Annotated in this window: 88 protein-coding genes, 1 tRNA gene, 1 pseudogene and 1 other annotated feature; of the genes and pseudogenes, 74 read left to right on the top strand and 16 right to left on the bottom strand. The window is 53.9% G+C overall.

Annotated features, from left to right (window positions below):
• The 4 genes from hflX to glnA all read left to right on the top strand — a co-directional run.
• Positions 1–786 (top strand): GTPase HflX (hflX, locus tag WBG83_RS01400; RefSeq protein ID WP_336741998.1); only part of this gene is annotated, 786 nt, incomplete at its 5' end.
• 17 nt (positions 787–803) lie between these two features.
• Entirely contained in the window at positions 804–2,054 is a 1,251-nt protein-coding gene (locus tag WBG83_RS01395) for a methionine gamma-lyase family protein (RefSeq protein ID WP_442955778.1), read from the top strand.
• Between the two features lie 90 nt (positions 2,055–2,144).
• Complete coding sequence (locus WBG83_RS01390) at positions 2,145–2,552, top strand: MerR family transcriptional regulator (RefSeq protein ID WP_336741994.1); 408 nt, start codon at positions 2,145–2,147, stop codon at positions 2,550–2,552.
• Positions 2,553–2,682: 130 nt separating this feature from the next.
• The gene (gene glnA / locus WBG83_RS01385; RefSeq protein ID WP_336741992.1) at positions 2,683–4,011 is read left to right on the top strand and encodes a type I glutamate--ammonia ligase; all 1,329 of its coding nucleotides are present in this window, start codon (positions 2,683–2,685) and stop codon (positions 4,009–4,011) included.
• A 469-nt stretch (positions 4,012–4,480) separates the two neighbouring features.
• Here the strand turns inward: glnA and lexA are convergent, their stop codons facing one another.
• Positions 4,481–5,107, bottom strand: a complete 627-nt coding sequence (gene lexA / locus WBG83_RS01380) for a transcriptional repressor LexA (protein ID WP_336741990.1) — start codon at positions 5,105–5,107, stop codon at positions 4,481–4,483.
• A gap of 213 nt (positions 5,108–5,320) precedes the next feature.
• Between lexA and WBG83_RS01375 the strand changes: the two genes are divergently transcribed.
• The 4 genes from WBG83_RS01375 (at position 5,321) to WBG83_RS01360 (ending at position 7,447) form a co-directional block, all read left to right on the top strand.
• Entirely contained in the window at positions 5,321–5,698 is a 378-nt protein-coding gene (locus WBG83_RS01375; protein ID WP_336741989.1) for a LysM peptidoglycan-binding domain-containing protein, read from the top strand.
• A gap of 103 nt (positions 5,699–5,801) precedes the next feature.
• Complete coding sequence (locus WBG83_RS01370) at positions 5,802–5,987, top strand: DUF896 domain-containing protein (RefSeq protein WP_336741987.1); 186 nt, start codon at positions 5,802–5,804, stop codon at positions 5,985–5,987.
• Between the two features lie 84 nt (positions 5,988–6,071).
• The gene (locus tag WBG83_RS01365) at positions 6,072–6,590 is read left to right on the top strand and encodes a hypothetical protein (RefSeq protein ID WP_336741985.1); all 519 of its coding nucleotides are present in this window, start codon (positions 6,072–6,074) and stop codon (positions 6,588–6,590) included.
• 59 nt (positions 6,591–6,649) lie between these two features.
• A complete protein-coding gene (locus WBG83_RS01360) occupies positions 6,650–7,447 on the top strand; it encodes an HAD family hydrolase (RefSeq protein WP_336741983.1) in 798 nt (265 codons plus the stop codon).
• Positions 7,448–7,469: 22 nt separating this feature from the next.
• Here WBG83_RS01360 and WBG83_RS01355 read toward each other — a convergent pair whose 3' ends face one another.
• Both WBG83_RS01355 and WBG83_RS01350 read right to left on the bottom strand, forming a co-directional pair.
• Positions 7,470–7,844 carry a hypothetical protein gene (locus tag WBG83_RS01355; protein ID WP_336741981.1) on the bottom strand — a complete coding sequence of 125 codons (375 nt, stop codon included), beginning with the start codon at positions 7,842–7,844 and terminating at the stop codon, positions 7,470–7,472.
• A 44-nt stretch (positions 7,845–7,888) separates the two neighbouring features.
• Positions 7,889–8,431, bottom strand: a complete 543-nt coding sequence (locus WBG83_RS01350; RefSeq protein ID WP_336741979.1) for a 1,2-dihydroxy-3-keto-5-methylthiopentene dioxygenase — start codon at positions 8,429–8,431, stop codon at positions 7,889–7,891.
• Between the two features lie 806 nt (positions 8,432–9,237).
• Here WBG83_RS01350 and metH point away from each other — a divergent pair.
• Together metH and rnz are read left to right on the top strand one after the other, a co-directional pair.
• Entirely contained in the window at positions 9,238–12,690 is a 3,453-nt protein-coding gene (gene metH / locus WBG83_RS01345; protein WP_336741977.1) for a methionine synthase, read from the top strand.
• 6 nt (positions 12,691–12,696) lie between these two features.
• The gene (rnz, locus tag WBG83_RS01340) at positions 12,697–13,611 is read left to right on the top strand and encodes a ribonuclease Z (RefSeq protein ID WP_336741975.1); all 915 of its coding nucleotides are present in this window, start codon (positions 12,697–12,699) and stop codon (positions 13,609–13,611) included.
• A gap of 436 nt (positions 13,612–14,047) precedes the next feature.
• Here the strand turns inward: rnz and tlp are convergent, their stop codons facing one another.
• Both tlp and WBG83_RS01330 read right to left on the bottom strand, forming a co-directional pair.
• Positions 14,048–14,278, bottom strand: a complete 231-nt coding sequence (gene tlp, locus WBG83_RS01335) for a small acid-soluble spore protein Tlp (protein WP_336741973.1) — start codon at positions 14,276–14,278, stop codon at positions 14,048–14,050.
• Positions 14,279–14,490: 212 nt separating this feature from the next.
• Positions 14,491–14,805, bottom strand: coding sequence for a heavy metal-binding domain-containing protein (locus tag WBG83_RS01330; RefSeq protein ID WP_336741971.1), 315 nt, complete (start codon positions 14,803–14,805; stop codon positions 14,491–14,493).
• Between the two features lie 169 nt (positions 14,806–14,974).
• Here WBG83_RS01330 and WBG83_RS01325 point away from each other — a divergent pair, with 169 nt between their 5' ends.
• The 4 genes from WBG83_RS01325 to WBG83_RS01310 all read left to right on the top strand — a co-directional run bounded on the left by WBG83_RS01325 (position 14,975) and on the right by WBG83_RS01310 (position 17,831).
• Positions 14,975–15,340 (top strand): CidA/LrgA family protein, encoded by a 366-nt coding sequence (locus WBG83_RS01325; protein ID WP_336741969.1) that lies wholly within the window; start codon positions 14,975–14,977, stop codon positions 15,338–15,340.
• Positions 15,327–16,028: an LrgB family protein gene (locus tag WBG83_RS01320; protein ID WP_336741967.1), complete on the top strand. Its 702-nt coding sequence runs from the start codon at positions 15,327–15,329 to the stop codon at positions 16,026–16,028. Before WBG83_RS01325 ends, WBG83_RS01320 begins: the two co-directional genes overlap by 14 nt.
• Before the next feature lie 96 nt (positions 16,029–16,124).
• Positions 16,125–16,898 (top strand): GNAT family N-acetyltransferase, encoded by a 774-nt coding sequence (locus tag WBG83_RS01315; protein ID WP_336741965.1) that lies wholly within the window; start codon positions 16,125–16,127, stop codon positions 16,896–16,898.
• Between the two features lie 24 nt (positions 16,899–16,922).
• Entirely contained in the window at positions 16,923–17,831 is a 909-nt protein-coding gene (locus WBG83_RS01310) for a lysophospholipid acyltransferase family protein (RefSeq protein ID WP_336741963.1), read from the top strand.
• 239 nt (positions 17,832–18,070) lie between these two features.
• On the opposite strand, the gene WBG83_RS01305 is transcribed toward WBG83_RS01310, so the two are convergent.
• The 4 genes from WBG83_RS01305 to sufU form a co-directional block, all read right to left on the bottom strand.
• Positions 18,071–18,385: a DMT family transporter gene (locus tag WBG83_RS01305; protein ID WP_336741961.1), complete on the bottom strand. Its 315-nt coding sequence runs from the start codon at positions 18,383–18,385 to the stop codon at positions 18,071–18,073.
• A complete protein-coding gene (locus WBG83_RS01300) occupies positions 18,385–18,726 on the bottom strand; it encodes a DMT family transporter (protein ID WP_336741959.1) in 342 nt (113 codons plus the stop codon). The genes WBG83_RS01305 and WBG83_RS01300 overlap by 1 nt, the downstream gene beginning before the upstream one ends.
• A complete protein-coding gene (locus WBG83_RS01295; RefSeq protein WP_336741957.1) occupies positions 18,683–19,348 on the bottom strand; it encodes a TetR/AcrR family transcriptional regulator in 666 nt (221 codons plus the stop codon). The genes WBG83_RS01300 and WBG83_RS01295 overlap by 44 nt, the downstream gene beginning before the upstream one ends.
• A gap of 483 nt (positions 19,349–19,831) precedes the next feature.
• Entirely contained in the window at positions 19,832–20,296 is a 465-nt protein-coding gene (gene sufU / locus WBG83_RS01290; protein WP_336741955.1) for a Fe-S cluster assembly sulfur transfer protein SufU, read from the bottom strand.
• A 135-nt stretch (positions 20,297–20,431) separates the two neighbouring features.
• On the opposite strand from sufU, the gene WBG83_RS01285 reads away from it, so the two are divergent.
• The 21 genes from WBG83_RS01285 (at position 20,432) to WBG83_RS01185 (ending at position 42,378) form a co-directional block, all read left to right on the top strand.
• Positions 20,432–20,641, top strand: coding sequence for a hypothetical protein (locus tag WBG83_RS01285; protein WP_336741953.1), 210 nt, complete (start codon positions 20,432–20,434; stop codon positions 20,639–20,641).
• 435 nt (positions 20,642–21,076) lie between these two features.
• Positions 21,077–21,886 carry an Fpg/Nei family DNA glycosylase gene (locus WBG83_RS01280; protein WP_336741951.1) on the top strand — a complete coding sequence of 270 codons (810 nt, stop codon included), beginning with the start codon at positions 21,077–21,079 and terminating at the stop codon, positions 21,884–21,886.
• A 185-nt stretch (positions 21,887–22,071) separates the two neighbouring features.
• Positions 22,072–22,935 carry a deoxyribonuclease IV gene (locus WBG83_RS01275; RefSeq protein ID WP_336741949.1) on the top strand — a complete coding sequence of 288 codons (864 nt, stop codon included), beginning with the start codon at positions 22,072–22,074 and terminating at the stop codon, positions 22,933–22,935.
• 36 nt (positions 22,936–22,971) lie between these two features.
• The gene (locus tag WBG83_RS01270) at positions 22,972–23,289 is read left to right on the top strand and encodes a cyclic-phosphate processing receiver domain-containing protein (RefSeq protein ID WP_336741947.1); all 318 of its coding nucleotides are present in this window, start codon (positions 22,972–22,974) and stop codon (positions 23,287–23,289) included.
• Complete coding sequence (locus tag WBG83_RS01265; RefSeq protein ID WP_336741946.1) at positions 23,286–24,047, top strand: ABC transporter ATP-binding protein; 762 nt, start codon at positions 23,286–23,288, stop codon at positions 24,045–24,047. Before WBG83_RS01270 ends, WBG83_RS01265 begins: the two co-directional genes overlap by 4 nt.
• A complete protein-coding gene (locus WBG83_RS01260) occupies positions 24,029–25,186 on the top strand; it encodes an SAM-dependent methyltransferase (RefSeq protein ID WP_336741944.1) in 1,158 nt (385 codons plus the stop codon). Before WBG83_RS01265 ends, WBG83_RS01260 begins: the two co-directional genes overlap by 19 nt.
• 186 nt (positions 25,187–25,372) lie before the next feature.
• Positions 25,373–25,616, top strand: a binding site (T-box leader).
• A 306-nt stretch (positions 25,617–25,922) separates the two neighbouring features.
• Entirely contained in the window at positions 25,923–26,888 is a 966-nt protein-coding gene (gene ilvA / locus WBG83_RS01255; protein WP_336741942.1) for a threonine ammonia-lyase, read from the top strand.
• Between the two features lie 146 nt (positions 26,889–27,034).
• Positions 27,035–28,258: a C40 family peptidase gene (locus WBG83_RS01250; RefSeq protein ID WP_336741940.1), complete on the top strand. Its 1,224-nt coding sequence runs from the start codon at positions 27,035–27,037 to the stop codon at positions 28,256–28,258.
• A gap of 86 nt (positions 28,259–28,344) precedes the next feature.
• Positions 28,345–30,066 (top strand): serine/threonine protein kinase, encoded by a 1,722-nt coding sequence (locus WBG83_RS01245; protein ID WP_336741938.1) that lies wholly within the window; start codon positions 28,345–28,347, stop codon positions 30,064–30,066.
• 357 nt (positions 30,067–30,423) lie between these two features.
• Positions 30,424–31,146, top strand: a complete 723-nt coding sequence (locus tag WBG83_RS01240; RefSeq protein WP_336741937.1) for an amidohydrolase family protein — start codon at positions 30,424–30,426, stop codon at positions 31,144–31,146.
• A 442-nt stretch (positions 31,147–31,588) separates the two neighbouring features.
• Positions 31,589–32,680: a hypothetical protein gene (locus tag WBG83_RS01235; RefSeq protein ID WP_336741935.1), complete on the top strand. Its 1,092-nt coding sequence runs from the start codon at positions 31,589–31,591 to the stop codon at positions 32,678–32,680.
• The gene (locus WBG83_RS01230; protein WP_336741933.1) at positions 32,673–33,935 is read left to right on the top strand and encodes a CpaF family protein; all 1,263 of its coding nucleotides are present in this window, start codon (positions 32,673–32,675) and stop codon (positions 33,933–33,935) included. The genes WBG83_RS01235 and WBG83_RS01230 overlap by 8 nt, the downstream gene beginning before the upstream one ends.
• Entirely contained in the window at positions 33,932–34,912 is a 981-nt protein-coding gene (locus WBG83_RS01225) for a type II secretion system F family protein (RefSeq protein ID WP_336741931.1), read from the top strand. Before WBG83_RS01230 ends, WBG83_RS01225 begins: the two co-directional genes overlap by 4 nt.
• On the top strand, positions 34,909–35,673 hold the full coding sequence (locus WBG83_RS01220) for a type II secretion system F family protein (protein ID WP_336741929.1): 765 nt from the start codon (positions 34,909–34,911) through the stop codon (positions 35,671–35,673). The genes WBG83_RS01225 and WBG83_RS01220 overlap by 4 nt, the downstream gene beginning before the upstream one ends.
• 35 nt (positions 35,674–35,708) lie before the next feature.
• Complete coding sequence (locus WBG83_RS01215; RefSeq protein WP_336741927.1) at positions 35,709–35,951, top strand: Flp1 family type IVb pilin; 243 nt, start codon at positions 35,709–35,711, stop codon at positions 35,949–35,951.
• A 9-nt stretch (positions 35,952–35,960) separates the two neighbouring features.
• Complete coding sequence (locus WBG83_RS01210; protein ID WP_336741925.1) at positions 35,961–36,980, top strand: TadE/TadG family type IV pilus assembly protein; 1,020 nt, start codon at positions 35,961–35,963, stop codon at positions 36,978–36,980.
• A gap of 21 nt (positions 36,981–37,001) precedes the next feature.
• Positions 37,002–39,050: a hypothetical protein gene (locus WBG83_RS01205; RefSeq protein WP_336741923.1), complete on the top strand. Its 2,049-nt coding sequence runs from the start codon at positions 37,002–37,004 to the stop codon at positions 39,048–39,050.
• 52 nt (positions 39,051–39,102) lie between these two features.
• A complete protein-coding gene (locus WBG83_RS01200; protein ID WP_336741921.1) occupies positions 39,103–39,720 on the top strand; it encodes a TadE/TadG family type IV pilus assembly protein in 618 nt (205 codons plus the stop codon).
• A gap of 36 nt (positions 39,721–39,756) precedes the next feature.
• Positions 39,757–40,272: an A24 family peptidase gene (locus tag WBG83_RS01195; RefSeq protein ID WP_336741919.1), complete on the top strand. Its 516-nt coding sequence runs from the start codon at positions 39,757–39,759 to the stop codon at positions 40,270–40,272.
• Positions 40,273–40,284: 12 nt separating this feature from the next.
• Positions 40,285–42,021, top strand: a complete 1,737-nt coding sequence (locus WBG83_RS01190; protein ID WP_336741918.1) for a DUF6382 domain-containing protein — start codon at positions 40,285–40,287, stop codon at positions 42,019–42,021.
• 69 nt (positions 42,022–42,090) lie between these two features.
• Positions 42,091–42,378, top strand: coding sequence for a Dabb family protein (locus WBG83_RS01185; RefSeq protein WP_336741916.1), 288 nt, complete (start codon positions 42,091–42,093; stop codon positions 42,376–42,378).
• A gap of 138 nt (positions 42,379–42,516) precedes the next feature.
• On the opposite strand, the gene WBG83_RS01180 is transcribed toward WBG83_RS01185, so the two are convergent.
• The gene (locus WBG83_RS01180) at positions 42,517–42,954 is read right to left on the bottom strand and encodes a DUF2269 family protein (RefSeq protein WP_336741914.1); all 438 of its coding nucleotides are present in this window, start codon (positions 42,952–42,954) and stop codon (positions 42,517–42,519) included.
• A gap of 207 nt (positions 42,955–43,161) precedes the next feature.
• Positions 43,162–43,494 (bottom strand): ASCH domain-containing protein, encoded by a 333-nt coding sequence (locus WBG83_RS01175; RefSeq protein WP_336741913.1) that lies wholly within the window; start codon positions 43,492–43,494, stop codon positions 43,162–43,164.
• 109 nt (positions 43,495–43,603) lie between these two features.
• On the opposite strand from WBG83_RS01175, the gene abc-f reads away from it, so the two are divergent.
• The 11 genes from abc-f to purT all read left to right on the top strand — a co-directional run bounded on the left by abc-f (position 43,604) and on the right by purT (position 55,895).
• A complete protein-coding gene (gene abc-f, locus WBG83_RS01170) occupies positions 43,604–45,568 on the top strand; it encodes a ribosomal protection-like ABC-F family protein (RefSeq protein ID WP_336741911.1) in 1,965 nt (654 codons plus the stop codon).
• 117 nt (positions 45,569–45,685) lie between these two features.
• Positions 45,686–47,308, top strand: coding sequence for an ABC-F family ATP-binding cassette domain-containing protein (locus WBG83_RS01165; RefSeq protein ID WP_336741909.1), 1,623 nt, complete (start codon positions 45,686–45,688; stop codon positions 47,306–47,308).
• A gap of 92 nt (positions 47,309–47,400) precedes the next feature.
• On the top strand, positions 47,401–47,631 hold the full coding sequence (locus WBG83_RS01160) for a hypothetical protein (RefSeq protein WP_336741908.1): 231 nt from the start codon (positions 47,401–47,403) through the stop codon (positions 47,629–47,631).
• A gap of 172 nt (positions 47,632–47,803) precedes the next feature.
• Positions 47,804–48,247, top strand: coding sequence for a thioredoxin family protein (locus WBG83_RS01155; protein WP_336741906.1), 444 nt, complete (start codon positions 47,804–47,806; stop codon positions 48,245–48,247).
• A 198-nt stretch (positions 48,248–48,445) separates the two neighbouring features.
• Positions 48,446–49,210 (top strand): YheC/YheD family protein, encoded by a 765-nt coding sequence (locus tag WBG83_RS01150; protein WP_336741904.1) that lies wholly within the window; start codon positions 48,446–48,448, stop codon positions 49,208–49,210.
• Between the two features lie 178 nt (positions 49,211–49,388).
• The gene (gene kapB, locus WBG83_RS01145; RefSeq protein ID WP_336741901.1) at positions 49,389–49,778 is read left to right on the top strand and encodes a sporulation phosphorelay system protein KapB; all 390 of its coding nucleotides are present in this window, start codon (positions 49,389–49,391) and stop codon (positions 49,776–49,778) included.
• A gap of 26 nt (positions 49,779–49,804) precedes the next feature.
• The gene (locus tag WBG83_RS01140; RefSeq protein ID WP_336741900.1) at positions 49,805–50,329 is read left to right on the top strand and encodes a hypothetical protein; all 525 of its coding nucleotides are present in this window, start codon (positions 49,805–49,807) and stop codon (positions 50,327–50,329) included.
• A gap of 109 nt (positions 50,330–50,438) precedes the next feature.
• On the top strand, positions 50,439–51,509 hold the full coding sequence (locus tag WBG83_RS01135; RefSeq protein WP_336741898.1) for a M42 family metallopeptidase: 1,071 nt from the start codon (positions 50,439–50,441) through the stop codon (positions 51,507–51,509).
• Between the two features lie 62 nt (positions 51,510–51,571).
• Complete coding sequence (locus tag WBG83_RS01130) at positions 51,572–52,519, top strand: ATP-binding protein (RefSeq protein WP_336741897.1); 948 nt, start codon at positions 51,572–51,574, stop codon at positions 52,517–52,519.
• A 42-nt stretch (positions 52,520–52,561) separates the two neighbouring features.
• Complete coding sequence (locus tag WBG83_RS01125) at positions 52,562–54,601, top strand: vWA domain-containing protein (protein WP_336741896.1); 2,040 nt, start codon at positions 52,562–52,564, stop codon at positions 54,599–54,601.
• Positions 54,602–54,716: 115 nt separating this feature from the next.
• Positions 54,717–55,895: a formate-dependent phosphoribosylglycinamide formyltransferase gene (gene purT / locus WBG83_RS01120; protein ID WP_336741894.1), complete on the top strand. Its 1,179-nt coding sequence runs from the start codon at positions 54,717–54,719 to the stop codon at positions 55,893–55,895.
• Between the two features lie 621 nt (positions 55,896–56,516).
• On the opposite strand, the gene WBG83_RS01115 is transcribed toward purT, so the two are convergent.
• Complete coding sequence (locus WBG83_RS01115; RefSeq protein WP_336741892.1) at positions 56,517–57,002, bottom strand: Lrp/AsnC family transcriptional regulator; 486 nt, start codon at positions 57,000–57,002, stop codon at positions 56,517–56,519.
• Between the two features lie 545 nt (positions 57,003–57,547).
• Between WBG83_RS01115 and WBG83_RS01110 the strand changes: the two genes are divergently transcribed.
• From WBG83_RS01110 to WBG83_RS01060, 11 genes are all read left to right on the top strand, one after another.
• Positions 57,548–59,248 (top strand): CocE/NonD family hydrolase, encoded by a 1,701-nt coding sequence (locus WBG83_RS01110; RefSeq protein ID WP_336741891.1) that lies wholly within the window; start codon positions 57,548–57,550, stop codon positions 59,246–59,248.
• A gap of 10 nt (positions 59,249–59,258) precedes the next feature.
• A complete protein-coding gene (locus WBG83_RS01105; protein WP_336741889.1) occupies positions 59,259–60,023 on the top strand; it encodes a cysteine hydrolase family protein in 765 nt (254 codons plus the stop codon).
• Positions 60,024–60,035: 12 nt separating this feature from the next.
• Complete coding sequence (locus WBG83_RS01100; RefSeq protein ID WP_336741887.1) at positions 60,036–60,464, top strand: cupin domain-containing protein; 429 nt, start codon at positions 60,036–60,038, stop codon at positions 60,462–60,464.
• Between the two features lie 2 nt (positions 60,465–60,466).
• Positions 60,467–61,654: an amidase gene (locus tag WBG83_RS01095; protein WP_336741885.1), complete on the top strand. Its 1,188-nt coding sequence runs from the start codon at positions 60,467–60,469 to the stop codon at positions 61,652–61,654.
• 119 nt (positions 61,655–61,773) lie between these two features.
• Positions 61,774–62,634: a fumarylacetoacetate hydrolase family protein gene (locus WBG83_RS01090; RefSeq protein ID WP_336741884.1), complete on the top strand. Its 861-nt coding sequence runs from the start codon at positions 61,774–61,776 to the stop codon at positions 62,632–62,634.
• A gap of 73 nt (positions 62,635–62,707) precedes the next feature.
• A complete protein-coding gene (locus WBG83_RS01085; RefSeq protein ID WP_336741882.1) occupies positions 62,708–63,526 on the top strand; it encodes a creatininase family protein in 819 nt (272 codons plus the stop codon).
• A 90-nt stretch (positions 63,527–63,616) separates the two neighbouring features.
• Complete coding sequence (locus WBG83_RS01080) at positions 63,617–64,939, top strand: FAD-binding oxidoreductase (protein WP_336741880.1); 1,323 nt, start codon at positions 63,617–63,619, stop codon at positions 64,937–64,939.
• A 41-nt stretch (positions 64,940–64,980) separates the two neighbouring features.
• Positions 64,981–66,357: an amidohydrolase family protein gene (locus tag WBG83_RS01075; RefSeq protein ID WP_336741878.1), complete on the top strand. Its 1,377-nt coding sequence runs from the start codon at positions 64,981–64,983 to the stop codon at positions 66,355–66,357.
• A complete protein-coding gene (locus WBG83_RS01070) occupies positions 66,354–67,385 on the top strand; it encodes an ABC transporter substrate-binding protein (RefSeq protein ID WP_336741876.1) in 1,032 nt (343 codons plus the stop codon). The genes WBG83_RS01075 and WBG83_RS01070 overlap by 4 nt, the downstream gene beginning before the upstream one ends.
• A 295-nt stretch (positions 67,386–67,680) precedes the next feature.
• Positions 67,681–68,475: a thymidylate synthase gene (locus WBG83_RS01065; protein ID WP_336741874.1), complete on the top strand. Its 795-nt coding sequence runs from the start codon at positions 67,681–67,683 to the stop codon at positions 68,473–68,475.
• Positions 68,472–68,966: a dihydrofolate reductase gene (locus WBG83_RS01060; protein ID WP_336741872.1), complete on the top strand. Its 495-nt coding sequence runs from the start codon at positions 68,472–68,474 to the stop codon at positions 68,964–68,966. The genes WBG83_RS01065 and WBG83_RS01060 overlap by 4 nt, the downstream gene beginning before the upstream one ends.
• Positions 68,967–69,201: 235 nt before the next feature.
• On the opposite strand, the gene fabF is transcribed toward WBG83_RS01060, so the two are convergent.
• Positions 69,202–70,440 (bottom strand): beta-ketoacyl-ACP synthase II, encoded by a 1,239-nt coding sequence (gene fabF, locus WBG83_RS01055; RefSeq protein WP_336741870.1) that lies wholly within the window; start codon positions 70,438–70,440, stop codon positions 69,202–69,204.
• Positions 70,441–70,577: 137 nt separating this feature from the next.
• Between fabF and WBG83_RS01050 the strand changes: the two genes are divergently transcribed.
• The 7 genes and pseudogenes from WBG83_RS01050 to WBG83_RS01020 form a co-directional block, all read left to right on the top strand.
• Positions 70,578–71,435: a helix-turn-helix transcriptional regulator gene (locus tag WBG83_RS01050; RefSeq protein ID WP_336741868.1), complete on the top strand. Its 858-nt coding sequence runs from the start codon at positions 70,578–70,580 to the stop codon at positions 71,433–71,435.
• Positions 71,436–71,527: 92 nt separating this feature from the next.
• Positions 71,528–72,430 carry a TIGR01777 family oxidoreductase gene (locus tag WBG83_RS01045; protein ID WP_336741866.1) on the top strand — a complete coding sequence of 301 codons (903 nt, stop codon included), beginning with the start codon at positions 71,528–71,530 and terminating at the stop codon, positions 72,428–72,430.
• A gap of 135 nt (positions 72,431–72,565) precedes the next feature.
• On the top strand, positions 72,566–74,815 hold the full coding sequence (locus WBG83_RS01040; protein ID WP_336741864.1) for a DEAD/DEAH box helicase: 2,250 nt from the start codon (positions 72,566–72,568) through the stop codon (positions 74,813–74,815).
• Positions 74,816–74,832: 17 nt separating this feature from the next.
• On the top strand, positions 74,833–75,009 hold the full coding sequence (locus WBG83_RS01035) for a hypothetical protein (protein WP_336741863.1): 177 nt from the start codon (positions 74,833–74,835) through the stop codon (positions 75,007–75,009).
• 29 nt (positions 75,010–75,038) lie between these two features.
• The gene (locus WBG83_RS01030; protein ID WP_336741862.1) at positions 75,039–75,194 is read left to right on the top strand and encodes a hypothetical protein; all 156 of its coding nucleotides are present in this window, start codon (positions 75,039–75,041) and stop codon (positions 75,192–75,194) included.
• On the top strand, positions 75,195–76,613 hold the full coding sequence (locus tag WBG83_RS01025; protein ID WP_336741860.1) for a ribonuclease H-like domain-containing protein: 1,419 nt from the start codon (positions 75,195–75,197) through the stop codon (positions 76,611–76,613).
• 125 nt (positions 76,614–76,738) lie between these two features.
• A pseudogene (locus tag WBG83_RS01020) lies at positions 76,739–77,182 on the top strand (DUF4256 domain-containing protein); the annotation flags it as partial.
• Between the two features lie 345 nt (positions 77,183–77,527).
• Here the strand turns inward: WBG83_RS01020 and WBG83_RS01015 are convergent.
• Positions 77,528–78,973 carry a hypothetical protein gene (locus tag WBG83_RS01015; protein ID WP_336741858.1) on the bottom strand — a complete coding sequence of 482 codons (1,446 nt, stop codon included), beginning with the start codon at positions 78,971–78,973 and terminating at the stop codon, positions 77,528–77,530.
• Between the two features lie 279 nt (positions 78,974–79,252).
• Here WBG83_RS01015 and WBG83_RS01010 point away from each other — a divergent pair, with 279 nt between their 5' ends.
• Positions 79,253–80,413: a metallophosphoesterase family protein gene (locus tag WBG83_RS01010; RefSeq protein ID WP_336741856.1), complete on the top strand. Its 1,161-nt coding sequence runs from the start codon at positions 79,253–79,255 to the stop codon at positions 80,411–80,413.
• Between the two features lie 119 nt (positions 80,414–80,532).
• A complete protein-coding gene (locus WBG83_RS01005) occupies positions 80,533–81,303 on the top strand; it encodes an MBL fold metallo-hydrolase (protein WP_336741854.1) in 771 nt (256 codons plus the stop codon).
• A 131-nt stretch (positions 81,304–81,434) separates the two neighbouring features.
• On the opposite strand, the gene WBG83_RS01000 is transcribed toward WBG83_RS01005, so the two are convergent.
• Positions 81,435–82,541, bottom strand: a complete 1,107-nt coding sequence (locus WBG83_RS01000) for a YheC/YheD family endospore coat-associated protein (protein ID WP_336741852.1) — start codon at positions 82,539–82,541, stop codon at positions 81,435–81,437.
• 138 nt (positions 82,542–82,679) lie between these two features.
• Between WBG83_RS01000 and WBG83_RS00995 the strand changes: the two genes are divergently transcribed.
• From WBG83_RS00995 to WBG83_RS00960, 8 genes are all read left to right on the top strand, one after another.
• The gene (locus tag WBG83_RS00995; protein WP_336741850.1) at positions 82,680–83,315 is read left to right on the top strand and encodes a C40 family peptidase; all 636 of its coding nucleotides are present in this window, start codon (positions 82,680–82,682) and stop codon (positions 83,313–83,315) included.
• Positions 83,316–83,477: 162 nt separating this feature from the next.
• Complete coding sequence (locus tag WBG83_RS00990; RefSeq protein WP_336741848.1) at positions 83,478–85,823, top strand: type IA DNA topoisomerase; 2,346 nt, start codon at positions 83,478–83,480, stop codon at positions 85,821–85,823.
• Positions 85,824–85,901: 78 nt separating this feature from the next.
• Positions 85,902–86,729 carry a tetratricopeptide repeat protein gene (locus WBG83_RS00985; protein WP_336741846.1) on the top strand — a complete coding sequence of 276 codons (828 nt, stop codon included), beginning with the start codon at positions 85,902–85,904 and terminating at the stop codon, positions 86,727–86,729.
• A 204-nt stretch (positions 86,730–86,933) separates the two neighbouring features.
• The gene (locus tag WBG83_RS00980) at positions 86,934–88,337 is read left to right on the top strand and encodes an NAD-dependent malic enzyme (protein ID WP_336741844.1); all 1,404 of its coding nucleotides are present in this window, start codon (positions 86,934–86,936) and stop codon (positions 88,335–88,337) included.
• Between the two features lie 257 nt (positions 88,338–88,594).
• A tRNA-Thr gene (locus WBG83_RS00975) sits at positions 88,595–88,667 on the top strand.
• Between the two features lie 283 nt (positions 88,668–88,950).
• Positions 88,951–90,630 (top strand): WG repeat-containing protein, encoded by a 1,680-nt coding sequence (locus WBG83_RS00970; protein WP_336741843.1) that lies wholly within the window; start codon positions 88,951–88,953, stop codon positions 90,628–90,630.
• 327 nt (positions 90,631–90,957) lie between these two features.
• Complete coding sequence (locus WBG83_RS00965) at positions 90,958–92,217, top strand: S-layer homology domain-containing protein (protein ID WP_336741841.1); 1,260 nt, start codon at positions 90,958–90,960, stop codon at positions 92,215–92,217.
• Positions 92,218–92,237: 20 nt separating this feature from the next.
• Positions 92,238–93,680, top strand: coding sequence for a phosphodiester glycosidase family protein (locus WBG83_RS00960; protein ID WP_336741839.1), 1,443 nt, complete (start codon positions 92,238–92,240; stop codon positions 93,678–93,680).
• Positions 93,681–94,033: 353 nt separating this feature from the next.
• On the opposite strand, the gene WBG83_RS00955 is transcribed toward WBG83_RS00960, so the two are convergent.
• Positions 94,034–94,171, bottom strand: coding sequence for a hypothetical protein (locus WBG83_RS00955; RefSeq protein ID WP_336741837.1), 138 nt, complete (start codon positions 94,169–94,171; stop codon positions 94,034–94,036).
• Between the last annotated feature and the right edge of the window lie 388 nt (positions 94,172–94,559).

The raw sequence follows: 94,559 nt of genomic DNA, 5'->3' as shown, positions 1-94,559 counted from the left end.
CGCGACCGGATTAGCGAGCTGAAGGCTCAACTGACGGAGGTTGTGCGCCACCGCAGACTTCACCGCGAACGCCGCAAAAAGGTCGGTGCGTACCAGGTTGCTCTGGTCGGCTATACAAATGCGGGGAAATCGACCCTGCTCAAACGGCTGACAGGCGCGGATGTGCTGGTGGAGAACCAGCTGTTTGCGACGCTCGATCCGACCTCGCGGCTGCTGGAGCTGCCGGGGGGCAAGGAGATTGTTCTGACCGATACGGTCGGCTTTATTCAAAATTTGCCGCACGACCTTGTCGCAGCATTCCGCGCTACACTGGAGGAGGCGGCGGAGGCCGATTTTATTCTGCATGTGGTTGACAGCGGCAGCAGCCTGCGCGAAGTACATATGGCCGTCGTCCAGCAGGTGCTGGAGGAGCTCGGCGCCCATCAAAAAGAAAGCATGACGGTATATAACAAGATTGACACGCTTCCCGTCGAAGAGCAGCTGCTTTTACCGGCCGGAGAAGATGCGCTTCTGGTGAACGCATACCTTGACGACGATTTGGCGCGTCTGAAAAGGGCCATTGAGGACCGTTTGATGGGAGATATCGTATCTTACCGCATTCCGGCTGAAAAGGGAGATATTATTTCCTTGCTTTATCGTATTGGCGACGTGCTTGACCAGCAGGCGGAGGACGACCAATTGGAGTTTCAGGTCCGGGTCAAAAAGCAGGAATATGAGCAGCTTGGCTACAAGCTTAGCAGCTATGAGGTTACAACAACCAAGGAAGAGGCACAGGGGAGAGCGTAACGACAATGGAATACAGCATGGAGAAGCTGGAACAGCTTGTAGAGCAAATAGAAGGCCGCCTATCCGGCCGTTTCGGGGAAATTGAACGGATTATTGACGCGAACCAATGGAAGGTCATCCGCGCGTTTCAAAAGCATAGAGTAAGTGATTACCACTTCGCAGGGTCTTCAGGGTATGGCTATAATGACCGCGGGCGCGAGGTGCTGGATTTGGTGTATGCGGATGCATTCGGGGCGGAGGCTGCGCTTGTGCGTCCGCACTTCGTATCCGGTACACATACGATCGGCACAGCCTTATTCGGGCTGCTGCGCCCGGGAGACGAGCTGCTGTACATTACCGGACGCCCGTATGACACGCTGCATAAAGTTATCGGCAAACCCGGGGATGGCACGGGATCGCTGCAGGATTGGGGCGTCGGCTACCGGGAAGTGCCGCTAACCGAGGAGGGAGCCCCTGATTATGAAGCGATACGGGCTAGCATTCGTCCGGAAACGAAGGTCATCGGCATTCAGCGTTCCCGCGGCTATGATTGGCGTCCGTCCCTGACCGTTGAGCAAATCGGACAAATGACGGCGTTTGTGAAGTCCATCCGATCCGATCTGATTGTATTCGTAGATAATTGTTACGGGGAATTTACAGAGCGGCTGGAGCCGACGGAGGTCGGCGTCGATATTATGGCAGGCTCCTTGATCAAAAATCCCGGCGGAGGCATAGCTCTCACCGGAGGTTATATCGCCGGTAAATCGCCTTACGTGGAGCTGGCGGCATACCGCCTGACTGCCCCGGGCATCGGCGGAGAGGTCGGGGCGATGCTGGGCACGCTGCGCAGCATGTTTCAAGGGTTGTTTCTTGCCCCGCACTTTGTCGGACAAGCTATCAAAGGCGTAACGCTGGCGTCAGGCGTATTTGACAGTCTGGGCTTCGCCACCTCACCATCCTGGGAGGTGCCGCGGACAGATTTGATTCAAGCCGTCCGCTTCACCTGTGCCGAGCATTTGATCGCATTTGTACAAGGGATACAGATGGCTGCGGCGGTGGATTCCCACGTGGTTCCTGAGCCTTGGGATATGCCGGGCTATGAGCATCCTGTCATTATGGCGGCGGGAACCTTCATTCAGGGCGGCAGTCTGGAGCTGTCGGCCGACGCGCCGATCCGCGAGCCGTACATTGCGTATATGCAGGGTGGACTTACGTATTCTCACGTCAAATTCGGTATCATTCAAGCGCTGGGGAATATGCAGCGGTCCGGGCTTTTATCACAAATGTAACAATTTCTTACATTTAAAACCTGACATTCCTTGACACATTTAAAATATAACGCTACAATGTAGTTATCACACAGTTTTGGAGTGGTGCAAATGAGTGACGATTTACGCCGTAATATGGCATTGTTCCCGATTGGTATTGTTATGAAGCTGACCGACTTAACGGCAAGACAGATTCGATACTATGAACAACATGAATTAATTATTCCGGCCCGTACATCCGGAAACCAGCGTCTGTTCTCGTTCAACGACGTTGAACGGCTGCTGGAAATTAAAGCGTTGATTGAAAAAGGCGTCAATATCGCCGGGATTAAGCAGGTCGTCAAGCCAATGGACGCCGAATCCGAAGAAGCGACTGTCATCAATGAACAAACCGAGGTGAAGCGCAGGGAGCTGACGGATTCCCAGCTGCACAAGATGCTGAAGCAGCAGCTGCTGACCGGTAAACGGCCGGGCCAGGTTTCACTGATTCAAGGAGAGCTGTCGAGGTTTTTCCACTAGACCGTATGCGTGCGAATTGCTCCGCCATTCGATTTGGCTCGCACACAGGCCCGTCCCTGCGATAAAGGGCGATAAGGCCGACAATCTAGCATTAGATAAAGGAATATATCCACCCTAGGAGGCGTTGCATTTGGCTTACACAAAACAGGATATTATGCGCATTGCCAAAGAACAAAACGTACGTTTTATTCGCCTGCAGTTCACCGATCTGCTCGGAACGATTAAAAACGTTGAAATTCCCGTCAGCCAGCTGGAGAAAGCGCTTGATAACAAAATGATGTTTGACGGCTCCTCCATTGAGGGCTATGTCCGGATCGAAGAATCCGATATGTACCTGTACCCGGATCTGGATACTTGGGTCGTATTCCCATGGGTGACAGAGGATCGCGTGGCACGTTTGATTTGTGATATTTATTTGCCGGACGGACGCCCGTTCCCTGGAGATCCGCGCGGAATTTTGAAGCGCTGTCTGAAGGAAGCGGAAGAAATGGGCTATACGGCAATGAATGTCGGCCCGGAGCCGGAGTTTTTCCTGTTCAAAACCGATGAAAAAGGAAATCCGACCAATGAGCTGAATGACCAAGGCGGGTACTTCGACCTTGCGCCGACAGACCTTGGCGAGAACTGCCGTCGTGAAATCGTGCTCACACTGGAAGAAATGGGCTTCGAGATCGAAGCATCTCACCACGAGGTTGCGCCGGGACAGCATGAAATCGATTTCAAATATGCCAATGCTTTGAAGGCGGCCGACCAAATTCAAACCTTCAAGCTGGTAGTAAAAACGGTGGCCCGCCAGCATGGCCTTCATGCAACGTTCATGCCGAAGCCGCTGTTCGGCATGAACGGCTCCGGAATGCACTGCCACATCTCACTCTTTAAAGGCAACGATAATGCGTTCTACGATGAGAAAGACCGTCTCGGCCTGAGTGCATCGGCGCGTTACTTTATGGCAGGTATTTTGAAGCATGCCCGTTCATTTGCAGCGGTAACCAACCCGACGGTCAACTCCTATAAGCGCCTTGTGCCTGGTTATGAAGCGCCTTGCTATGTAGCCTGGTCTGCCAGCAACCGCAGCCCGATGGTTCGTATTCCGGCATCCCGCGGCCTCAGCACTCGGATTGAAGTACGGAATCCGGACCCGACAGCCAATCCGTATTTGGCTCTGGCGGTTATGCTGTTCGCAGGACTTGACGGCATCAAGAATAAAATGGCTCTTCCGGCGCCAACTGACCGCAACATCTACGTTATGACGGAAGAAGAGCGCGAAGAGCAAGGCATTCCAAGCCTGCCGCTCGATCTGAAGCAGGCGCTTGACGAATTGCTGACAGACGAAGTCATCTGCGAAGCTCTGGGCGACCATGCGCTGGCTCACTTCTACGAGCTGAAGGAAATTGAATGGGATATATTCCGTACCCAAGTGCATCAATGGGAACGTGACCAATACTTGACGCTGTATTAAGACATTTCATGTCGGGAGTGTATACAAGCAGCTCCAAGCATGGATAATTGTGATGAACAAATGGAATCCCCGCTAGCTGATGGCTGGCGGGGATTCTGTTTGTTCAAGTCCGATGGTTTAGTTTACAGTCCGAAAAAATGGAAGTGTGGCAGGGGAATGCCAAGAATAGAGGAAAAAGCATAAAGCGCCCTGCCTGATAAGGCAAGGCGCGATTACTACGCGATTACCACGCCATTACTTTGAGGCGCTTCTTTCCGCAATTGACACGCATCAAGCGTTGCACCGCCTTGGCAGCAGAGCGGGTAGTGCTGGTCATTAATTATAATGAAACAACACTATCAAACAAAACTACCAAAAAATGATAGATGAACAGGTAATGCAGCACTTCCAGGTTAACGCTGCTTGCAAAACAAACGCCCGACCGGCATTTATGCTGGCGGGTGTTTGTTTATTTGTGCTTGTTTATGTGCTACATCCGGCGAAAATCGCGGAACAAGCCAATGACTTTACCTAAAATGGTGACTTGCGTCAAAAGAATCGGCTCCATTGTTGAATTTTCCGGCTGCAGACGAATGTGGTCCTTTTCCTTGTAAAACGTCTTGACGGTAGCCTCATCATCCTCATTCAGAGCAACGACGATATCCCCGTTATTGGCAGTGGCTTGCTGGCGTACGATTACCATATCGCCGTTGCGGATGCCGACCTCAATCATACTATCCCCGACAACATTCAAGACAAACACTTCTTCATCACGAGTAAAATCGGCAGGAAGCGGAAAATAATCCTCGATGTTCTCGGCGGCGGTAATTGGTTGCCCTGCAGCGACTTTCCCCAGAATCGGCACTCGAGAAACGGAGAGGGCAAAGTCACCGAATGCATCATCGTTGTTCAGCACTTCGATAGCGCGGGGCTTCGTCGGATCGCGTCGAATAAGTCCCTTCTTCTCAAGGCGGTCCAAATGTCCGTGAACGGTGGAGCTGGAGGCTAGGCCGACGGCTTCTCCGATTTCACGAACGGAGGGCGGATAGCCTTTCTCGCGTACTTCGTTCTTAATAAAATCAAGAATCGCTTGTTGACGGTTTGATATTTTACCCATAGCCATCTCCCCAAACATATGTACTATATCCAAAGTATACCACAGAACCGGAGTTCGTACAAACATAAGTTCTAATAAGTAGAAAGTGTTTTAAACGCGCCAAAAACGTGAAATAAAATGCGAAAATATGTTCGTAACTATATTGACGGAAACAAGTGTTCTTGTTAGGATATGTACAAGAGTTAATAAGAACACTTGTTTGGAGTGAGCGAAATGGAACACATAAACGCACAGCGTAATAAACATATTCTGAAGGTTATTTTCTTTATTTGCATGATAGGGCTCAGCTTTTTGTGCGGGGCGCTCGTGCAGGCGTACGGTGAAAGCGGAGAGGCGCAGTCCGATACGGTGGAGCAGGTGCAGGAAGAAGCTCCCGGCGAGGCTTCAGATACAGATAAGAACGGACACGCCACACCCCATGGACATTCAAAAGCAGTGATTGTGGCGGCGGGAGATACGCTCTGGTCGATTGCCCGGGAATACGGTCCGAAGGATGCGGATATCCGGGAAAGCGTGTATCATCTGAAGCGCATCAACAAGCTGAAGGGAAGCACAATAACTATCGGACAAACGCTTGTTCTTCCATTTTGAAACGAAAGCACAAGAAGTACGGCTTACACGGGTAGAAAACTTGACAAGCAGCGCTGCGGCATGTCAGAGTAAGAAGGTATATCTTGTGTAACGGAGGAAGCCAATGATTGATGACCAAAAGATCGCACGTATTAATGAATTGGCCCGAAAAGCCAAAACAACAGGACTTACCAAAGAAGAGCTTGCTGAGCGGGATGATTTGCGCCGCCAGTACTTGGCGGGCATCCGGCAATCGTTAAAGAATCAGCTGGACAACATTGAAATTGTTGATGATGTCAAGCCGCATTAAGACTGTGGTTAAGGATTTCTAGGGCCTTTCAGCAAAAAGGCAGCGCTTTAAGGGAAGCAATGAACGCAGTGAAAGGGGAACGGTATGTCTCGCAAGTGGGAACGAATGGTTCAAAAAAATACAAAGCAAGTCAATAAAGTGCGCGGTAAATCAGGCCAGCAGGCGATCCAAAGCGGCAAAGCTGCGGACGGGGGAATTATCCATCGGGGAAGGAGTATTCTTTACAGCGTATTGCTGTGGGGGGTCTCCTTATTCATGTTTGTAGCCTACGTCGGAACGGAACTGCAGGATGGCTGGTATTGGTTTACGGTTATCGCCTACTTTTTACTTGGTTTGTTTATCTTTTTCCTGAAACGTCCTTATTTGAAAATCGGCAAGGCGTTCCTTGCGACACGTCGATGGAACCGGGAAAAACGGATTGAAGCTTCAGAAGTAGCCAAAATTGTGCTTGCGCCAAGCTACGTTCAGATTGAACCGGCAGGAAAAGGTCAGCGCTGGGTGTTCAGCAAGCCTTTCAACCTGTTTCCTGTTCAACGCATGACGGAGGATTTGCGCGAGTTTGCAGAGCGAAATCACATTGAAGTATCGGAAGTAACAAAATAATATGACATCATGTTTATGTCCATCATGAACTGAAACAATCAAAAGGGGATTAAGCTACAATGGCAATTAAAGCAGTATTATTTGACTTGGATGACACCCTGCTGTGGGATGACCGAAGTGTAAAAGAAGCCTTTGAAGCCACTTGTCAGACGGGAAGCGCAGAAACAGGCTTAAATGCGGTTGCTTTGGAAGAGAGCGTACGTAAGGAAGCGCGCGCGCTGTATGAGTCGTACGAAACCTTTCCATTTACGAAAATGATCGGGATTAACCCGTTTGAAGGGCTGTGGGCAAATTTTGCCGAAGGGGATCAGGAGGAATTCTGGAAGCTGCGCAAGCTTGCTCCGGTGTACCGCGAAGAATCCTGGTACCGCGGTTTAAAAGCCCTCGGTACGGACAACCGCGAGCTGGCTTCGAAGCTGGCTGAGATGTTTCCGGCAGAACGCCGTAAACGCCCTTACATATACGAGGAAGAGACATTCCAAGTCCTTAACGCTTTGAAGGGAAAAGTGAAGCTGCTCCTGCTTACGAATGGTTCGCCTGATTTGCAGAAGGAAAAGCTGGCCGGCGTGCCTGAGCTTGCGCCTTACTTTGACCACATTATCATCTCCGGGGAGTTTGGCAGAGGGAAGCCGGATACGTCCATTTTTTATCATGCTATGAACCTGCTGCAAATTACTCCGGAAGAAGGCTTAATGGTAGGGGACAAGCTGACCACGGATATTCTTGGTTCTAATAGCGTTGGAATGCATTCTGTTTGGGTCAATCGTCACGGCGCACAGCGTTCGGATGAAATTGTTCCGGCATATGAAGTTAAACACTTGTCTGAGCTGTTCGGCATTATTGAGTCCTTGGCCTAAGCGTAACCGGCGGTTAGCGCCTTCAGTTCCAGGTCTGGAATGGCAAGATCAGGCCAATAGCTGTCCGATGTGGCGTCATGTAATGATGATCAAGCACCAAACGTCGGTATTTCGGTGTAGAAATCAGACGGTCTTCCGCTTGACCTTGATGACAAAAGGGCTGCTTGTTCACATGAATACGGCTTGAAACGAGCGGCTTGGCATGAGCGTGGCAGCTAGAAGCAGCCGGCAAGCACGCGTTGTGGCGCCATTGAATAAGTCTGGCGTATTCAACAAAAACCCGATCCGCTGCAAGCGGATCGGGTTTTTGTTCTTTTCCGTGCCGTGCTCGTAATTCCGAATGTTCGGCGCGCTTTTCATGACACCGGCCAGCCTGATTCAAAGCAGCGTACGTCATGTACAGCTAACTGCTGCCCAGATGACGTCAGGTGTTAGACGGCCTTACGCTTTTTGGAACGTTGGGTCTTCGAACGGGTGAGCAATCCAGCCCTCAGTTTCGATAAACAAGCGGACTGCGACGATTTTACGGTTTTCCATCAAGGTGAAGAAGTGTGCAAAGCCTTCCGGAACGGAGATAACGTCACCAGCTGTCAGCTCAACATCAAAATATCCCACTTCTTCAGAGCCTTTAATTACGAAGATGCCTTTGCCGGCAGTAATCGCACGAACTTCATCTTCCGTGTGCGTGTGCACCTGTTCGAATTTTTTAAGCAGCTCTTCCAGGTTCGGCGTGGCGTCGGACAAGGAGATGAGGTCCCATGTACGGTAACCGCGGCGCGCAGCCAGATCGCGGATTTCCGCATCAAAGGTTGATAAAATTTGCTGCTTTTCTTCGTCGGTCAGAACGAATTTCTCTTGCAATTCTGCAGGCAGCTTGCTTGGGTCCCAATGTTCATACAATACCTCGTGTTTTTGCAGGAACGCTCTTACCTCAGCTTCACCGGTGATGCGCTCATTTGTATTGCGAATGCGAATTTCAGCCATGGATAATTCCTCTCTTTCCAATCGGAAATGTATAGTATAACTAGTCTACTTTGATTATAGTGTAAAAACGGGTTGTTGTCGATTAGCATATTTAAAAATATACTTAAGCTTGCAGCGCGATTTTACAATGAAAACGAACGAATTTACTTTAGGAGAAGAACCAGTTTAATCTGGACGATTACCGGCAACAGGATGTCGATAAAGCCCCGGTAAATTCGTTATGACGTTAGAAATCACCACCAGGGGGGACAGCGCGATCGGCGTATTGCTGCTTTCATGAAATGCGTCGAGTTCTATGCGTGCAGATCCCGGTGCGCAGTGTGGCGTCGCATGTCGCATGAGGGTTGTAATCACAATAAAGATTGAAGAACAGAATAGAGCGGGGCAGCTTGAAGCATTCGCTGTTTAGAGCTGATTGGGACGGCTAATCAAAGCTGCAGCGGAAGCCTGCTTGCTTATTACAGCCGGTTTGACGAAAATCCGGATGTGGTCGACCGACCGCCGTCATGCAGCGAAACACCTCGCGCTGGGAACTGCGACGCGGTGCGGAAAGAAGCGCAAGCCGTATGATGCGACCGACAGCGAACAAAGATAGCCATCGCCCCCATCGCCCGGTTCTTTTCTGTCCAATGGAGTCGGCGGATATAGATGCCGCATATAACGGCTGTTTTTCCAATTAAAAGAAAATTTCAGGAATTCTCATACGAAAATAGGCGTTTGTCCATGCTTTACTTCACTTCGGTGAACAATTCTGTTACACTAAAATTTATCAAAATTTGCATACGGAAGCAGGGAGAAGGACGTTCATGAGCAGCAAACCACCCATTCAAGAAGAGTTGAAAAAAAGAATCCTGATTCTCGACGGCGCAATGGGCACGATGATTCAGGCCGCTGATTTGACAGAGAAAGATTTTGGCGGAGAAGAATTTGACGGCTGCAATGAATTGCTGTCCATAACTCGGCCGGATGTCATTTCCCGCATTCATGAGATGTATTTGGAAGCCGGAGCAGACATTTTGGAGACGAACACGTTTGGCGCGACTAGTGTCGTTTTGGCTGAATACGATGTACCGGAACGGGCCCGGGAGTTGAATCTGGCGTCAGCCCGCCTGGCTGTTGAAGCGGCCAAAAAATACTCGACACCGGAGAAGCCGCGCTATGTTGCAGGCGCACTTGGACCTACAACCAAAACGCTGTCGGTTACCGGGGGCGTAACCTTTGAACAGCTGGTTGAATCATATTATGAGCAAACCGTCGCTTTAATCGAGGGCGGTGTCGATGCGATTTTGCTCGAAACCTCACAGGATACCCTTAACGTTAAGGCGGGCAGCATTGGGGTTCGCCAAGCGTTTGAAGCAACGGGAGTAACACTTCCGATTATGATTTCCGGTACGATTGAGCCGATGGGAACGACACTGGCCGGTCAAACCATTGAGTCGTTCTATATATCGCTTGAGCATCTCAAGCCGATTTCGATTGGACTTAACTGTGCTACCGGGCCTGAGTTTATGCGGGACCATATCCGTACGCTGTCCGGTATTGCTTCTACAGCCGTCAGCTGCTATCCGAATGCCGGATTGCCGGATGAAAACGGAAAGTACCATGAATCACCCGATTCGCTTGCCAAGAAGCTGGCGGGCTTTGCCGAGCAGGGCTGGATCAATATCGCAGGCGGCTGCTGCGGAACGACGCCGGATCATATCCGGGCGATGGCTGAGATTATGAAGGAATACAAGCCTCGGGAGGCTAACGGTACTCACCCGCCGGCAGTGTCGGGGATTGAGACGGTTTATATTGAATCAGAGAACCGCCCGTACATGGTCGGGGAGCGGACAAACGTACTCGGTTCCCGGAAGTTTAAACGCCTTATTGCGGAGGGCAAATACGAAGAGGCGTCGGAGGTTGCCCGTGCCCAAGTGAAGGGCGGCGCGCACGTCATTGACGTGTGCTTGCAGGACCCGGACCGGGATGAAATGTCCGATATGGAAACCTTCCTCAAGGAAGTCGTCAAAAAGGTGAAGGTGCCGCTCGTTATCGACTCAACAGATTACAACGTCATCGAGCTGGGGCTCAAATATTCCCAGGGTAAAGCGATCATTAACTCCATTAACCTGGAGGATGGGGAAGAGAAGTTTGAGCACGTCGTGCCGCTCATTCATAAATATGGCGCTGCTGCCGTAGTCGGGACCATCGATGAACGGGGGCAGGCTATTACAGCTAAAGACAAACTGGAAGTCGCGAAGCGTTCTTACGACCTGCTTACCGGAAAATACGGGATGCAGCCGGAGGATATTATTTTTGACCCGCTGGTGTTCCCGGTCGGTACCGGAGATGAGCAGTATATTGGCTCTGCCGGGGAAACCATAGAAGGGATTCGCCTGATTAAAGAGGCGATGCCGAGAACGCATACGATTTTGGGCTTAAGCAACGTATCCTTCGGCTTGCCGCCGGCCGGCCGGGAGGTTCTGAATGCGGTCTATTTGTACCATTGTACGAAGGCTGGCCTGGACTATGCGATTGTCAATACCGAGACGCTGGAACGGTATGCCAAAATTCCCGAAGAAGAACGTACGCTTGCGGAAAATCTGATTTTTAATACCAATGACGAAACGCTGGCTGAGTTCGTCGCTGTTTTCCGGGTCAAAAAGGTGGAGAAGGCCGAGAAGGTCAGCAATTTGTCGCTGGAGGAGCGTTTGGCTTCTTATGTGGTTGAGGGAACAAAAGAAGGGCTTATTCCGGATTTGAACGAAGCGCTGACCAAATATGCCCCGCTTGAAATCATTAACGGTCCGTTGATGAAAGGCATGGAGGAAGTCGGCCGCTTATTCAATAACAACGAGCTGATTGTTGCCGAAGTGCTGCAAAGCGCGGAGGTCATGAAGGCTTCCGTCGGCCATCTGGAGCAGTTTATGGAGAAGGCGGAGTCAGCAGTGAAGGGCAAAATTTTGCTCGCGACGGTGAAGGGCGATGTGCATGATATCGGCAAAAACCTGGTCGAGATTATTTTGTCGAATAACGGCTACAAAATTATTAACCTCGGGATCAAGGTGCCGCCGGAGCAGCTGATTGAGGCGTACCATAAGGAAAAACCGGATGCCATCGGCTTGTCCGGGCTGCTTGTTAAATCCGCGCAGCAAATGGTCATTACGGCTCAGGATTTGAAGGCTTCGGGCATTGATGTGCCGATTATGGTCGGCGGGGCGGCATTAACCCGCAAATTCACCCGGACGCGGATTGCACCGGAGTATGACGGTATCGTGTTGTACGCCAAGGATGCGATGGACGGACTGGATTTGGCCAATAAGCTCAGTAACCCCGAGCAGCGCGCCCGGATTATTGAGGAGCTGCGGGAAGCGAAGGAATCGGACGTCATGGATGCCGGCAAGCAGACCGCTGTGGCGAACGCGCCGGCCGTAACCCGGGCCCGCAGCGCGAAGGTAGCCGATGTTGCGCCGGAAATTCCGCCGGATTTGGACCGTCACGTGCTTCGGAAGTATCCGATCACGCATATTATGCCTTACATCAATATGCAGATGCTGCTCGGTCATCACCTGGGCTTGAAGGGCAGTGTTGAGAAGCTTCTCGCTGAAGGGAATGAGAAGGCCGTTCAGTTGAAAACGGTCGTCGATGAAATTTTGCAGCAGGCGGCGACAGGCGGCTTGATTGAAGCCAATGCCGTATACCGCTTTTTCCCGGCACAGTCCTCCGGCAACGATATCGTGATATACGACCCTGAGGATCACAGCAAGGTGCTGCATCAGTTCTCCTTCCCGCGGCAGGAGATGGAGCCGTTCCTCTGCTTGGCGGATTATTTGAAGCCGGTAGACAGCGGCGTGATGGATTATGTTGGATTTTTCGTCGTTACGGCGGGCAAAGGCATCCGGGAGAAATCTACGGAATGGCGGGATCAAGGGGATTATCTTCGCTCCCATGCGCTGCAGTCTGTCGCGCTGGAGACAGCAGAAGGGCTTGCGGAGCGTGTGCATCAGATGATGCGCAGCGCATGGGGCTTCCCGGACCCAGCAGAAATGACGATGAAGCAAATTCATGGCGCGCGCTACCGCGGGCAGCGGTTCTCGTTCGGCTATCCGGCATGCCCGAATTTGGAGGATCAGGAGCCGCTGTTCAGGCTTCTGCAGCCGCAGGATATCGGGGTGGAGCTGACGGAAGGCTTCATGATGGAGCCTGAGGCATCTGTCTCCGCAATGGTATTTGCGCACCCGTCTGCGCAGTATTTTAACGTTGAAAAAGTGCGGTGATCGCGATTGGATTTATATTTTCTCGGCACGGGGGCAGGAATGCCCTCCAAACAGCGCAATGTCACGTCGATTGCACTGCGTTTGTATGACGAGCGGGGAACCTTCTGGATGTTCGACTGCGGGGAAGGCACGCAGCATCAAGTGCTGCATGCGCCCCTCAAGCTGAGCAAGCTGGAGAAGCTGTTCATTACGCATCTGCATGGTGACCATTTGTTCGGTGTTCCCGGACTGCTGTCCAGCCGTTCCAATCAAGGAGCGGAAGGCTTATTGACTATATATGGCCCGGCAGGCATTCGCGACTGGATTGAGCTGACAATATCGCTGAGCCAGTCACGGCTCTCGTACCCGCTTGAAATCGTTGAGGTGCAGGAAGGAATCGTGTTCCAGGATGAACGCTTCACCGTCGAAGCCGCACTGCTGGACCACCGGATTGACAGCTACGGCTACCGTGTAGTGGAGGCTGATCAGGAGGGTCCGCTGCTCGTGGAGCGTCTGAAGGAGCTTGGAGTGCGTCCGGGTCCGCTGTTTGGGAAGCTGAAGGCTGGTGAGGACGTCGTGCTGGAGGACGGGCGTGTGCTGACGAGCCGCGAATTTGTCGGTAAGCCTATTCCGGGCAAGGTAGTTGCCATTCTGGGCGATACCCGGCGCTGCGAGGCGGCGGAGCGGCTTGCTCAGCAGGCGGATGTGCTTGTTCATGAGGCTACGTTCGGCGCAGAGCTGCCTCATCTGGCGGAAGCTTATTACCATGCTACCAGCCTTGAAGCGGCTCAGACGGCGCATGTAAGCGGCGTAAAGCGGCTTATACTGACGCATATCAGCTCGCGTTATCAGGAGGAGGGGCATGAGCAGCTGCTGCTGGATGCGAAGCAGGTATTCGGCAACACGGAGCTGGCGCATGATTTTAGCCAGTTTGATATTTGAGCACGTAAAAAGCTTGCAAGGTTATAAAATGCTGTACCCGGCGCCAGAGGGCAAGGAGCGGCTTTGCAAAAGCAAGCATCCTGGATTGCCATCACGCAGCGTCTTATCAGTGTGCTGCTAGCTGTGTACGGCGCCTAACAAAGAGGCCGCCTTCCCTGATTAATCCGCATCTCCCATCGTTAGATTGTGTCTAACCGGCGGGGCGCGGTTCAAATCCGGGAGGCGGTTTTTTCTATACAACGGAAGAGCGGGCAGGTTAGCAGGTGAAAAATGAAGGTGATTAACATTAGGCGGCCCTAATTGTTGCAACTTGATATACCGCGTAGATTACGAATGCTATCGTCAGTCTAACAAAAAAAGCCGATCCTGCATTGTACAGGTCCGGCTCCAGGGCTTACTTTTACTTTTTATGCGGCCTATCAGCGGAGAGCCTGAATTAATCGGCGTCCTGCTGAGCCTGGGCCTCGTCGGCTATTTCACTGCGGAAGCCTTCAATGCTTTCTTTCCGGCGGGCGTTTTTGTCCTGAATGGCCGATAATTCCTGCGATGAGATTTCATCGGCATGTTCGTCAAGGTAATCCTTGGCTTCGTTCAGGTTGGCAAGCGTATTATCAATGGAATCTTTCAGCTTTGCTACGTTGTCAGCGCGGTTATCCGGCTTCGCCATTCGGTAATCCTCCTCAAGATGGTTAATGTAGTATACGGCTCATCGGAGAGCCCGAATACTAAGATGGCTGATTTTGCAGCCATTTATGCACTTGTTGAGGCTGAAGAATGAGACGGTGCTTGCCCGGCTAATTTCCGCATCGCGCGCAGATTCCAGCGGTCGGTGTTTCATTGCATGACGGCGGTCGGTCGACCACAGCTGCTGATCAGCAGTTAGTCGGTAACCACGGCCGTGCCGCTTACGGCAACCATCAGCATGCCGTCACGGATAACCTCATAATCGATATCTACACCGACGACCGCGTTGCCTCCCAGCCGGCGGGCTTGATTGGACATCTCTTCAATGGCGATTTCACGGGCTTCCTTCAGCTTTTGCTCGTAAGCGCCGGAGCGGCCGCCGACAATGTCAGTAATGGAAGCGAACAAATCGCGGACGATATTCGCGCCCATGATAGCTTCGCCATTAACAATGCCCTGATAGGACGTAATCGTCTTCCCTTGAATGGTCGGGGTGGTGGTAATAATCATTTTTTATCGGCTCCTTTATTTGGCAAGTGTTTCATCATGCATTACGCAGCAGCCGGCGCGGGGGTTGCAGTTTTAGCCCAAATGAACTGGTGCGGTTTGAAACTATGCTATACTTGGAGCTGCGGTTTTCAGTTTTTCTACATCATTTTGCGCAAAAAGGGGATACCTCATGATTGGATTTTCAGTGCTCTGCGGCTTCTATTTAATGGGAATGCTGCTTCATGAAGTGGTGGGGCTTCCGCTGCCCTCCGGCATTATCGGACTTATTCTGCTGACTATCGCCTTGTTTATGAAGTGGGTCAAGCTGGAGTGGGTGGAGGAGAGCGCCCAGTTCCTGATGAAGCATATGATGGTTTTGTTTGCGCCACTGATTGTAGGCACCATTGCAATGGCCCCGCTGATTGGACAGCATCTTATCCCGCTTGCGGGCAGTTTGGTTGCCGGCTCGATTCTGGTCCTGCTGGTGACAGGGTGGACGGTTCAATGGGTAATGGGCCGCCGGAAGGAAGGGGGAGAACAGCTTGACCGAAGCTAATTCCGTCTGGTTGAATGATCCGTTGTTCGGTTTATGCGCCACGATTCTCGCTTATACGGCGGCGCAGCTGCTCAACAAGCGCTGGCCTTGGCTCCACCCGTTGTTTGTAACCTCGCTGTTGTTAATCGGGCTCATCTTATTCGGCGGAGTTCCCTATGAAGCGTACCGGCCGGGCGGAGAGGCGCTTACACTGCTGCTTGGACCGGCGACCGTTGCTCTGGCTGTGCCGCTCTACAAAAATGCCGCTCGCATCAAACGTTATGCCTTGGCCATATGCAGCGGCATCACGATCGGTTCGCTATGCGGAATTGTCGTTTCGGCAGGCCTCGTCTGGATGCTTGGTGGCCCCCAAAATATTATGCTGTCCGTATTGGCTAAATCAGTGACGGCACCGGTATCGATTGAGCTGACGAAGCTGTTCGGCGGTTTACCGGGACTGGCGGCAGTCATGACGGTGCTTACCGGATTGCTGGGAAGTATGATTGGACCCGCATTGCTGCGTTTGGCGGGTGTACGGGAGGATATCGCAATCGGATCGGCGGTGGGAACAGCGGCGCATGGTATCGGGACATCCCGGGTGATTCGCGAATCCGAGCTTCAAGGGGGCGTAAGCGGCTTCGCCATGGGGCTTGCGGCAATCATTACATCCGTTCTGGTTCTGCCGCTGTATTGGTGGCTGCAGCTATAGGGGCTTACAAAACCTTAACAGCCAGCAAACGCCGCCTTAATCATTGACTGCTATGCTGTGAGAGTAAGAGCTCTCAAACGAAAGGCGAGGTGCCCTATGAATCTGACAGCAGAGCAAGTCGGTTTAACCTCCTCCCCCTTGGCAGTCAAGCTGGCCCGGACTTCTGCGGAAATCGAGCAGGCGCTGCGGCTGCGCTATGAGGTCTTTGCCGTGGAGGAAAAAAACTTCCGTCTGATGAACGACAGCGGACTGGAACAGGATGAATACGATGAGATATGCGATCATCTGATTGTGCAGGATTTGCTAAGCGGCGATTGTGTAGGCACGTACCGGCTTTTGCCCGGCGAACGCGCGGCGGGGAGCCGCGGCTTTTACTCGGAAAGCGAATTTGATTTGAGCGGCTTCGACGAATACAAGCCCGACGCTCTGGAATTGGGCCGAAGCTGCGTTGCCCCGGCCTATCGGAACGGCAGGGCCATTCAGCTGTTGTGGGAAGGGATTGCCGACTACATCAGCCAGCATCATCTGCACTATTTAATCGGCTGCGCCAGTGTACATTTTCAGTACCAGGCCGATTTGAATGAAATGTATACATTTCTGCACCGCAAAAATATGATTTCATACAGCTACGGAGTAATTCCGCTGCCTTCTCACCGGATTGGCGGGCTGCAGCTGCTGGATGAGCTTCCGGGAGAGAAGGAGGTTTTCCGGAAGCTGCCGCCGCTGATGAAGGGCTATCAATGGCTAGGTGCGGAGATTGGCGGCGATCCCGCTTACGATCGGATTTTTAATACGGTGGACTTCTTTATCGTCCTTGAGAAGCCCCGTCTCGCCCGCCGCTATCGCCGCCATTTCTTGGGACACGGCTAATGGCCGCGATCAGGAGGAGACGCGATGTACAATTGGATAGGACAGCTGACGCAGGGCGGCAGAGGGATTCGGTTTGCTGCGGCAGCAGCGGGCTTCATGCCGAAGCCGATTGCTTTCGGTATGTGCTGGACGATCGCCAGACTGCTGTATACGTTCGCAGGTCGACAAATCAAGGAACGCATCCGGCGCAACCTGACGGAGCTGCTCGAGCTGCGTCATTCCTGGAAATTGAAGGAGATTGAGAAGGACTACTTCCTGAATCTGGCCGTTACGCTTTATGAGCTGCTGCTTGAAAGCCAGGCGGGCCAGCCGGGTCTGTGCCCGGAACGGATTCGTACCGAAGGGGAGCATCATTTGCAGGATGCCCTCACTCAGGGGAAGGGAGCCATCGTTTTCGCGCCGCATTCCGGCAATTTCTTTTATTACTATTTGCTGCTAACGCGCCGCTACTCCTGCATGACTGTGGTAACAGCAGGCAGTCCTGAGCTGAGGCCGATCTATGAGCAGTTTGGGTCGTTTGGCTGCCGGGGGCTCGATTATGACCATACGCCGCCGCTGGAGCTGGTTCGGACGCTGCGAAAGCACCTGCAGGCTGGAGGGGTTGTGTTTTTGCTAGGTGATTTTTACCGGGAGGCGTTTCCGGAGGCCGAGTTTTTCGGCAAACGCTCCCGTTCTCCCGGCGGAACGGCTATGCTGGCACTGGCGGAAGAGGCCCCGGTCATTCCGTGTCACGGCTACCGGAACCGTATGTTCCGGCACCGCCTTATTTTTGAACAGCCCCGATTCTTGAATAGAGAATTCGCCACGCATGAGCGGGAAACGGCCACCAACAGCCTGAACCGCTGGCTGGAGCGGGTAATCCGGGAGCATCCCGCCGGCTGGTTCTATTGGTTCAACGCAGATGAACGGTTTGCCAGTAAGCAGATTGTGTAATTCGAACCGGAGGCAGAGGCAGAGGAGGGGCGGAAGCTCCCGGCGCGCAGTGTTTCGCGGCATGACGGCCGCCCGTTTGGATACGGCACGCGTCTTACAAGGAAACACCTCCCGGCTGTGTCCATCACTTCGATATGGACGCAGCCGGGAGGTGTTTTTGTTGATGGAGAGTATGGCTGCCTCGTGATGCTGCAGCTGTTTTTACAGAAGAAAACCGGAATTTCGTGTGCCTTGCGCGCTCAGGAAAACAGCTTGAGGCCGATAGCGGAGGCGATGACCATGCTCATGTATACAAGACGCCGCCAATCCTTCGATTCCCGGAAAAACAGCATCCCGACGAGCGCGCTGCCGACGGTGCCGATCCCCGTCCAAACCGCGTAGGATGTTCCCATGGAGATGGTGTTCATCGCATAGGACAGGAGGGAGAAGCTTGTGGAGAAGCAGATGACGAGCGCCATAATCATCAGCCAGCTTCTGGTGCGCTGAAATTGATTTAATGCCGCGGTGCCCGCGATTTCTATGCCGCCAGCGAGAAATAAACAAAACCAGTCCATCAGGCATGCGCTCCTTTGTCTTCAGAGTGCCCCGTAACGGTTTTCAGACCAAGAATTCCCCACAGCATAATAACGATGAGCCCGATTTTAATCCAGCTAAACGGCTCGCCGAAAACGAGCATTTCAACTACAACAGTCCCGGCTGTGCCCAGTCCGGTAAATACGGCATACAGCGTCCCGATCGGCAATTTGGCCGAAGCGCGGATAAACACGCTGAACGAGATAATAATCGAGCCGGCTGTAAGCAGCCACAGCACGATACTGTCGGCATGCTTCAAGCCGCTGACCCATATAATTTCAAAGACGACGGCTATCAGAATCAACGTCCATTCCTTTTTCATAGCAAGCTCCATTCTTTGCTGTCCATTGTGCAGCGTGTTCATTTTCCGGTAAGGATAAGCCCCGCAAATACATATACCAGGAAGCCTCCAGACGCTTCGTAAAACGTTCTTCGCCTCCGAACAGCATTTCCACCAAAACAGCGTCAAGCACGCCGAAAAATGCAGAAGCCGCTAAAGCGGCATCGATCTGCCCGATGACATTCTCATCCATTGCCTTGATAAAAAGCGGGACAAGATAAGCCTGAAGCCGGTCCATGTATTCATAGCCATAGGCAATGATGGGCTCCCGGTGCTGTGACGGGGGAAAGTACATCATGCGCAGCCAAAACTTGTTCTGGTCGTCCTGGCTGTACCGCTCCTTGTAATGCTTGAGAAATCCAAGCAGACACTCCAGGAAGGGCATCTCAGTATGACGCGTAAAATAATCCGCTGTGAACCTCAGCTCCTGACGGGCGGCTTCCTTCAGCACATCAAGAAAAAGGTCGTCCTTGCTGCTGAAATGCGTATAAATAGACTGCTTCTTAATTCCGACTTCCTCGGCGATTAGCGCTAGGGAGGCCCCTTCGTAGCCGTGGGCGGCGAACTGCTTTAATGCAACTTGTTTGATGAGGGCGGCAGTCAAATCAGCACCATCCTTCCGAACGTTCGTCAGGAATATATAATATCTGACTTTGAATTATTTTTCAATAGCGGAGTAAAATTATTTCAAGAATCGTGCAAGACGAGTTGAGGATTAGAGCTTCAGCGGAAAAATATCATCCTATGCGGGAAAATGGATGTTCATCCAAATGTCATGAACGTTTAATCGCACAACAAAAAGGCCGAGTTAAAAAGCCTGCAGGATCAGCGGCATAGGCCTCCTGCCGATTAAAGCGCATAGAAACATCAACGAGCGGAGCTGCTACTCAACCGGTGAGGGACTAGAATGGCAGAGATTATTTCGTTGTTGGGCTGTATTGCTTGTAGTTCAACTGTAAAAGAAGGTTGACCGACCATATTGCAGTGAATCATCGCACTTAGATCTGCACATAGCACGGCTGTAAATAAACAAAGGGCGTCCTCCAGGCCCTCTGACCTGAAGAACACCCTTATTCACATTCACGGATTAGTTGCAGTGCGAGTTCGTGCCGCTAACGGTTTCGGCGCGCTGCTTGATGGCTTTCTCCAGTCCGTTCCAGCCCAGCAGGGAGCAATTATGACGAGCGCGCAGCTTGTGAACGCCGCTCAGCGCCACGGCATCTCCGAGCGCATCCTCATCCTCAATGACGCCTTCCTTAATCATGGCGTTGAACTGACTGATCAGCTTCTCGGCTTCCGCTACGGTTTTGCCTTTGATGATCTCTGTCATCATCGAGCAGGAGGCCATGCTGATAGAGCAGCCTTCCCCTTCGAATGAAATGTCTTGAATTTTACCGCTCTCATCCACATTCAGATAAAGCACCATAACATCGCCACAGGTCGGATTTTTGTAAGGCAGTGTGAGAATGCCTTCTTTTTTTCCGTAGTTGCGCGGTTTTTTATAGTGATCCATCAGGATCTGCTTATATAAATTTTCCAGGTTCATGCTCATGCTATCATCACCTTCTGAGTCTATATTCATTCTTATTGTACTATATTTCATTCCGGTTTGAAACATGCCTCTGCATAGTTCGAGTTGCGCCTGGATATAGTAGGTAGCGGATAATGCTTAAGAGGAGGCGGGAGCATGAACCGAAACTGGACGGAACAAGAGCTGGAGGTTATCGAGCAAGCCCTGTATTTTGCCATGAACAGCCATGAGGACAGCCCGGAAGGAGACCGCTACCGCGAAGTGCTGGATAAGCTTCACGGCATCAGCGGCGCCAATATGCGGGTGCACCGGCCCGCTGCCCTGTCGGACGGCTTCCGCTATGACATGGATGACTCGTCCGGTTAAGCTTTTCCCGGGAAATCGCAGGAAATGACAAGAGCTGGAGAGCAGCCGCGGACAGAACCTTCTTGATGTGAGGTTCTGTTTTTTGCTTTACAGTGAACGGAAGCAGGGGGTTTTTACCGGGTTCAAAAAGGGAAATATGTGCGTCTTGAAAGTCCATTTCCCGGGAAAACGCAGGAAGTGACAGTGCACGAGCGGATTTGAGCTTGTTTTCGAGCCGGATTTCGCTTCGCTCCGACAAGGTTGCCGATGTCTCGCGGTGTTTCGTCCGAGTTTCGGGGAGTCTTACTGGCTGCCATTGCCAAACCGGACCATATCGGATTATGATGGGTAGGAATCGCTGCCGGGCGGGGCGCATGAAATGAAGGCACTGGGCATAAACGGCTGTTCTGGATGAAACCCTATGGAATAAACCTTCAGACAGAAAGGAAGACGTGTATGCCGGAATGGCCGGAGATGGAGCATTATAGACGCGAGCTGGATCGGCTTGTCGGAGGGAAGCCAATTACGGCGGTTAGCATCGGTCGGGAGAAATCGCTGAACGTCAGCAGCCCTTCACTGGAGTTGCGGGTAAGGGGGCAGACGGTGAAGCAGGTGGACCGCCGGGGAAAGCAGCTGTTGTTCCGACTGGGCAGCGGGGAGGTTTTATTGGCACACCTCATGCTCGGCGGCTGGATGTTTTTCGGCAGCATGGCGGATAAGCCGGAACGTACTGTACAGGTGCAGCTTTCATTCGGGGAGGAGCATCTGTTTTTTATCGGGCTGCGGCTCGGATATTTGCATTTGTATACGCCGGAGGAGCTGCAAGAGAAGCTGGACGGGCTAGGCCCGGACCCTTTCGATACAGTACTGGACAGCGGAGGTTTGCGCAGCCGATTCGGGGCTCGGAGGGGAGCCTTGAAGCAGGGCCTTACGGATCAGCAGGTTATTGCGGGTATCGGCAATTGCTACGGTGACGAGCTGTGCCATGCAGCCGGTATTCGGCCGGACCGGGCAATTCCAGCCTTGAATGATCCGGAGTGGTCCCGGCTGCTGGCTTGTATGCGCAGCGTGCTGCTGGAGGCGCTTGGGCATGGCGGATACATGGAAGATCCGCTGTATAAAGGAGACCCGCTGACGGGGGGCTACAACAGCCGTTGTCTCGTATACGACCGGGGAAACGAAGCATGTTACCGCTGCGGGCAGTCAATTGTGCAGACGGAGCTGGCCGGAAGAAAGCTGTTTTATTGTCCCGGCTGCCAGCACTAGAGGCTAGGAGACATGCATTTTAATGACATTTGCGGACCCGGATCTTTGCAGATCCATCGCCGGTTGTAAAAAAGGCGGTTAAAAGGACGCCGTTTCCCGACTCGTGCGGGGGCAGCTGCTGGAAGCAGCCATTTCAGCGTGTTACAAAATTTAGCCGCCGGCGGAACGTCGAAGGAGGAGCGGATATGGCTTCGTATGTAGGCTGTCACGTCAGCATCCGTGAGGGCTATTTGGGCGCGGCCCGGCAGGCACATCGGATGGGCGCGGAATCGTTTCAATTTTTCCCGAAAAACCCGCGCAGCCTGGCTTTAAAAACACCCGATTGGCACGATGCTGCGGCCTGCCGCGCTTATTGCCGGGAGCACGGGCTGAAATCGATTGCCCATTCCGCCTATTTAATCAATATGGCCGTGGAGGAAGGGGAGCTGCAGCGGCAGATGGTGGCTTCCTTACTTGGCGATCTGGTCATCGCTGAAGCTTGCGGGGCTATCGGGGTTGTCGTTCATTTCGGCCATGTCAGCGGAGAACGGGCTCAAGCAAACCTTTTGCAAGCCTATCAAAATATTATACAATGTATAAATAACGTGCTGAAGGTATGGGAAGGCGAAGCGCTGCTGCTGCTTGAGAATCAGGCCGGGGAAGGCGGCTTGATGGGAACAACGCTGGAAGAGCTGGTAAACATCCGTCGGTTGTGTTCGGCTCCGGAACGCGTCGGCTTTTGTCTCGATACGTGCCATGCGTTTGCCAGCGGCCTGTGGACGCCCGGTAATACGAGCGGGCTATTGTCTCTAATGGCTGAGACGGGGTACGGAGCCGAGCTGAAAGCGGTTCATGTCAACGATTCTGTGTATCCTTGGAGCAAGCGCAAGGATCGGCACGCTGCCATGGGACGAGGCCATATCGGGCAAGAAATGCTCGGCGATTTGCTTCGCGATTCGCTGTTTGAAGGTCTTCCGCTCGTGCTGGAAACGCCAAGCGAGCCGGATTACGGGCATGAAGCGCAAATGAAAAGCTTACGGAGCTCGCTTTATCCGGATGCAGTACGGTAACGGCAAAGCCGTGAAGCGGGAAAAGGGGAAACGGCAATGATCAACGTATTTATGGATGACCTGCGTCCGTGCCCGGACGGGTTTACTCTGGCGCGTACCGTGGAAGAATGCTTGCTGCTGCTGAGGGAATGCGAAGTGAATGTGCTTTCCCTGGATCACGATATGGGCTGGGGACAGCCGAACGGGACGGATCTTGCGGCCGCTATCGTCCGGGAAGCGCTGTTCCCGCGCGAGGTATATTTGCACAGCTCCAGCGAAATCGGACGCAGACGGATGTTTGAGCTGCTGTATTCGGCCAAGCCGGCAGCAATGATATTGCACAGGCATGCACTATGGGAGGAGAAACGAACATGATACATATGGAACAAATCTCGCTGCGGCGCGATGGGCGCAGTATTTTGGAAAATGTTAATTTACATATGGAAAAGGGCCAGAACTGGGTTATTCTCGGTAAAAACGGCTCCGGCAAGACAACCATCCTGGAGCTGTTGAACGGGTATTTGTTTCCCAGCACGGGCAGCGTCGAGGTGCTCGGCAATGTGTACGGGCAATGCGATATTCGTGAAGCACGCAAGCGGATCGGCTATATCAGCCAATCGATGCTGGAGAAGTTAAACCTCTCAGACCCGGTGTGGGAGGTGGTCGCGACGGGGGAGTATGCCTTTTTGCGTTTTTATCAGGATATTCCTCAGGAGGTTCAGGACAAGGCCATCGGTATGCTGGACAAGCTGGGAGTCGGCCACGTAGCCAAGCAGCCGCTGGGCACGATTTCGCAAGGAGAGCGCAAGAAGGTCATGCTGGCCCGATCTCTGATGACGGCGCCGGATATTCTTATTTTGGACGAAGCCTGCTCCGGGCTGGATTTGTTTGAGCGTGAAAAGTTTCTGCAAGGCCTGACGGAGATGGCCGGAGACATTCATATTATTTATGTCACGCATCACATTGAGGAAATGATTCCGCTGTTTACACATGTGGCGGTGATTGATGAGGGGGCTGTACTTGCGGCCGGTCCGAAGCGGGAAGTGCTTACGACGGAGCTGCTGCAGCAAGTATTCGACGTGCCGGTCAGGCTGGAATGGGAGAAGGATCGTCCATGGCTGAAAGTAATCTAACTGTTGGTGCAGGGCACCCGGTTTTTTCCCGTTTCATTGTCACCTCCAACCGCGGATCGCACCGTTATGCCCAAGACGAGCTGCGTAAGCTGTGTCCGGGCGTTACGTTTACCGAGCTGGAGCCTGAGGAGGTGCAGCTGGCTGTGTTTCCGCGCGCAGCCGAGGAGGTGCTGGCGGCAGTACGGGAGAATGAACCGGTTTTTATCCGGCATCTGCATCCGGTGACTGCGATTCTGGATATGCCGTCCAGCCCTTTAAGCGGTATCGAAGGTAATTCTGAGCCGGATAACGGACAGGAGCAGGAGGAGGAAGAACAAGCCTCGGCTGAACAAACGGTTCTGCTGGCTGAGCAGATTTTCGCTCAGGTGGAGGCTGGGATAGCTGCAAACGTTAAGGCGGCGGTCCAGCTGCGCAAAAGCAGCGGCGTGGAACCCGCTGTGCCGCTCGGCGGGCTGCGGGAGGCGCTGGAGCAGCTGCTCATGCAGCATCAAGGAGCGCAAATCGCGGTTCAGGAGGCGGAAGCGGTGATTTCCGTTTTCATTACGCAAACGCAGCTGTATACAGGCTGCTCCAGGACGGCGGACAATTTAAGCGATTGGGCAGGCGGCGCGGTCCGTTTCCGCCGGGAGGAGGGGCAGGTTTCCCGTGCCAAGTTCAAGCTGCTGGAGGCGGAGAGCCGCTTCGGGCTTGATTTCTCGCTTGTTCATAAAGCGCTGGATATCGGAGCGGCTCCCGGCGGCTGGACATCCCTGCTTCTAGAGCGGGGGGCACAGGTAACAGCCGTGGACCCCGGAGAGCTGCATCCGTCGCTGCGGCGCCATCCGAAGCTGACTATGCTGCGCAAAAACGCAGCCGACGTTCGGTTTCGCGACAACGAATTCGATCTGCTGGTCTGCGATATGAGCTGGAGCCCCAAGCAGATGGTACGGCTTGTCCGGGAGCTGCTTTACGCGCTGTGTCCGGGAGGGACGGCAATTATCACGCTCAAGCTTATGCACGGCAAGCCGTTTCAGACGCTGAAGGACGCGATTCGCGCGTTTTCTCCGCTTCTGGAATTTGCCCATGCCAAGCAGCTGTTCCATAACCGGGACGAGCTGACACTGCATATGGTCCGGACCGGGGAACAGGCTCAGGAATAACGGCTTGCGGTTTTAATTCATTACCATTACCAGGGAGGTAGCCTTCCTGAGCTTGCTGTGGCAGGCTTTGCCAATAGAAGGGATTAGCAGTGCGCGATGATTCGCTAGACGCATAGTCAAGATAGTGGGAAATTATGACTGCCAAATCTTCCCTTGCCAAAGTCTGAATATTTTGATATGATTCTTACCAAACCTGTGATGAGGAAAAGTACGTAAGGAAGCCTGTTCCCCAGAGAGTCGGTGATTGCTGAGAGCCGATGAACAGCCCATGCCGAACATCACCTCGGAGGCGCAGCCCGAAGCTGTAGTAGGCGCTGCCGGATGTCCACCGTTACAAGGAACAGCATATGATGGTATGCTGACTGAGCGCCGGATGCTTCATACATTCGGAACAAGGGTGGTAACGCGAGAGAAACGTCTCGTCCCTTTTTTAGGGACGGGGCTTTTTTGCTATTCTGGAGCCTGCTTTGCATGTTCCATGCATGAATGGTGGTGCTGGAGAGCTCACACGCCTTCATTCGGAATCAGCTGATAAACGGACCGTTCCTTCATGGTAGAGTGTAAGGGCCGTTTAACCGGATACATGCGGTTCTAAGGATAGCGATAAGCGGCATCGTCCATTCCTGAGGTAGACGGCGGTGATCCGATTGGATAAGAAATGACAATAACAACGGAATGAATGGTATGACATCATTTAAAATGAGGTGGTTTCGATGGGGATCGCAAAGTTAAACAAGTGACACTGGAACAAGTGCTGCGGGCCCGATTCCGGCTGTCCGGACACATTCACCGCACACCGCTTCAGCTGTGCCGTTCGCTCAGTGAGATGACAGGCTGCAACCTGTATACTAAGCTTGAAAATTTGCAAAAAACCGGTGCATTCAAAATCCGGGGCGCCTTCAATAAAGTGGCTGATTTGATGCAGCAGGGACCTGTCCGTGGCATCGTTACCGCCTCGGCGGGCAATCATGCGCAGGGCGTTGCATTTGCCGCCCGGCATTTCGGAATTCCCGCTACAGTTGTGATGCATGAATCCGCCTCAAGCGCCAAGGTGCGCGCAACGGAAAGCTACGGCTCCCGTGTCCTCCTGCATGGATGCAATTATGACGAGGCCTATGAGGAAGCCAGACGTCTTGCGGCTGCGGACGGCCTGCGGTTTGTTCATGCGTTTGACGACGCGGCTGTCATCAGCGGTCAAGGGACTATCGGGCTTGAACTGCTTGAGGACTTGCCCGAAGTGGATACGGTGGTCGTGCCGGTAGGAGGCGGAGGTTTAATCAGCGGCATTGCCACGGCGCTGAAATCGCTCAAGCCGAGTGTACGCATCATCGGCGTGCAGCCGGAGGGAGCGTCCTCCGGGGTAAGCTCCTGGAGGTCCGGCAGCCGGGTAAGCATCGAGAAGCCGGGCTCCATTGCGGACGGCTTGGCGGTGAAGACGCCCGGCGAGCTTCCGCTGGCCTGCATGCTGGAGCTGGTGGATGATATGGTGACCGTATCGGAAGAGCAAATTTTGTCCGCCATGGCCGTCCTGCTGGAGAGAACCAAGATGCTTGCTGAAGGGGCGGGGGCGGCGGCTTTAGCCGCTGTGCTGAATGAAAAAGCTGTATGCGGAACAAACACCGCGGTGATTGTGAGCGGCGGCAATATCGATTTGATGAAGCTGCCTTTGCTGAGTCAAACGATGGCTGCCATTTCATTATAATGGATTGAATTAAATATTAACGAAATAAATAATTAATACAATTAAGTATTTTGCGGGAGGGTCTTGACCTGGTCCGGAAAAAGAAACATAAACATAAACGGCGGTATGCTGCGGCATCCGCCCTTCTTGTAGCGGCAGCGGCCTCCTTGCTTGGATGGAAGCTGCTTACGGGTGTCAAGCCCCAGACACCGGACCCAATCGCGGTTAGTTATTCCGGCGTGGAACAGGCACCTCCGGACGCCGCACAGCCTGCCGCAGATTCGGGCGAAAAGCCGGATGGGCTGGAAAAGGGAAATGATACACCGATACGCGCGCAGGACACAGCAGTCCAGCAGTCCAGCCGCTCTGAGGCGGCTTCGGCCGGAGGTCCGGCATCCGGCGCGCCGCAGGCAGATCCGGCCAAACCACAGTCTGCGCAGCAGGCGGTATTGAAATGGGAGACCGGAAAGCTGTATACCGTTGGAGCCGGTGTGGCGACACTTTGGACTGAGCCGGGAGGCAAACGGGACATGGACGCGCCGTCTTTTGCTTCGGACGGGCTGGAGTCCTGGCTGGCGGGCATGTCGATCAAGGAGAAGCTGTGGCTGGTCGGCAAGCTGGAAACACAGGTCCTGTACGGGCAGCAGGTGAAGCTGCTGGAGGTGAACGGGGAGTGGGTCAAGGTGGCTGCTTTAGGCCAAACCACGAAAAAAAGCAAGGACGGTTATCCGGGCTGGCTGCGAAAAAGCCAGCTCGCCCCGGACTGGACGCAGACGGCCCGGGATCAAAGCCTTCAGCAGGTTACAGTGGCGGCAAGACAAACGACGCTTCGGGATGCACCGGACGGAGTTCCGTTTCGGAGCGTAAGCTTCAACACCAGCCTGCCGTATGCTGCAGAACAGGACGGATGGCTTCAGGTGATGACACCCGGCGACGGCCTGAAGTGGCTGCCGAAGGCGGATGCGGTTGTCCATGAAACCGGGACGGCTGCTTACGGGCAGCAGGCGACCGGAGCCGCGCTTGTCCGCACGGCGGGGCGTTTTGTGGGTCTGCCGTATTTATGGTCCGGCATGTCAGGCTTCGGATTTGACTGCTCGGGCTTTACCTATTCCGTTCACCGGTTCCATGGGATCGCGATTCCCCGGGATGCTGCGGAGCAAGCGTTGAGCGGACAGCCGGTATCCAGGGATCAGCTTCAGCCGGGGGATTTGCTGTTTTTCGCATATCAGAGCGGCAGCCGGAAGGGCGTCATTCACCATGTCGCGATGTACTACGGAGACGGGCAAATGATTCATTCCCCCAAGACAGAGCGCGCGGTAGAAATCATTCCGCTCCATACCCCGGAATATGCGATTGAATATGCGGGCGCCCGGCGCTATAGTACCCCATAAGTGCAGCGATTTCATTCGCGGCACTTTTCTTTTTGCCCGAACGGTACTATACTGTTGAACATCAATGGGAAAAGGTGGGAATCAACGTGCGCCAGCCTGCACAGCCGTTTATTTGCAGGGAAGGTTCTACGCTCGGGGAGCGCTATCGCATCGTTTCACGTCTTGGTGAAGGCGGCATGAGCACCGTGTTTTTGGCTGAGGATGTGAAGCTGCCGGGGAAAAAATGGGCAGTCAAGGCTGCGCGTCCTTTGCCGGACCAGCAGTCCGCCTGGCTTGCCGAAGCAGAGGTGCTGGTGAGGCTGAATCACCCGTATTTGCCCCAAATCGTAGACTATTTCGCGCCGGATGAGCATGGAACAAGCTATCTGGTCATGGATTATATTCAGGGGGAGACGCTGGATCGCAGGTTTGTGCGGAGAGGCCGGGAGCCGTGGGAAAGCGGAGCGGTACTCAAGTATGCGATTCAGCTCAGTGATTTGTTCGCCTATCTGCACGGCTTATCCCCGCAGCCGATTATTTACCGGGATTTGAAGCCGTCCAACGTGATGATTGATGAACAGGATAATGTCAGGCTGATAGATTTCGGGATAGCCCGCAGCTTCAAAGCAGAGCAAAGCACCGATACGGTCCAGCTCGGCACGATTGGCTTTGCGGCCCCGGAGCAGTTTGCCGGACGGCAGACGGATGCCCGCACCGATCTGTATGGTCTTGGCGCACTGATGTATTACTTGCTGAGCGGGGGGCTATATTACCCCGTCGTGCAGAAGCCATTGCAAAATCCAGCCGTACCGTCCGCCCTCAGTATGGTTGTGGACAAGCTTTTGGAATCACGACCGGAGGATCGTTATCAGGATGCTGAAGAAGTAAAAGCGCAGCTTGTCCGGCTTCACACTGCAGCGGGGCGAACCGGTATTGGAAGGCTCGTTTCTGAGGAGTCCGGAAATGCAAAGCAGGGAAAATCAGAGCGAACGCGGCTGATCGTTATCGGGGGACTGTACCCCGGTGCAGGGTCGACCTTCGTGACAACGGCGCTTGCCCGGAGCCTGAATCGGGCCGGTCTTGCCCATACGGTGCTGGAATACCCCGGTTTAGCTTATCCGGTGCTGCATGAATGGACAGGCAAAGCGCAGCGAAAAGGGCAAAAAATAAGCCTGGCCTATAGCGATTCTATTGCAGCATCGGTAACCTGCACACCGGTCATTGACGGCTGCACCCGCTGGCTGACCCGGGAAGCTGCCGGCGAGGAGCCAGCTTCCGCACCGTCCGTATCGGTGGAGGTGTTCTTGGAATCGCTGGCGGATTTGGCTGCGCCACTTGTTTTGCTTGACGTTTCCAGCCACTGGACAGAGGATATTGTGGCATTGAGCCGGTACGCGGATCATGTCATTTATGTAGCGGACGTTTTTCCGGCGAAGCTGCAGCGGATACAGGTGCAGCGTGTGCTGCGGAGTCTGGCCGGTCTTTTGCCGGTGGATGGTGGCTCTGAACCGGATGGGAAGCAGCGTTCTGTAAGGGGAGCGCCGAAGCTGCACTTTGCGGCAAACCGTCATGTCCTCAGCCTGTTCCAGGCGGATTGGACGGATTATATGCCTTCCAAGCCGGCAGCTTTTATTCCGGCTCTGGATTATGCGGATCTTCTAGAGGCTGAGGTGAAAAGCCGGTGCTTCGCCGACATGCCGCAGATTGCGCCCAGGCTGGATGAAGCGCTGCAAGCGCTGCTGGGAGCTATTTGCGAAACAGCGGACCAGGGGATGCATAGATCAACAGGCAGCTGGTGGTTTCCATTTAAACGCAGGCGGGCGAAATAGCCCGTCTCTTTTTTTGGGACCAGGAACTGCAGCGGATTAGCAGCAGCCGAAGGATGCAATTCCATTGCTGCTTGAGGGAGAGTAGTATTTTAGAGTAAAAATAAGATAATCCGGTAAAAAGCTCTAGATTGCTGTTTGATCATTCAACAAACAGACAATCATCGTCCACGGCGAACGATGGCTTTTCTTTATCGGACTAATCGCCAACAGGAATTAGACTTCTCATTTGAATGACGATGAGGTTTAATTTTATTAAATAAAACTAAGTTTCATACAATGAAATAAAGTGCTGCGTTCATGATCAAAATATATGGATGAGCGGAAAGGAATCGTTATGCGTACAGTATTCGAACTCATTTGCATATCATCGATCCCCGGTTTCCTCTGGTAGAAAATCAAGGATTTTTACCGGATGCTTTCACCTGCCAAGACTATTTGGACAAGGTGCGTGATTTAAATATTGTCGGCGGTGCCGTAGTTTCCGGTTCATTCCAGGCATTTGACCAAACGTATTTAGTTGACGCCTTAGAAAAGCTTGGTCCCAATGATGTTGGTGTAGCCCAGCTGCCCCATGATACGGTGGATGACGAAATTATAAGGCTTCACCGCTGTGGTGTGAGAGCGATTCGTTTTAACGTCAAGCGTGGGGGAGCCGAGGATATCTCCCGTCTGGATTATTTTGCAAGAAGAGTCTATGAGCTGGCAGGATGGCACGCGGAATTGTATATCGACTCTGCTTCGTTACCTGAAATTGCAGCGACATTAATAGTGCTTCCCGCAGTGTCGATAGACCATTTAGGCTTATCGAAAGAAGGATTTCATCATCTTCTCACTCTTGTCGATAAAGGCGTTCAAGTGAAAGCCACAGGGTTCGGCAGGGTTGAGCTTGATGTAGAACAGGCTCTTCGATCCATCATGTCGGTGAATCCGGATGCCTTAATGTTTGGGACGGACTTGCCGTCAACGAGAGCAAAAAGACCTTACAATCATTCGGATATTGAATTGATTTACAGCACACTTGGCGAAGAGCAGGTCGACAAAATTTTATATAAAAATGCGATGAAATGGTATTCGAAATAAGGTTTATCCGGAAACGACAGTTCTCTTCACCAAGGTCCCAAACCCAGCCGAACGTGAAAAAAGTGTTGCCAACATGGAAGCATGTGGTTATAATGGGCGTAAATGAATAACTTGTACCGACTGCGGAAGCACCGCAAACATGAATAGGCACTTATGTCTGTTCGGTTTGTGCGTGCTTTTTTTTGTTGTCTCGGGCGGGCTTCAACGGACTTATAAAGTGTCACTTCATCTGGGGATATAGTGCCGGATAAGGACGATCGCTCCGTACATGGCGGTTCAACCGCTGTCTTTTTATCCAATCCGCAGTCGGGGCAGGTTTTTCGGGGAGGGATGTGTTTGGATGCCTCAAAACAGCTGCGGCTGGCCGTTATTATCGCAGTAATGGCGGTCGTGCTCATCATCGGCGGCTGGATGAAATGATCGATGCAGAGAGGAGAATTCCATGCTGAATATTGTCATGTTGGATGAGGATGTGCATTATATGGAGCTGTTTGCCGCTTACGCTCGTTCGGTAAATACGGCTTCAGGCGTGTCAGTCCATGCTTTTTCGCAAAAAGAAAAGGTACTTGAGTTTATGGCGGCTGCACCAAGGGTGCATATTCTGCTTGTTCAGTCCCATCTGCTGCCGGGATTGCCTGTGGAGCGCTTCGGCTGCGTCGTGCTGCTGTCGGAGCATCTGCTCATGACACAGCAGCTGTCGTATCCGGCAGTATACAAGTATCAGCCGCTGAACCAGCTTATGAATCAGACGGTAGCCAGCTATACGGAGCAGCACGCTGTCCGGCTTCCGTCGGTGAAGCAAAGGGGCCCGGCCCGGCTGATAGCGTTCAGCTCCGCCTCCGGCGGCAGCGGAGTCACAACGGTCGCACTCCAAACGGCCCGATTGCTGGCAGAGCAGGGCGATTCCGTATTTTATCTGAACCTGGAGCTGTTAAGCTCGACAGCCGTGCTGCTGCCTGCAGGCGGGGAGCATGATTTCTCCGAGTGCATGTATTACGTAAAGGCCCATCCGAATCAAAGCGGGACCAAGCTGACCAAATTCATCCGTCAAGACCCTGCCGGCCAATTCGATTATATCCAGTGCGGAGCGGATTGGCGGGAACGGCAGGAGATGACAGCGGAAGAGCTTCAACGGCTGCTTAAGGCTATCCAGGACGCCAAAAGCTATGATGCTGTCCTGATTGATATTCATATTAGCCTGACCCGGCTTATTCCGGTTCTGCTGGAAGCCTGCGATCGGTTCGTCTGGCTGGCAAGTGGCGATACGGCGGGCAAACACAGGTCAAAGGCGATTTTGGACAGCTTCGGGGCTGGACACAGCGAAATCATTATCAACCGCTCTCTAGGGAACATCGCGCCTCATCTGTACCCGGACCAAGGCTTTCCCGTTACCGCTGTGCTGCCTTTTGTGCGGGAATGGATGACCGCGGGAGAAGGAAGCGCGCAGCTGCGGTACTCCGCCGCTTTTACAGAAGCGCTGCAGCAGTGGCTCGACAGCACCACCAGAGGCGCGGAGCTGATGCTGCATGGATGAGCAGGCTGCGGTGTTACTGCGAGAGCAAATTCGGCTCAAGCTTGATATGACGCAATCGGAGAGCGATGAGGTGCTGATGGAGCGCATTGAAGCGGATGTGTTTGACTATGCGCGATTGCATCGGTTGACCGCGGGAGAGAAGCACCGGCTCGTGAAATCCATTTTTTACTCGTTTCGGGGGCTTGATGTGCTTCAGCCGCTTCTGGAGGACCCCGAGATTACTGAAATTATGGTCAACAGCCATAAGGAAATTTTTGTGGAGAAGCAAGGGGCGGTGTTCCGCAGTGAAGTGCGGTTCGAGAGCGAAGCCAAGCTGAACGATATTATTCAATCCATTGTGGCCAAGGTGGACCGGGTTGTGAATGAAAGCGCGCCGATTGTAGATGCGCGTCTGACGGACGGCTCGCGGGTGAATGTGGTGCTGCCGCCAATTGCATTGAAGGGGCCGACCATGACGATCCGCAAATTCCCGGAAAAGCCGCTCGCAATGGCCGACTTGATAAGCTGGGGAGCGCTGACGGCGGAAGCGGGAGAAGTGCTGCGGACACTGGTCGAAGCGAAGTACAATCTGTTTATTTGCGGCGGCACCGGCTCGGGCAAAACGACATTTCTCGGCGCGCTGTGCGGCTTTATTCCTTCGGATGAGCGTCTTATTACCATTGAGGATTCCGCCGAGCTGCAAATTCAGACGGTCGATAATCTGGTGCGCCTGGAGACAAGGAATGCGAATACGGAGGGCAAAGGGGAAATTACGATGCGCCAGCTTATTCGTTCCTCGCTTCGGATGCGGCCGAACCGGATTATTGTAGGTGAAGTTCGCGGGGCGGAATGCCTGGATATGCTGGCCGCTATGAATACAGGCCATGACGGTTCCCTCAGTACGGGGCATGCAAACTCTCCGCACGATATGCTGAGCCGTCTGGAAACGATGGTGCTCAGCGGGGCCTCGCTTCCGGTGGAGGTGGTGCGCAAGCAAATTTATTCCGCTATCGATTTGATCGTCCATGTCAGCCGGTTCCGGGACCGGTCCCGGAAGGTGACGGCGATCTGTGAGCTTGCCGATATGCGGGACGGCGAGATTGTGCTGAAGCCGCTGTTTGAATTTCAGGAGGAAGGCACCGCGCCGGACGGTTTCGTTCTGGGGAGACTGAAGCAAACCGAACACCGGCTGGTACGTGTGCAAAAGCTCCAGATGGCAGGTCTCCGGCTTCCTAATCAGGCATCGGCTGCTGGAGAAAGGAGGGACGGCGGATGAACCTGCTGCTGATTTGCCTGATCGTTGGAATCATGGGCTGGCTCGTTCTGGTTTTGCTTGAACGGCGGGCATCTGGCGGGAAACGGCTCAAGGGCAAGCTGCTTCCTGATCATGTTCAACAGAACGCAGAAGCCGCTCATACAGATGTAACGGTTCAAATGCATCAGGAATGGATTGTGAGCATTGAAGCGAAAGCGACAGCGGGCAGACCCGATCCGGCAGGGGGGAGAGCCTCCGAGATCAGCTACACGGTTTATACGCTCAGCCGGCTTCAACGAATGTCAGCATGCTTTTTGTGCGGCGCAGTGCTGTTTGTCATTGCGTATTTATTTTACAAGCAGCCGGTTGCAAGCCTGATCGCTGCCTGCGGCGGATTATTCGCGCCCAAGTATTATGCCGCGATGCTTTGCCGGAAGCGGATTAGCCAGCTGGAGCTGGAATTCAAACAGCTGCTGCAGTCCCTCTCGGTGTCGCTGACAGCCGGAAGATCGGTTGAGAACGCGTTTGCTGAAGCAGCCTCGGATATGCGCATGCTGTACCCCTCGGGAGCCTCCGATATGATCTGTGAGCTGGAGCTAATCCGCAACAAAATCAGGAATGGAGAGCCAATCGAAAAAGCGCTGCTGAATTTCGCCGAGCGGAGCGGGTCTGAGGATGTAAGAAGCTTTGCGGATGTGTTTGCGACCTGCAAACGGACCGGCGGCGATTTGGTGGAGGTTATCCGGCGAACCAGCCGGATTCTGGGGGACAAGATGGAAATGGATCTGGACATTCGGGTGCTTGTCGCCAAGAAGAAATTCGAGGCCAAGCTGATGGGCATCATCCCGTTCGGCATTGTTGGCTTGCTCAGCTTCAGTTCAGCAGATTATATGCAGCCTTTATATGAAGGTGTTGGCCGCATTATTATGACGATTGCGTTATTGCTGCTGCTGGCGGGATTAGTAATTATTCAGAAGATGACGGAGATTAAGCTGTGAGTAATGTATCTCTTGAAGCGTTGGCGATTTCGCTTATTGAACGGCTTCAGCTTCCTTCCAGGCTGACCAAAACGACGGACAAGCTCATTCAGCATATGGCCTTCCTGCATGGATTGTCAGAGGCGGAAGCGCGAATGAAGCAGTTTTACGCCAGACAAGCTTTGTTTTGCTTCCTGGTCATGGGGCTTGGAATGCTGCTGGCCCTGACGCCGGGCGGGGACCCGGTCATGCTGCCGGTACTTGTGCTGCTGTCCGCCATTGTCCCCTTTCTCGGCTACCGGAGTGTGCTGCGGCGGATCATGCTTGCAAAGCGGCAAATCGCTATGGAGCTGCCGGAGCTGCTGGGCAATCTGGTGCTTCTCATCGGCGCAGGGGAGACGGTTCAAAAGGCCCTTCTCCGCTGCATCCGTCAGCTGAGCGGCACGAAGCCCGGCAGTATTTTGCAGCGGGAGCTCGCTGCTGCGGATATTCAGCTGCGTAATCAGCTGCCGTTCAGCCAAGTGCTGGAACAGCTTGCCGCCCGCTGCGGGATACAAGAAGTAGCGATGCTGACTACAACACTTCTGCTGAATTACAAGCGTGGCGGCGAGGAGCTGACTCATGCCTTGGCGGCTCTGAACCGGGAGCTGTGGGAGCGGCGCAAAGCAGGCGTTCGGACGATAGGAGAGGAAGCCTCGTCCAGGATGGTATTTCCGATGGTATTAATTTTTGTTGTTGTGCTCGTTATTGTCGCTTATCCGGCGATAGCGGTTATGGGGTAAACAAACAAAGAATTTATTTATATGGAGGAATCGATATGAATCAGACATGGGGTATAGCGAAGCTGGCGGATATGCGGAGGAAGGCAAAAAAAGCGGCTAAGAAGCTCTGGCGTGATGAGCAGGGTCTGGGGACGCTGGAAATTATATTAATTGTTGCCCTGATTGTTGTCATTGCCGTCGCGTTCAGAAAGTGGATCACGAAGTGGATTAACGACTTGTTTACTAAGGCGGATTCAGGTGTCACGGATTTCAATAATACTGGAATCACGGCACCTTAACGCATCCCGGTGAACGTCCATCAATTGAAAGACAATCGGGGTAGCTTCACAATTGAAGCAACGATGGCATTTCCGGTAATTATTTTGCTTTCCGTCGGCTTGTTGTTTTTTGGCTTGTATATGTATGAGAAGGCGGCACTGCAGCTTCAGGCCTCGCAGGCTGCACAGCGGATAGCGGCCGTGTGGACGAACAGCTACGCTAACCCGGTGACAGGCAGCGTTCCGGTTTCCAGTCACGATGATCTGTATTGGCGCACTTTTCAGGACGGGCTGCCGGAATGGTTTCCGTTCCTCGGGGGCGAGGTAACAGCCGAGGTGAACGCAGCCTCCGTTTCTTCGTCCACGCAGGGAGGAGGCAGTCTCCCGCAATTGAAGCTGCAGCGCGCGGGGGTTTTTCTCCCCCCGGATGTCACAGCCGATCTCCAGTACTCCAGGGGAACCTGGCAGCGAAGCATCAAGGTCACGCTGAACCGCCCGCTGCGGGTTCCGCAGCTGTTTAATCATTGGTGGGGGCTTGCGGAAGTCAGGGCAAGCGGAACCGCGTCGGCTGCGGACCCGGTTGAATTTGTGCGGAATGTCGACTTTACACGTTCGTATTTGCCGGTTATTGTACAGCATTTCAAATCGTATCCATCCGTATTCGGCCAGGCCAGTGCGGGCTCAGCTCCTCAGGCCGGATCATTCGATAAGGAATCCGAAGCGCGCGTTTATTTGCAGCAGACTGTAGGCGGCACTGAAACAACGTTGACCACCCCCTCCGGTAAAAAGCGCCTGGTGGATGCATTGGATCAGGACGGCACTGCGCATCAGGCTTTTTTGGGATATCAGGCTAACCGCACGAGTGCCACGGAAAACGGGGAGCGCATGAACGATCAGCTGCAAAAGGATGTGGAGCTGCTGCAATCCGGGCAAGTGAAGGCAGTGGTGTGGCACTTTTACAAAAGCGGGCGGACCGGAAAAGCAGGTCCCTCCGGACCGCTTCGGGCGGAGCTTGAACGGAACGGCATTATTGTCATGGTTCATGATTGAACTGCCGGAGGAGGGGAACAAATGAAATGGCCGCTTCGTTCGGCAGAGGGCTCGGTTTCTGCATATTTTATCATTATATTGCTGGCTGTCTTTATGTTTCAGGCTGTTTTAATCGATTTTGTCCGTATTAAGCTGGCGGAGCGCGAATCGGAAACAGCGGCGAAGGCGGCGCTTCGTTCTACGATGTCCGCTTTTAATCCGAAGCTGAAGGAATATGGGTTATTCGGGCTGACTGCTGATCAGGCGAAGCAGCAGCAAATTTTCGGACGGGTGCTGGGATTGAATATGCCTCCGGCAGCCGCCGGTGCAGCCGGGTCCTTCTCTGTGCTGGATACGAGGCAGGAAGGAGATGCCCGGCTGACACCGCTCTACCATCTGGGCAGCCATACGGTGCTTGAGCGGCAAATACTGGAGGAAATGAAGTATGTGGCCCCGATTGAATTTACCCGGGAGCTGATGGATAAATGGGGCAAGCTGAAAGCCAAGCTTGAAGCCGGGAAAAATTTTGCCGAATCAGCGGACCGGCTGGATGATTGGAACGAACAGCGGGAGGAACAGCTGGATCTGGCGTGGTCTATTTTGCTAGCTCTTCAAAAAAAGGGGAAGTCTCTGCAAAGCTCGTATGACAGCGCCGTGGAGCGTCTGGACAAGCTGGAGGAGAAAATCGAAGACTTGGAACACGACGCCAATGTGGAGGCTGAACAAGTAGATAAAGCCCGGGACAAATACAACGACTATCTGGATGATACGGCGGACTCCGCTCAGCAGGATAAACAGGACATGCAGACGGAGCTCGACAAGCTTGACGCTGCGCTGCGGCTTGCAGCCATTGCGGATGAACGGGTTCGCAACGAGCTATCTGCAGCAGGCGCTGCTGGCAGTAGTCCGGAGCCCGGGGAGCTGGACCCGTATGAAACCTTGAAGGAGCTGCCTGTTTACGGACAATCGTATTTCGATGATTACAAAAAAGAGGCCGTCGCAGCGGTTCAATTGTTTGACCCGTTTCTCCGGGATTTGCCGAGACACAGCCGCAAAGCCTCCGCTTCGCTGAAAGAGAAGCTGAACCGGTTCGCGGATGCGCTCACTGCTGCTGTAAATGCAAGGCAAGCGGCGGAGCAGCAGCGTCAGGCCAGTACGGAAAACCGCAGGAAAGCGCAGAATGAAGCGAAAAAAATTGCAAAAGACAAGCAGGAGGAAGCGAAGAAAAAAGCCGGGGCGGTTTGCGGAAGCGCCGACCCGGCCAGCTATGCCAAGCTGGAGGGAGCCGGTGGTTCTTTCAGCAAATATGTAACGGCTAATAACGGGCAGCTGCCGGCAGCCTCCCCCACGGTCCCCGATTTGAATACATCGCCGGATCGGAGCTTGACTCCCCAGCTAACCGGATTGCTCACAATAACAGATATGCTTGCTTCCCTGCGCAATGAGCTGTTCGTGAATGAGTATGCATTGCTGCAATTCAATTATCGGACCTATGATCTCGTGCACGCTGCGGATAAAAAATTGTCTTTGTCGGAGCCGTCGCAGCATGTGTTAAAGGGGCAGGAGACGGAATATTTAATTTACGGGCTGCCGGACTGCCAATTGAATTTGGGGGCGGCTTACAGTGAGCTGTTTCTGGTGCGAATGGCTGTCCGTACCGTAGAGGCGTTGTTTGATCCGAAAAATAAAGCGGCCGGTGCGCTCGGGCCGCAGGCGTTAGTGCTGGCTGCACTGGCGCAGGGAGCCGGACTGGCCGTCGTCGATGTGGAGCAGCTTATCGGGGGCGGCGATGTGGAGCTTACGGCCAAGCTGGCTCAGCTGAAGCTGGACTATCGCGATTATTTGCGTCTGTTCCTGCTTCTGCATACGCGTGATCGCCATTTATACGCCCGGATGCAGGCTCTAATCGAGCTGAATACCGGTGCGGATTTAATGACTGCTTACACGTATATGCGGGCGGAAACGCAAACCTCGGTCAGGCTTTGGTATGTCCCTGCCGCCATGAAGCTGCTCTCGATAAGCGGTGTGCTCAAGGGCCGGACTTCAGACGGACGGTTTGTTATGGAGCAAAAGCAGGAATGGACGTATTAATCTTTTTGCCGCAGCCCTTTAGGGTGTTGGGGCTAAAGAAGGAGGACAGTCAATGCTGCGGTTGGATAACCGGGGCGGGATTGTGCTTGAGGCCGCGCTGGTCCTGCCTCTCTTTCTCGCACTGGTGCTTGCGTTAAATTCAATGTTTGTTGTGGCATCGGCGCAATCGGCACTGCACGAGGCTGTCACGGGAACTGTCATGCAGGTATCAAGCCATTGGTATCCTGCAGAGGTGTTGGTTCAAGAAATCGGGAACCAGCCTGCTATTAAGGCGGCGCTGGACAAGGCCAAGGCAGCACGTAATCAAGTAACGGCGGCTGAGGATTTTGTTCAGCAGTATGCGGATTATTTGCCGGACGCCGTTGTGGAGCTGATGCTAAGCGAGCAGGAGCTTCGGCAAAGCCTGGAAAGCCAGGGCCAGGAGGTGCTTCAATCCGCCTTGAACCAGGCTGCAACACCAGTAATCCGTTATCTGGCCGGCCAAATTTCCGGTACCAAAGCCGGACAGAGGATGGTTGTTACCAACGTAGAGATGCCGGACTTATTTTTTCATACCCAGAATGAGTTTGTCTTGGAAGCAGAGCTTGAGGTGAAGCTCCCCATTCCCTTTTTTTCCAAAACCGTTATTCTCAAAGAGCGAGCGGCTGAGCGGGTGTGGATAGGGGAGTAAGCGGGCAGCTTTGTCTGAAGGAAAGGCGGGGCCTGGATGGATTGGACGATATGGCTGCTATTTGCGGTTGTGGGAGCGGCTTTTGTGACGGATATGAAGGCGCGTATTATACCGAATATGCTGACTGTGAGCGGGATGCTGACCGGGCTGATCTATCATACCCTTGCTGACGGCTGGATTGGAATCGCTTATTCGGCTGTCGGTCTTGCCGCCGGATTCGGGATTATGCTGGTCTTGTATTTGCTGGGTGGTATCGGCGGGGGCGATGTGAAACTGTTCGCTGCGATTGGAGCGATTTGCGGGACTGAATGGACGCTGCACTGCATGATGTATTCGATTATTTACGCCGGTTTTGCCGGCATTGGCTGGATCGTGCTTCGGAAGCAATTTTGGGGCAGAATCATCAGGGTTTTCGGATTTTTTGCCAATCTAGCGGTATTTCGGCAGGTACAGTGGTTTACCCCCGGAGAAAGAGCAGAGATGCTCCGGTTTCCGTTTATGATCGCAGTAGCTCCAGCGGCTGTAACCACCGTTTGGATGCTGCATGGATAAAGGAGGAACGGGATGAACGCCACGATATGGGGATTTGAGGTCGATTATGTATCAGACGGCAGAGCGGCAATGGTTCTGGACAAGCCGCAAGGACTTACTGCCGCAGACTTGGTGTATATCGAAATGCGGATGCTGCAATCGAATCCGGTTCCGGGACTGCTGCCGCTTGAATTTGAGCATACGGATAATCGGGTTCGCCTCCATTACAGCTTATCCATGCGCCGGATGCTGGGACAGCATTTGAAAGCTAATCGGATGAGTGTGGAGGAAACGGTAAGACTTCTGATGAAAATAACGGATATCATGCTGACCAGCCGGACTTATATGCTTCATCCCCAGCGTTTCGTGCTGGACGAACGATTTATTTTTATCGCGCATGACGGACTGGATTTGTCCTTAACGTATATCCCTTGCCGGGAGTTTGACGATCAGCCGGCGATTGCGGAGCAGTTCCGGCAGCTGGTCTTCGGTTTATTGCCCCGAATTGATAATATGCGCGGTGATATGATGCAGCGTATCGTGGGGTATCTGCAGGGCGGGAGCTTCGATTTGCAGGAGTTCAAAATGATGCTGGCGGGGCTGTTGAAGCAGACCAAGCAGCGGAGCGGGGCAGGGGAAGAAGGCGCGGTTTCTGGGGAAAGACTCGGCTGGACTGGCGCTTCTGCAGGGGTCAAGCCTCCTCCCGGTGTACGGCAGCAAGAGCTGCAGCAGCCGGCTGTCCAGGGACAAAGAACGAATTCGATTCCTGCCGCCTCCTCGCCCGAGACCGGGATATCCGCAAAAGGAAAGAAACAGAACGCTGGAATGGCAAACGGGCATTTGCATTCCTCAGTCCGCAGCCGGGTGGTTGTAATCGCGGTCCTGATGATTGCGCTGGTCTGGTGCTTGTTCAGCTTTATGCCGACAAGCAGTATGCTGTATACAGCGGCCGGAGTGACGGTGCTGATTGCGGATGTGGCTTTTATTTGGGTGAAGCATTTGCAGGGGCATTGGATAGGGGTTCGCCTTATTCCAGCTCTGCGTGATGAGATGAAGCCGGAACCCGGAGATGGGGCATTATCGGCATCGTTACCCGTTATTTCCGGTAAGGAGCCTCGCCGGACCTGGCTTTCCGATCTGGAGCCGGAGGGGCCTGACTGGGAATTTGATAACGAGTCCCGTACAAAGAAATCGGCTGAGGCAGGGCTATCAACCGGCCGTCTGACAAGCGTTAATGCAGATCTAGCCCCTGAGGGGGCCAATTATTCGGCTTTGGGAGGAGAACAGAAGGCCAATCCGCCGGTATCCGTTGCGGATATTGTCCCGACTGAACAAACCGTTCTGCTGCATCCGGGCATGCTGGCACAGCCGTTCCCTGCGCGGAGGGAGGCAGGATGGTTCCTTGTCTGCAACAATAAGGAGGATCAGCTTATCCGGCTCGAGAAAGACAGTGTTATTATCGGCCGGGATGAAGCGAATGCCGACATTATTGATGATACCGTTGGGGTGTCCCGCGCCCATTTGGAGCTTGTAAAAGCATCCCCGACCTCAGGAGACGCTTCTCCGCAGGCCAATAGAGCGGGCATGGAGCACCGGGAGCAGGTGCCAATGCCGGTTGAATCCAGGCCGGTCTATTATGCCAAGGATCTCGGCTCGGTCAATGGTACGACGCTTAATGGCGAAACCATGGCGCCGTACAAGCTGTATCCGCTGCAAAGCGGAGACCGGCTCGGTATAGTCCATTCGGTGTATGAGGTGAGGAATGACTAGCAATCGTTTGACTCTACCGGGTTTGATGTTACAATAGTTGTATATCATCAATGATGAGGAGAGATGCGTTTGATTAGGCACATTGTTTTGTTCAAACTGAAAGACCGCAGCGCTGCTAGCGTCCAGGAAGCGGCGCAGCTGCTCAAGGATATGGAAGGAAAGATCCCTCAACTGCTCTCGATCGAGGTAGGAACAGATGTGATTCATTCCGAGCGTTCTTATGATATCGCGCTGACCACAACCTTCCATTCTCTGGATGACCTGAAAGCATACAATTCCCATCCGGTTCATCAGGAAGTAATTAAATATATGACCGAGCACAGAGAATCTTCCATCAGCGTAGATTACGAGGTGTAGTCAATTCTAGCAGACGGGAATGGTGACGGGCAGCCCTAAGGGGGCTGCTCTTGTCCGTTTCTCCCCGGAAGCCCGGTTCGGGTCTACAATTCCGATTTGCAGCCAAACAAAAAGCCGTTTCCCGAAGGGGGACGGCTTCTACCATAAATTCGGCTTGGCAACCATGAGCCAGAGCAGCAGCAGCAAAATAAGCAGATACAGCCATAACGAACGGTTCAGCTTATCCAGCAGCATCGGGCGTTTGTCTTGAAATTCCGGTTGAAGCAGGCGGCGGAGCGTCGGTGAAAAAGCACGGGCCATGAAAAATAATACGGAAATCAGCAAAATAATGGTGCATAATATCCAAGGGGTTTTCCACGACCAGCCCTGCAGCATGACCAGCGCAATGCCCGAAATAACCAGCACATGGCCGGTGTGCTTGGACAGCTGGACCACGAAGCGGAACAATTGCACCGACTGCTCAAGCATCGGCTCCGTGTCGGAGCGCATCTTGCGGACCAGCGGAAACATGACGACAAACGGGCCTATCGCGAGCACAGAGCTGAGAATATGAATATACAATAAGACCGAATACACGAAGAGCTTCCTCCTTTTATAAAATAGATGGACAGCACATCCGCTTCCGCGGAATGCACTGTCGCTGAGTAACGATGGAGCTGACGTTGAGGATGTCAGACGTCAAGCCTTCTCCGCTTAAGCGCAGCTTAATGGCACACGGTGCTTGGTGCTTGCTGCATGACGGCGGTTAGCTGCAATAACAGCGAGACATGACGCCGGATTCTGCTAAATTGCCTTAAATTCGTGGACCCATACTTTTGCTTGCGGGATCCAGGGCATGCCGGCATGGAGAGACAAGATATATTCCTTGTACTGCTCCATGGTGGCAAAGCCTTCTGTACGGGCGTGCTCGTCTGTCAGCTCGCCAAGTGATTGCTGATAGACACGGGTGACCTCGAACGTCTGGCTGCCGAGCACCAGCTTTTCCCCAGGATCGGCATAGCGGCCGTTGCGGCGGGTAGCGGTTTTTTCGCCACGCAGCACCCGGTCGATATCCTCCTGCTTGGTGACAAGACGTTCGATGGTACAGGTTTTAGGCGGCAATGCGGCTGTTGACATATGGAATGTCCTCCTTCTTGATGCGGTTTTAATCCGTTAACGGGCGATAGCCCCTTCACATTGTACAACAGTAAACGCACTTTACCAAATTTTGCAGGGGTTGAACAGGTTGAATATCATATCAGCGGAGCATTTATCCAAGAGCTACGGTACAAAAGTGCTGCTCTCGGATGTTTCCTTCCATATTAATGAAAAAGATCGCATCGGCCTTATTGGCGTCAACGGTACCGGAAAAACGACGCTGCTCAGCTTGCTGGCCGGCAAGGAGTCCCCGGATGAAGGAAAGCTGCTGCATGCCAAGCATTTTCAAGTCGAATACTTACCTCAGCAGCCGGAATTTGAACCGGATTCGACAGTCCTTGAACAAGTATTCTACGGCGATTCCACGTTGATGAAGGTGATGCGCAGCTATGAGCACGCACTGGCTGCGCTTGAAGCGGAGCCCGATAGCGTATTGCAGCAGGAGTTATTGCTTAAGGCGCAACAGCAATTGGAATCGCTGAACGGCTGGGATGCGCAGGCAGAAGCCAAGACGATACTGCAGCAGCTTGGGATTCGGGATTATGACAAGCCGGTGCGTGAGCTGTCCGGCGGTCAGCGCAAGCGTGTGGCGCTTGCCCGGGCGCTGCTGCGGCCCGCCGATCTTTTGATTCTGGACGAGCCGACGAACCATTTGGATTATGAAACCGTGCTGTGGCTGGAGCAGGCACTGCAGCGTTACAAGGGCGCGCTGCTGTTTGTGACGCATGACCGCTACTTCCTGGATCGGGTGGCTCGCCGCATGTTTGAGCTGGACCGCGGCAAGCTGTACAGCTACGAAGGCAATTACAGCTTGTTCCTGGACAAAAAGGCGGAGCGTCTGGAGCAGGAGGCGGCGTCGGAGAGCAAACGGCAAAACCTGCTGCGCCGGGAGCTCGCATGGCTGGCGCGGGGTCCCAAGGCACGGACAACGAAGCAGAAGGCGCGTATTGATCGGGCAGAGACGCTTCGCGACCAGCAGGTGGCTGCTCCCGAGGAAGCGCTTGACATGGCGGTCGGGGGAAGCAGGCTGGGCAAGAAGGTCATTGAAGCCAAGCGAATTTCCAAAACGTATGACGGTCAGGCATTATTCAAAAATTTTGACTATATTGTTTTGCCGGATGACCGGATCGGAATTATCGGTCCGAGCGGAAGCGGCAAATCGACGCTGCTGAATGTGCTTGCAGGCCGGCTGGAGCCCGATCAGGGCGAGGTGGATACGGGCCCGACCGTCAAGCTGGCTTATTACACTCAGGAAGCACAGGAGATGAAGCCGGAGCAGCGGGTCATCGAATATATTAAAGAGGTGGCCGAGCAAATTCGGACCAAGGATGGCGATGTGATTAGCGCAGGTCAAATGCTGGAACGGTTCCTATTCCCGGGCTCTGTTCAATGGACACCGATTGGCCGGCTGTCAGGAGGGGAACGGCGACGGCTGTACCTGCTTCGCACCTTAATGATGGAGCCGAACGTCTTGTTTCTGGATGAGCCGACGAACGATCTGGATATCCAGACGCTATCTATTTTGGAAGACTATTTGGAATCGTTCCCGGGTGCTGTCATTACGGTATCGCATGACCGGTATTTTCTTGACCGTACAGTTGATCATCTATTTATTATGGAGCCCGGCGGCAGCATTCAGCATTTTTTGGGCACGGCGTCTGAAGCTGTGGAGCGGTTCCGCACAAGCATGGATTCAGCTCCCGTCGGTTCCGGCCATAACAAGCGGTCCGTGCAAACAAAGCAGGACGAAAGCGCTGCTTCTCCCGTACAAGCAGGCGCGGCCGCAGCGTCTGCTGCGGCCGGAGTACCCAAGAAGCTTTCCTACAAGGATCAGAAGGAATGGGATGAAATTGAGGAGCGCATTGCTGGGCTGGAGGAGCGTCTGGGCAGCATTGCTTCACAGATTGAAACGACAGGAAGCGATTATGACAAGGTCCGGGAGCTTTATGAAGAGCAGCAGCGGCTGACAACGGAGCTGGAGCAAGCCATGGACCGCTGGACGGAGCTTAGCGAGCTGGTCGAGCTTATCGAGCAAAATAAGCAAAACCGGTAAACGGCCGCTTGGTGTGCATCGGGACAAGAATCGCAAACCCATGTTCGTCAAGCTCAGGCGATTATGGTATAATGTACCTTTAGAGCATCTATTTCGAGAATAAAGGCAGGTATAGTAATGATAACAGTAACGGATATATCTTTGCGCTACGGAAAACGGGCGCTGTTTGAGGATGTTAATATTAAGTTTACCCCAGGCAACTGTTACGGTCTAATTGGGGCCAATGGCGCGGGCAAATCCACATTTCTGAAAATTTTGTCCGGTGAAATCGAATCGACCAGCGGTCATGTGCATTTGACCCCGGGCGAGCGCATGGCTGTCCTGAAGCAGAACCATTATGAGTTCGACGAATTCGCGGTTCTGAAAACGGTGATTATGGGCCATAAGCGCCTATATGAAATCATGGAGGAAAAGGACGCGCTGTATGCGAAGCCGGATTTCTCTGAAGAAGACGGCATGCGCGCTGCCGAGCTGGAGGGCGATTTCCAGGATCTCGACGGATGGCAGGCCGAATCGGATGCAGCCGAGCTCCTTATCGGTCTAGGCATTCCGACGGAATTGCATGACAAATTAATGAAAGATTTGGACGGCAACGAGAAGGTCCGGGTTCTTTTGGCGCAAGCCTTGTTCGGCAATCCGCAAATCCTGCTGCTCGATGAGCCGACCAACCATTTGAACATTGAGTCGATTAACTGGCTGGAAGAGTTTCTGATTAACTATGATGGTACGGTCATTGTCGTATCTCACGATCGTCACTTCCTCAACAAAGTATGCACGCACATTGCCGATATCGATTTCGGCAAAATTCAGCTGTATGCCGGTAACTACGATTTCTGGTACGAATCAAGCCAGCTCGTATTGAAGCTTGCCCGCGAGGCAAACAAGAAGAAAGAAGAGAAGATTAAGGAGCTGGAAGCGTTTATCGCCCGATTCAGCGCCAATGCTTCCAAATCCAAGCAGGCGACCAGCCGTAAGAAAACGTTGGACAAAATTCAGCTGGACGACATTAAACCGTCCACCCGCAAATATCCGTTCATCAACTTTAAGCCGGACCGTGAAGCAGGCAAAAATATTTTGGCCGTGGAAAACATCTCCAAAACAATCGACGGTGTCAAAATTTTGGATAAAGTCAGCTTTGTGGTGAACAAAGGAGACAAAATCGCTTTTGTCGGACCGAACGGGATTGCCAAAAGCACCCTGTTCAAAATTATTACCGGTGAGCTGGAGCCGGACGAAGGCAGCTTCCAATGGGGCGTAACGACAACAAACGCCTATTTCCCGAAGGACAACTCCGATTATTTCGACGGTCAGGATATCAACCTGGTCGACTGGCTGCGTCAGTACTCCAAGGATCAAGACGAGACCTTTATCCGCGGCTTCCTGGGCCGGATGCTGTTTACGGGGGAAGAATCCCAGAAAAAAGCCAGCGTATTGTCCGGAGGAGAGAAGGTCCGCTGCATGCTGTCCAAAATGATGCTGACGGGCGCCAACGTGCTTATTTTTGATGAGCCGACCAACCACTTGGATTTGGAGTCCATTACGGCGCTCAATAATTCCCTGATCGATACGCAGGAAACCGTCTTGTTCGTTTCGCATGACCATCAGTTCGTGCAGACGATTGCAAACCGTATTATTGAAATTGCGCCGAACGGACTTATTGACCGGATGTGCACCTATGATGAATATTTGTCCAATCCGGATATTCAGCAGCTGCGCCAAACCTTATACCCGGCAGAGTAAGGGGACCGGATGGGGCTTGCTGTCATCGGCCCAGTCACACATTAGCTTGCAAATCACAATGACGCCGGCTTGAAGAAAAAGGACGGAATGAAATGAAATATTTCATTGCTTATCGCGGTAAGCCATACGGTCAGGCGATGGCTCGGGAAGAAGCGGAGCTTAAGCTGCAGCGGCTTGGCAGATCGTTTGACGGTCTTGACTTGGTGCTGCTTCCGGTTCGGCGGCGCAAATCCCGTCAAGCGTCTTCGGCTCAGCCGGCTTCGACCGCGAAGCATGTCTCCGGAAACGATGCTGCGCCGACTGTTCCATCAGCTGACGGGTAACCGGACACGCGGCTCTAAATCGGATTTGAAGGCTCTTTTTCACCTGTGGTGGAAAAGAGTTTTTCTCTGTTTCAGGCATGTTAAATCAGCGGCTTTTTCCCGGATAACAAATGCGTTAAATCCTTTTGTCTATACATCGTAAGCAGCTGCAGAAAGAAAGGAGTGCCCGCTTATGAGCACGAACAATCAACATCCGCTATCCCTCACAATGCCGGATTTAAATGAAGCTCAGCTTCGGGAGCTGTACTGGCGATCTGGTGAAGCGCCGTGGGCGCTCTATTTGTATACCCCATTTTGCGGTACCTGCAAGCTGGCGGCTCGAATGCTGTCTATCGTACTGGAAGCAAAGCCTGATTTAAGGATTGTGAGCGGGAATGTGCTGTATTTGCCGCAGCTTGTAGCCGAGTGGCAAATTCAAAGTGTGCCGTGCTTGCTCATAATCCGCGACCGCCGGATTGTTCAAAAGCAGTATGCGCTTCGATCGGTTTCGGATATGTACACCTTGCTTCAGGAGGTTCAGCCTGCTGCGTCTGACGCTGGGGCATGGATGAACGCAATACTCAGCCTGCAAAATGCTGGAAAGCCTTCAGCATCGGGTAACGTGTACCCTGAATAATCAAGGAAAATCGTTGAACGGGATGGGATTTTGATATCGAGGCCGACAGCACGCCCTTTCAGATGAAGCGGCGGGAGCCCGTAAAGCGGAATTTGATAGCCACTATCCACAGCCGACCATACCTTGACCTGCCTGCCGGAATAAAATGATGAGGTATTTTATTTGCGCTAGGATACAGGAAGGTAGGGAAGAGACATCATGAAGGGACATTCACCCCGCTGGCATGTCCGCAGCAAATGGCGGCGGCATCAGGCTCTGAGTCGTGATTCACGTATTCGCCGTCATATCCCGGAAACGAGTTTGTACAGCCGCCAAGCGCTGCTGTCCGCGCTTCGTCGTCATCGCGTTGTATTCGTAAAACCTGTGTTCGGCTCCTTCGGCAAAGGAATTTTGCGTATCAGCCGGGGACGGGCAGGCTATACAGTGCAGAGTGGAACACGCAAAACAACCGTTGCCGGTCGGCAGCAGGTTGTTCAGATGGTTAGCCGATATACCGGCGGCCGCTCTTACATGATTCAACGCGGGATTTCCTTGCTGTCCATGGGCAGACGGCCGATAGATTTCAGACTGCTTCTGCTGCGTCCGAGACGGAGGTGGCAAATTATGGGTACGATGGGCAAGCTGGCTGCACGAGGCAAAATCGTAACGAATTTCAGCAGTGGCGGACGTCCGCTAACCTGGGACAGAGCATTGAAGGCTGGTCTTGGTTTACGGGCTCGGCCCAGAAGGAGCTTGCTTCGCCGGATGAACCGGCTCGGAATGCATATTGCCCGAAGATTCCGCCGCAAATATGACGGCACGCGCAAAATGGGCATTGATTTCGCCATTGATCGAAGACAGCGCATCTGGCTGCTTGAAATTAATACGAATCCCAGGTACGAGTTATTCCGGTACCACGCCAAACGGGGGCTGTACCGCCGAATTTCGCGGATTGTACACGGCATTCACCGGCGACAAAGATAAAGGGATAAGGAAACGCTGGTTTGCACCATCGTGAGCTGAATGCAGGGCTGTCAGCTGCAAAATGAACATGTCACAAGGGAATGCATCAAGCGAGCCTGTCCTTCCTTCCGGGCGGGCTTTTTTCTTTTGGGCGACAATGGTAAGATAGCAAAGAAGACGTACATAGGAGGAATTGGCGGTGAATAGTGTGGATTTACAGCCGGGGATGCTGGTGACAGCGTCTTACAAAACGGGTGAATATGTAGCTGAGCTGCTGGAAGTATCTTCTCCGCGCGCGCTTGTTCAAATTTTGGCTGTCGTGAAGCATCCGACACAAGGGGATTTGCACCAGCCGATGCAGGCGGAGGTTGCATTTTTTCACCAGCGGCGGGCGCTTGCTTTTCGGGAGAAGTGCAACGTTCTGCTTTCTGATATTCGTCCTTACCGGTCAGCTGCAGTCCCGGATTATCAGGCTTCGCTGAGACAAGCGCTTGAAAAGGAATTACAGGGGCTTCGTCAAACGGCCGCCTGGATTGAACGGTCTGTGTCTGAGCTGGAGGCCTTGCAGCGGGAGTATTTTAGAGCTTAATACACGATAGAGAGGGAGCGGCAGGCATGTCATTCAAGGAAATGCAGCTCGTTTCCGGTGAACAGATTCAATCCCGGCTGGAGACGGTAAAAGAGCTGAAGTCCGATACGAACGAGCTGTATGAAATTGTAAAGGACCAAGAGACCGGGGAGCATTATTTGCACTATGCATACCTGCATGTGAATGTAGCTGAGGGCAACCAGGAGGAATCGTACCATCACCTTCTGCCGATAGAAAGCGATGATGTGCTGGGCCTCATCTTTGGGGAGCAGGAATTCGGTTATCCGGTGAATTGGAAGCGGGCTTACCTGCGCAACGGGCCGGAAGGCAATTACGTGTGGTTTGATCCGGGCGCTTCACAGGAAGCCGATCGGTATGAGAAAATGGGTGAGGATATCAAGCAACTGCTGCTGGAATTCAAGCAGGGAGAAAATAAAAGCGAGGCCAAGGTCCGCGAGCTGTTTGAACGGCTTGATCGTGTGAAGAAGGAAGGGACGATTCCTGATCAGGAAGATCCTGCTGCGGACAAGAACAACGATTCGGGGCGCTAGCTGTTGTTTGGCGGTTGTTTGTTTTTTCTGTAGCACGATTCTCATTTGCAGGATAGGCCTATTGAGGTGCGGAATCATTCCTGAGTCTGGAGAAAGGACAGGATGACAGATGAATAAAGAAACCCTTGAGCTATTCAAGGCCTTGACCGAATTTCCGGCTGCCTCCGGATTTGAGCGGGAGCTGAGGCAGTTTGTTGAGAAGCGGCTTGCACCGTATGCCGATGAAATCATCCGGGATCGGATCGGCGGGATTTTTGGCGTCAAAAAGGGAGCGGAAGACGGTCCGCGGATCATGGTGGCCGGTCACTTGGACGAGGTTGGCTTCATGGTCACTCAAATTACCGGCAGCGGGCTGATCAAGTTTCAACCGCTGGGCGGCTGGAATAATCAGGTGCTGCTGGCGCAGCGGATGCAGGTCATTACTCCGCAAGGTCCTGTTATCGGGGTTATCGGCTCTGTGCCGCCGCATTTGCTCAAGGATTCGGACCGCGGCAAGGCGCCTGAGATCGGCGCGATGTATCTGGATGTAGGGGCTGACGATGCCGAGAATGCCCGCAGCATGGGATTGATGCCAGGCCAGCAAATCGTGCCGATCTGCCCGTTCACTCCAATGGCCAATCCGAAAAAAATAATGGCTAAAGCATGGGACAACCGATATGGCGTGGGACTGGCTATCGAACTGCTGCAGGAGCTTGAGAGAACGCCGCATCCGAATATCGTTTTCTCGGGGGCGACGGCCCAGGAAGAGGTCGGCCTGCGCGGTGCGGGTCCGGCGGCAGAGCTAATCCGGCCTGATTTGTTCCTGGGACTGGATGCCAGTCCCGCTAATGATGCAACCGGGGACAAGCAGGCGTTCGGCCAGCTTGGCCAAGGGGCTTTGCTGCGCATCATGGACAAAGGCATGATTACACATCGGGGCATGGTCGAGTTTGTCCGGGATACCGCGGATACACACCGTATTCCGTATCAGTATTTCGTGTCTCCGGGCGGGACCGATGCCGGGGCGGTTCATGTGCACGGAATCGGCGTTCCGTCTGCAGTCATCGGGGTATGTTCCCGGTACATTCATACGTCGGCGGCCATTCTCCATACAGATGATTACGCAGCAGCCAAGGAGCTGCTTGTTCAGCTTGTGAAGGCGGCGGATCGGACAACCGTCGAGACGATTGTACAATATTAACATCAAGATACATACGAGGAGACCGGAGGCTCCGGCTGCCGGTGTAATAGGAGCAGAAAATCATGGTGGAACAATTGCAATTGCCGGCTGCCCTGCAGCGGCTGCTTACGGAACGTCAGCAGGCTGCGGAGCGGTCGGTCTGGCCGGAATCGCGGCCGGGAATAAGGGACGGCAAGGAAGGAGAGGGGAGCGCCGCCGCTTCAGCCAAGTGGAGCTCCCTCATCGGTACTCCGGGCTACCGGGCCCCGGAAGAAGCGATAGCTTTTGATGCTTTAACAGCCCTGCTGCTCGGCAAAAACGTACTGCTGAAAGGTCCGACGGGCTCGGGGAAGACGAAGCTTGCGGAATCGTTGTCCGCCTTGCTTGGACAGCCGCTGCATAGTGTGAACTGCTCGGTGGATCTGGATGCGGAAAGCCTGCTTGGCTTTAAGACGCTGATTCAGCACGAAGGAGCGGCGCAGATTGAATATGTGCCAGGACCGATTGTGAAGGCAATGACTCACGGGCACTTATTATATATTGATGAAATTAATATGGCCAAGCCGGAGACACTTCCGATTCTGAACGGGGCTCTGGATTACCGGCGTGCGCTGACGAACCCGTTCACCGGAGAGCTGGTCCGGGCTGCGCCGGGCTTCGGCGTCATTGCGGCGATGAACGAAGGCTATGTAGGGACGCTGCCTTTAAACGAAGCGCTGAAGAACCGCTTTGTCATGATTGATGTGCCGTATTTGCAAGGAGAGGATTTGAAGCGTCTGCTGCGCGAGCAGTCCGCTCTTGCCGGAGAAGAGCAGCTGGAACGGTTTGTCCAGCTGTCCTCCGATATTTTGGAGCTTTGCGCGATGGGACAGCTTTCGGACGAGGCGGCGTCCATTCGGGCGCTGCTTGATGCCTGCGACTTAACGGTTTACTTGCCGCCGCTGCGAGCGATTGAACGGGCCATGGTATCCAAGCTGAGCGATGAACGCGAGCAGGCGGCCGTGCGCCATCTGGCCAAAACGTTGTTCTAATGAAACGGACACAACAGGACAACAGGACAGGAGGCGGCGCCGATGCGGTTTGTGGAAGCGTCCTTTGACGCGTTCGTCCAGATGGAGCTGCTTGATTTGGCCAGGGCACTGGCCAGAGACCCCGGACTGGAGCTGGAGCTTGGACTCGTGGCAAGGCTTGATCGCTCCGGCTTGAAGCCTGCGGCCATTCAGGATGCAATAACGGCGACACATGCCAGTTCGCAAAGGGAAACCGCCAGTCCCGGATACAGCTGCCGGGTAACCGTCAGCCAGCTGTGGAATATGGTTCCTGATGCGGTAAAACGGGCCGGGCTGCTTAGCGAGGTGGTGCTGCTCGCCTATGGCGCAAGCCGGTACACAGATACAAAGCTTGTGAAGGCATACCATTCGGAGCAGCAAGGACAGCCGCTGGAGAAGCTTGCCAATCAGCTGCTGGCTTTGGCTGAAATGTGGCGGCTGGAGGAGCTTTGCCGGCGTGAAAGGCCCGGAGCGGCGGAATGGCTAGAGGTGCGCCGGGCCACGCTGCTGGCCTATTACGCCGATCGGCGCAGGCTTCATGCCGATCGGGAGGAGACGGCAGAGCTTGTGCTGTTTCAACTGTTTGCCCTGCTGTATGACGCGGAATCAGTGCGCACACAACAGGACGAAGGGTTGTCTGCGCCAATAGCTGCGGCGCTTCTTGCTGCCGAGGGGCGGATTCGGCAGGCCTCCGGTATAGACGGGCTTGTGCAGGCCTGCCGGGATTTCGTGGCGGTGCTGCGGGAGCTGCAAGTGGAACGCGGCGTGCACGGCATGGTGGAGCGCGATACGCGCAGTGATTATTTTGCCCTTGGGCTCGATGAGGTTCAGCAGTCTGATGCGGAGCCGCAGCAGGAAGGGCTGCTTTACGATGATTTGACAAGGGACAACCCGTTCGTCAGCGAAGGAGATCAGCAGTTTGACGATCCGAAGCAAGCGGATGTGCGCGAGGAAAAGCAGGAGCTGTGGAGCGATGCCTCTGAGCAGCAGCTGGAGCAAACCAGCTTCCTGCGGTTTCAAATTGAGGCCGGGCTCTCCTCCAATTTGGAGGTGAACGGCCCCGCCCGAATGAGCGATCAGGGTGATCAGGCGCTGGCCCTCGCGACAGGCAGTGTACGCCAGGGGAAGCAGCCGGACCCTGCCGATCCGGAAGCGCTGCTTGCCGCAATGCAGGGGGGCGCAAATCCGGAGGCCGAGGCTCATATGGCAATGGTTAACCGGCATGCGCGTGCCATATTTGCCGCCGCTTCGGCTCCGACCGCCCTGCAGCGTTCGCAGTATCTGGATTTGCTGCCTCCTGTCAGGCCGCTGGCGCGCAAGCTGCAGCGGACGATTGAGCAGCTGCTGGAGCACCGGCGTACGGCTGTGAATGAGCATCGGCGGTTCGGGCGTCCGGGGCGGAAGCTGGAACGGCTGTATACGGAAGTCCAGCCCCGCTTGTTCCGCAAAAAACACGATCCCGATCGGCAGGTTGACGCGGCATTCCTGCTTCTGGTGGATTGCTCGGCTTCCATGGCCGATAAAATGCTTCAAACCAGACAGGGCCTGGCGCTGATGCACGAAACCTTGAGAGCGCTGGGCATCCCGCATGAGGTTATCGGATTCTGGGAAGACACGGACACTGCGGCCTCGCATGATTGGCCTAATACGTTTCAGGTCATTATGGATCATGCAGCCTGCTTCCATCCGCATAGCGGCGCAAAGCTGCTGCAGCTGGAGCCGCAGCAGGATAACCGGGACGGCTTTGCGATTCGGAGCCTGCTGCCCCGGCTCATCCCGAGGTCGGAGAAGCACAGGGTGCTAATCGTATTTACCGACGGACGGCCTTCGGCGGCGGAATATGAGCAGGAGGGAATACCGGATACGTTTGCGGCTGTCCAGCAGGCGCGCAGGGCCGGAATTGAGGTGTTCGGCGTATTCCTTGCCGCCGGAAGCATTACCGATGGGGACCGGGCAATGATGCGGGCTATATATGGCCGTTCAGCTGTCATTGTCCCCCGCATTGAAGAGCTTCCGCAGCGGATGGCGCAGGTGCTGCGGAAGCTGCTTATCGGGGCGGTATAGCGGCCTGTGGTGAACCCCGGTCATTGTCAAGCCATGCTCGCCGGGAGCTACGGGCAGTGCTGCAAGCTGCCCCCTACATAGAAATAATTCATAAGTGAAGAGGAGTAATGAGAACATGTACGGTTCACCCTTTGCTTCAAACGCCAAAAAAATGATGCTGCTCGGTTCAGGTGAGCTGGGCAAGGAAGTGATTATCGAAGCGCAGCGTCTCGGGCTTGAAACGATTGCAGTCGATCGCTACGAGAACGCGCCGGCCATGCAGGCCGCACACCGCAGTCATGTCATTGATATGCTGGATGGATCACAGCTTCGAGCCTTGATTGAACAGGAGAAGCCGGACTTGATCGTGCCTGAGATTGAAGCGATAGCTACACCCACGCTTGTCGAGCTGGAGCAGGAGGGCTACCGTGTTATCCCGACCGCGAACGCTTCCCGCCTGACAATGGATCGGGAAGGGATTCGCCGTCTGGCAGCGGAAACGCTTGGTCTTCCAACCGCCAAATATGCATTTGCGGATAGTCTGGAGGAGCTGAAGGAGGCTGTATCGCACATCGGCACTCCTTGTGTTATTAAACCGATTATGAGCTCTTCGGGCAAAGGGCAAAGCGTGTGCAAAACACCGGAAGACGTGGAAGCCTGCTGGAATGCTGCGATGGAAGGCGGGCGGGCCAAAAAGTCGCGTGTCATCGTAGAGGAATTCATTCATTTTGAGTCGGAAATTACACTGCTTACCGTGCGTTCAGCATCCGGAACTACCTATTGCCAACCGATTGGCCATGTTCAAAAGGACGGCGATTATATTGAATCCTGGCAGCCACATGCCATGAGTGAACAGCAGATTGCTGAAGCAGAGCGCATTGCCGGCGCTATTACCGAAGCGCTTGGCGGTTACGGCTTGTATGGGGTAGAGCTGTTTCTCGGCAAAGAAACCGTTTATTTCAGCGAGGTTTCCCCGCGCCCGCATGATACAGGCATGGTAACGATGGCTACACAGGACTTATCGGAGTTTGCTCTGCATGTACGGGCGATACTCGGTTTTCCGATTCCGACCGTGCGCCTTTTGACACCGGGCGCCTCCTATACACTTAAGGCCTGGAGGGAAAGCAAGCATTTTGCCGTAGAAGGGGTTGCCGAGGCTTTATCGGTTCCGAATACCCAGGTGCGCGTGTTTGGAAAGCCGGAGACGAAGGTGGGCCGTCGCATGGCTGTTGCCCTCAGCTCGGCGGACTCTGTTGAAGCTGCGCGGGAACAGGCGAGAAAAGCCGCTGAAGCCCTGAGCATCCGGTATTTGTAGGAAGCTTTTTTCTGCCTGCCGGTCATTTTTTAGAAAAAGCTTTGTTCTGCAGGTCGAAAATAATTGATTCACGCTCTTGTTGCAAGCTTGTCTATTACAAGGACCTCATTCCCGCGAAGAGTGGAAATGAGGTCCTTTACTTTACTTGATGATTCAAGCGAGTCCAGCGCCTCCCTTGAAATTAGGTAGTATTGGAAAAATAATAGTTGAGCCGTACAATGGATATTGCATGCAGCTCACGTAACCGATTCAAATGATAACGATGCTGCTGCTGCTCTTGAAAAATTCGTGCTGTAATGGCTTGCCGCTTGCTACGAAATGATGGGATGAAACGACGGTCTTTGTTACGCTCACCGGGAATAGTAGTTCAAGGTTCAAGATTCAAGGTAGACATAAAAAAAGCTGCACTAGACGTTTCCTTTTCCCAAAAAAGGAGGGGGATGTCCGGTGCGGCTTTGCGGGCTGTCGTAGCTTTGAGAAAATTGGAGTTACGAGCTTATGCTGAAGTTATGATTGAACGGCTAATTCTCGGAAAGAGATTCTCTTGCGGGCATTAAACTGTTGAAACAAAGTCAAGAGCTTATGCAGCAGGCAGCAAACGAAGTCAATGTCCCTCTTGCCCTACAGCTTCATCCCCATCCGGCTCTTATAGCGCTTAATTAAGATTTGACAATCCACGCTCATAATCCCCGGCAGCGCATAGACGACCTGCTGCAGAAACGTTTCCATTTCCTGATTATTCACAAACAAGCCGTGCATATGCAGCTTGCTGGGTCCGGTCATATGGTACAAGCTGGTGACGGACCGTTCCTCGGCCAGCCGTTCAGCCACTTCCATCAAGTACTTGGGTTCCACTTCAACGTTGAAAAAGGCGGAAACCTCTATTCCCAGCTTGGATGGGTTCACGACCATCGTAAATTTCTCAATTGTTCCGTTCTCAACCAGTGCATTAATACGTGCCTGGACACCTACCCGGGACAGTCCTACTTCTTTTGCAATATCTGTGTAAGAAGACCTTCCATTATGATGTAAGATGGACAGTATTTTTCGGTCGATTTGGTCAATTGCAGTCAAGCTTTCGTCGAATAGAAGTTTTACATCAGACATAGACGAGCCTCCTTCATATAACGTAATGGTTATGATTAGTCTAAACTAGCTGCATATTGTTTAATATATCGTCAAATTACAGCCGGATCAATATGAAGCCGAAAAAAATAAAGTTTCTTTGTTCGAAAGGTTTCACCCCGGCAGGAAAAGGACGTGACAATGAACGGGGGGAGAAAACAGGAAGGCGAACCGGATTCTCAGGCTTTTTCGAGAAAAAACGACAATGGTGTCAGGCGAGTTATGGAATCTAAATGTAAGGTAATATTACGTATCTTCATCAAAAAGCAACAAAAAGTTCAAAAACAGAAATCATAAGTCATATTATCTAACATATTTTTGTTGACGTTCAGCTTTTCATATGGTTATAATGCAAATATAAATCACCGACGTTATGAAAATTATCGTCATGGTATACATGCAAAACGTAAATGATGCATCGAAATGCCACTTTGGTTGATGATGAACTGAATTCTCCTGAAATGTATGTGAGATATAATGACATATAAGGTGTGGAGAAGGATTTGCTTCTGGGAAGGAGAATGCAGATGAGTACGGTGCACTTTGGAAATGTTCTCGTAGAGCGGGATGTTCCATGCCGCCTTCGGGATGGGATTATCCTTTACGCCGATGTATACCGCCCGGAAGGGCCGGGTCCGTTCCCGGTGCTGCTGATGCGTCAGCCTTACGGAAAGGCTATTGCATCAACAGTATCTCATGCTCATCCGACGTGGTATGCAAACCGTGGCTATCTGGTTATTATTCAAGACGTTCGCGGCTGCGGGTCGTCGGAAGGCGAATTTGTTCCGTTCGTGCATGAGGCTTCAGACGGCTACGATGCGGTGGAATGGGCTGCCGCGCTTCCGTATTCGAGCGGCCGGGTCGGGATGTACGGGTTTTCGTACCAAGGCTCGACCCAGTGGGCTGCTGCTGCTGAAAAGCCTCCGCATCTGGCTGCTATTGCGCCCGCGATGTGTGCGGCTGATATGTATCACGGCATGTTTTATCCGCACGGCCGCTTCATGCTGGAGGAGCATTTGCCATGGGCGTTTCAACTGGCTCGTGAAGCGGCGAGGAAAGCAGGAGATACGGCGGCGGAGCATTTCTGCACGCTGGTCCGCAAAAAAACGCCGGATGACCTGCTCTTGCAGACGCCAATAAACGGCGAGCATCCGATATTAAAGGCATATTTTCCTACATATGAGGATTGGACGCAGCGGCCTGCCGGTGACGCGTACTGGGAGCACTTGAACTGGCTTCCCCGACTGACAAGCAATCCGGTTCCTGCCCTTATTATCGGCGGATGGTATGATGTGTTCCTGATGGGGACGCTGCAAAGCTACGATGCACTTATCCGGGAGCTTCGTCCGGAGGACAGTTTACACTACCGCCTTATTGTGGGCCCTTGGAATCACATTCCGTGGGGACGGCGCGCAGGCGGGGTGGACCATGGCGCGGAAGCGCATGGCAACATTCATCTGGAGCAGGTTCGCTGGTTCGACTATTGGCTGAAGCAAGACCCCGAGGTCAATCTTCGGGCTGAGCCGCAGGTCCGCTATTATGAGCTGCAAAGCCGATGCTGGCGTGCGCTAGGGGAGCGGACATCGCCGTTTCGGTCCGGGGAACCGGCTCTGCGCTTGCATCTGGGAGGGACCGCACAGCCCAGCAACGGGGCTTTTGGCGGCGGATGGCTAACCAGCGGGGAAGAAGAAGCCGGCGCGGGCGCAGCGGATGTATTCGTCTACGACGCGAGGCTGCCGATGCCGCTGGAATCCTTTACCCCGCTGGATCGGAGCGGGATTGAAGATCGGCATGAGCTGCTGCTCTACACCAGCAAGCCGCTGACTTGCTCCTATAGGGTGTATGGAGCCCCGAAGCTGACCGTGGCGTATCAGACGCTTGGCGGGCCTACGGATTTGGTGGCGATTCTTACCATTGTCGAGCCGGACGGCAGCTCCCGGTTTTTATCGGTGGGGCGCACGGAAATCGACTCGGAGCAGGGAACGGATACGAACGAGTGGAAAACGGCGAACCTCGAGCTGCGGCCGCTGGCGGTCGAATTTTACGCAGGGTCATCAATACGACTGGAGCTTACCGGCAGCGCCTTTCCCATGCTGGCACGTCATCCGAACGGCATGTCAGGCCAGGTGCATCAGGCCGGTGTGAATGAGCTGCGAATTGCTACCGTAGCAATCGGCAGGGGAGAGGGCTACCAGTCGTATCTGGAGCTTCCTATCATGGAAAAGTGAGGCGATGGTTGTGAAACCGATAGGGAATGGGAGAAACGGGTGGACAGTATCGCAGACGAGCGCGGATTTGCGCAGGCCGTTTGCGGAAGCTAGACCTGTAACGATAGATGCCGCACCGCAGCGGGTAACAATGGATCTGCAGCGGACCGCAATTCTAGTTATCGATATGCAGAATGATTTTTGCTCGGAGGGGGGCTGGCTGGATCATATCGGCGCGGATTACAAAACGCTGCAATCGCCGGTAGAGCCGCTCAACAAGCTGCTGCCGGTACTGCGTTCGGCCAAGGTTCCGGTCGTATGGGTGAATTGGGGCAATCGGCCGGATCGCAGTAACCTAAGCCCGTCGGTCCTTCACGTATACAATATGGACGGCGAAAGCACGGGGATTGGCAAGCCTTTGCCGGGCAGCGGCTCCAAGGTGCTGGAGAAGGATAGCTGGAGTGCCGCTATCATTGACGATTTGAAGCCGGAGCCGCAGGATATTCGGGTGGATAAATACCGGATGAGCGGATTTTGGGATACACCTCTGGATAGCATTCTACGAAACCTGCGGGTAGATACACTGCTGTTCACCGGCGTAAATCTTGATCAATGTGTGATGGCGACGCTGCAGGATGCTGTCAACCTCGGTTATGATGCAATTTTGCTTCAGGACTGCAGTGTAACGAATTCACCGTCCTTCTGTACGGAGGCCACGCTGTACAATGTGAAGCAATGCTATGGGTTTGTGGCCCATTCCGGACAATTAATTCAGAATATTCAAACTTCATTATAGGAGGAAATCAAGATGCATCAGCCAACGGTACTTGCCGGACATTTCGAACAATGCCCTGTTTACAAAATATCAAGCAAAGACTCGAATAAATTCGTTCTGCTGTGCGACCGGGAACAGGCTCCGTTCGTGTCGGTTGTGGAGATTTTCGATGAAGGCGGTCAAACGCCGCCGAATGAACACGCCGAAGCTTATGAATACTTTTACGTGCTGGCCGGTGAAGGAATTGCGAGGGTAAACGACGCGGAAATCGATATCCGTCCCGGCTCCTACTTCATCGTTTCTCCCGGCAATACGCACGAGGTCCGCAACACCGGGAAAGGCCGGCTTTATGTACTGACAACGATGGTGCCGGATGAGAGGTTTTCCGATTTGATAAAGAACGGGCCTGCAGCCGAGCTTGATGAGGAGGACTTGAGGGTTCTGCGCGGATTGGAGGGGTAACGATGCCGGATAAATACCATGCTTTTGTGGACCCGGATCTGCGGGTAGAACCGACAGGGGAAGGAGTGCTGAGCGGCAAAACCTATGCCATCAAAGACGTGTTTCATATTCAGGGTTATGCCAATGCGGCGGGAAATCCCGACTGGCTCCGCACACATGGGCCGGCTGGCAGCAATGCAGAGGTTATAAATCGTCTTGCCCGGGCGGGGGCGGTGCTTACAGGCACAACGCATACTGACGAGCTGATGTATAGTCTGAACGGAGAAAATATCCACTACGGCACGCCTGTAAATCCGGCTGCGCCGGACCGTATTCCAGGCGGCTCCTCCAGCGGATCGGCCGTCGCCGTCGCCTCCGGCGCCGTTGATTTCGCCATCGGTACGGATACAGGCGGCTCCGTCCGCGTCCCCTCGGCGTACTGCGGCATCTACGGCTTCCGTCCGACACACGGCGTTGTTTCAGCCGACGGCCTGATCCCGCTGGCTCCAAGCTTCGACACGGTCGGCTGGATGGCCCGTACCCGCAGAACCATGCTCGATGTAGGGAATGTGCTGTGGGATGAAACGAAGCTGAACCCGCTTGAAGGAGTAGCTTCGTTCCGAAAGCTGTTTCTGGCAGAGGATTTGTGGTCCTTGGCCGATGAAGAGGCGCAGCAGGCGCTGCTCCCGCTGTTTGAAGCGTTCACCGCTCACGGCGCCGCTATTCGCCGGGTGGAGCCGTTTCTGGAGCAGCTGCCGCAATGGGCGCTCACCTTCCGGACCTTGCAGGGCCGCGAAATATGGCAGGCCCATGGGAAATGGATTTTGACCGAAAAGCCTGCTTTTGCCCCGGATATCGAGCATCGCTTTGCTTGGGCGGGCACGATTGAGGATATGGTTTGCGAGCCGATGGCCCGCAAGCGGGAGCAATTTCGCGAGCACATGAACCAGTGGCTTGGCAGTGACGGCGTACTTGTCATTCCGACAGCGCCGGGCATTGCTCCGCTGCGAGGACAGACCGGTGAAGCCTTGGAGCACCGGCGCAGCCGGACGATGCAGCTCACCTGCATTGCAGGCCTGGCTGGCTTGCCGCAGGCTACACTGCCGCTGGCAAAAGTGAACGGCTGTCCGGTCGGACTGTCCGTCATCGCCGCTCAAGGGCAGGACCGCAAGTTGCTGTCCTGGCTGGCGCAGCTGCCGCTGGCCGACTGAGCTGATAAGTAAAGGCGAGCTGCTATGAGGCGGTGTTGATCTATGGCTTGTAAGCAGGCGACGTTCGTGATAACCGGGCCGCTATTGAATTGACGAGCAGGGAAGAGGAGAGATAGTCCATGAGAATGGCTACCGTTTTATTGGAAAATAAAGAGGAAGCGGCCATTGTTACCGCCCAAGGGCTGGTCACGGTGGATACGATAAACCGCACGACGGGTTCTCTTTGGAGTACGGAGCTTCATGAGTTGCTCATGAACGGTGAATTCGAAGCGCTCCGCCGCTGGACAGCGGGCGAAGGGAAGCAGAAGCTGGACAATATGGAGGCTGTTCCGCATTCCGAGGCTGTCTATGCGCCGCTGTACCGGCATCCCCGCAAAATATGGGGCATCGGGATGAACTACGTGAAGGCTGCCGCCGAGCTGCCGCAGGGAGAGCCGGACAGCGACCCGGTCGGATTCATGAAGCCGGATACGGCGCTGATTGGCCCGGGGGATACGATTCGTCTGCCCCGGCAATCGGTGAAGCCGACGGCGGAAGGGGAGCTGGCGATTGTTATCGGCAAGCGCTGCTCGGGAATTACGGAAGCGCAGGCTCCGCAGTTCGTAGCCGGTCTGACCGCATCGCTGGACATGACGGCGGCGGACATTCATGAGCAGAACCCGCGTTATTTGACCCGGGCCAAAAGCTTTGATACGTTTTTCAGCTTCGGGCCGCAGCTGGTCACGCTGGATGAGGTTCCGGATGTGCTCGGCCTTGGAGTGGAAACATGGCAAAACGGCAGCATGCTGCACCGCAATACTGTGTTTCATATGAAATACCGCCCTTGGTTTACGGTAGCTTATTTGTCGCAGGGAATGACTCTGCTGCCGGGAGATGTGATCATGACCGGCACCCCTGGAGCGGCTGTCCTTCGTGACGGGGATATCGTAGAGTGCCGGATCGACGGATTTGCGCCGTTGCTTAACCCGGTACAAGCATAACAGGAGAGCGTCAATTCATAACAACAGATTCATAACAACAGATTCATAACAACAGAGACGGGGAGTGGAGAAGATGTTTAACCGTTACACTGGAAAAGCCTGGGATAAGCGGTTTCTACCGCGATTAAATAAGGTTCAGGTTGCAGAGCTTCCGAAGGATCGGGCGGTTGTCGTACTGCCTATCGGCGCGACCGAGCAGCATGGGCCGCATCTCCCGGCGTTCACCGATACGCTGATTGGCGAAGGCTTTTTGACATACGCGTTTGAAGAGCTTCCGGAGGAGGAGCACATCTGGCTGCTGCCAGCGCTTCCGTTCGGCAAAAGCTCGGAGCATCTGGGACATTCGGGCACCGTTACCTTCTCGGCTTCAACCATGATGAGCATGCTGATGGACATTGCCAAAAGCCTGAAGGCCAGCGGATTTCAAAAGCTGGTGCTTTTCTCGACACACGGCGGCAACGTGGACGTGCTGAACATGATGGCCCGGGACATCCGCATCGAAACCGGACTCGCCGTATTCCGTCTGGATCCCGGCTTTATGGCTTCTGAAGGCATCATTAGCGCCGAGGAGCAGGCAGTCGGCATTCACGGCGGCGAAGCGGAAACCTCCCAGGTGCTGTGGCTGAAGCCAAATTGGGTGGATATGGAGGCAGCTCCTTCAGAGATTCCGAATTATCCGCAAGGGGAGTTCCTTCAATTTAAAAAGAAAGCCTTCGCCTGGGTAGTGGATGACCTCTCCCATAGCGGCATCTCGGGGAACGCCAAGCAGGCGACAATCGAAACAGGCCGGAAAATTTTTGAAAATGGCGGCAAGCTGATTGCCCGGGGACTGCTGGAAATCGCCAGGTTCGACATGGCCAGCGTGAAGGTGCCGTCCCTGGAAGTGAAATGATAATCGCGCGTCTCTAAGCTTCACCGGACCTTAGCTCTGGTAAACAGGTCAACACATCAACACATATAGACACATGGGGAGAGAGTGCCAATGGCGATTGCATGGGAGAAGGAAATGGCGGATCTGCTCGGCGCAGACCGTGTTGTCAGTGATGAGGCTACTGTGGAGAAGCTGTCCAAGGATTACTATTGGTATTCGCCTGTCCTGGACAGCAAGCTGAAAGGCAAGGTCGCTGACGGCGTGGTCGTCGTCAAATCCGAGCAGGACGTCGAGGCGGTGCTCGCCTACGCTTACCGAAACAGCATTCCGGTAACGGTTCGGGGTGCGGGGACGGGCAACTACGGCCAAGCGGTTCCTCTGGAAGGCGGCATTTTGCTGGATTTGAGCAAGCTTGATTCGATATTGGAAATCGGCGACGGCTATACCCGGGTACAGTGCGGCGTGAAGATGGGCGTCATGGAGAAAAAAGCCCGTGAGACGGGACAGGAGCTTCGTATTTTTCCGAGCACCTTCATGGTGGCGACCATCGGCGGCTTCGTCAGCGGCGGATCAGGGGGACTGGGCTCTATTACCTGGGGGAATCTGTGGGACGGCAATGTGCTGGAAGCTGTCATTTATACGATGGAAGAGCGCCCGCGCCGCCTGGTAATTAAGGGTGAAGATTTGTTCGATTACATTCACAGCTATGGAACGACAGGGATTATGACGGAGCTGACCATTCCGCTGGCCCCGCGCCACGAGTGGCTGCAAACCGTTTTCCACTTTGATTCGTACGAGGCGGCGGCACGGTTTAGTGAAGCGGTCGCGCTGGATGAATCGATTCGGAAGCGTCTGGTCAGCTCGATGGAATGGCCGATACCCGAGTATTTCACTCCGCTGTCCAAGCATCTGGAACGGGAGGCCGCTGCGGTTCTCCTGGAAACCGAGGACGGCACGCTGGAGGCTCTGGAGGCCTATGCCGGGCAGTTTGGAGGCCGCAGGGGCCACACAGTTCCGGCCGAGAAATACAAGAAGACGGTCAGCCTGTCCGATTTCACCTGGAACCATACAACGCTGTGGGCGCTTAAAACTGACCCGACCATAACGTACCTGCAGGCTTCCTTCAAATTACACAGCTATTTGGAGCAGTTCCATCTCCTGAAGGAAACATTCGGGGATGAGGTTCTGATTCATAATGAGTGGATGAGAGCGGGCGGACGGCTGATTCCGGTTATGATTCCGCTGGTCCGGTATACGACCCAGGCGCGGCTGTACGACATTATCGATTTCTTCGAAGCCAACGATATGAGGGTGTCCAATCCGCATACGTGGGTCGTCAATGAGGCCCGGTTCGGCGAGTTTGACCGCATGGAACGGACGAAGCTTATTAATGACCCGCGCCGGCTGCTGAATCCGGGCAAAATCAACTTGTAGCCAGTCAACCAGTCAGAGGCCTTTAAAGGGGGTGAGCAAGCATGAAACGTACTAACAGCCTGCATCTGGTCAATGTGAGGCTCCCGTTAAAGGATGAGACCAAGCTGTATGAATTAAAGGCAGAGGAGGGGGTATGGCTCTCGATTGCTGAGCAGACGGGGACTATGGAGTTTCATCCTGCGGGACTTGTTCCGCTGAGCTCCGTTGCTCCGGGCGGATCGCCCTCGCAAATGATTGATGCGCAGGGAAGGATACTGCTGCCGGGCTTTGTCGATATGCACATGCATCTGGACAAAGCGACTTCGCTTCGCACGGTCGGGAATGTAACGGGAACGCTGGGTGAAGCCATTCAAAATTACAGCGCTCATGTGGCCGGGTTCAGCAAGGACGAAATTAAGCGCCGTATCATTAGCACCGCGCTTCAGGCGTTATCTCACGGAACGACTCATATCCGGACGCATCTGGATTTCCATCTCCGTCTGGGCAAGGATATTGCATTCCGTACGATGGAGGCCGCTCTGGAAGCAAGGGAATTATTGCAGGACTACGTGGAGCTGCAGCTGTTTCCGATGTGCCCTTACGATGAATTGTCCGGCGAAAGCCTGGATGCCGCCGAGGAGCTGCTCCGGCTTGGCATGGATGGGCTGGGAGGGGCGCCGCATCTGGGACCTGAACCGGAGCCTGCGATTAAGAAGCTGTTTGCCCTTGCGGTAAAGCATGGCAAATTCGTGGACCTTCATGCCGATGAGAGTGACGATCCGGCGCGGCGCACGGTGGTCACGATTGCCCAAGAAACCCTGCGCCATGAGTATCAAGGGCGGGTCGTGGCTGGACATTTGTGCTCCTTGTCGGCCATGCCGCCGGAGGAGGCGGCCGGAATTATTGCTTTGATGGCCGAAGCCAGAATAGGGGCGGTCACCCTGCCCGCAGCAAATATGTATTTGCAAGGACGGGAGGATACAGGGCCTTTCCGCCGGGGGGTAACCCGGGTGAAGGAGCTGCTCGGCGCATCCGTTCCGCTGGCAACGGCATCCGATAATGTCCAGGACCCGTTTCATCCCTTTGGGCGGGCCGATATGCTGCAAATCGGACTTCTTACCGCCTACGCGGCACAGCTGGGGAGTCCGGCCGAGCTGCGCCAGCTGCTCCGGATGATGACAGAGACGCCTGCGGCCAATATGGGCCTTATCGGCTATGGCGTAGCGGAGGGCCGTCCAGCGACATTTGTCATTACCGACGCAAGCAGCATACACGAGCTGTTCGTCGGGCAATCGCCGTCCAGATGGGTTGGGGTGAAGGGACGGTTTGTCCACGCAACGGCAAGCCGGACATGGAGCGCCGGCGGCATAGATCATATTCGGAATACATTTGACATCATTAAAAAATTAAAGAGAGATTGTGGAGGAGACATACGATGATGAAAAAACAAAATGGATTCCGTTTTTCGGGTAAATTGGTGTTAGCTGCGGTATTAATGGGGACTGCTGTTCTCTCGGGATGTGCTTCCGGCAAGCAAGCCGAACCGGCTGCCAACGGGACCGGGACGACGGAGAAGAAGCTGACCGCGGTCAAGCAAGTGACGAACTGGTATGCTCAGCCGGAGCACGGCGGCAACTATGCGGCGGACCTGAAGGGCTTTTATAAAGAAGCGGGCCTCGATATGACGATTCAATCCGGCGGTCCGGGCGTGTCGGCAACGCAAATCGTAGCTTCGGGCATGGCTCAATTCGGAATGGGGCAAATGGATGAGCTGCTGCTTGCGCGCCAGAACGGGATTCCGCTCGTTGCCGTTTTGGGAACCTTCCAAAAAAGCCCGCAATCGCTCTTGTTCCACAAAGGCGAGAACATTAAAAACGCTGGCGATCTCAACGGACGCAAAGTGTATGTAGCCAGCGGCGCCTCCTACTGGGAATACTACAAGCACAAATATGACCTGAGCAAAACGACAGAGCTGAAGTACACCGGAGACCTGTCCAGCTTCATCAACGACAAATCCGCCGTTGTTCAAAGCTACATTACCTCCGAACCGTACGTGCTGAAGCAAAAGGGGATAGAAACCGAATATTTGCTGAACGCGGATCAAGGCTACACCTTGTATGGCAACGTGATGTTCACCACCGAAGCGTATATTAAGGATCACCCGCAAGAGGTGAAGGCGTTCGTTGAAGCAACTGTCAAAGGCTGGGATTACTTCAAGGATCATTCATCCGAAATCAACACCTACATCAAAGAGAAAAATCCGGATAACCCGATGGATGTAATGGAGTACGGCGCCAAAGCGCTGCAGCCGCTTGTTTATGAGGGCGATGCCGCAACACACGGTGTCGGTTACATGAGCAAAGAGCGCTGGGAGCAACTGAATAAACAGCTTGTGGAGATCGGCCTGCTGAAAGCGCCGCAGGATGTATCGAAAGTATTTACAACGGAGTTCTTGCCGAAAAAATAAGTAAATGATTTGATAGATAACGGCTCGTCAGCAGCCGTTATCTTTTTTATTTTTTCGAACCTTTTCCCGTTCTATGGCGAGCAGATCTCGGATGTGTTATAGCTCAGGGGAACAGGGGGCTTATAGGAATCTGTGGAATGCAAAGAGACACGGCTTTCCTGGAAAGCAATGAAAATCCATTAAGACCGGATTGTTTCAGTTATGGCGAAACCAATTGTTGTGCAGCCCCTATGTTCTTAAACAGGATTCCGTTATAATAATGGGATGACATTGATGAAGCAGAGGAGTGCGCTTAATGAAGGCTTATCTGGATTTATTGCAGGATATTATGGACCATGGGGTGGAAAAAGAGGACCGTACGGGCACCGGCACCATCTCGGTGTTCGGCCGGCAGCTCCGTTTTGATTTGTCCCAGGGCTTTCCGCTGGTGACAACGAAGAAAGTGCATCTGAAATCAATTATTTATGAGCTGCTCTGGTTTTTACGCGGCGATACGAATGTCAAATATTTGCAGGATCATGGGGTAAGCATCTGGGATGAATGGGCTGACAGCGAAGGCAATCTCGGACCGGTATACGGTCATCAATGGCGTTCCTGGAGCGGATCGGATGGAGAGACGATTGACCAAATCAAAATTCTTCTGGATCAGCTGCGTACAAACCCGGATTCGCGCCGTCTCATTGTCAGTGCCTGGAACGTGGCGGATTTGCCGGAAATGGCGCTGGCGCCGTGCCACTGCTTGTTCCAGTTTTACGTGTCGAACGGGAAATTGTCCTGCCAGCTGTATCAACGCAGCGCGGACGTATTCCTCGGCGTTCCGTTTAACATCGCTTCCTACGCGCTCCTGACGATGATGATTGCACAGGCGGCGGGGCTGCAGCCGGGGGATTTCGTCCATACGTTCGGCGATGTGCACATTTATTCGAATCATATCGAGCAGGTCAAGCTGCAGCTCAGCCGTGAGCCTAAGGCGCTGCCAGTTATGAAGCTGAACCCTGACGTGAAGGATTTGTTCGCTTTTGAATACGAGGACTTTACGCTGGAAGGCTATGATCCGCATCCCCGCATCAAGGCGGAGGTGGCGGTATGAGCTTGTCCCTCATCTGGGCAATGGGAAGCAACCGGGTTATTGGCATCAATAATGCGATGCCTTGGCGGCTCCCCTCCGACATGCAGCACTTTATCCGCACAACCCGGGGCCACACCGTGCTGATGGGCCGGAAAACCTTCGAATCGATTGGCAGCAAGCCGCTGCCCAAACGCCATAATGTGGTGCTGACAAGGGATGAATCGTTTCAAGCCCCGGAGGGCGTCACCGTCCTTCATTCGCTGGATGAAGGACTGGCACTGGCTGCAAACGAAGATGTGATCTGTATGGGCGGCGCGGACATTTATACGAAGCTGCTGCCTCAGGCGGACCGTTTGTACATGACGGTGATACATCACGATTTCGAGGGGGATGCTTTTTTCCCGGAGATTGATATGGCCGAGTGGCGGCTGGTGTCTGAAGCGGAAGGTGTTGTGGATGAGGAGAACGTCTATCCGCATACGTTTTATGTGTATGACCGCATAAGGGATTAACGGATAAAAAACCGAGGCCATAAACGAAGCAGCCTGATACCGAAGGACAAGCCTTCGCGTGTTCGGGCTGCTTTTTTTAGGCAGGGGCATAGCTTTTTGTGATTCTAAGCGGTCTATCGCTATGCCATGAATACAAGCTTTTGATGTGTGTAATGTCTCAATCGGCAGCTAACCAGTGGAAGCAATGGAACAACCGTATGGGCTGCTTAGCCGCGGGAGTACGCGTGGCTATCGCTTAGTCCGCGAAGCGGCCCAGAACAATGACGGCATTGTGGCCGCCAAAACCGAAGGAATTGGACATGCCGATGTTCAGCCTGGCTTCACGGGCCTTATTCGGGACATAATCCAAATCGCAATCGGGATCGGGCTGCTCCAGATTGATGGTGGGCGGTATGATGCCCGTGCGGAGGCTTTGGATAAGCGCAATCGCTTCTGCTCCGCCGGCTGCCCCAAGCATATGGCCCGTCATCGATTTGTTGGCTGTCACCGGAATCCGGTAAGCCTGGTCGCCGAAGGTAGTTTTGATCGCTTGCGTTTCCGATTTGTCGCCGACCTCTGTGCTTGTAGCATGCGCGCTAATGACATCGATTTGGTCCGGCCGGAGCTTGGCGTCCCGCAATGCCGCTCTCATCGCTTGAGCGGCCCCAATCCCTTCGGGGTGGGTGGCTACCATGTGGTAAGCGTCGGAGCTGGCTCCGTAGCCGAGCACCTCGGCATAGATGCGGCTGTTTCTGCGCCGGGCATGAGGCAAAGACTCCAGCACGACGATGCCTGCGCCTTCGGCCATGACGAAGCCGTCGCGTCCCGCATCGAACGGTCTGCTTGCCAGATGCGGCGCGTCATTGCGGGTGGACACGGCGGTGGCGCTGCTGAAGCTGGCCAGCGCAATGTCGGTCACTGCCGCTTCGGTCCCGCCGGCAATCACCACATCCGCCGCGCCGGACCGGATAAGCCGCATCGCTTCACCGATGGCGGTATTACCGATCGAACAGGCGGTTGCCGGGGCCAGCGTCGGGCCCGTCAGGCCGAACCTGATGCTAATCATCGCAGCCGCCATGTTGGCAATCATCATCGGCACCAGCGTCGGGCTAACGCGTTCAGGCCCCCGCTGAAGCATTGTGTGGTGCTGATCGAGCAGGGTCTGGATACCGCCAATGCCGGAGCCGACATAAACGCCAATCCGTTCCCGGTCCGCTTCATCCAGAGAAAGCCCGGCATCCTCCAGCGCTTGCTGCGCGGCCGCCAGAGCGAACTGGCAAAACCGGTCCATCCGACGCGCTTCCTTGCGGCCAAACAGCGCTTCCGCGTCGAAATTTTGCACCATTCCGGCAATTTGGGATTTGTGCCGGGCAGTATCAAAAGATTGTATGGCTGAAATCCCTGATTTGCCCGCTGCGAGATGATCCCAGAACGTTCCTGCGTCATTTCCCAGCGGTGAAATGATGCCCAAGCCTGTTACAACAACACGTTCCATTCTATAAGCCTCCCTTGTCATGCATAAGCTAAGGACTATATTCCCACGTAATTTATCCTATTACAAGTTATTGTTTATCCTAGTATAATAGATACCAGCATACTGTTGATGAAGAAATAGCGAGGTGTCCATTTCGTATGAACCAGCAAGCCCGGCTCCACGCGTTGTCTGAATTTCTCAAATCGAAGCGGGCCCAGCTTCAGCCTCGCGAGGTCGGTCTGCCAACCGGCACTAGGCGAAGAACCCCCGGCCTGCGGCGGGAGGAAATCGCTCAATTGGCGGGCGTCAGCTCAACCTGGTACACCTGGCTGGAGCAGGGACGGGATATTAAGGTGTCCAAATCGGTGCTGGACTGTGTGGCAGCTGCCCTTCGGCTGACCGTAGATGAACGCAAATATTTGTATGCCCTTGCGCTGGAGGCAGGGCCCGCTGACCGGCTAATTCCGGGGGAGCAGCAGGAAATCAGCCCGTCTCTCAAGCGTATTCTGAAGGAGCTGCGCTATTGTCCGACAATTATTTCAGACCGGCGCTGCAGCATTGTCGGCTGGAATGAGGCGGCCGCCCATGTGTTTCTCGATTTTCAGGAGGTTCCTCCCGATCAGCGCAACATGATTCGGCTGCTGTTTACCCGGAAGGAGCTGCGCAGGCTTGCCGTGAACTGGGAGCATTTTGTGAAAGGATTTCTGGCCATTTTCCGGGCTTATTACGGCCAATATGTGGAGGACGGCTGGTATGAGGAATTTTTGGAGGAAATGAAGCGGACCGATCCCCAGTTCGGCCCGTTATGGGAGCAGAGCCAGGTTAGCTCCGCTCCGGAGGTGCTGCTGGAGTTCCGGCACGCCAAGGCCAGAAAAATGCTGTTTCATTTGACATCTCTTCACGTCTCGGGCAGCAGCGATTTGCGCTGCAGCATCTATACTCCAGCAGAGGATAATACTACGGAATTTAAGCTGCGGCAGCTGATGGAGCTGAGCGGCAAAACGAACGAAGCATGAGTGATGAACCAGCGGCTGTCTGGCTTCCGTTTCCGGCAGGTGGTATGATGAAATAAATGGCAGTTCACGACCTTACGACAGGAGGGGTAGGATTGAAAGTTGCGATTTTCGGCGGCTCCGGTTTTATCGGAAAGCGCTTGACTGAGTTTCTTGCCGGACAAGGCTGGGAGGTTTGGGTGGTTTCCCGTTCTTCCCGCAAATCTAACCACCCGCACATTCAGTGGGCGACGTGGCAGGAGGTTCAATCGTTCCCGGCTCTCTTCGAAGGCTTTGACGCATTTGTCAACCTGGCGGGCGAATCGATTAACCAGCGCTGGACCCGTGCGGCGAAGGATCGCGTGCTTGAATCGCGGCTGTGGGCGACCGGCCAGATCGCCAAGCTGACAGACAAGCTGGATCGCAGGCCGGAGGTGGTCATTAACGGCTCCGGTGTATCGCTATACGGGTTGTCGGAAACGGCGGTGTTTGATGAGAGCAGCCCGTTTGTAAACGATCATTTTTTGGCTGAGGTCGTTTGGAAGTGGGAGCAGGCGGCCGATCGCATTGAGGGAGTCCGGCTCATCAAGCTGCGGACCGGCATTGTTCTGGACCGGACTGCGGAAGCGTATCAGAAGATGAGCCTGCCCTACAAACTCGGCATCGGCGGCCGGGTGGGGAGCGGCAGACAGTGGCTGCCCTGGATTCATCTGGAGGACATGGTCCGGCTCATTCAATTTTGTATCGAACGCGAGGATATGAAGGGGCCTGTAAATGCCGCAGCGCCGAACCCGGTCACAAACGCGCAATTCGGGGAGCAGCTCGCACGGGCCATCAAGCGCCCGAATTGGTTTCCCGTACCGTCGCTCGTGATGAAGCTTGTGTTCGGCGAGCTGTCGATTCTGCTTCTGGAAGGGCAGCGCGTCATGCCGCGTAATCTGCTGGATCACGGCTTCGTATTCCGCTATCCCGACATCGAAGAGGCGATACGGGAGCTGACACGGCGTGAGCGGCCTTGAGGCTTGACGGCGAAATCAACAGCAGCAAGACCATCGTTACGCAAAATACGAAAAAGCCCCCGCAGCAGGGCTTTTTTATTTTGTCCAGGACGTATATAATGGGGGAACAATCGTTCTATACGGAGAGGTGAAAGTGTGAAATTAAAAAAAACCCTTTCTGAGTTAATCCAGCAGTTAAAGCATAACGAAAATATTGTGAATTGGCAGGAGGTTGAGCCGCAAGAGGCCAAAACCCGCCCAATGCCTGAAAGCGTAGATCCGCGCATCCAAGCCGCTCTTGCTAAACGCGGGATAGAGGAACTATATACGCACCAGCACACGGCGTATGAAACGATTCGCAAAGGCGAAAACGTCGTCGCTGTTACGCCGACCGCCTCGGGGAAGACGCTATGCTACAATCTGCCGGTCCTGCAGGCCATAGCTGAAGACGAAGGCAGCCGGGCGCTTTACCTATTTCCGACGAAGGCCCTGGCACAGGATCAAAAAAGCGAGTTAAACGAAATCATAGCCGAAATGGGGATCGATATAAAAAGCTTCACCTATGACGGTGACACGGCTCCTGCAATAAGGCAGATTGTACGGACTGCGGGACATATCGTCATTACGAACCCGGATATGCTGCACGCTGCGATTCTGCCCCATCATACGAAATGGGTCAGCTTATTCAGCAATCTCAACTATATTATCATCGATGAGCTGCACACATACCGGGGCGTATTCGGCAGCCATGTGGCCAATGTGATCCGCAGGCTGCTGCGTATTTGCCAATTTTATGGCAGCAACCCGCTTTTTATATGCACCTCTGCGACGATTGCGAATCCGAAGGCGCTGGCAGAACAGCTAACTGGCCGGCCTATGCGTCTGATTGACGATAACGGCGCGCCTAGAGGAAGGAAGCATTTCGTGTTTTACAATCCTCCGATTGTCAACAAGCCGCTAAATTTGCGGAAAAGCGCCACGGTGGAGGTCAATCACTTCGCCAAGGAATTCCTTTCGAATAAGGTGCAGACGATCGTTTTTGCGCGCAGCCGGGTCAGGGTAGAAATCATTTTAAGCCATCTTCAGGAGCTGGTCAAAAACGAAATCGGGGCCAAATCTATCCGCGGATACCGTGGCGGGTATCTTCCCAAACAGCGAAGGGAAATCGAAACCGGGCTGCGGAACGGGGACATCTTGGGAGTGGTAAGCACCAATGCGCTGGAGCTAGGCGTGGACATCGGACAACTGCAGGTCTGCATCATGACAGGGTACCCCGGCAGCGTCGCCAGCACCTGGCAGCAGGCGGGCCGGGCGGGCAGAAGGCACGGTGAAGCCTTGGTCGTCATGGTCGCCAGCAACACGCCCATCGATCAGTACATTGTCCAGAATCCCGAATACTTCTTCGATCGCTCCCCGGAATCGGCGAGGATTAACCCGGAAAACCTGCTTATTCTTGTAGATCATATCCGCTGCGCTTCTTATGAACTGCCTTTCAAGCAGGGGGAAGAATTCGGTCCAGGTGAGATCGAGGAGGTCCTGGAATACCTTGTGGAAGAAAGGATATTGCATCGCGCGGCAGGCACCTACTACTGGGCGAACCAGGCTTTTCCAGCCAGCGAGGTAAGTCTGCGGTCCGCTGCCCAGGAAAATGTCGTTATCATAGACCAGTCGGACGTAGCGAACGTGAGGATTATCGGGGAAATGGACAGGTTTAGTGCCATGACCCTTTTACACGACGAGGCGATATACTTACATGAAGGCGTACAATATCAGGTGGAGAAGCTCGACTGGGACCATAAGAAGGCCTATGTGCGGGAAGTCGATGTAGAGTATTACACAGATGCGAATCTGGCCGTGAAGCTGGTTGTGCTGGAAATCGACAGAACGGAAAGCAGGCGCGCAGCGTCAATCCACTACGGTGATGTTCGGGTGAATGCCATGCCTACCATTTTCAAAAAAATCAAATTGACCAGCTTTGAAAACATCGGCTACGGGCAGATTAACCTTCCCGAAGAAGAACTGCATACGAGCGGGACCTGGATCGAGCTAACAGAAGTGGAGGCCGCTATAGAGGCGAAAACACTGGAGCAGCTGCTTTTAGGCATATCTAATGTCCTAAGGCACATTGTACCCATTCATGTGATGTGTGACCGGAGCGACGTTCATGTCGTATCTCAAATAAGGGCGGAGCATACGCAGCTGCCGACGATATTCATATACGATCATTACCCGGGCGGTATCGGTTTAGCGGAGGACGTTTACAAGCGTTTCGATGAAATAAAAGCCGCTGCGACAAATTTGATTCGAAGGTGTCCCTGCGAAGACGGCTGTCCTTCGTGCATCGGTACGGAAATCGGGGGGCTGAACGCCAAGCAAAAGGCGGTAGAATTGCTGGGAGCGATCTAGTGTAAGCGAGGGATTCAATGACTGACTGGCAGCCGATACGGCTTCCGATAACGACTGGAAATACTGTTTGGATTGGCGGGCATGGCGTGAATTTGCCGGGGGTGACATCCGGTGACCCTTCAATTGCAGCGGCAAGCTCTGCGGTGCCGGACGTGCCGGAAAATACGATGATAGCCGGTACGGCCAAGTATTAAAGCGTATTACAGAAGTATAGGGGGAGCACATGGAATCATACCCCCATTCATTCAAATTCGGCTTCGTATGGATAAAATACCGGCCCAAGGCCGAGCTGCTTGACGGAAGCGGAGCGGTGCAGGATCGCCCGCAGGCATATTGGGCGGCTGGAAGCAGGGGAAGCCATAAGCGGGGTGGAGAGTAAATGAGCAGTATACGTTCACGGCTTGCAAGTTTAAAGTCTTCTTCCGCTGCACCGAAGCGGGAGGCGGCCCCTCCACCGGAGGAAGGCCCATGGTCGGCGCTCGGCTGCCGTCTGCAGGAGACCGAGGAAGGCGCTTTTATTTACCGCGCCCGGCGTTTCTCATCGGAGCACAGCCACGGAAATTATGAGCTGGGGAAGCTGACGGAGTCCGCTCACCTGCTGGCCGGCTGCTTCCGGCTGCCGGAAGGCGAAACGGTTGCGGCGGAGCGCCTGCTGTTCTTCGACACAGAAACGACGGGGCTTGGGATTGGAGCTGGAAATATTCCGTTTATGGTCGGGCTGGGCTTCTATGAAGCCGGGCAGTTTCAAGTGGAGCAGCTGCTGATCCGCAATCCGGCGGAAGAGCGGGCGATGCTGGCTTATCTGGAGCGCAAATTGGCTCGATACCATTATATGGTTTCCTTTAATGGGCGGACATTCGACTGGCCGCTGCTGCAAAACCGGTTTGTTCTGAACCGAATGAAGCAGGCTGCCGCCCACTGCCTTCAGCTGGATCTGTTGTATCCGTCCCGGGCGATTTGGCGCACCAGTCTGGAGTCGTGCCGCCTGGGAAACATTGAGCTGGCCCGGCTCGGTATCCGGCGCATAGGGGATTTGCCGGGGAGTATGGCTCCGGCGCAGTATTTCAAAATGCTGGCGGACGGCAACCCGGAGCATATGCGGGATGTCCTTGAGCATAACGAGAATGATATTTTGACGCTGGCGGTGCTGGCGCATCATTTTGCGCTCATTGCGGGAGGACAAGCGTCCTGGGAAGAGATGGAGCTGGAGGAGCTCTACCGCACAGCGGTATGGCTCAGCGCAGCCGGTAAAGCGGTGCTGGCCGACCGTTTGTTTGTTATGGTGCTGAATGGGCATGCCGGGAAATCTGAGGGAGAGGGTTCGGCAGCCGGCTTGCTGGAATACGAGCCGGAGGGGGCAGGTACCGGGCATCCATCCGGCAGCTCCCGAAGCTGGTCGTATTGGCCGCTGGTCGCAGCCCACTACAAGAAGAAGGGGCGGATTGCGGAAGCCGTCCCGCTGTGGCAGCAGTACACGGCTCATGCCGCACAGCTGCGTACCGCTATGGTTGAGCCGTTTATTGAGCTGGCGATGTATTGTGAGCATACGATAAAGGATTATACGACAGCGCTTGAGTATACGGAGGAGGCGCAGCGGGTGGCGCTGCAGCGAAGCTCCCTGGTACGCAGAAGTAAGGAGACTAACGAGCAGCTCGCTGCGCTGCGCAAGCGCAAAGACCGGCTGCAGGCGAAGCTGGCCAGACAAGCAGAGGGAACGCAGGCAGCGAAGCGGAAGAAGAGTGCGAATCCGCCAGCCAATCGCGCCCCGCGTCCGCATTATGCCGGGGAGCTGCTGTAGCCGGGCGGGCCGGTCTGATTGTGCAGCCAAGCCCTTAAATGGATGAGCCCCGTCTGGGCCCCGTCAACCACGTGCAGCCTCCTGTACGCGGCGTTTCACTGGATGACGGCATATGATTGTCAAAAAAAGTGGAAGCGAATGATGAAAAATTGTGGTCGCTCCATGAAATGGAAATGAGCGGCGGAGAACCGGATGTTGTTGGTCGTGATGCTCAGGCGGACGAATTCATTTTTTATGATTGTTCAAAGGAAAGTCCCAAGGGCCGTAGAAGCATTTGTTACGACCGTGAGGCATTAGAGTCCAGGAAAGCACATAAGCCGGAAAATAGCGCTATCGATATGGCGGCTGCCATCGGTATTGAGCTTTTAACGGAAGAACAATATCGAGAACTTCAGAAACTTGGAAGTTTCGATACGAAAACATCAAGCTGGTTGAAAACACCTGCTGAGATTAGAAATCTTGGCGGCGCCATATTTGGTGATTTCCGCTACGGAAATGTTTTCGTATATCATAATGGCGCGGATTCTTACTACGGTGCCAGAGGGTTCCGTGGCTCGCTAAGAGTCTAATTGCCCCCGTCAAGGAGACAGTACAATAAGGAAACGTATGAGGCGGCCTTCATCCTGAATTCCATGGGAATGAGGCCGTTTCATTTTGCCATGTGGTCGACCGACCGCCGTCATGCATTGAAACACCGCGTGCCGGGAGCTGCGCGCGGTGCGGAATGTAAACGCTCATGGCTGTAAAAGCAGGCGCAGGGTTTAATGTCCTTTTCGAGCTCTTTAAGCTTGCTGTAGGCATTCAGGCAATGCATACAGCATTCTTTGTCCAGCTTCCGACTTGAAGGCCTTCGAGGTGAAGCATTGTAAGAAGCGGGAAGGCAAGAGTCACGCCTTCAATGCAGAGCCTCTGCCTCAAATCAGGAACATCGCTACAATGGTCGTCACGGCCAGCCCAATCAGTACAGGCTTCAGGTTGCGGCGGGCCAGCTCGAACGGGTCCACCCCGCAAATCGCTGCGGCCGGAATGAGCGCCCAGGGAATCAGCGTGCCGCCGCCCACCCAAATGGCGGCAACCTGACCGAGCGCGGTCAGTGTTGCAATACCGGAACCGATCGCGGCTGCAAATAGCTGGGCGGTGGAGCCGACAAGCGATATTCCCGAGAAGCCCGAGCCGTCCAGCCCGGTCACGGCGCCTACGCCGGTCAAGGTAACTGCCCCGACGACCGGGTGAACCGGCACGTTATGGGCCAGCGCAACCCCCAAATCGTTGACGATGCCGTGAGAGCCTTCCGGCAGCACCTTGCCGAACAAATCAAACAGGGCGGCATCGCCCAAGTAAAAGAAGGCGGCAATCGGGATGACCGGACCGAATACTTTAAATCCGAACTGAAAGCCATCCACGACATAGCTTGTCGCCTTGGACCACCCGTTACCCCGATGGGCCAGCAAGCTGACGGCAAGCAGGATGACCAGAGCGGTTCCGCCCACCAGCGCCGTTGCATCTCCGCCCTGAAGATTGAAGTGAAACAGGGCGGCGACATCCAGCAGGAACAGCAGCGGGATGATAACAGCCAGCCATACCTTCAGCTTCGCAGGAAAATACAGCTTCGCCGCTTCAAACCGGTATTCCGGCTCGGAATCATAGGCGTCGTCGTGCTTGGCTGGCCGGGAGACTGTATGGGGAAGCTTCATGGATGAACCGGCGCCTCGTTTAGGCATCTGCTTCATATCGCGCCGAAGCAGCAAGTAGGCGCTAACCGTCGTAACAATCCCCATGACAGCGACAAGCGGGATGCTGGCCAGCATGACATCCGATACGGCGATACCCGCACTATCAGCAGTGAGCTTGGGCGCGCCCTGTATAATGTAATCCCCGGACAGGGCGATGCCATGACCGAATAAGTTCATGGCAATCGCCGCTCCAACGGCGGGCAGCCCGGCGCGAATGGCCATCGGGAGCAGCACGGCTCCGGCCAATGCCACCGCAGGCGAGGGCCAGAAAAAGAACGATAGCACCATCATGATAATCCCGATGCCCCAGAAGGCTACCCCGGGACTTCGCAGCGCGCCGCCCAGCGGGGAAATCATCGTTTCGTTAATACCGGTCTTCGACAGCACTCGTGACATGGCTACGATAATGGAAATGATGAGCACGGTGCTCATCAGCTCTTTTAGCGCGTACAGCAGGCTGTTGAACAAGCCGCTGACCGAAATCGTCAGGGAGCCGGTCGCCGCCCAGCCGAGGGCGAGGATTCCGACAATACAGACGATCGTGGTGTCTCTCCTCAGCATGAGCCAGATGAAGATCAGCAGCACAAAGAGCAAATATAACCAATGAATGCCCGTCAGTACAACCATAGGCCAACACCGCTTTCCTCTCAGAATCCGTGTCCTTTGTGATACAGACTATGCATATGCCCGTTCTTCGGTGAAACGAAACTAGGCATATTTTTGCACAAGCGGCAAACAATAAATTGGATTCCGCTGGAAAAGGAGAACCGGAAAGCCGGGTGAAACCGCTCTCGATGTTCCAGACCAGGATTCGCCCAAATGATGAAATACAGCAAAATACTCCTCACAAATGCCGCTTCCGTTACGATATATATGGAGTAGAAATAGAATAGGAGGAGAAGCCATATGAGAATGTACAACTGGACAAGGCATCCGGCCAAGCGTCCATTTCGGACAAGGCTGATGTGGCTGTTTACTGCAATGGTCGCTGCACAGGTTGTTTCCGGGCCAGGGGCTGCGGCGGAGAACGAGCTTGCCGCGCTGCCGGCGGGCAGCCAGCCGGAGCTTGTTTTTACAGTCTTATCCGATTCACATGTATCGTCTTTTGATAAAAGCAACAGCCTCAAGCTGGAGCGGGCGCTGCGGGACTTGAACGCCGTTGCGCCCGGCGCGGCGGCCCTCGTTGTGAACGGCGATTTGACGGAACGGGGGAAGCCGGAGGATTACAAGGCCTTCCAATCGGTGCTAGAAGCCTCGCCTCATCCGAAGCAGGTGCTGCTGACAATAGGCAACCACGAATATTATTCATCCTGGTACGATGCGTCAGGACAGTGGAATGCAAGCACATTTCCGAACGGAGAGAGCGAAGAGCAATCCAAGAGCCGCTTCCTGGAGGCGGCGGGAAGAAGCCGGATTTATGAGGATACTCAAATCAACGGCTATCATTTCATTCTGCTTGGCTCGGAGCAGTACAGGCAGTCGGATGCGTCAATTGAAGAGGATGCTTACTTGTCACAAGAGCAGCTGGATTTCCTGGAAACCCAATTAAAGGCAGCCTCCGGTTCCGGTCGGCCGTTTTTTGTCTTCCTGCATCAGCCGCTGCCGAATACGATTACGGGCACCAGCGCTTACCCAAACCATAGGTCGGTGGTACAGCATGAAGCGCTGCTGCGGATTTTGAACAAGTATCCTCAGGCCGTTTTCTTTAATGGTCACACCCACTATACGCTTCGTCTGGATCAGGCTGTTGTAACGCCCTCCTTCACAGCGGTCAATACCTCCAGTGTCTCAAATCCGCTTCAGCTTGATCAGCGGGCGGTGGGGACGGGCGAAAGTGAAGGACTTGTGGTGAAGGTGTACAAGGATCGGGTCTGGATCGGGGCAAGGGATTTGATGAGAAATGAATGGATTTGGCCGGATGGCCTTCAGGTCGGAGTAACGGCCACGGCGGCTTCCGTTCAGCCCATGCTTTCTTCTTCGGGATCATCCCTCACGGGAGCGGGGCAGGCGGCAAGCCCGGTCCACCAGCTCCTGTTATGGTTTAAGTCTCAGATCGGACTCCGTTAGGCAGAAAAGAAAACAGGAATTTCAGCTCGGCTTCGCGAATATGTCGAATAGGTTAGCAAACAGCTCATGCCTGGCGCAAGCCGGGCATTTCTTAATGGATGGAGAAGGAGACAGGTGGTATGGAACAAATCACGTTTATGGGAACCGGTGATGCGATGGGCGTCCCCCGCCTATATTGCAATTGCGGGGTTTGTGAGGATGCCCGCCAGAGCGGCCTCAACCGGCGCACCCGGCCCTGCTTGGTGCTGGAGACGGAGGCCGGTCTGCTCGGCGTGGACTGCGGGCCGGATTGGGGCCGGCAGATGGAACGGCACGGCTGGAGAGAGCTGCGGACGCTGCTGCTGACACATGCCCATTTTGACCATATCGGCGGAATTCCCGAATGGGCGGACGCTTGCCGCTGGACAGGAATCAGGGGGCAATTGGCCGCACCTGCTGAAGTGATGGACATTGTGCTGAGGATGTATCCCTGGATTGAGCGGCATGTGGAGCCTGTAATTATTGATCGCGGGTGGTCCTTCGGCGGCTGGACGATTGAAGGCTGGAAGGTTCATCACGGCTTTAACGGCTACTCCTACGCATATCGCTTCAATAAAGACCCGTTTCATTGGGTGTATTGCCCGGATTCCATTGCTCTTCCGCCGGAGCAGACCGAACGTCTGCATGGCCTGCAGCTTCTTATATTGGGGACAAGCCATTATAAAGAAGAAGCCGATCCGGCTACTCGTTCGGTATATGATATGATCGAAGCCTTAGAGCTGCTGGAGGAGGTTCAGCCCCGGTCGGTTTATTTTACCCATATGTCCCATGGTGTAGACGTGCGGGCCGATTACCCGCTGCCGTCTCATGTCCGCCTGGCCCGGGAGGGGCAGATTGTCCCCCTGCTGTGAAGCCTTCTATGTATAAAAAAAGCGGAGCAGGGAGGCCGCAGCCGCGCGGCTGCGGCGCCCATTTTGCAGCTGAATTTCTATAACAGGAACAAGATTGGATGCAACAGCCCTTCGCCGGCTTGGGCTGCTGCCTAGAACCTTACAAGCCGGGCGCCCTTGCCACTCCCGGGTTGTGCCGAAACATCCCGCGAGTGATTGGCTAAGAGAAACGCCGCATATTGAAGCGGGTTTCGTATGCTTTGCGCGGATAGCTGGGGACCGTATAGGCTGCGGACGAGCTTTTTACCGGGCTTGACGTTCACCTCCAATATCCATAAACGGCCTGTAACGTCCACCGCCAGGTCAATTCCCAGCTCCGCCAGCCGCTTTCCGCCAGTCTGCTCCAGGTGGGCGGGGATTACTTCAGCCAGCATGACAATCTGCTGATGCAGCGCGGCGGCTGTGTCCGGGCCAAAGCGGTGAACGAGAAAGGGCTGCAGTTCCAGCACCTCGGCGCCTGTCTGGACATTTGAGGTGATCCGGGCCTTCTGGGCTCTGCGAATTCCGCTTGCGGTTTGCTGCCAGCAGCCGGAGCCGTTTTTTTGTACCAGGACCCGAATATCGAATACCCGCTCTTCCTGATCATAAATCGGAATCCACTGCTGTACGATAGCCGGCCCCTGGGCGCGGAGCTGCCGGAGCTTGAGATTGACGGCGGAGCTTGGGAAGCTAAGCGTTCGTCTGCTGCTGTATTGAAGCTGCACCCGGTTTAAGGCCGTAAGCCTGCTTACCCGAACAATGCCCTGCCCGCCTTTGCCGTTCACCGGCTTTATCATGACCGCTCCATAGCAATCCAGCATCCGCTTTGCCTCGGGAACGCTGAACGGAGCTGTCGGCAGAAGAAACGGCTGGAGTGCGCCGGACTGCATCAGCAGATGATGAATATGCCACTTGTTGCCAAGTCCGTAACCCGCGAAGGGGAGGTCGCCCCGGCTTTTTAACCGGACAACGGCTCGGATTACCGCCGGGCTGGTGTAGTAGCCGACGTCATGAATGATATCCGGCCAGGGAACCTGTACGGGAAACCAGCGTGTTTTTATCCATTTATAGCCTTTTATCGTACGTGATCGAAGAAAAACATGCGCTGGAGTAAAGACAAAAACGTCTGTAAATCCAACCTCCAAAGCCATTTTTTGCAAAATAATCAATTTCTGAGTTCCGTCAATTCGGTCGGTCATGATGCCTAGTGTACCGCGCATTTTTTCATGTCGCCTCCCTCGCGAATGACGTCTATCTACTATATTCATCCAGGCGTCTGCGCGTCCATTTCCAGTATTTAGTTGGTTCTCTGCCCAAGTAGGCTGTGTTAGCATAGTGGACGTGAGGAGGAGATAACATTGAAAAAATGGACAAAAGCAATTGCACTGACCTTGATGCTGGGGACAAGCTATACTGTGGCACCTCCACTGCATACCTTTGCAAGCTCCTACGACAACGGCCGGTATGAATGGAATCAAAATCAAAATGATAACTTATACAATGGCGATATGGGCGACTATGGCTACAGCTACGGCGGCAGCCAGCAGGAAACAACTAATAATAATCAAGAAGCAGCTGGAGGCCAGGACGATAACAGCGGCGCTGCCTGGGTCCAAAAGGCCGATACAGTCATTGCAAAAGGAAACAAATTTCTGGGACGACCGTATCAATTTGGTGCGGAATACGGACAAACGAATGAATTTGATTGTTCCTCGTTTACTAAAACCGTTTACAACGGCCTAGTCGATTTGCCGCGTTCTTCCGCAGAACAAGCAGGCATCGGCCAGTGGGTGGCGAAAAGTGATTTGCGAAAAGGAGACCTCGTTTTTTTCAAAACCAAAGGGTCCAGCTCGAATAAAGTTACCCACGTCGCGATTTATGTCGGCAACGGGACACTGCTTCATACGTACGGAGAGGGCGGAGTACGTTATACGGATATGAACACCGGCTCCTGGAATGAACGTTATGTAACTGCACGCCGCGTGTTAAACTAGCCTCGGATTAACGCGAATCGAACGTTTTCAAAGCAGCACGCATTCATCGGTACAGCACAACAGGCAAGGCGAGCAATCGTCCTTGCTTGTTTGTTTTTTGAGGGGAATTGCCGATATAATGAGAGAGCAGGCCCAGTTGAGGACGGTAAAGAAAGGATAGCTATGAAAACGCTCATTATTGCTGAGAAACCCGATATGGGCCGTACGATCGCCAAGGTCATAGAGCCGAGGGCTGTGAACCACAGGACCTATCTGGAAGGGGAACATTATATCGTAACCTGGGCGATTGGCCATCTGCTGACGTTGGCCGAGCCCGAGCATTACGATGCCAAGTACAAAACGTGGCGGCTGGAGGATCTGCCGATTATTCCGCCGGAATTTCATTTGAAAGCGAATCCGAGAACGAAGGATCAGCTGCAGGTTATCGGCGAGCTTGCCCGACGCTGCCGCGCGGTGGTCAATGCCTGCGATGCCGGGCGGGAAGGGCAGCTTATTTTTTCGTATATTGAACAGCACCTGCGGCTGAAGCTGCCGGTGAAGCGGCTCTGGATATCCGATTTGACTGCGGAAACGATACGCAGCGGATTTGCCCAAATGAAGGATGCGGCCGCATACGAGAGCTTGACCCAGGCGGCGCGTGCGCGAAGCATTGCGGATTGGCTGGTCGGCATGAACGGGTCGCGGGCATTCTCGACAAAGCATCGCGCGGTGCTGTCTGTCGGACGAGTTCAAACTCCGGTGCTTGCGCTGCTATATGACAGGCAGAAGGAAATTGAAGCCTTCGATTCCCAGACGTTCTATGAGGTTGAGGCTCAGTTCACACAGGACAGCACGAAGTACCGCGGGTTGTGGCAGGGTCCGCGCCTGACGGAGGAAGCCAAAGCCGCAGAGCTGGCGGCCAAGGTTAAAGGCAAGCAGGGGATCATTACGAGCTACGAAGTGAAGGATACCCGGGAATATCCGTACAAGCTGTATGATTTGACCCTGCTGCAACGGGAAGCGAATGCCAAGCTCGGCTTCTCCGCCAAAAAAACGCTGGACGTGGCTCAGGCGCTTTATGAGAAGCATAAAGTGCTGAGCTATCCGCGGACCAACTCCAACTATGTGACGGAGCAAAATATACCGCAAATGCACAAGGCGTTGGACATGCTGGCAGGCACCTCCTACGGAGCGCTCGTCAGCGGTGCAGACCGGCGGCTTGTGCATAAGAACAATAAAAGTGTTTGCAATCCCGCCAAGGTCGAGGATCACCATGCTATTTTGCCGACGGCCAAAAAGGCGTCAGGGTTGAGCGCCGACGAGCAAAAGCTTTATGACATGGTGGTTCGCAGACTCCTCTCGCATTATTATCCCCCGGCGCTATACAAGATGCATACCGTCCTGACCGAGATTGAAAAAGAACCGTTTAAAACGACGGTGAAGCAGCTGCTGTCCATGGGCTGGAAGGTTGTATACGATACCGGTTCAAGCGATGACGGAGAAGAAAAACCGGCCCGGGGGAAGGCGAAAAAGGAAGACGACGAGGAGAAGGAGCCGGTGGAGCATATGACCGGCGAGTTTCGTGTAGACGCTTCCGCGCCGGTCCGCTGCCGGGATGCGGCAGCCAAACGCAAGGAAACGAAGCCTCCGAAGCCTTATACCGAAGGCACCCTGCTTAAGGCAATGGAAAGCGCCGGCCGGCAAATGGAGGAGGATGACTTGCGGGAGGCGATGAAGGATTCCGGACTTGGAACACCGGCGACACGCGCCTCTACGATTGAACGCCTGAAGCAGGTTGGCTACGCCGAGATGAAAGGCAAGCAGCTGCTCGTAACGCCCAAAGGCCGTGTGGCCGTCGAGCTGATCCGCGGCGCCGGTATCGATGTGCTTGCGTCTCCGGAAATGACCGGCAGATGGGAGAAACGGCTGTCTGAGATTGCCAAAGGCCAGGCTGCCGATCAGGAGTTCGTGGAGCAAGTAAAGCGCTTCTCCGCTTCTATCGTGGATAAGGTGCGACAGCAGCTGCAGCAGGCGGTCCCCGATCAGGAGAAGGGCGGAGCGAAGCGAGGCCCGGCAAAAGGAAGAGCAGCGGCAGGCAAAGCGCGGACTGGCGGCCGGACTACAGGGACTGCAGGAGCGTCGCAAGCCCCATCAGTCAGGAAGAACGCCGCTGCTGGAGCCGCAGCTTCGAATAGAGGCTTGAAGCAGACGGGATTCCAGAAGGCTTCAGGTTCTGCAAGCACGGAACGGCAGGAGATTGCTGCTTGTCCCCGTCCGGGCTGCGGAGGCATCATCTTTTTCGGGACGAAAGGATACGGCTGCAGTCATTATAAGCAGGGGTGCCGCTTCGTAATTTGGAAAAACAGCTTTGGAAAGCCTCTTAGTGCAGCAACGGTCAAGACCTTGATTTTAAAAGGCAAAACAGGCCTCCTTACTATGCCGCAGCCGGATGGAAGCGCTGGCAAGGCCCGAATCCTACTTGTTAATCCGTCCACCGGAGAGCTGGAGCTTCAAGTGGAAGGGAAATGAATAACCCCATTAATGAATTATGTGATTAAATTTAAAGGGAGCTAATTATTATCTACTGAGTTAAAGGAGCGGATTCTTGTGCAATTTATTTGGCCATTGCTATACAAGCTGGCCCTACCAGTTATTGTCATTATCGCCGCCTTCAAGCTGGGCGGCTGGATGGCCGGAACGGCGGCGGTGCTTGTTTTTTTCGGAATTTTGGGGTATTTTGGCCGGGCTGGAGTTTATGCCATGCGCGCAAGTAATGCCTACAATGCGGGCAAACAGGAGGAAGCGCTCCTCTTGTTCGAAAAAGCGCACCGTACCGGTCATATGGCGGTGCATCAGGCCTCATCTTACGGATATTTGCTGCTTCGCTCCGGACGGACGGAGCAGGCGGAAGGCGTTCTGACCCAAGCGATGCAGAGCCGCAACAAAAACCGGATGGAACGGCTTATGGTGGAAACGAACTACGCCCTGCTGTTATGGAAGCTGGGCCGTGTGTCCGAAGCGGTGAAGCTGCTTGAGCAGCTCCGGCGGGACTATCGTCATACCACTGTCTACGGATCGCTTGGATACCTGCTACTGCTGGAAGGGGATTTGGATCATGCGCTGGATGTGAATCTGGAGGCGGTTCAATTTAATGACAGCGATCCGGTTATTTTGGACAATCTGGGCCAAACCTATATTGCCCGCGGGGAGTTTGAGAAGGCGGCAGAGCTCTATGACAAGCTGGAGGAACGGAAGCCGGTATTCCCGGAGGCTTATTACTACCATGCGCTTGTTCTGCTTCATCAGGAAAAAACAGAAGCGGCCAGGGCCAAGCTGCAGCAGGCATTGGAATGCCGGTTTACCGCGCTGCAAACAGTAACCCGGGAACAAGTCGAACAACGGCTTGCAAGCCTGCCTTCTCCGGCTGAAGCGTGATTCCTGGCCTGGATTCCCATCATTTCCTGTGGCCGCCCGTTTATAATCAAGCCGCTTCGCTTATATTATAGTAGGGTGAGCTGCTTATCGCAGCAGAGCGGCAGCTCCGGCGCGGTAAGGCGTTGCTTCACTCGTCGGACATTATAACGAAGGGTAAAATGCACCGCCGACGGACCTAAGCTTACATAGAAGAGGATGGTTGCCGTGTCGTATAACAGTATTATTGTACGTCTGGAAATCAATCACGTCCTGCTCAACTTCGGGGATGTTGCCGCGGCAATCAGCCGGGCCGGAGGCGATATTACCTCCATAGATGTCATTCGCCCCGGACAGCAAGCCTCGGTACGCGATATTACCGTTCATGTGGCAGATAGCGCTGAGCAGCAGGTGGTTGAGACGCTCAAGAATCTGGAGGGCATCCAATTAATCAACGTTTCTGACCGGACCTTCTTAGCCCATTTGGGCGGCAAAATCTCCGTTCAGCCCAGCATGCCCATCAAGAACCGGGATGACTTGTCGAGAGTTTACACGCCCGGTGTGGCCCGGGTGTGTATGGCCATCCATGAAAATCCGCAAAAGGCCTATTCTCTGACCATCAAAAGAAACACAGTAGCCGTTGTTACCGATGGAACTGCCGTACTGGGCCTCGGTGATATCGGGCCTCACGCGGCCAGTCCTGTAATGGAAGGAAAGGCGATGCTGTTCAAGCAGCTGGCGGGGGTCGATGCGTTTCCAATATGTCTGGATACGAAGGATACGGAAGAATTGATCCGGACCATTAAGGCGATCAGCCCGATTTTCGGGGGCATCAATTTGGAGGATATCAGCGCTCCGCGATGCTTCGAGATCGAGACGCGTCTGGCACAGGAGCTTGATATCCCGGTGTTCCATGACGATCAGCACGGCACGGCGATTGTTGTGATCGCGGGCCTGCTGAATGCGCTCAAGGTTGTCGGCAAACGGATGGAGCAGATTCGGGTGGTGGTGAACGGAATCGGGGCAGCGGGAGTTTCAATATGCAAAATGCTGCTTGCCGCCGGAGTCCAGCGGCTGGTCCCGGTCGACCGCGACGGTGCGATTGTAAAAGGGCAGGCGTATTCGAATACGATGTGGAATTGGCTCGCGGAGCAAGCTCAGGTGGAAGGGCGGGCAGGCACTTTAAAGGAAGTCATTGCCGGCGCTGATGTATTCATCGGCGTGTCCCGCGGCGGACTGCTGCAGGGGGAGGATGTTGCGGCTATGGCCCCAAACAGCATTGTGTTTGCCATGGCAAATCCGGAGCCCGAAATTTCGCCGGAGCAGGCGCTTCCGCACGTACGCGTGTATGCGACCGGCCGCAGCGACTATCCGAACCAGATTAACAATGTTCTGGTGTTTCCAGGTCTGTTCCGCGGGGCGCTGGATTGCCGGGCCCGCCTGATTCATGAGCCGATGAAGCTGGCGGCCGCCAGAGCGATTGCAGCTGTCGTATCCGAGCGAGAGCTGAATGAGCAGTATATCATTCCGAGTATTTTCAATGAGCAGGTTGTGGCCAAGGTCCGGTTTGCCGTTATTGAAGCGGCGATTTTGACCGGAACGGCCCGCCGGATTCCGCCGGATTTCAGATAGCTTTGCATTCGGCTGCAGCTTCCATGCTATGGTCCACCGACCGCCGTTATGCAGCGAAACACCGCGCGCTGGGAGCTGCGCGCATTGAGGAAGGAATAACCCTCGGCACGTGGTGCCGCATAATGCGCAGTGCGAATCCGCGCTGTATGCTTCCAGCCCGTCAATTGGGCAGCTTGCGGCGGCCGGTTTGTCCGGGAAATTTTATTTAAAATCCCTTTTCAAATGCTGAAAACGATGCTATAATGACGATTGTCTTCGCCGTTGTAGCTCAATCGGTAGAGCAACTGAATCGTAATCAGTAGGTTGGGGGTTCAAGTCCTCTCAACGGCATCAAAAAAGCATCACCCGAGCATTCACTTTTTTATCGGTGAAGCGTTCGGTTTTTGTTTGCAAAAAAACCGAGCTGCACAAGCAAACTCACGCAAAGGGCTATCAGAATCAAATCTGATAGCCTTTGTCATTTCCATCGATTGCTCGGCAATAAGTAGCTTTATATTATCATCTCTTTTTTGCCGAAGAGGTGTTTTAGGTTGTCGAGTTATGCTAACATTAACAAAAAAAGTGATTCAGTGTTTATGGGTTTAGAGCTTTACAAAAAAAGGAGCATAAAACAATGAAAAAACGTTTTCTATCACTCGCATTGTCCCTGTTTCTTGTTATTTCGCTTTTTCCGCAGGCTGCATTGGCGGTGGACTATATTGAAGTTGTGCCACCTCAATATGATTATGCAGACGATTTCCATGAGGGACTGGCCCGGGTTGCAGCTGGCGATAAATACGGATTCATCGACAAGATGGGAAAAGAGGTTATTCCGCTCAAATATGATTATGCAGGCAATTTCCGTGAGGGATTGGCGTGGGTTGCAGTTGGCAAATCTATCATTGACCGAAAATACGGATTCGTCGACAAGACCGGCAAGGAGGTCATTCCGCTCCAGTATGACGGGGCAGAATCATTTTCCGAAGGGGTGGCGATCGTTCAATCGTATCCTACATACGGCGTTATCGACAAGACTGGAAATGTAGTCGTGCCGTTTGGCAAGTATGGCATGGCAAGTAATTACTTTTCCGATGGTATAGCTTGCTTCTACTTAACGATCAAGGAACCTTGGGAGAATGGTTGCATAGACAAGACCGGCGAAGTGGTCGTTCCGTTCGGGATGTATAGCGACGTTGGGTATTTCAAAGAAGGCCTGGCAAGGACGCTCAAGAACGGTTTGGGTTATATTGACAAGACGGGAAAGGCGATTACTCCGTTTAAGTATGAATTTACCACAGAATTTTCCGAGGGGATGTCAACGGTCAGATATCCTGATTTTAACTGGGGCTTCATAGACAAGACCGGCAAGGAGGTCGTGCCCTCCAAGTATGATTATGTAGAATCATTTTCTGAGGGAACGGCGGTGGTTAGTATTGGCGGTAAAACCAACGGCAGCAAATGGGGAACCATAGACAAAACCGGAAACGAAATTATTCCGCTGGGCAAATATGATGTTATGCAGCCATTTTCTGAAGGACTGGCGGCAGTAGGCGTTGGCGGTGAGTGGACAGCCGCAAACTCCCCCGTATATGAAGGCGGGCAATGGGGTTATATTGACAAGACTGGTCGAGAGGTCATTCCGCCACAGTATGGTGTGCCATCCAAGGACAATCAGCCATCGAAGTTCTCGGAAGGAATGGCGGTAATCGAAGTTAACGGTAGCAGTGCGTTGATTGATAAGACTGGTCGTGAAGTTGTTCCTCCCGTATATGATGACATTGGAGACGTCCATGAAGGAATGGCGTATGTTAGAAATGGCTATCACATGTACGGCTTTATATCGGTACCTGGTGCAACTCTCTATGTTTATGAAGATCCTGCGCCAACTGCAACGCCGACGACTTCTAACGTGCTGGTTAATGGTGAAGAAACCGTTTTTGACGCGTACACCATTAACGGCCACAATTATGTTAAACTGCGTGACGCTGCACGGGCGGTTAGCGGCTCAGTAAAGCAATTTGAGGTAACATGGGACGGCAATAAAAATGCAATTAACCTTGTTTCTGGAAAGCCCTATACCCCTACCGGCGGTGAATGGGTAAAGGGGGATGGCACAGCGCAAGTTGCGGCACAATCCACGGCGATGGTTTATAAAGACGGCGTTGCAGTTACACGGATAGCGTACACCATAAATGGTAACAACTATTTCAAGCTGCGTGACTTGGGGCAGGCATTTGATTTCAATGTTTCTTGGGACGGTGAAAAGAACGCGGTTATCATAGACACAACAGCAGGCTATACCGCGGATTCATAAGGGAAGAGCTCGAGTTGATTTTACTTTTGCAAGAATCAAGCAAACAGGATTATAGGAGCAGAGACTAACCATCGTCTTTGCTCTTTTTTTTAACCTTGAAGCCACTAGCGTGAGCTCGGATTCGTTGTGAATACCACTAACGGCCCAGTCATTAACCGGAATCATCCGATCCTTTGTCCTAGTCCGGGAGACCTTATTTTCCCCTGATTCAGCTAGGAATAACGGTTCTTCCGCAGCCGAACCCGGCCCGGTATGCTATAGATTGGCGCACAAAATGTTGAATTGTGTCAAAATTCCAGAGTAGCAAAGTGAGGATAGCTTAATCAGATGAACAGAGGGACAAGGGCAATCGCTTCTTTATGGTTCACCGCTGCGGTATGGTGGGCGGCTCCTGCGGGCGCTTCGCTGACGGCGCATGCGGAACAATCGGTCCATTTCAGCGATATTGAGGGCCACTGGGCGCAAGCTCCGATTAATAAGCTGGTGGAGAAAGGCATTCTGGACGGGTTTCCGGACGGCACCTTCCGGCCCAATGATCCGGTAACGGCAGACCAGTTTATCAAAATGCTGCTGCTGTCGTTCACCGAAAGCTACAAGAACGGGGAGCGGGCCTGGACGAGCGGGTTTACGCAATCGCTCAGTGCCACGAACCAGGAGGTGCTGAAGCAGGACTATCGTGATTTTAATTTCAAGCCAAGCATGACGGGCTACTGGGCGAAGCCATTTATTGATTTGGCGGCGGACCTGAATCTCGTCAGCAAAACCCAGTTTGCGGACTTCAAGAAAAATTTGAAGCGGGAGCAGGCTGCGGAATTCATTTACTATACGATGAAGGAAACCGAGCATCTGGAATCGGAATCGTACAGTCTCTCCTTGACCGGACAGCTTGCCGATTTCCAAAGCGCTAAGTCGCGCGAGCAGAAATTTATCGCTGAAAGCTTCGCCAAGGGTATTATGGAAGGCTACCCGAACGGTGATTTCGGCATCGGGCGGGATATTACAAGAGCAGAGTCGCTTACCCTGCTGGAACGAATTGCCGACAAAACAAAGCGGATTCAGTTGAGCAGCGGAAGCGGCCAAGGCTGGCGGATGAGTGTGCCGACCCGAGACGGCAGCTACAAGCAGCTGCTGTTCCCTTCCGAGAAAATGATGAATGCCTACGATATTTTGCTGGAGGCCGCGAAGCGCAGGGGTACGAATTACGACATGCTGGAGACGACGATGCGCCTGTATAAGGATGCGGAAACGAAGGCGAAGGCGCTGAACCGTACACCGGCGGCTGTCAACGATTTGGAGGAAGCGGCGCTGTGGCTGGAGCCGGAGTATGCTACGTACGGGATAACCGTTCATTTGGCCGAAGGCGTGCTGGCCCGGAACATGGAGACGATTCGTACGTTTGCACAATATATTTTCGGTTATGAGACGCTGCGCTTCGAGGAAGCGTTCAATCAGGCGTACGCCAAGCTGGAGCAAGGGGCGCCGGCCGAAGATGAAACGATTGTAATTGGGGATTACGCAGTTGAAATCCAGTTTGACCGCACCAGGCAAACCGTGATATTCTCCATATTGGAAAACAACACGAAATAACGCGAAGGTGGTCGAATGGTGTGGGGAACAGAAAAACCAGGCTAGCCGCATGGGGATTGTCGCTGGCGCTCGTAACCGGAGTGCTGCTGCAGGGGGCTCCCGTCGCCGCAGCCGATTTGCAGAAGGAAGTTGTGTCATACAACGGCAAAGCGTTTACTGTTCAATGGACCGCAGTGGATGTAACAGATCCGCACATCCGCGTAAGGCCGGTCGTGGCCGAGCAGGGAGTCGGGCATGTGGAAAGCATGGCCTCCATGGTGGAGCGCGCCGGAGCCGTTGCGGCGATAAATGGAACGTTCTTTGATGCTTATGAGGAGGATGAGAGCTTGCGGCATCCGAACGGGCTGATGCTGGACAGCGGGCGGATCGTCCGGTCGGGGGAGAATCAGACCCTAGCCGTATCCACCAATAAAGTAGCGGTCATCAACAGGCTGCAGGCCAAGCTGTCCGTGCTGTCGGAGGATGGGCAGACCCTGATTTCCCCTTGGGGCGTCAATACATATTATGGGAATTCTGAAGGCCAGGTTGTGGCCTATACCGATCAATATCCGGGCCCGATTGCGTTCGCCGGAGGCGCCAAAATTACCATCAGCGGCGGAGCCATTAGCGCCATAACGGAAGATGCGGCTTCTGTGCCGGAAAATGGCTACGTCATCTTCGTGGGGCACACCGACGGGAACGATAAGTGGCTATTGCCGAAGCTGAAGGTGGGCATGAAGGTGAAGGTGGAGGCGCTGTTCACGAATTCGGACAGCGGCATGGTGACTCCGGCGGAGAGCTGGGTATCAGCCATTGGCGTCGGCCCGAAGCTTCTGAGCGGCGGTGCGGTTGACATTGATTTCGCACGTGACGGCTTTGACGATCCGCGGATTACCAGCTCCTCCAATGTGCGCAGCTTCACAGGAATCGACGGGTCGGGACGGCTTGTCATGGGTGTTATTACTTCCGCTACAATGGAGCAGATGGCGCATGTGCTAGCCCAAATCGGTCTTGTGGAAGCGATGAATATGGATGGCGGGGCCAGCTCCGGCTTTTACGCTGATGGCCGGTTTGTGCAATCACCGGGAAGATTGCTCAGCAATGCGCTAGTCATTACGCGCGATGACCGCCCTCAGGTTCAAGTTGAAGTCAATGGGCAGCTGGTTACGGAGCTGCGCGGCTTTATTGACGGCGGCAGCAGCATCACCATGGTTCCGCTGCGCGGCATTTTGGAGCGGCTTGGCGCAGAGCTGGTGTGGGATGATGCGGACCGGAGGCTCGATATTTCCAAAGGCTCAACGAAAATCACCCTCCGGCCGGATGTGCGCGAGGCGGTGGTGAACGGAAAAACGGTCACCCTGGGGGGCGCACCGGTTATTGAAAATCAGCATCTGTTCATTCCGCTCCGTTTTGTAGCAGAAACCCTGCAGGCGGACGTTGACTGGAACCCGGATTTATACCGCGCTTCACTTGTCAGCCGTTAAGCATAGCGCAAGCTTGCGTTGTAACGAAGCTGTAACGAAAGTTGTAACGAAATCGGGTGCCTGGAAGAACGTGTGAAAGAACCCGCAAGCGAAGTGGATATGGCGCATCGGTCACGGCTGCTTTAGCGGACAGATTGTAATGATAGCACAATGGCAAAATAATAAAATGCAAAAGGAAAAAGGAAAATACAACAAGTAAAAGGCACCCTTGACGACGGGCGCGTTTCTGATGAAACGGCAGCCTTCTGAGGGTGCTTTTCATTTGATGTGCGCAATGGACGCGCAGCGTTAATCTTCATGGCGGCAGCTGTGCCGCAGGATAGCCGATAACGAAGGCGGGTGGGCTGCCCGCTCTACTTCTCCCGTCCGGCTTCCTCGTCCGGCAGCGGCTTTCCGTTGGAGGCGCCTGCCAGGCTTTCTCCGAACTGCTCGATCCGGGAAGGCTTCGCGGCTGGTCCGCGGTTTTCCGGTTTGCTGTTTCGTCCTGTCATTTCCAATCACCTCCTGAACATAAGATGTCCAGCGGCCTGCTGCCTTATGTGTGCCGAAGCTCCTCTGCGGACGCTCCCCGAGGCTTTGCTTACGTAAACTTCTCTGCCGGATGACTATCGTCTGATCATCTCCGTCCCGATAGCCGCTTCTTGAAACGGGCATTGATTAGCGGCAGCTATTGCTTCGTGACCCGAAAGCCATTGCCAGGCAGTAACATGGATAAACAAAGAATCAACCGTTTCTATTTTCCACCAACCATTATTGCAGAAGAGGCGGTATTGGCGTATTTGCGCATCCAATAGCCGATCGTATGATTGTTTCACCCGCGTATGGGAGCTAGAATGGATATTATGCCGCCAATTGATGAGCAACTGTACCACGGATCTT

The organism is Paenibacillus sp. y28, assembly GCF_037137075.1.
Taxonomy (GTDB): Bacteria; Bacillota; Bacilli; order Paenibacillales; family NBRC-103111; genus JBBBNV01.
Note: the sequence above shows the minus strand (reverse complement) of the source record. Positions and strands in the feature narration are given on the sequence as shown.

Bases quoted from the DNA above. Each gene is read 5' to 3' on its own strand.
- WBG83_RS01190 (WP_336741918.1), top strand. From the start codon at position 40,285: ATGAACGCCACGATATGGGGATTTGAGGTCGATTATGTATCAGACGGC.
- WBG83_RS01355 (WP_336741981.1), bottom strand. From the start codon at position 7,844: ATGACGTACGCTGCTTTGAATCAGGCTGGCCGGTGTCATGAAAAGCGC.
- WBG83_RS01025 (WP_336741860.1), top strand. From the start codon at position 75,195: ATGAGCAGTATACGTTCACGGCTTGCAAGTTTAAAGTCTTCTTCCGCT.
- WBG83_RS00965 (WP_336741841.1), top strand. From the start codon at position 90,958: ATGAACAGAGGGACAAGGGCAATCGCTTCTTTATGGTTCACCGCTGCG.
- WBG83_RS01075 (WP_336741878.1), top strand. From the start codon at position 64,981: ATGAAACGTACTAACAGCCTGCATCTGGTCAATGTGAGGCTCCCGTTA.
- WBG83_RS01010 (WP_336741856.1), top strand. From the start codon at position 79,253: ATGAGAATGTACAACTGGACAAGGCATCCGGCCAAGCGTCCATTTCGG.
- purT (WP_336741894.1), top strand. From the start codon at position 54,717: ATGTACGGTTCACCCTTTGCTTCAAACGCCAAAAAAATGATGCTGCTC.
- WBG83_RS01065 (WP_336741874.1), top strand. From the start codon at position 67,681: ATGAAGGCTTATCTGGATTTATTGCAGGATATTATGGACCATGGGGTG.
- WBG83_RS01310 (WP_336741963.1), top strand. From the start codon at position 16,923: ATGTACAATTGGATAGGACAGCTGACGCAGGGCGGCAGAGGGATTCGG.
- WBG83_RS01150 (WP_336741904.1), top strand. From the start codon at position 48,446: ATGAAGGGACATTCACCCCGCTGGCATGTCCGCAGCAAATGGCGGCGG.
- WBG83_RS01115 (WP_336741892.1), bottom strand. From the start codon at position 57,002: ATGTCTGATGTAAAACTTCTATTCGACGAAAGCTTGACTGCAATTGAC.
- WBG83_RS01390 (WP_336741994.1), top strand. From the start codon at position 2,145: ATGAGTGACGATTTACGCCGTAATATGGCATTGTTCCCGATTGGTATT.
- WBG83_RS01000 (WP_336741852.1), bottom strand. From the start codon at position 82,541: ATGCGCGGTACACTAGGCATCATGACCGACCGAATTGACGGAACTCAG.
- WBG83_RS01280 (WP_336741951.1), top strand. From the start codon at position 21,077: ATGCCGGAATGGCCGGAGATGGAGCATTATAGACGCGAGCTGGATCGG.
- WBG83_RS01225 (WP_336741931.1), top strand. From the start codon at position 33,932: ATGAACCTGCTGCTGATTTGCCTGATCGTTGGAATCATGGGCTGGCTC.
- WBG83_RS01110 (WP_336741891.1), top strand. From the start codon at position 57,548: ATGAGTACGGTGCACTTTGGAAATGTTCTCGTAGAGCGGGATGTTCCA.
- fabF (WP_336741870.1), bottom strand. From the start codon at position 70,440: ATGGAACGTGTTGTTGTAACAGGCTTGGGCATCATTTCACCGCTGGGA.
- WBG83_RS01375 (WP_336741989.1), top strand. From the start codon at position 5,321: ATGGAACACATAAACGCACAGCGTAATAAACATATTCTGAAGGTTATT.
- WBG83_RS01365 (WP_336741985.1), top strand. From the start codon at position 6,072: ATGTCTCGCAAGTGGGAACGAATGGTTCAAAAAAATACAAAGCAAGTC.
- WBG83_RS01160 (WP_336741908.1), top strand. From the start codon at position 47,401: ATGAAATATTTCATTGCTTATCGCGGTAAGCCATACGGTCAGGCGATG.
- WBG83_RS01305 (WP_336741961.1), bottom strand. From the start codon at position 18,385: ATGGACTGGTTTTGTTTATTTCTCGCTGGCGGCATAGAAATCGCGGGC.
- WBG83_RS01270 (WP_336741947.1), top strand. From the start codon at position 22,972: ATGATCAACGTATTTATGGATGACCTGCGTCCGTGCCCGGACGGGTTT.
- WBG83_RS01195 (WP_336741919.1), top strand. From the start codon at position 39,757: ATGGATTGGACGATATGGCTGCTATTTGCGGTTGTGGGAGCGGCTTTT.
- WBG83_RS01125 (WP_336741896.1), top strand. From the start codon at position 52,562: ATGCGGTTTGTGGAAGCGTCCTTTGACGCGTTCGTCCAGATGGAGCTG.
- WBG83_RS01325 (WP_336741969.1), top strand. From the start codon at position 14,975: ATGATTGGATTTTCAGTGCTCTGCGGCTTCTATTTAATGGGAATGCTG.
- WBG83_RS01135 (WP_336741898.1), top strand. From the start codon at position 50,439: ATGAATAAAGAAACCCTTGAGCTATTCAAGGCCTTGACCGAATTTCCG.
- WBG83_RS01070 (WP_336741876.1), top strand. From the start codon at position 66,354: ATGATGAAAAAACAAAATGGATTCCGTTTTTCGGGTAAATTGGTGTTA.
- WBG83_RS01215 (WP_336741927.1), top strand. From the start codon at position 35,709: ATGAATCAGACATGGGGTATAGCGAAGCTGGCGGATATGCGGAGGAAG.
- metH (WP_336741977.1), top strand. From the start codon at position 9,238: ATGAGCAGCAAACCACCCATTCAAGAAGAGTTGAAAAAAAGAATCCTG.
- WBG83_RS01200 (WP_336741921.1), top strand. From the start codon at position 39,103: ATGCTGCGGTTGGATAACCGGGGCGGGATTGTGCTTGAGGCCGCGCTG.
- WBG83_RS01080 (WP_336741880.1), top strand. From the start codon at position 63,617: ATGGCGATTGCATGGGAGAAGGAAATGGCGGATCTGCTCGGCGCAGAC.
- WBG83_RS00970 (WP_336741843.1), top strand. From the start codon at position 88,951: ATGAAAAAACGTTTTCTATCACTCGCATTGTCCCTGTTTCTTGTTATT.
- WBG83_RS01140 (WP_336741900.1), top strand. From the start codon at position 49,805: ATGTCATTCAAGGAAATGCAGCTCGTTTCCGGTGAACAGATTCAATCC.
- WBG83_RS01230 (WP_336741933.1), top strand. From the start codon at position 32,673: ATGGATGAGCAGGCTGCGGTGTTACTGCGAGAGCAAATTCGGCTCAAG.
- WBG83_RS00990 (WP_336741848.1), top strand. From the start codon at position 83,478: ATGAAAACGCTCATTATTGCTGAGAAACCCGATATGGGCCGTACGATC.
- WBG83_RS01175 (WP_336741913.1), bottom strand. From the start codon at position 43,494: ATGTCAACAGCCGCATTGCCGCCTAAAACCTGTACCATCGAACGTCTT.
- WBG83_RS01235 (WP_336741935.1), top strand. From the start codon at position 31,589: ATGCTGAATATTGTCATGTTGGATGAGGATGTGCATTATATGGAGCTG.
- WBG83_RS01275 (WP_336741949.1), top strand. From the start codon at position 22,072: ATGGCTTCGTATGTAGGCTGTCACGTCAGCATCCGTGAGGGCTATTTG.
- tlp (WP_336741973.1), bottom strand. From the start codon at position 14,278: ATGGCGAAGCCGGATAACCGCGCTGACAACGTAGCAAAGCTGAAAGAT.
- lexA (WP_336741990.1), bottom strand. From the start codon at position 5,107: ATGGGTAAAATATCAAACCGTCAACAAGCGATTCTTGATTTTATTAAG.
- WBG83_RS01035 (WP_336741863.1), top strand. From the start codon at position 74,833: ATGACTGACTGGCAGCCGATACGGCTTCCGATAACGACTGGAAATACT.
- WBG83_RS01360 (WP_336741983.1), top strand. From the start codon at position 6,650: ATGGCAATTAAAGCAGTATTATTTGACTTGGATGACACCCTGCTGTGG.
- sufU (WP_336741955.1), bottom strand. From the start codon at position 20,296: ATGAGCATGAACCTGGAAAATTTATATAAGCAGATCCTGATGGATCAC.
- WBG83_RS01350 (WP_336741979.1), bottom strand. From the start codon at position 8,431: ATGGCTGAAATTCGCATTCGCAATACAAATGAGCGCATCACCGGTGAA.
- WBG83_RS01370 (WP_336741987.1), top strand. From the start codon at position 5,802: ATGATTGATGACCAAAAGATCGCACGTATTAATGAATTGGCCCGAAAA.
- WBG83_RS01060 (WP_336741872.1), top strand. From the start codon at position 68,472: ATGAGCTTGTCCCTCATCTGGGCAATGGGAAGCAACCGGGTTATTGGC.
- WBG83_RS00955 (WP_336741837.1), bottom strand. From the start codon at position 94,171: ATGACAGGACGAAACAGCAAACCGGAAAACCGCGGACCAGCCGCGAAG.
- WBG83_RS01085 (WP_336741882.1), top strand. From the start codon at position 62,708: ATGTTTAACCGTTACACTGGAAAAGCCTGGGATAAGCGGTTTCTACCG.
- WBG83_RS01030 (WP_336741862.1), top strand. From the start codon at position 75,039: ATGGAATCATACCCCCATTCATTCAAATTCGGCTTCGTATGGATAAAA.
- WBG83_RS01050 (WP_336741868.1), top strand. From the start codon at position 70,578: ATGAACCAGCAAGCCCGGCTCCACGCGTTGTCTGAATTTCTCAAATCG.
- WBG83_RS01265 (WP_336741946.1), top strand. From the start codon at position 23,286: ATGATACATATGGAACAAATCTCGCTGCGGCGCGATGGGCGCAGTATT.
- WBG83_RS01395 (WP_442955778.1), top strand. From the start codon at position 804: ATGGAGAAGCTGGAACAGCTTGTAGAGCAAATAGAAGGCCGCCTATCC.
- WBG83_RS01260 (WP_336741944.1), top strand. From the start codon at position 24,029: ATGGCTGAAAGTAATCTAACTGTTGGTGCAGGGCACCCGGTTTTTTCC.
- WBG83_RS01315 (WP_336741965.1), top strand. From the start codon at position 16,125: ATGAATCTGACAGCAGAGCAAGTCGGTTTAACCTCCTCCCCCTTGGCA.
- WBG83_RS01155 (WP_336741906.1), top strand. From the start codon at position 47,804: ATGAGCACGAACAATCAACATCCGCTATCCCTCACAATGCCGGATTTA.
- WBG83_RS01300 (WP_336741959.1), bottom strand. From the start codon at position 18,726: ATGAAAAAGGAATGGACGTTGATTCTGATAGCCGTCGTCTTTGAAATT.
- WBG83_RS01090 (WP_336741884.1), top strand. From the start codon at position 61,774: ATGAGAATGGCTACCGTTTTATTGGAAAATAAAGAGGAAGCGGCCATT.
- WBG83_RS01095 (WP_336741885.1), top strand. From the start codon at position 60,467: ATGCCGGATAAATACCATGCTTTTGTGGACCCGGATCTGCGGGTAGAA.
- WBG83_RS01100 (WP_336741887.1), top strand. From the start codon at position 60,036: ATGCATCAGCCAACGGTACTTGCCGGACATTTCGAACAATGCCCTGTT.
- WBG83_RS01330 (WP_336741971.1), bottom strand. From the start codon at position 14,805: ATGATTATTACCACCACCCCGACCATTCAAGGGAAGACGATTACGTCC.
- WBG83_RS01285 (WP_336741953.1), top strand. From the start codon at position 20,432: ATGAACCGAAACTGGACGGAACAAGAGCTGGAGGTTATCGAGCAAGCC.
- WBG83_RS01205 (WP_336741923.1), top strand. From the start codon at position 37,002: ATGAAATGGCCGCTTCGTTCGGCAGAGGGCTCGGTTTCTGCATATTTT.
- WBG83_RS01005 (WP_336741854.1), top strand. From the start codon at position 80,533: ATGGAACAAATCACGTTTATGGGAACCGGTGATGCGATGGGCGTCCCC.
- WBG83_RS01130 (WP_336741897.1), top strand. From the start codon at position 51,572: ATGGTGGAACAATTGCAATTGCCGGCTGCCCTGCAGCGGCTGCTTACG.
- WBG83_RS01165 (WP_336741909.1), top strand. From the start codon at position 45,686: ATGATAACAGTAACGGATATATCTTTGCGCTACGGAAAACGGGCGCTG.
- WBG83_RS01015 (WP_336741858.1), bottom strand. From the start codon at position 78,973: ATGGTTGTACTGACGGGCATTCATTGGTTATATTTGCTCTTTGTGCTG.